General features: G+C 63.3%; 91 protein-coding genes. 60 read left to right on the forward strand and 31 right to left on the reverse strand.

Features of this window, described 5'->3' with window-relative positions:
- Positions 1 to 314: 314 nt before the first annotated feature.
- Positions 315 to 698, reverse strand: a complete 384-nt coding sequence (locus AC1VXC_RS03000; RefSeq protein ID WP_313173331.1) for a GtrA family protein — start codon at positions 696 to 698, stop codon at positions 315 to 317.
- 81 nt (positions 699 to 779) lie between these two features.
- Here AC1VXC_RS03000 and glmU point away from each other — a divergent pair, with 81 nt between their 5' ends.
- Both glmU and AC1VXC_RS03010 read left to right on the forward strand, forming a co-directional pair.
- Positions 780 to 2,147 (forward strand): bifunctional UDP-N-acetylglucosamine diphosphorylase/glucosamine-1-phosphate N-acetyltransferase GlmU, encoded by a 1,368-nt coding sequence (gene glmU, locus AC1VXC_RS03005; protein WP_313173330.1) that lies wholly within the window; start codon positions 780 to 782, stop codon positions 2,145 to 2,147.
- A gap of 7 nt (positions 2,148 to 2,154) precedes the next feature.
- Positions 2,155 to 2,649 carry a GNAT family N-acetyltransferase gene (locus AC1VXC_RS03010; protein WP_481539986.1) on the forward strand — a complete coding sequence of 165 codons (495 nt, stop codon included), beginning with the start codon at positions 2,155 to 2,157 and terminating at the stop codon, positions 2,647 to 2,649.
- Positions 2,650 to 2,919: 270 nt separating this feature from the next.
- Here the strand turns inward: AC1VXC_RS03010 and AC1VXC_RS03015 are convergent, their stop codons facing one another.
- The 11 genes from AC1VXC_RS03015 to AC1VXC_RS03065 form a co-directional block, all read right to left on the reverse strand.
- Complete coding sequence (locus AC1VXC_RS03015) at positions 2,920 to 4,272, reverse strand: sensor histidine kinase (RefSeq protein WP_313173328.1); 1,353 nt, start codon at positions 4,270 to 4,272, stop codon at positions 2,920 to 2,922.
- Between the two features lie 10 nt (positions 4,273 to 4,282).
- On the reverse strand, positions 4,283 to 5,620 hold the full coding sequence (locus AC1VXC_RS03020; protein WP_313173327.1) for a sigma-54-dependent transcriptional regulator: 1,338 nt from the start codon (positions 5,618 to 5,620) through the stop codon (positions 4,283 to 4,285).
- 185 nt (positions 5,621 to 5,805) lie between these two features.
- The gene (locus tag AC1VXC_RS03025; RefSeq protein ID WP_481539292.1) at positions 5,806 to 6,288 is read right to left on the reverse strand and encodes a nuclear transport factor 2 family protein; all 483 of its coding nucleotides are present in this window, start codon (positions 6,286 to 6,288) and stop codon (positions 5,806 to 5,808) included.
- A 30-nt stretch (positions 6,289 to 6,318) separates the two neighbouring features.
- Positions 6,319 to 7,539: an ABC transporter permease gene (locus AC1VXC_RS03030; protein WP_481539293.1), complete on the reverse strand. Its 1,221-nt coding sequence runs from the start codon at positions 7,537 to 7,539 to the stop codon at positions 6,319 to 6,321.
- A 61-nt stretch (positions 7,540 to 7,600) separates the two neighbouring features.
- Positions 7,601 to 8,911, reverse strand: a complete 1,311-nt coding sequence (locus AC1VXC_RS03035; RefSeq protein ID WP_481539294.1) for an ABC transporter permease — start codon at positions 8,909 to 8,911, stop codon at positions 7,601 to 7,603.
- A gap of 22 nt (positions 8,912 to 8,933) precedes the next feature.
- Positions 8,934 to 10,157 carry an ABC transporter permease gene (locus tag AC1VXC_RS03040; protein ID WP_313173323.1) on the reverse strand — a complete coding sequence of 408 codons (1,224 nt, stop codon included), beginning with the start codon at positions 10,155 to 10,157 and terminating at the stop codon, positions 8,934 to 8,936.
- Positions 10,158 to 10,340: 183 nt separating this feature from the next.
- Positions 10,341 to 11,645: an ABC transporter permease gene (locus AC1VXC_RS03045; protein ID WP_313173322.1), complete on the reverse strand. Its 1,305-nt coding sequence runs from the start codon at positions 11,643 to 11,645 to the stop codon at positions 10,341 to 10,343.
- 17 nt (positions 11,646 to 11,662) lie between these two features.
- Positions 11,663 to 12,886, reverse strand: coding sequence for an ABC transporter permease (locus tag AC1VXC_RS03050; RefSeq protein WP_313173321.1), 1,224 nt, complete (start codon positions 12,884 to 12,886; stop codon positions 11,663 to 11,665).
- Between the two features lie 3 nt (positions 12,887 to 12,889).
- On the reverse strand, positions 12,890 to 14,215 hold the full coding sequence (locus AC1VXC_RS03055) for an ABC transporter permease (protein ID WP_481539298.1): 1,326 nt from the start codon (positions 14,213 to 14,215) through the stop codon (positions 12,890 to 12,892).
- A gap of 14 nt (positions 14,216 to 14,229) precedes the next feature.
- Positions 14,230 to 14,955, reverse strand: coding sequence for an ABC transporter ATP-binding protein (locus AC1VXC_RS03060; protein ID WP_313173319.1), 726 nt, complete (start codon positions 14,953 to 14,955; stop codon positions 14,230 to 14,232).
- Between the two features lie 193 nt (positions 14,956 to 15,148).
- On the reverse strand, positions 15,149 to 16,417 hold the full coding sequence (locus AC1VXC_RS03065; protein WP_313173318.1) for an efflux RND transporter periplasmic adaptor subunit: 1,269 nt from the start codon (positions 16,415 to 16,417) through the stop codon (positions 15,149 to 15,151).
- Positions 16,418 to 16,632: 215 nt separating this feature from the next.
- On the opposite strand from AC1VXC_RS03065, the gene glmS reads away from it, so the two are divergent.
- The 10 genes from glmS to AC1VXC_RS03115 all read left to right on the forward strand — a co-directional run bounded on the left by glmS (position 16,633) and on the right by AC1VXC_RS03115 (position 37,764).
- Entirely contained in the window at positions 16,633 to 18,465 is a 1,833-nt protein-coding gene (glmS, locus tag AC1VXC_RS03070; protein ID WP_481539295.1) for a glutamine--fructose-6-phosphate transaminase (isomerizing), read from the forward strand.
- A 405-nt stretch (positions 18,466 to 18,870) separates the two neighbouring features.
- The gene (locus AC1VXC_RS03075; protein ID WP_481539296.1) at positions 18,871 to 19,728 is read left to right on the forward strand and encodes a sulfotransferase; all 858 of its coding nucleotides are present in this window, start codon (positions 18,871 to 18,873) and stop codon (positions 19,726 to 19,728) included.
- Positions 19,729 to 19,811: 83 nt separating this feature from the next.
- Complete coding sequence (locus tag AC1VXC_RS03080) at positions 19,812 to 26,318, forward strand: DUF4347 domain-containing protein (protein ID WP_481539297.1); 6,507 nt, start codon at positions 19,812 to 19,814, stop codon at positions 26,316 to 26,318.
- 240 nt (positions 26,319 to 26,558) lie between these two features.
- Complete coding sequence (locus AC1VXC_RS03085; protein ID WP_313173314.1) at positions 26,559 to 27,077, forward strand: RNA polymerase sigma factor; 519 nt, start codon at positions 26,559 to 26,561, stop codon at positions 27,075 to 27,077.
- A gap of 40 nt (positions 27,078 to 27,117) precedes the next feature.
- The gene (locus tag AC1VXC_RS03090) at positions 27,118 to 28,254 is read left to right on the forward strand and encodes a FecR family protein (RefSeq protein WP_313493576.1); all 1,137 of its coding nucleotides are present in this window, start codon (positions 27,118 to 27,120) and stop codon (positions 28,252 to 28,254) included.
- A 149-nt stretch (positions 28,255 to 28,403) separates the two neighbouring features.
- Positions 28,404 to 31,568: a TonB-dependent receptor gene (locus AC1VXC_RS03095; RefSeq protein ID WP_481539172.1), complete on the forward strand. Its 3,165-nt coding sequence runs from the start codon at positions 28,404 to 28,406 to the stop codon at positions 31,566 to 31,568.
- Positions 31,569 to 31,646: 78 nt separating this feature from the next.
- Positions 31,647 to 32,906, forward strand: a complete 1,260-nt coding sequence (locus tag AC1VXC_RS03100; protein WP_481539173.1) for a redoxin domain-containing protein — start codon at positions 31,647 to 31,649, stop codon at positions 32,904 to 32,906.
- Complete coding sequence (locus AC1VXC_RS03105; RefSeq protein ID WP_481539174.1) at positions 32,890 to 35,010, forward strand: protein-disulfide reductase DsbD family protein; 2,121 nt, start codon at positions 32,890 to 32,892, stop codon at positions 35,008 to 35,010. Before AC1VXC_RS03100 ends, AC1VXC_RS03105 begins: the two co-directional genes overlap by 17 nt.
- 55 nt (positions 35,011 to 35,065) lie before the next feature.
- Positions 35,066 to 36,424, forward strand: a complete 1,359-nt coding sequence (locus tag AC1VXC_RS03110; protein ID WP_481539175.1) for a M16 family metallopeptidase — start codon at positions 35,066 to 35,068, stop codon at positions 36,422 to 36,424.
- Positions 36,421 to 37,764, forward strand: a complete 1,344-nt coding sequence (locus AC1VXC_RS03115) for a M16 family metallopeptidase (RefSeq protein ID WP_481539176.1) — start codon at positions 36,421 to 36,423, stop codon at positions 37,762 to 37,764. Before AC1VXC_RS03110 ends, AC1VXC_RS03115 begins: the two co-directional genes overlap by 4 nt.
- 150 nt (positions 37,765 to 37,914) lie before the next feature.
- On the opposite strand, the gene gloA is transcribed toward AC1VXC_RS03115, so the two are convergent.
- A complete protein-coding gene (gene gloA, locus AC1VXC_RS03120; RefSeq protein WP_313493569.1) occupies positions 37,915 to 38,442 on the reverse strand; it encodes a lactoylglutathione lyase in 528 nt (175 codons plus the stop codon).
- A gap of 392 nt (positions 38,443 to 38,834) precedes the next feature.
- Between gloA and AC1VXC_RS03125 the strand changes: the two genes are divergently transcribed.
- The 4 genes from AC1VXC_RS03125 to AC1VXC_RS03140 all read left to right on the forward strand — a co-directional run bounded on the left by AC1VXC_RS03125 (position 38,835) and on the right by AC1VXC_RS03140 (position 44,629).
- Positions 38,835 to 39,257 (forward strand): CopL family metal-binding regulatory protein, encoded by a 423-nt coding sequence (locus tag AC1VXC_RS03125; protein ID WP_313493568.1) that lies wholly within the window; start codon positions 38,835 to 38,837, stop codon positions 39,255 to 39,257.
- Positions 39,258 to 39,353: 96 nt separating this feature from the next.
- A complete protein-coding gene (locus AC1VXC_RS03130; protein WP_481539177.1) occupies positions 39,354 to 42,068 on the forward strand; it encodes a TonB-dependent receptor in 2,715 nt (904 codons plus the stop codon).
- 57 nt (positions 42,069 to 42,125) lie between these two features.
- The gene (locus AC1VXC_RS03135) at positions 42,126 to 42,818 is read left to right on the forward strand and encodes a PepSY domain-containing protein (protein ID WP_313493566.1); all 693 of its coding nucleotides are present in this window, start codon (positions 42,126 to 42,128) and stop codon (positions 42,816 to 42,818) included.
- Positions 42,815 to 44,629 (forward strand): 2Fe-2S iron-sulfur cluster-binding protein, encoded by a 1,815-nt coding sequence (locus AC1VXC_RS03140; RefSeq protein WP_481539178.1) that lies wholly within the window; start codon positions 42,815 to 42,817, stop codon positions 44,627 to 44,629. The genes AC1VXC_RS03135 and AC1VXC_RS03140 overlap by 4 nt, the downstream gene beginning before the upstream one ends.
- Positions 44,630 to 44,978: 349 nt before the next feature.
- On the opposite strand, the gene AC1VXC_RS03145 is transcribed toward AC1VXC_RS03140, so the two are convergent.
- From AC1VXC_RS03145 to AC1VXC_RS03165, 5 genes are all read right to left on the reverse strand, one after another.
- Positions 44,979 to 45,518 (reverse strand): DUF411 domain-containing protein, encoded by a 540-nt coding sequence (locus AC1VXC_RS03145; protein WP_313493564.1) that lies wholly within the window; start codon positions 45,516 to 45,518, stop codon positions 44,979 to 44,981.
- 59 nt (positions 45,519 to 45,577) lie between these two features.
- Positions 45,578 to 45,877 carry an EF-hand domain-containing protein gene (locus AC1VXC_RS03150; RefSeq protein ID WP_481539179.1) on the reverse strand — a complete coding sequence of 100 codons (300 nt, stop codon included), beginning with the start codon at positions 45,875 to 45,877 and terminating at the stop codon, positions 45,578 to 45,580.
- Between the two features lie 61 nt (positions 45,878 to 45,938).
- Positions 45,939 to 47,015, reverse strand: a complete 1,077-nt coding sequence (locus AC1VXC_RS03155) for a copper resistance protein B (protein WP_481539180.1) — start codon at positions 47,013 to 47,015, stop codon at positions 45,939 to 45,941.
- Positions 47,012 to 48,817, reverse strand: a complete 1,806-nt coding sequence (locus AC1VXC_RS03160; RefSeq protein WP_481539181.1) for a copper resistance system multicopper oxidase — start codon at positions 48,815 to 48,817, stop codon at positions 47,012 to 47,014. Before AC1VXC_RS03160 ends, AC1VXC_RS03155 begins: the two co-directional genes overlap by 4 nt.
- Positions 48,818 to 48,937: 120 nt before the next feature.
- Positions 48,938 to 49,345, reverse strand: coding sequence for a CopL family metal-binding regulatory protein (locus AC1VXC_RS03165; protein WP_481539182.1), 408 nt, complete (start codon positions 49,343 to 49,345; stop codon positions 48,938 to 48,940).
- Positions 49,346 to 49,479: 134 nt separating this feature from the next.
- Here AC1VXC_RS03165 and AC1VXC_RS03170 point away from each other — a divergent pair, with 134 nt between their 5' ends.
- The 4 genes from AC1VXC_RS03170 (at position 49,480) to AC1VXC_RS03185 (ending at position 53,788) form a co-directional block, all read left to right on the forward strand.
- A complete protein-coding gene (locus tag AC1VXC_RS03170; RefSeq protein WP_313173297.1) occupies positions 49,480 to 50,601 on the forward strand; it encodes a PLP-dependent cysteine synthase family protein in 1,122 nt (373 codons plus the stop codon).
- A 34-nt stretch (positions 50,602 to 50,635) separates the two neighbouring features.
- Positions 50,636 to 52,666 carry a M3 family metallopeptidase gene (locus AC1VXC_RS03175; protein WP_481539183.1) on the forward strand — a complete coding sequence of 677 codons (2,031 nt, stop codon included), beginning with the start codon at positions 50,636 to 50,638 and terminating at the stop codon, positions 52,664 to 52,666.
- Positions 52,666 to 53,322 (forward strand): histidine phosphatase family protein, encoded by a 657-nt coding sequence (locus tag AC1VXC_RS03180; protein ID WP_481539184.1) that lies wholly within the window; start codon positions 52,666 to 52,668, stop codon positions 53,320 to 53,322. The genes AC1VXC_RS03175 and AC1VXC_RS03180 overlap by 1 nt, the downstream gene beginning before the upstream one ends.
- Positions 53,323 to 53,410: 88 nt before the next feature.
- Positions 53,411 to 53,788 (forward strand): SH3 domain-containing protein, encoded by a 378-nt coding sequence (locus AC1VXC_RS03185; RefSeq protein ID WP_313173294.1) that lies wholly within the window; start codon positions 53,411 to 53,413, stop codon positions 53,786 to 53,788.
- 437 nt (positions 53,789 to 54,225) lie between these two features.
- Here the strand turns inward: AC1VXC_RS03185 and AC1VXC_RS03190 are convergent, their stop codons facing one another.
- Entirely contained in the window at positions 54,226 to 54,822 is a 597-nt protein-coding gene (locus AC1VXC_RS03190; protein WP_313173293.1) for a lipocalin family protein, read from the reverse strand.
- 136 nt (positions 54,823 to 54,958) lie between these two features.
- Between AC1VXC_RS03190 and AC1VXC_RS03195 the strand changes: the two genes are divergently transcribed.
- The 3 genes from AC1VXC_RS03195 to AC1VXC_RS03205 all read left to right on the forward strand — a co-directional run bounded on the left by AC1VXC_RS03195 (position 54,959) and on the right by AC1VXC_RS03205 (position 57,829).
- Positions 54,959 to 55,276 (forward strand): hypothetical protein, encoded by a 318-nt coding sequence (locus AC1VXC_RS03195; RefSeq protein ID WP_313173292.1) that lies wholly within the window; start codon positions 54,959 to 54,961, stop codon positions 55,274 to 55,276.
- 68 nt (positions 55,277 to 55,344) lie between these two features.
- On the forward strand, positions 55,345 to 57,444 hold the full coding sequence (locus AC1VXC_RS03200) for a prolyl oligopeptidase family serine peptidase (RefSeq protein ID WP_313173291.1): 2,100 nt from the start codon (positions 55,345 to 55,347) through the stop codon (positions 57,442 to 57,444).
- A 241-nt stretch (positions 57,445 to 57,685) separates the two neighbouring features.
- Entirely contained in the window at positions 57,686 to 57,829 is a 144-nt protein-coding gene (locus AC1VXC_RS03205; protein WP_482995000.1) for a hypothetical protein, read from the forward strand.
- A 91-nt stretch (positions 57,830 to 57,920) separates the two neighbouring features.
- Here AC1VXC_RS03205 and AC1VXC_RS03210 read toward each other — a convergent pair whose 3' ends face one another.
- Positions 57,921 to 59,123, reverse strand: coding sequence for a pyridoxal phosphate-dependent aminotransferase (locus tag AC1VXC_RS03210; RefSeq protein WP_481538569.1), 1,203 nt, complete (start codon positions 59,121 to 59,123; stop codon positions 57,921 to 57,923).
- A gap of 103 nt (positions 59,124 to 59,226) precedes the next feature.
- On the opposite strand from AC1VXC_RS03210, the gene AC1VXC_RS03215 reads away from it, so the two are divergent.
- From AC1VXC_RS03215 to AC1VXC_RS03250, 8 genes are all read left to right on the forward strand, one after another.
- Positions 59,227 to 61,335: a S9 family peptidase gene (locus AC1VXC_RS03215; RefSeq protein WP_481538570.1), complete on the forward strand. Its 2,109-nt coding sequence runs from the start codon at positions 59,227 to 59,229 to the stop codon at positions 61,333 to 61,335.
- 18 nt (positions 61,336 to 61,353) lie between these two features.
- Positions 61,354 to 61,776, forward strand: a complete 423-nt coding sequence (locus tag AC1VXC_RS03220) for a YbaN family protein (protein WP_282269558.1) — start codon at positions 61,354 to 61,356, stop codon at positions 61,774 to 61,776.
- A 52-nt stretch (positions 61,777 to 61,828) separates the two neighbouring features.
- Positions 61,829 to 62,074 carry an LPS translocon maturation chaperone LptM gene (gene lptM, locus AC1VXC_RS03225; RefSeq protein WP_313495419.1) on the forward strand — a complete coding sequence of 82 codons (246 nt, stop codon included), beginning with the start codon at positions 61,829 to 61,831 and terminating at the stop codon, positions 62,072 to 62,074.
- Entirely contained in the window at positions 62,067 to 62,918 is an 852-nt protein-coding gene (gene dapF, locus AC1VXC_RS03230; RefSeq protein WP_313173286.1) for a diaminopimelate epimerase, read from the forward strand. Before lptM ends, dapF begins: the two co-directional genes overlap by 8 nt.
- Entirely contained in the window at positions 62,915 to 63,592 is a 678-nt protein-coding gene (locus AC1VXC_RS03235) for a DUF484 family protein (RefSeq protein WP_481538571.1), read from the forward strand. Before dapF ends, AC1VXC_RS03235 begins: the two co-directional genes overlap by 4 nt.
- 16 nt (positions 63,593 to 63,608) lie before the next feature.
- The gene (gene xerC / locus AC1VXC_RS03240; protein ID WP_481538572.1) at positions 63,609 to 64,487 is read left to right on the forward strand and encodes a tyrosine recombinase XerC; all 879 of its coding nucleotides are present in this window, start codon (positions 63,609 to 63,611) and stop codon (positions 64,485 to 64,487) included.
- A gap of 231 nt (positions 64,488 to 64,718) precedes the next feature.
- Positions 64,719 to 70,118, forward strand: a complete 5,400-nt coding sequence (locus AC1VXC_RS03245) for a DUF4011 domain-containing protein (protein WP_481538573.1) — start codon at positions 64,719 to 64,721, stop codon at positions 70,116 to 70,118.
- A 367-nt stretch (positions 70,119 to 70,485) separates the two neighbouring features.
- Entirely contained in the window at positions 70,486 to 71,271 is a 786-nt protein-coding gene (locus tag AC1VXC_RS03250) for a hypothetical protein (RefSeq protein ID WP_481538574.1), read from the forward strand.
- Positions 71,272 to 71,301: 30 nt separating this feature from the next.
- Here the strand turns inward: AC1VXC_RS03250 and AC1VXC_RS03255 are convergent, their stop codons facing one another.
- Entirely contained in the window at positions 71,302 to 72,090 is a 789-nt protein-coding gene (locus AC1VXC_RS03255; RefSeq protein WP_481538575.1) for a hypothetical protein, read from the reverse strand.
- A gap of 138 nt (positions 72,091 to 72,228) precedes the next feature.
- Here AC1VXC_RS03255 and AC1VXC_RS03260 point away from each other — a divergent pair, with 138 nt between their 5' ends.
- Positions 72,229 to 72,657, forward strand: a complete 429-nt coding sequence (locus tag AC1VXC_RS03260; RefSeq protein ID WP_481538576.1) for a hypothetical protein — start codon at positions 72,229 to 72,231, stop codon at positions 72,655 to 72,657.
- An 84-nt stretch (positions 72,658 to 72,741) separates the two neighbouring features.
- Here AC1VXC_RS03260 and AC1VXC_RS03265 read toward each other — a convergent pair whose 3' ends face one another.
- The 3 genes from AC1VXC_RS03265 to AC1VXC_RS03275 form a co-directional block, all read right to left on the reverse strand.
- On the reverse strand, positions 72,742 to 73,578 hold the full coding sequence (locus AC1VXC_RS03265) for a restriction endonuclease (RefSeq protein ID WP_481538577.1): 837 nt from the start codon (positions 73,576 to 73,578) through the stop codon (positions 72,742 to 72,744).
- A gap of 181 nt (positions 73,579 to 73,759) precedes the next feature.
- Positions 73,760 to 74,773: a cyclase family protein gene (locus tag AC1VXC_RS03270; protein ID WP_481538578.1), complete on the reverse strand. Its 1,014-nt coding sequence runs from the start codon at positions 74,771 to 74,773 to the stop codon at positions 73,760 to 73,762.
- A gap of 231 nt (positions 74,774 to 75,004) precedes the next feature.
- Positions 75,005 to 75,910: a LysR family transcriptional regulator gene (locus AC1VXC_RS03275; protein WP_481538579.1), complete on the reverse strand. Its 906-nt coding sequence runs from the start codon at positions 75,908 to 75,910 to the stop codon at positions 75,005 to 75,007.
- 340 nt (positions 75,911 to 76,250) lie between these two features.
- Here AC1VXC_RS03275 and AC1VXC_RS03280 point away from each other — a divergent pair, with 340 nt between their 5' ends.
- The 7 genes from AC1VXC_RS03280 (at position 76,251) to hslU (ending at position 81,338) form a co-directional block, all read left to right on the forward strand.
- Positions 76,251 to 76,709 (forward strand): VOC family protein, encoded by a 459-nt coding sequence (locus AC1VXC_RS03280; RefSeq protein WP_481538580.1) that lies wholly within the window; start codon positions 76,251 to 76,253, stop codon positions 76,707 to 76,709.
- Positions 76,710 to 76,897: 188 nt separating this feature from the next.
- Positions 76,898 to 77,191 (forward strand): hypothetical protein, encoded by a 294-nt coding sequence (locus tag AC1VXC_RS03285; protein ID WP_313174618.1) that lies wholly within the window; start codon positions 76,898 to 76,900, stop codon positions 77,189 to 77,191.
- A 102-nt stretch (positions 77,192 to 77,293) separates the two neighbouring features.
- Complete coding sequence (locus AC1VXC_RS03290) at positions 77,294 to 77,764, forward strand: DUF1203 domain-containing protein (RefSeq protein ID WP_313174617.1); 471 nt, start codon at positions 77,294 to 77,296, stop codon at positions 77,762 to 77,764.
- A gap of 292 nt (positions 77,765 to 78,056) precedes the next feature.
- Entirely contained in the window at positions 78,057 to 78,662 is a 606-nt protein-coding gene (locus tag AC1VXC_RS03295; RefSeq protein ID WP_313174616.1) for a vWA domain-containing protein, read from the forward strand.
- A 255-nt stretch (positions 78,663 to 78,917) separates the two neighbouring features.
- On the forward strand, positions 78,918 to 79,130 hold the full coding sequence (locus tag AC1VXC_RS03300; RefSeq protein ID WP_313174614.1) for a DUF3079 domain-containing protein: 213 nt from the start codon (positions 78,918 to 78,920) through the stop codon (positions 79,128 to 79,130).
- A 250-nt stretch (positions 79,131 to 79,380) separates the two neighbouring features.
- Positions 79,381 to 79,932, forward strand: a complete 552-nt coding sequence (hslV, locus tag AC1VXC_RS03305) for an ATP-dependent protease subunit HslV (RefSeq protein ID WP_313174612.1) — start codon at positions 79,381 to 79,383, stop codon at positions 79,930 to 79,932.
- Between the two features lie 29 nt (positions 79,933 to 79,961).
- The gene (hslU, locus tag AC1VXC_RS03310) at positions 79,962 to 81,338 is read left to right on the forward strand and encodes an ATP-dependent protease ATPase subunit HslU (protein WP_313174610.1); all 1,377 of its coding nucleotides are present in this window, start codon (positions 79,962 to 79,964) and stop codon (positions 81,336 to 81,338) included.
- Between the two features lie 496 nt (positions 81,339 to 81,834).
- Here hslU and AC1VXC_RS03315 read toward each other — a convergent pair whose 3' ends face one another.
- Positions 81,835 to 82,503: a TetR family transcriptional regulator gene (locus AC1VXC_RS03315; RefSeq protein ID WP_313173006.1), complete on the reverse strand. Its 669-nt coding sequence runs from the start codon at positions 82,501 to 82,503 to the stop codon at positions 81,835 to 81,837.
- Positions 82,504 to 82,734: 231 nt separating this feature from the next.
- Here AC1VXC_RS03315 and AC1VXC_RS03320 point away from each other — a divergent pair, with 231 nt between their 5' ends.
- Entirely contained in the window at positions 82,735 to 83,919 is a 1,185-nt protein-coding gene (locus AC1VXC_RS03320) for an efflux RND transporter periplasmic adaptor subunit (protein ID WP_313173007.1), read from the forward strand.
- Positions 83,920 to 83,931: 12 nt separating this feature from the next.
- Positions 83,932 to 87,078 (forward strand): multidrug efflux RND transporter permease subunit SmeE, encoded by a 3,147-nt coding sequence (gene smeE, locus AC1VXC_RS03325; protein ID WP_313173008.1) that lies wholly within the window; start codon positions 83,932 to 83,934, stop codon positions 87,076 to 87,078.
- A 422-nt stretch (positions 87,079 to 87,500) separates the two neighbouring features.
- Here the strand turns inward: smeE and AC1VXC_RS03330 are convergent, their stop codons facing one another.
- Both AC1VXC_RS03330 and AC1VXC_RS03335 read right to left on the reverse strand, forming a co-directional pair.
- On the reverse strand, positions 87,501 to 87,752 hold the full coding sequence (locus AC1VXC_RS03330; protein ID WP_296250912.1) for a hypothetical protein: 252 nt from the start codon (positions 87,750 to 87,752) through the stop codon (positions 87,501 to 87,503).
- A gap of 119 nt (positions 87,753 to 87,871) precedes the next feature.
- A complete protein-coding gene (locus AC1VXC_RS03335) occupies positions 87,872 to 88,324 on the reverse strand; it encodes a nucleoside deaminase (protein WP_481526729.1) in 453 nt (150 codons plus the stop codon).
- A 92-nt stretch (positions 88,325 to 88,416) separates the two neighbouring features.
- Here AC1VXC_RS03335 and ubiE point away from each other — a divergent pair, with 92 nt between their 5' ends.
- The gene (gene ubiE, locus AC1VXC_RS03340) at positions 88,417 to 89,181 is read left to right on the forward strand and encodes a bifunctional demethylmenaquinone methyltransferase/2-methoxy-6-polyprenyl-1,4-benzoquinol methylase UbiE (RefSeq protein WP_282270503.1); all 765 of its coding nucleotides are present in this window, start codon (positions 88,417 to 88,419) and stop codon (positions 89,179 to 89,181) included.
- 481 nt (positions 89,182 to 89,662) lie between these two features.
- A complete protein-coding gene (locus AC1VXC_RS03345) occupies positions 89,663 to 91,615 on the forward strand; it encodes a M1 family metallopeptidase (RefSeq protein WP_481538582.1) in 1,953 nt (650 codons plus the stop codon).
- 379 nt (positions 91,616 to 91,994) lie between these two features.
- Here the strand turns inward: AC1VXC_RS03345 and AC1VXC_RS03350 are convergent, their stop codons facing one another.
- Together AC1VXC_RS03350 and AC1VXC_RS03355 are read right to left on the reverse strand one after the other, a co-directional pair.
- The gene (locus AC1VXC_RS03350; protein WP_481539936.1) at positions 91,995 to 93,278 is read right to left on the reverse strand and encodes an acetamidase/formamidase family protein; all 1,284 of its coding nucleotides are present in this window, start codon (positions 93,276 to 93,278) and stop codon (positions 91,995 to 91,997) included.
- A gap of 177 nt (positions 93,279 to 93,455) precedes the next feature.
- A complete protein-coding gene (locus tag AC1VXC_RS03355; RefSeq protein ID WP_481526726.1) occupies positions 93,456 to 94,103 on the reverse strand; it encodes a TetR/AcrR family transcriptional regulator in 648 nt (215 codons plus the stop codon).
- Positions 94,104 to 94,235: 132 nt separating this feature from the next.
- Between AC1VXC_RS03355 and AC1VXC_RS03360 the strand changes: the two genes are divergently transcribed.
- From AC1VXC_RS03360 to AC1VXC_RS03370, 3 genes are all read left to right on the forward strand, one after another.
- Positions 94,236 to 95,273, forward strand: coding sequence for an MBL fold metallo-hydrolase (locus AC1VXC_RS03360; RefSeq protein ID WP_481539935.1), 1,038 nt, complete (start codon positions 94,236 to 94,238; stop codon positions 95,271 to 95,273).
- 299 nt (positions 95,274 to 95,572) lie between these two features.
- A complete protein-coding gene (locus AC1VXC_RS03365; RefSeq protein WP_481539934.1) occupies positions 95,573 to 96,307 on the forward strand; it encodes a hypothetical protein in 735 nt (244 codons plus the stop codon).
- Between the two features lie 65 nt (positions 96,308 to 96,372).
- Complete coding sequence (locus AC1VXC_RS03370; protein WP_481539937.1) at positions 96,373 to 96,942, forward strand: HAD family hydrolase; 570 nt, start codon at positions 96,373 to 96,375, stop codon at positions 96,940 to 96,942.
- 324 nt (positions 96,943 to 97,266) lie between these two features.
- Here the strand turns inward: AC1VXC_RS03370 and AC1VXC_RS03375 are convergent, their stop codons facing one another.
- Entirely contained in the window at positions 97,267 to 98,199 is a 933-nt protein-coding gene (locus AC1VXC_RS03375; protein ID WP_313173015.1) for a carbohydrate kinase family protein, read from the reverse strand.
- Between the two features lie 274 nt (positions 98,200 to 98,473).
- On the opposite strand from AC1VXC_RS03375, the gene AC1VXC_RS03380 reads away from it, so the two are divergent.
- The 5 genes from AC1VXC_RS03380 to rodA all read left to right on the forward strand — a co-directional run bounded on the left by AC1VXC_RS03380 (position 98,474) and on the right by rodA (position 104,498).
- Complete coding sequence (locus tag AC1VXC_RS03380; protein WP_005419402.1) at positions 98,474 to 99,520, forward strand: rod shape-determining protein; 1,047 nt, start codon at positions 98,474 to 98,476, stop codon at positions 99,518 to 99,520.
- A gap of 156 nt (positions 99,521 to 99,676) precedes the next feature.
- On the forward strand, positions 99,677 to 100,813 hold the full coding sequence (mreC, locus tag AC1VXC_RS03385; RefSeq protein ID WP_481539708.1) for a rod shape-determining protein MreC: 1,137 nt from the start codon (positions 99,677 to 99,679) through the stop codon (positions 100,811 to 100,813).
- On the forward strand, positions 100,810 to 101,295 hold the full coding sequence (gene mreD, locus AC1VXC_RS03390; RefSeq protein ID WP_313173017.1) for a rod shape-determining protein MreD: 486 nt from the start codon (positions 100,810 to 100,812) through the stop codon (positions 101,293 to 101,295). The genes mreC and mreD overlap by 4 nt, the downstream gene beginning before the upstream one ends.
- Before the next feature lie 3 nt (positions 101,296 to 101,298).
- Positions 101,299 to 103,395 carry a penicillin-binding protein 2 gene (mrdA, locus tag AC1VXC_RS03395; RefSeq protein ID WP_481539707.1) on the forward strand — a complete coding sequence of 699 codons (2,097 nt, stop codon included), beginning with the start codon at positions 101,299 to 101,301 and terminating at the stop codon, positions 103,393 to 103,395.
- Entirely contained in the window at positions 103,392 to 104,498 is a 1,107-nt protein-coding gene (rodA, locus tag AC1VXC_RS03400; RefSeq protein WP_313173019.1) for a rod shape-determining protein RodA, read from the forward strand. Before mrdA ends, rodA begins: the two co-directional genes overlap by 4 nt.
- A gap of 337 nt (positions 104,499 to 104,835) precedes the next feature.
- Here the strand turns inward: rodA and AC1VXC_RS03405 are convergent, their stop codons facing one another.
- Positions 104,836 to 105,594, reverse strand: a complete 759-nt coding sequence (locus AC1VXC_RS03405) for a hypothetical protein (protein ID WP_481539706.1) — start codon at positions 105,592 to 105,594, stop codon at positions 104,836 to 104,838.
- A 47-nt stretch (positions 105,595 to 105,641) separates the two neighbouring features.
- On the opposite strand from AC1VXC_RS03405, the gene AC1VXC_RS03410 reads away from it, so the two are divergent.
- From AC1VXC_RS03410 to AC1VXC_RS03450, 9 genes are all read left to right on the forward strand, one after another.
- On the forward strand, positions 105,642 to 105,923 hold the full coding sequence (locus AC1VXC_RS03410; RefSeq protein ID WP_481539705.1) for a hypothetical protein: 282 nt from the start codon (positions 105,642 to 105,644) through the stop codon (positions 105,921 to 105,923).
- A 4-nt stretch (positions 105,924 to 105,927) separates the two neighbouring features.
- Positions 105,928 to 107,223, forward strand: coding sequence for an N-acetylmuramoyl-L-alanine amidase (locus AC1VXC_RS03415; RefSeq protein WP_481539704.1), 1,296 nt, complete (start codon positions 105,928 to 105,930; stop codon positions 107,221 to 107,223).
- Positions 107,220 to 108,014, forward strand: coding sequence for a hypothetical protein (locus AC1VXC_RS03420; RefSeq protein ID WP_481539703.1), 795 nt, complete (start codon positions 107,220 to 107,222; stop codon positions 108,012 to 108,014). The genes AC1VXC_RS03415 and AC1VXC_RS03420 overlap by 4 nt, the downstream gene beginning before the upstream one ends.
- Positions 108,015 to 108,169: 155 nt before the next feature.
- Positions 108,170 to 108,943 (forward strand): hypothetical protein, encoded by a 774-nt coding sequence (locus AC1VXC_RS03425; protein WP_481539702.1) that lies wholly within the window; start codon positions 108,170 to 108,172, stop codon positions 108,941 to 108,943.
- Positions 108,944 to 109,112: 169 nt separating this feature from the next.
- Entirely contained in the window at positions 109,113 to 109,889 is a 777-nt protein-coding gene (locus AC1VXC_RS03430; protein ID WP_481539701.1) for a hypothetical protein, read from the forward strand.
- A gap of 164 nt (positions 109,890 to 110,053) precedes the next feature.
- Positions 110,054 to 110,830, forward strand: a complete 777-nt coding sequence (locus AC1VXC_RS03435) for a hypothetical protein (RefSeq protein WP_482995001.1) — start codon at positions 110,054 to 110,056, stop codon at positions 110,828 to 110,830.
- Between the two features lie 345 nt (positions 110,831 to 111,175).
- On the forward strand, positions 111,176 to 112,312 hold the full coding sequence (mltB, locus tag AC1VXC_RS03440; RefSeq protein ID WP_481539943.1) for a lytic murein transglycosylase B: 1,137 nt from the start codon (positions 111,176 to 111,178) through the stop codon (positions 112,310 to 112,312).
- Positions 112,309 to 113,619 carry a septal ring lytic transglycosylase RlpA family protein gene (locus AC1VXC_RS03445; protein WP_481539944.1) on the forward strand — a complete coding sequence of 437 codons (1,311 nt, stop codon included), beginning with the start codon at positions 112,309 to 112,311 and terminating at the stop codon, positions 113,617 to 113,619. Before mltB ends, AC1VXC_RS03445 begins: the two co-directional genes overlap by 4 nt.
- 93 nt (positions 113,620 to 113,712) lie before the next feature.
- Entirely contained in the window at positions 113,713 to 114,927 is a 1,215-nt protein-coding gene (locus AC1VXC_RS03450) for a D-alanyl-D-alanine carboxypeptidase family protein (protein WP_313173029.1), read from the forward strand.
- Positions 114,928 to 115,343 lie beyond the last annotated feature (416 nt).

Here is a 115,343-nt window from a genome sequence, read left to right on the forward strand (position 1 = left end):
TGGGAATGCCCCCTGCCGAGCATGGCTCGGCACTACCCCCTCCCTTTCGCGCAGCGAAGGGGAGGGCTGGGGAGGGGTGCTTCTGGCTGGGAATGCCCCTGCCGAGCATGGCTCGGCACTACGCTCCCTCCCTTTCGCGCAGCGAAGGGGAGGGTTGGGGAGGGGTGCTCTTGGCTGGGAATGCCCCCTGCCGAGCATGGCTCGGCACTACCCCCTCCCTTTCGCGCAGCGAAGGGGAGGGCTGGGGAGGGGTGCTTCTGGCTGGGGATGCCCCCTGCCGAGCATGGCTCGGCACTACCGCACTGTTGGTCGAGTCAGCGGTACACCACATGCCGCAACAGAACGAAGCTCAGGCCAGCCAGGCTGACCTCGACCACCGGCTTGGCCAACCAGGCGTATTGCAGGCCCAACGACTGTGCCACCCAATCGATCAGCCCGGTGCTGATGGCGGTCAGCAGCAACCACAAGACCAGAAAGCGCGCGAAGCGTTTCCAGCCGTGACGTTGCTCGCCCTGTGCGGCGAAGGTGTAGCGTCCGTTGAGCCAGAAGCCGAGCAGCGCGCCACTGACCCGCCCCAACAGGTTGCCCGGCGCCACCGGCACTCCCAAGGCGGTGGCGGCGACGAATACGGCCCAATCCAGCGCAAGCTGCAGCAGGCCAATGGCGATGTACTGGCTGCCTTGGCGGAGCAGGCTCATGGTTGCGCAGGCTTGATGGACGGCCTGCAATGCTAACCCCATGCGCTTAGAATCCCGAGACTCTCGAAGGAAGTTCCACGCATGACCCAGCCGCTGCACGTCATCATCCTCGCCGCCGGCGCCGGCAAGCGCATGAAATCGCTGTTGCCCAAGGTGCTGCAACCCATCGCCGGGCAACCGATGCTGGCGCACGTGATTGCCACCGCACGCGAACTGCAGCCGGCCGGCATCCACGTGGTCTACGGCCACGGCGGTGAAGCCGTGCGTGCCGCCTTCGACGACCAGCAGGACCTGCTGTGGGCCGAACAGAGCCAGCAGCTGGGTACCGGCCATGCAGTCCTGCAGGCGATGCCACAGGTGCCGGACACGGCGCAGGTGCTGGTGCTGTACGGCGATGTGCCGTTGATGCGCGCGCAGACCCTGGCTGCCTTGTTGGAGAACGGCCCCCGCCTGGCGGTGCTGGTGGCCGAGCTGGACGACCCCTCGGGGTATGGCCGTATCGTCCGCGATGCCGAGGGCAAGGTCGCGGCCATCGTCGAGCAGAAGGATGCCAACGACGAGCAGAAGCGGATCCGCACCGTGAACACCGGCATCATCACCGCCGAATCCACCGCGCTGCGCCGCTGGCTGTCCGGCCTGTCCAATAGCAACGCGCAGGGCGAGTACTACCTGACCGATGTGTTTGCCTCCGCCGCCAGCGAGTACGCGCCGGCCGAGCTGGTGCTGGTTGCCGACGCGCAGGAAGCCGAAGGCGCGAATGATCCGTGGCAGCTGTCGCAGCTGGAGCGCGCCTGGCAGCTGCGCGCGGCCAAGGCACTGTGCGAGCAGGGCGCGCGTCTGCTGGACCCTTCGCGCTTTGATCAACGCGGTACGGTGAAGGTTGGTCGCGATGTACAGATCGATGCCAACGTCATCCTGGAAGGCGAGGTCGAGTTGGGCGATGGTGTCAGCATCGGTGCCTTCGTGCGGCTCAAGGACGTCAAGCTTGGCGCGGGCACCGAAGTGCGTCCGCACTGTGATCTGGAAGGCGTTGTCAGCGAAGGTGCCGCACAGATCGGTCCGTTCGCGCGGCTGCGCCCGGGCACGGTGCTGGCCGATGGCGTGCACGTGGGCAACTTCGTGGAAACCAAGAAGGTGACGCTGGGCAAGGGCAGCAAGGCCAACCACCTCACCTACCTCGGTGATGCTGTGATCGGCAGCGGCACCAATATCGGTGCCGGCACCATCACCTGCAACTACGATGGCGTGAACAAGTTCCAGACCACGATAGGCGACAAGGTATTCATCGGCTCCAACAGCTCGCTGGTGGCGCCGCTGACCATTGCCGATGGCGCCACCATTGGTGCCGGTTCGGTGATCACCCGCAATGCGCCGGAAGGCAAGCTGACGGTGGCACGCACCCGCCAGCAGACGATCGAAGGCTGGGTGCGCCCTGTCAAGAAATCCTGAGCCGAGGTTGGCGCGGCGCGATGAACTCGCGCTGCTGCCGCTGATCGAAGCGCAGGCGGGTGAACGCCTGCGCGGGCATCGCGCAGCGGCAGTGTTTGCTGCAAGCCCGACTGAGCCGGCGTTGTTTGAACAGGCCTGGCAGCACGGAATGCTGTGGGTAGTTGTCAGTGAGGACGCGCTGGCCGGCTACCTGATGGCAGGTGTGCTGGGCGAGGATTTCCATATCCAGCAGATGGACGTGGCACCGGCGCATGGCCGCAAGGGCCTCGGCCGTGCCTTGCTGCGGCACGCGTTGCAGCAGGCGAGGGCGTCCGGACATCGCCGGGCGGTGCTCACCACCTTGAGCGACGTGGCCTGGAATGCGCCCTTCTATGCCAGCGAGGGTTTCAGTGAATGGCCAGCGCACGCATGGAGCACGGGCATGCGCGAGGTGATGGCGGCGGAGGCGGCGGCAGGTTTTCCAATGGAGCTGCGTCTGGCAATGCGGCGAACGTTGGAGTGAGTGCCAAGCGTTTTTGTGGGAGCGGCGTAAGCCGCGAAGCCGATGCAAGATCAGAAGCGGTAAAGCCAACCCCTCCCCTGCAGCCAAAGGGAGGGGGCGTAGTGCCGAGCCATGCTCGGCAGAACATTCTCCATGACCCCGCCAATTTGTAGGAGCGGCGTAAGCCGCGAAGCCAGGATATTTTCAGATCAACCGCTAGTGTGGTCGCTGATGCGGTATCAGCTTCGCGGCTTACGCCGCTCCCACAAGCGCAAACCCAACCATACTCGCTTAGTCATGTGGCAGCAGGATCGCCACGCACAGGCCGCCATCCTTGCGGTTCTGCAGGGAGATGCGGCCGCCGTGGGCTTCGATGATCTCGCGGGTCAATGCCAAACCCAATCCGGTGCCGTTGCGCTTGGTTGAATAGAACGGCATCAATGCGTTCTGCAGCACCGCCTCGTTCATGCCGGTGCCGCGATCCAATACCTCGATGCGCAGCCAGTTGGGCAGTCGCGCGATGCGCACCTCCACCGAATCGTCCGGCGCACCATTGTCGGCGCCCGCTTCGTGCGCATTCTTCAGCAGGTTCAGCAGTGCTTGTGAGAACTGTGATTGATCCAGCCGGCTGTATTGTTCGTCGACCATCGGCGCCATGCGGAAGCTGATCTGCTGCTGCAGGCCATGCAGGAACTGGCTCCAGGCAACGGTCTGCAGCTGCGGCTGCGGCAGCTTGGCGAAGCGTGCGTAGCCGCGGATGAAACCTTCCAGGTGACGCGCGCGTTCTTCCACCGTGCCGAAGATATCTTCAAGGCGATCATGGCGGCCGCGCCGTACCAGCTCGGCACCGGAATGCGCCAGCGAGGCAATCGGTGCCAGTGAGTTGTTGAGCTCGTGGCTGATCACCCGAATCACTTTTTTCCAGGTCTGCACTTCCTGGCGGCGCAGCTCGGCGGTGAGCAGGCGCAGCAGCAGCAGCTCGTGGGGCCGCCCGTTCAAATGGAAGGCGCGACGCGACAGGTGGTAGATCTGCTCGTCGTCGTCATCGTCCTCGGCTGCGTCTGGATCGCGCACGGCGAACAGGCTGTCACCGCCACGGGCGATGGCATTGCGCAGCTCGATCGGCATGTTCTCCAGCAACTCGTGCATGCGCTGGCCTTCAAGCTTCCAGCCACCGTGCAGCAGCTTGCGTGCCGCAGTGTTGGAGAAGGTCACACGCTGTACGCCATCGCCACCATCGGTGAGCAGCAGCATCGCCACCGGCGTGTTCTGCACCATGGTGTCGAGCAGCAGCTCGCGCTGAACCAGCGATTGCCGCTGCTCGCGCAGCACATCACCCAGCTCGGCATGGGCCTGCACCAGCTGTGCGAATTCGTCATGGCCGCGCCAATGCACGCCGAAGTTGAACTCGCCGTCGCGATAACTGCTGGTGGTACCGGCCAGCGCCCGCAGCAGCGAGCGGATCGGCGCGGTGGCGCGTCTCAACGCCCACCACATCGCAGCGAGCAGGAACACGGTGGAAACGCATACCACCACCCAGCCGCGGTCCATCCAGTACGCCAGGAACCACGGCAAGGCCGCTGCGAGCGCCAGCACTGGCAGCAGGCGCAGGAACAGGGTGAAGGTGAAGGAGCGGGTTATCACGGGTGTGTGCTCACTCGCGCGGAATGCCGTGGCGATCCATGCGCCGGTACAGCGCCTGTCGGCTCAGGCCGAGCTCGGCGGCGGCCTGGGCGATGACGCCGCCGGCACGTTCCAATGCGCTGACGATGTGCTCGCGGTCAGGCTCGTCAGCGGCTGCAGTGGGCCTTGCGGGCGCACGCGGCAGGTTGAGGTCGGCGACTTCGATACGCGGGCCCTGCGCGAGCAGGGCGGCGCGCTGGATCACATTGCGCAGCTCGCGCACGTTGCCCGGCCAGTTGTGGCGCTGCAGCGCCTGCAATGCCGGTGCCGACAGCGGCTTGCCGTCGGCGAGGAAGTACTGCGCCAGTGGCAGGATGTCCTCGCGGCGCTCAGCCAGCGGCGGCAGGCTCAGCTCGACCGTATTGAGCCGGTAGTAGAGATCTTCGCGGAAGCTGCCCGCACGGATCATCGCCGGCAGGTCGGCATTGGTGGCGCTGACCACGCGTACCTTCACCTGCCGCTCGCGGTTGGAGCCCAGCCGCTCGAAGCGTCCGGTCTCCAGCACGCGCAGCAGTTTCATCTGCCCGGTCAGCGACAGGTTGCCGATTTCGTCCAGGAACAAGGTGCCGCCATCGGCCGCCTCGAACTTGCCTTCGCGGGCCTTGTTGGCACCGGTATAGGCGCCGGCTTCGGTACCGAACAGTTCGGCTTCGATCAGCTCGGAGGGAATGGCGCCGCAGTTCAGTGCGACGAATGGGCCCTTCTTGTGCGCGGAATTGGCCTGGATGATTTCGGCGATCTTTTCCTTGCCGGCGCCGTTGGGGCCGGTGATCAGCACCGGCAGTTCCGAGCGCGCGACCTGGCAGGCGAGGGCGATGATGCGCTCGCTGGACGGGTCGGCGAATACCAGCCCGCGCAGATCATAGCGATCGTGCAGGGCCTGTTGCTGGCGCTGCTCGCGGGCACGGCGACGGGCCAACTCACGGCGCGCCTCGGCCAGTTCCAGCAGGTTGTTGACCGTGGTCAGCAGGCGACCGTCGTCCCAGGGTTTGGCCAGGTAGTCGGAGGCACCGGCCTTGACCAGTTCCACCGCGCTGTCCAGGTGCGTCCAGGCGGTCAGCAGGATCACCGGCAGGTCCGGATGCGCCTGGCGGATACGGCGGAACAGATCCTGGCCTTCCTCGCCGGAGGTGGTGTCGGCGGTGAAGTTCATGTCCTGCAGGACCAGATCGAATTCATGTTCAGCCAGCATCGCCAGGCCCTGGTCCGGCGAGGTGGCATGGCGGGTGTCGATATCGTGCAGGGAGAACAGCACGTCCAGCGCGGTGGCCACGGCGGTGTTGTCGTCGATGATCAGGATCTGTGGCATCGGTTGTCGCAGAAGAAGATGAAGGGACGCAGCGCGGGCGCTGAAGTCAGCACATTACACGTTGCCGAACGGGTTGGGCGGGAGTTGTGAAAGTGCCCTGTCGAGGTCCAGGAGTGCCACGCGGTGAGCCGCTCGTTGCGTCGTCCTTGTGGGGGCGTCTGTGCTGCCCTGCACCGGTCTGTAGTTCATGGAGTCGCCGCGCGGTGCGCGTAGCTCAACACCCGCGTCGCCTGCCACTGACCATCACGCAGGCGCCAGACGATGACGAAGTCGGCCACGCCATCACAGTGTTCGCCCTTCAGATCGCAGAATTGGTGCTGGCCTTGTTCGATCGCGCCGAAATCCTTGATCGGGAATACCTCCAGCGTGGCGGGCAGCAACTGCCGGGTGTAGTTGCCGCAGACATGCTTGCGGGTGTTCGCCAGCATGGCCTCGCGGGTCCAGGTGACACCACCGTTGTCGTGGTAGAACTCGACCGCCGTGTCGAAATAGCCGGCATGCTTCTCGAACTGGGCCGGATCGCTGCAGCGGTTGAAGCTGTCGAACATGCCGTGGTCGAGTTCAGCGATGGTGTCGTGCAGGCTGGCATTGTCCGCATCAGCGGCGTGCGCGGGGACCATCGGCAGCGAACAGAGCGTCAGCAGCAGGCAGGTCAGCTTGGTTTTCATCGGGCGACTCCGGGAAACAGTGGAAGAGGATCAGGCAGCGCGGGTGGCGACCGCCGGTGGCACGGCCGCTGCGCGACGCGCGGGCCCAAGCACGGCGATCTGCCCCAGCAGCAGCAACAGCACCGCTGCCACCGGCAGATACACCAGCGGCAGGCGTGGCAGTTCGTACCGGCTCATCAGGAACATGTTCAGTGCATAGGCCAGGATCAGCCCCACGAAGATGCCGGCACTGCTCAGCAGCAGGTTCTCAAGCTGGAAATTGCGCAGGATGTGCTTGCGGGTTGCACCGAGGGCGCGGCGGATGCCGATCTGGCGCGTGCGCTGCTGCACCCAGAAGCTGGCAAGGCCGACGATGCCGAAGGCAGTAACCGCCAGCAGCGCGATGCAGACCGCAAGCAACAGCCAGATCACCGAGCGATCACGGTGCTGGAAGGCGTCACGCATGTGCGACACGGTGCCCTGCTCCTCGATGATGCGGTTGGGATCGGCCTTGTTCAACGCGGCGATGGCGGCCTTCAGCACGGCCTCGCGCTGCTCGGGGCGGGTACGCAGTGCATAGGCACCGTTGGAGACGCGGACCGGGAACACCATGCTGTCGAAGCGGCTGCTGAACTCGCCAGCTTCGCCGGGTGCCATCAGATCGTCGACGATACCAACTACCTGGGTCGGCTTGCTGCCCCAGACATAGATGTTGCTACCCACCGCGTTGCCAAAGGGAAACAAGGATTTGGCCAGGGAATGGCTCAACAGCACGCTCGGTACCGCCGGGCTGGTGGAGCCGCCCGCAGTGAAGGCACTGTTCTCCAGGTACTCGTCCGGCGTGAAACTGCGGCCTTCGCGCAGTTGCAGGCCAAACGTCGGCAGCAACTGGCCGTCGTCCATGTAATTGGTGGCATGTACCGTCGGACGTGTCTGGTTCGGCTGCAGGCGTATGCCCGAGCCCCAGACATTGCTGCCATACGGGATCTGGTTGATGCTGCTGGCTGCCTTCACGCCGGGGACGGCGGCAAGTGCGGCCAGGTCCTGCTTGCGCAGCGCATCGTAGTTGACGTCCGGCAGCAGGCTGCTGGTGGCCAGGTAGACCAGCTCGTCCTCGGCCACGCCGCTTTTCAGCTGTAGCTGTGCAACGCGGTTGCTGATGATGAAGACCGCGTTGCAGATGATGGCGCAGCTGATCGCGATCTCGAACACGACCAGCAGTGCGGCAATCTTCTGGCGGGACAGCATCGACAGGGTCGGGCGGATGTTCAAGGGGGTTCTCCGTGGCGGCGCAAGCTGCCGTTGCTGACGGGGTGGATTCAATGCCACCGCGTCATTGGCTCTTGAGCTGTAGTGCGGAGGGAATCTGCATGGCCCGCCAGGCCGGCAGCAGCCCGGCGACCAGGCTCACGCCCACTGCCAGCACGAAGGTCATCCACAGGGTGGTGACATCCATCTGCGCCAGCTTTGCGTACTCGTCCGGTTGCTGGCGGATCAGCCACAGGCCCATCGCGGCAAAACCAAGCCCCAGCACGCCGCCAGCAAGCCCGATCAAACCGGCTTCGGTGAGGCATTGCTTGAAGATGTCCGCGCGTGAAGCGCCCAGCGATCGGCGTACACCGATCTCGCCGCTGCGGCGCAGGAACTTGGCCAGCAACAGGCTGACGGTGTTGATCAGGCAGACCAGCAGGAAGCCGAAGGCCAGCCACATCTGCAGACGCACGTCGTTGGGCACGATGCGGTTGAAGTCCAGCCAGCCCATCACGTTGTGCAGGCGCACGTTGGTGGGACGTTCGAAGCGCCCGCTGGCGCGCTGCGTATCGGAATAGTCGGCCAGGTACTTCAGGTAATCGCCTGCCTTCTGCGGCGTGTCCAGCTCCACCCAGTACTGCAGCCAGGCACAGGGCGCAGTCAGGCCGCGGTTGCCGTCGCCGTCATCGCTGCTGCCCCAGCAGTTCATGCTGCCCTGGGTGTCCAGCTTCAGTGCGCGCGAGCTGGAGAACGGCAGCAGCACCTGCTCGTCACCGCCATAGCGCTGACTGGTCAGGTCGTAGAAGCGCGGTGTGGGCTTCCAGCTGCCGAGCAGCCCGACCACGCGGAACACGCCCTGTGGCAGACGCAGTTCTTTGCCGATGGCGTCCTCGCTTCCATACAGCCGCTGCGCCAGTTTGCGGTCGATGACCGCCACCAGCGCACGGCTGTCATCCTCGGCCGCACTCCATGCGTTGCCGGCCGCCAGCGGCACCTCGAACATCGGGAAGAAGTCCGCCGAGGTGTAGCGTGCCATTGCCCGGAACGGCTGGGCGGCGCTGCCGGTGGGCAGCACCGTCACCGAGCCGGCCGTCATCACTGCCTGGCGGTCAGCGCGCTCCTGTCGCAGCAACTCCTCGGCGTCATAGCGGGTCATCTGCTCCAGCGGGTCCGATTCCAGCGTGGCGTCCTTGCCCAGGCTGCGCGGTTCCAGCTGCGGGTAGAACAGCTGCTGGCTCTTGCGTGGAATTGGATCCCCTGACAAGACGAAGTACAGGCCAAGGGTGGTCATGGTCGCGCCGATGCCGACAGCAATGGTCAGCACCATCAAGGTGGTCAACACCTTGTTGCGGCCGAAGCCGCGCCACGCCAATTGCAGGTAATAGCCGAACATGTCCCTTCCTTGAGCTGACGTATCAGGTGCTGCGTGTGGCCACTGCCGGTGGAATCGATGCTGCCTTGCGGGCCGGGCCGAACACTGCGATCTGGCCCAACAGCCACAGCAGTACCGCGCCCACCGGCAGGTACAGCAGCGGCAGGCGCGGCAGCTCGTAGCGACCCATCAGCCACTGGTTGAGCAGGTAGGCCAGCAACATGCCGACCACGATGCCGATGCCGGCCAGCAGGAAGTTCTCGGTCTGGAAGTAGCGCAGGATCTGCGCGCGGGTGGCACCCAGTGCACGACGGATACCGATCTGCTTGGTGCGCTGCTGCACCCAGAAGCTGGCCAGGCCGATGATGCCCAGCGCGGTCACCAGCAACAGCAGGCCACTGACGATCAGCAACAGGCCGATCATGTCGCGGTCGTTGGCGAAGTTCTTGGCACGCTTCTCCTCAACGGTCTGCTTGGTCCAGACCAGGCGGTTGGGATCGTTCTTGTCCAGCGTCGCCAATGCCTGCTTCAGCACCTCGTCACGGCGTCCCTGCTCGGTGACGCGCAGGATGTAGCGGCCGCCGTTGGAGAAGTTCATGCGGATCGGGAAGATGAGCGAGTGGGTGCGGTTGTTGTCCTGCATGTTCGGACGCAGCAGGGTCTGTGCCACGCCAATCACGGTGACCGGGATGTTGGCCATGTACAAGGTCTTGCCAACCGCATTGCCGTCCGGGAAGAACTGCTTTGCCATTGCTTCGGTGAGAATGGCTGGTGCTTTCAGCTTGCCCAGGTCTTCCACCTTCTCCAGCACATCGCTGCTCTGGTACTCGTCGGCATTGAAATCACGACCAGCGATCAGCTTCAGGCCCAGGGTCTTGACCGCGTTTTCGCCAACCATGTACTGCGCGCCATTGATCGATTGTGCGTCCGGCTCGGGGGAGATGGCCAACGAGGTGTTCCAGGAGCCGCCCTGGAACGGCAGCTGGTTGACGATGGTTACGCTTTCGACGCCTGGGATGCCGCGCAGCGAGGCAAGGTCCTCGGCTGTGCGGGCATCGGCATCAACCTGTTCACCGATACCGCTCAGGCCGATCTCGATCAGGTGGCTGTCATCTATGCCGCTGGCCAGCTGCATGGCGTCGATGCGCTGCGACACGATGAACAGCGCATTGCAGATGATGGCGCAGCTCAGCGCGATCTCCAGCACGATCAGTGCGGCAGCTGTTTTGTGCCGCGACAGCGTGGAGAGGATGGGACGGATTTCCATGAGGTATCTCCAAGGAAGCGAGAAGTGAGTGAAGAGGAGTGAGGAGTGAAAAGGGGAAGCGGCAAACATGCTTCCCTGTCTCAGCCGAACGCACTGCCTCTATGAGGGCGTCCGCAAACGTGGTGAAGGGGAGGTGCGATCTGGATTTCTCTCATTTCTCACTCCTCTTCACTCGTTCCTGCTTCACTGGCTCTTGAGTTGCAGTGCCGGGGCCACCTGCATGGCGCGCCAGGCAGGCAGGATGCCGGCGAGCATGCTGGCCAGCACCGCCAGGGCGAAGGTGACCAGCAGCATCGAGCCATCCAGATGTGCAAGTGAGGCGTAGTCGGCCGGCCGCTGGCGCACCGCCCATAGGCCGAACAGAGCGAATACCAGACCGAGCAGGCCGCCGGCCAAACCAATCGTGCCGGCCTCGATCAGGCACTGCTTGAAGATCTCGGCGCGGCTGGCACCCAATGCACGACGCACGCCGATCTCGCCGCTGCGGCGCAGGAACTTGGCCAACAACAGGCCCACGGTATTGACCAGGCAGACCAGCAGGAAGCCGAAGGCCAGCCACATCTGCAGGCGCACGTCGCCCGGTACGGCATTGCGGTGTTCCATCAGCTCCATGACGTCGCGCAGGCGGGTATTGGCCGGGCGTTCGAAGCGACCAGCGGCGCGCTGCTGCTCGGAGTAGTTGTCCAGGTAAGCCTTGAAATCCTTGGCATCACCAGGCGAATTCAGCTCGACCCAATATTGGATCCACGAGCACGGCACATTCGGCGCGGTGGCGTCGTTGACCAACTCGCGACCGAAGCAGTTCATGTTGCCATTGCGGCCCAGCTTCAGATCCAGTGCCGTGCTGAAGGGCAGGTAGACGTCTTCCTCGGAGTCGAACTTGCCCGAGTACAGGTCGTAGAACTTCGGTGCCGGCTTCCATTCCTTCAGGACGCCGACGATGCGCATGGCATTGCCTTCGACCAGCACTTCCTTGCCAACGCTGTTTTCGCCCTTGAACAACTTGTCATTCAGGGTATCGCTGATCACCGCCACGCGGCTGCGGCCCTGGTCCTCGTCACCGGTCCAACCCTGGCCGAACGCGAACGGCGTATCGAACATCGGGAAGAAGTCGGCCGAGGTGTAGCGCATGCTGATGCTGAAAGGCTTCAGCGCGTCGATACGCGGATCGACGATGCCACCACCGCCGGTCATCATCGCCTGGCGCGGTGCTTTCTTCTGCCGCAGCAGTTCTTCGGCGTCGAAGCGGGTCAACTGCGACTCAGGTTCTTCACCGGCTTTGTAGCCTTCCTTGGTGTAGGGATCCAGCTGCACATAGAACAAGCGATCGCTCTTGTGCGGGATCGGGTCGCCGGAGAGCACCTTGAACACCGTCAAGGTGGTCATCGCCGCACCGATGCCGAGCGCGATGGCCAACACCATCAGTGCGGTCAGGATCTTGTTGCGGCCGAAGCTGCGCAGCGCAAGTTTGAAGTAGTAACTGAACATGGACGATCCTTGGCAGCTCAGGCGCTGCGCGTGGCGACGATGGGCGGGATGGAAGCGGCGCGCAGGGCAGGGCCGATGACGGCGGCCTGGCCCAGCAAGCACAGCAGTACGGCACCCAGCGGCAGGTAGTACAGCGGCAGCCGGGGAATTTCGAAGTAATGCATCAACAACTGGTTGCCGGTGTAGGCCAGCAGCATGCCGAGCACGATGCCTGCGCTGGTCAACAGCAGGTTCTCGGTCTGGAAGTAGCTGATGATCTGGCGGCGGGTCGCACCCAGGGCACGGCGCACGCCGATCTGCTTGGTGCGCTGCTGCACCCAGAAGCTGGCCAGGCCGATGATGCCCAGCGCGGTGACCAGCAACATCACCAGGCAGATGCCCAGCAGCAGTCGGGTCATGCTGCGATCCTGCTGGAAGTAGACCTCGCGCAGTTCCTGCAGCGGCTTGCTGTAGTCGGCGGAGATGATCGCCTCCGGGGTGACCTTGGGCGCGGCGGCGACGGCGTCGCTGACGATGCGCTGCAGGTCGCGCGGGTTGGCGCGCATCACATAGGTGCCGGCCTGCGCATCGGTGGTCACCGGCACGATCACCGACCACTCCATGCCAGCCAGGCCGTTCTCGCTGCGGCCTGGGTCCGGCCGCGAGAAATGTGCCAGTACACCGGCCACGGTGAGCTGGTAGTCGCCCATCCACAATTGTTTGCCCAGCGGGTCCTGGCCCGGCCACAGATGCCTGGCAAAGGCCTGGGTGATCCAGACCTGCGCGTGCGCCGGCAGGAAGTTCTCCACCGGCTGGTAGTCGGCATCGCTGAACATGCGGCCCTGTACTGGCTTCAGCTGCAAGGCATCGATGGCACCTGCGTCCATCAGGTAGAAATGCGGCACGCCACCATGGTGCTTGCCTTCCGGATCCAGCGAGACACCGGCGGTGCCGGCGCGCTGGCCAAACGGTACGGCGTTGAGGACGCCCACCGCCTGCACGCCGGCCTGGCCACGAAGCTGCTGCAACCAGCGGCTGTTCACGTCCACCTCTTTGCAGGCGTCACAGTCGAGCAGGCTCAGTGTCGCGATGGACGCCTCGTCGACGCCGCTGTTCATGCCGATCAGCTCCATCCGCGACGCGGCCAGGAACAGGGCATTGCACAGCACCGCGCAGGCCAGTGCGATTTCGAGCACGATCAGGCTGGCGGCGATGCGATGCCGCGACAGCGTGCTGATGATGGGTTTGATATCCAGGGTCATCGCTTACAGCGCCTTGATCTGCAGGGCCGGATCGATGCGCGCGGCGCGCAGCGCCGGCAGCAGTCCAGCAAGGACGGTGGTGGTCACCGCGGTGGCGAAGGTGAGGCCAAGCATGCTCATGTCCAGCTGCACCATGTCGGCGTAGGCCAGTGGCTGCTGGCGGATGCTCCACAAGCCGACCAGGGTGAACAGCAGGCCCAGCACCGCGCCGCCAACGCCGATCAGTGCGGCCTCGATAAGGCACTGCTGGAATACCATCGCGCGGGTCGCGCCGAGTGCACGCAGGACACCGATCTCGCCGGTGCGGCGCAGGAACTTGGCCAGCAGCAGACCGATCGTGTTGAACAGGCAGATGACCAGGAAGGCCAGGGCCATCCATGCCTGCAGCTTGACGTCACGCGGCACCACGCCGTTGTAGTCCATCCACTCCATCAGGCTGCGCAGGCGCGTCAGCTCGGGCTGGCTGATGCGGCCCAGCTGCTGTTGCTGCTGCACATAGGCCTGCAGGTGTTGTTGGTAGGCAGCAAGCTTTGCGGCGCTGTCCAGTTGCACCCATAGCTGCAGCCACACGCAATCGGTGTTTTCCAGGTAGCCGGGTTTCTCGGGCAGCTTGTTGCAGGTGAACTGGCGGAAGTTGCCGGCGTTGATCTGCAGACCGGTGAAGAACGGAACCATTACGTCTTCGACCTGCCGGTAGTAGTCGGCGGTGTCGCCCTGCGCGAAGCGCCCGCCCGCCACGGTGTAGAACAGGGGCGAGGGGCGCCACGGCGCGAGCACGCCGATGATGCGTACTTCGCTGTCGCGGATGCGCAGCATCTTGCCGGTGCTGTCCTTGCCGTCGAACAGGCGCTGGTTCAACTCCGAGGAAATCACCGCCACGCGGGCGCGGCGCTGGTCATCCTCGGCCGACCAGCCGGCGCCGTAGGCCATCGGCACCTGGAACATCGGGAAGAAATCGGCGGTGGTGGACAGCAACGTGGTCATCATCGCCGGCTCTTGGCTACCGGGAGCGGATAACTTGACGGGGCTGTCCACCACCAAAGCCTTGCGATCGGCTGGACCATCACGCCACAGGTCGGTCGCCGAGGTGTAGTCGAGCATGTCCAATGGCTCGCGCCGCGCCCGCTCGCCGCGCGTCGATGCATCCACCTGCGGGTAATAGATCTGCCCACTGCGCCCGGGCAGTGGATCGCCCGAGAGCAGGTGCTTCACCGTCAGCGTGGTCATCGACGCGCCGATGCCCATCGCAATCGACAGCACCATCAGTGCGGTCAGCACGGGGGTGCGGCGCAGGCTGCGCAGGCCTTGGCGGAGGTGGTAGGCGAACAGCGACATGCGCGGGATCAGCCCTGGTTGTCGGCAACGGCGGCGATGCGGGCGGCGTGTGCCAGCACCGGCTCGCGGATCAGGTCGGTGGCCTGGCCATCGACGATGTGCACGTTGCGCTGGGCGCGTGCGGCCAGTTCCGGATCATGGGTGACCATGACGATGGTGGTGCCCTGGCTGTTGATCTCTTCCAGCAGCTCCATGACGCCACGTGCCATCTGCGTATCCAGGTTGCCGGTCGGTTCGTCAGCCAGCAGCAGGCGCGGGCTGCCAGCCAGGGCGCGGGCGATGGCCGCACGCTGCTGCTGGCCGCCGGACAGTTCAGCCGGATAGTGCTTCATGCGCGAGCCCAGGCCGACGTCGGTCAATGCCTTCTCGATGCGCTGCTTGCGCTCGGCCGAGGGCATGCCACGGTAGCGCAGCGGCACATCGACGTTGTCGAACAGGTTGAGGTCGGGGATCAGGTTGAAGCCCTGGAAGATGAAGCCGATCTTCTGGTTGCGCAGGCGCGAGCGGGCGTCGTCACCGAGATGGCTGACGTCCTGGCCATCCAGCAGGTACTGGCCGCTGGTGAAGGTTTCCAGCAGCCCGGCGATGTTGAGGAAGGTGGTCTTGCCCGAGCCCGAGGGGCCGGTGACCGCGACGAATTCGCCTTCGCGCACATGCAGGTCCAGCGAACGCAGCGCATGGGTTTCGACCTGCTCGGTGCGGAAGACCTTGGAGACGGATTGCATATGGAGCATGGGTATTCCTTTCAGCGACGGGGAATGTGGTGGGTGGAGCGGTGTGCTGGGACTGCGTTTGAATGGGTGTAGCCAGGTCCGGCGATGGGGGCGGGAATTCGAGGGTTACAGCGTGGACGGCAGGGTTCACGACAACCCGGACGCCTGCAGCTGTTTCCCATCACGATTCCCGAATCCCCATTCCCGGCCCCTATCAATTGATCGACACGCGTTCGATGTCACCGAACAGATCCGCACCGGAGACAACGATCTTCTCGCCCGGCTGCAGGCCGGAGACGATCTCGACTTCGCCCAGGCTGCTGACGCCGGTCTGGATCGGACGACGCACCGCGGTGCCGCCGCTGACCACATAGGCGTAGCGACCACCGGACTGCTCGACGAACGGACCACGCTCGACCTTGAGCACGTTGTTGCGGGTGTCCAGCAGGATGCGTGCGCTCATCCGCTGGCTCTGGCGCAGGCCCGGCGGCTGCTTGTCGGAGAAGCGCAGGCGGGCGACGACTTCACCGTTCACCACTTCCGGCGACACCGCGGCGATCTCGCCCGGGAACGGCTGGCCGGAGCCGCTGGTCAGTTGGGCCGGCATGCCGAGGGCGAGGTCACGGGCGAAGCTTTCCGGCACCTTGATTTCGATCTCGAAGCGCGACAGATCGACCACGCCCAGGATCGGTGCGTTGGCGGCCACCTGGGTGTGCTGGGTCGCCTGCACCTGGCCGACCTGGCCATCGAAGGGGGCGCGCAGGGTCAGCGCATCCACCTGACGCTTCACTTCAGCCACCACCGCCTCCTGGCGATCCGCCATCAAGCGCTTGTTGCGCGCGTCCAGGCTTGCGCCCTGGCTTTGCAGGCTGGCGTCCTGCTGGGCGTGCTGCAGTTCGATCTGGGCTTTCTTCAGTTCGTCCTGGGCCTTGGCCAGGTCGACCTGCGGTACCGCGCCGCCATCGAAGCCGCGCTGGTAGCGTTGCAGGTCGCGTTCGGCAGCGGTGCGCACCAGGCCGGCCTGGTCGGACAGCTTGGCGCCGGTGGCGCGGGCCAGGGTGGCATCCAGTGCGGCGCGGCTGGCTTCGGCCTCCAGGCCGGCCAGGGTGGCCTGTTCCTGGGCCAGCTTGCTGCGCAGTTCCGGGCTGTCGATCACCGCCAGCTCCTGGCCCTGCTTGACCACGTCACCGGCGACCACCTTCAGGGTCACGGTGCCGGCGGAGATGGCGTACAGCACCGGGCTGTTGGCGGCGATGACGCGGCCATCGGCAGCGATGTCGCGGACCAGGTCGCCGCGCTTGACCTCGGCAATGCGCAGGCGGTCACCGTCGAAGGAGCGGCTGGCGCCCAGCCAGTTGCTGACCACGTAGCCAATGCCGGCCACCACCACCGCGGTGATCACCGCCGGCCACATGTAACGCCGCCACACGGGTTGCGGGCGCTGGGTACTTACCTGGTCCTGGGCGGAGGTGTCGCGGATCATCGTCGGCTTCGCTGCTGGGTTTGTTATCCATTAAGCAGGTCGCGTGCCAACTCCAAATGATTGAATTTGTTTGGAAAATATTCACCGTTGTGAGTGTCCGGGTGTCCGCGGACGCTCACCCGGACAGTGTCCGGGTGCCGATGTCCCGGCATGTCCGCTGGTTGTCTGATCCGGCTGACTTAGAATGTCCGCTCGTAATTACCAATGGGTAGGCTATGTGCGGGATTGTTGGGGCGATCGCGGATCGCGATGTGGTTCCGGTACTGATTGAAGGACTCAAGCGGCTGGAATACCGCGGCTACGATTCCTCGGGCATCGCCGTGCTCGATGGCGAGCACATCCGCCGCGTGCGCCGCACCGGCCGTGTCGCTGAAATGGAAGGTGCGGCCATCGCCGAACAGTTCCATTCGGTGCTGGGCATCGGCCATACCCGCTGGGCCACCCACGGTGGCGTCACCGAATCCAATGCCCATCCGCATATCAGCCACGGCGTGGCGCTGGTGCACAACGGCATCATCGAGAATCACGAGGAGCAGCGCGAGAAGCTGCTGGCGCTGGGCTATGTATTCGAGTCGCAGACCGATACCGAAGTCATCGCCCACCTGATCCACCATCACCTCAAGGCCGATCACGATGACCTGCTCAGCGCCCTGCAGCGCACGGTCAAGGAATTGACCGGTGCCTACGCATTGGCAGTGATCAGTGAGAACGAACCCGGACGCATGGTGGTGGCACGCATGGGCTGCCCGCTGCTGGTTGGCCTGGGCGATGGCGAGAACTTCGTCGCCTCGGACGTATCGGCCATCCTGCAGGCCACCCGCCGGGTGATGTTCCTGGAAGAGGGCGACACCGCCGAACTGACCCGTCAGGGCGTGCGCGTGTTCGACGCCAACAACGCCCCGGCGCAGCGCGAGCAGCGCATGTCGGACGTGTCGCTGGCTTCGCTGGAGCTGGGCCCGTACCGCCACTTCATGCAGAAGGAGATCCACGAGCAGCCGCGCGCGCTGGCCGACACCATCGAGGCGGCGATTGATGCGGGTGGTTTCCCGGCAGCGCTGTTCGGCAAGAATGCCGAAGCGGTGTTCAAGGACATCGAAGGCGTGCAGATCCTGGCCTGCGGCACCAGCTACTACGCTGGCCTGACCGCGCGTTACTGGATCGAGGCCATCGCCGGCCTGCCGTGCAGCGTGGAAATCGCCAGCGAATACCGCTACCGCGCCGCCTATGCCAACCCCAGGCACCTGATCGTCACCATCTCCCAGTCCGGCGAAACCCTGGACACGATGGAAGCGCTGAAGTACGCGAAGTCGCTTGGCCACACGCATACGCTGTCAATCTGCAACGTGCCGGAAAGCGCGATTCCGCGTGCCAGCGAACTGGTCTGCTACACCCGCGCCGGTGCCGAGATCGGCGTGGCCTCGACCAAGGCCTTCACCACCCAGCTGGCAGCGCTGTTCCAGCTGACCGTGGTACTGGGCAAGCTGCACGGCAAGGTTGATGCCGAGCAGGAAGCGGGCTACCTGGAGCAGCTGCGGCACCTGCCGGGCAGCGTACAGCACGCCTTGAACCTGGAGCCGCAGATCATCGCCTGGGCCGAGCGTTTCGCCGGCAAGTCGAACGCGCTGTTCCTTGGCCGCGGCCTGCATTATCCGATCGCCCTGGAAGGCGCGCTCAAGCTCAAGGAAATCTCCTATATCCACGCCGAGGCTTATCCGGCCGGCGAGCTCAAGCATGGCCCGTTGGCACTGGTGGACGCGGAAATGCCGGTGGTGGTGATCGCCCCCAACGACAGCCTGCTGGAAAAGGTGAAGTCCAACATGCAGGAAGTGCGTGCGCGCGGCGGTGAGCTGTTCGTGTTCACCGACCAGGACAGCAACTTCAACGCCTCTGAGGGCGTGCACGTGATCCGCACGCCGCGCCATGCCGGCGTGCTCAGCGCCATCGTCCACACCATCCCGGTGCAGATGCTGGCCTACCACACGGCACTGGCCCGCGGCACCGATGTGGACAAGCCGCGCAACCTGGCCAAGAGCGTTACCGTGGAGTGATATCTGTCACGTAGATGTAACCCGGGCTGCGGATAATCGTCCCCAGCAGCCCGGTTCTCTCTCCCCCGATGTTGCTCGAAGCCCGGCCCAGTGCCGGGCTTTTGCTTTTTGAGGTGTCCGGATGGCCCCTACAGACGGCGCTCCGGATTCGGTTCACAGTTCGTGCCGGGTGCGTGGTTGGGCCTGTAAGGTCAAAAGTGTGATTTGAATCACAAATGGCGTGATTGTGGCGCGCTGCTTTTGCCGGTTAACCCAATAGAACGAAAAAAAAGCCGGCGTTGCCGGTGGGGATGTCATGACAGGGGGCTGTATGTGTGTTGCGAAAGGCGTGCCGCCAGGCTGGGTGGTGCGCGTTCAGTGGTGGACGCTGGCCGTTGCTCGCGCAGCGGCGGTCGGGCTACGCGTATGAGCCCGCGTTACCACTTCATTGCCGGCCTGCCACGCTCCGGCTCGACCCTGCTGGCCGGCATCCTGCGCCAGAACCCGCGCTTTCATGCCGCCATGAGCAGCCCGGTCGCCGGGCTGATCAATGGCGCGCTGGAACAGATGGGGGCGGGCGGCGAATCGGCGGCCTTCTTCGACGAGGCCAAGCGCAAGGCCATCTGCAACGCCATCCTGGACGCCTATTACGCCGACACCCCGGCGCAGTTGGTGTTTGACACCAACCGCCAGTGGACCGCGCGCATGCACCAGCTTGCCGGGCTGGTACCGGACTTCAAGGTCATCTGCTGCGTGCGCAACCCGGCCTGGGTGATGGACAGCTTCGAGGCCATCCATCGACGCAATCCGTTCGACTACAGCCGCATGTACAACCCGGCGACGCGGCAGACCGTGTATAGCCGCTGCGAGCAGCTGATAAGCGCTGGCGGCGTGGTTGGCGGCGCCTGGACCGCGCTCAAGGAAGCCTATTACGGCGAGTTTTCCGAGCGGCTGCTGTTGCTGGACTACGAGCTGCTGACCCGCCACCCGGCACGCACCATGCAGTTGGTGTACCAGTTCCTGGGTGAAGCGGAATTCGCGCACGACTTCGACAATGTCGAGTACGCCGAAGAAAGCTTCGACCAGCAGTTGGGTGTCAAAGGGCTGCACGACGTGCGCCGCAAGGTCGAGTTCAAGGCCCGGCGCAACATCCTGCCGCCGGATCTTTTCAACAAATACCAAGACATGGATTTCTGGCAGGACCAGACGGGCAGCTCGGCCGGCATCATCGCCGCCCGGCGTTCCGAAACCCAGGCTCCGCTCATCACCAAGGCCACCCCATGAAGCACGCACTGCTCGGCGCATTGTCCACACTGTTGCTCCCGTTCTCAGCGCATGCTGCTGGGTCAGCTGCAGGAGGCTACCTGATGCGCGGTGGCTATCAGCCAAGAAGTTATATGCGGATGGGGCAGGGTGATGCTGTAGCAAGCCTGCCGCTTGGCAAGGCCTCCAGCCACAAGCCGCGCGCCGGTGTCGAGCAGTCCAGCGACACGCTGGACATCCAGCAGCATGCAGGCATCACCGAGCTGGTGGTGATCGACAGCTCGGTGCAGGACCGGGCCACCCTTTATGCGGGACTCAATCCCGGTGTCGGCGTGGTTGAGATCGATGCGGGCCGTCCAGGACTGCCGCAATTGGTGCAGGCCCTGCGTGGGTATCGGGACCTTGCCGCGATCCATGTGGTGTCGCATGCCAGCCCGGGGGTGCTGCAGCTGGGCAGCAGCCGCATCACTGCCGAATCCCTGCATGCAGAGTTGGGCACGATGCAGGCGTTGCGTGCATCGGTGCGCGAAGGCGCGGACCTGTTGTTCTATGGGTGTGATCTGGCTGCTACCGACGACGGTGAGGTAATGCTGGGCATCATCCGTGACCAGAGCGGGATGGACGTGGCGGCTTCCTCCAACTTGACGGGCGCCGTGGGGCAGGGCGGGGATTGGTTGCTGGAAGTTCAGCGCGGTGATATCGGGACATCGCTGGCCTTTTCGGACAAGGCATTGCGGGATTACTCCGGTGTGCTGGCGGCGTCCAACGGGTTAAAGACGTTTTCCACCGGATGGACCGACAACAACATCAATCTGACCTCCCAGGACTTCATCGTTACCGGATGGGATGTGGGTGGCTCGGCCATCGGCAATGTCAGCATTTACGCCTACGCACCGAACGTTGCGTATCTTCAATGGCAATTCAACAACACGACGACTGGCACCTACTTCAACGTCGCCGCCGACGGAACGAATACAGGTACTTTCGAGCTCGCTGGGCTGGAGGCGGGGGAAGCGCCGGGCCTCGGTGGACAATTCACGAATGTGAGAATTGTCGGCATCAAACCGGATGACTCCACAGTTACTTCCGCCACATTGAGTGGGACCGCGATAGAAAATGAGACATTTTCTTTTGGTCCCTCGCAGCTGGCTGCGTTCAATGGTGTCAAGTTGAAAGCCTTCAAGCTTGTCTTCGACACCAGCTCTGCGTGGGAGACCAAGCCATACTTCGAATTCCGGAACTTCACGGTTACCGCTGCGCAGGCGCCGGTGCCGGTTGTGTCGGACTCGCGCATAAGCATCTCCGGTGCCAGCGGAACCGGCGGCACCTACAAGATCGGCGATACCGTTACTGCGACCTGGAACAACACCGCAGGCGGTGACAACAACGTGGGGATCACCGGCGTCACCATGGATTTCAGCCAGTTCGGTGGCAGTGCAACCGTGGCGGCGTCGAGCAGCGGCGACACCTGGACCGCGACGTATTCCATTACGTCGGGCTCCATCGATGCAACCAACCGCAACATCAGCGTCAGCGCGACCAACGTAGCCGGCACAACCACCACAGCAGATACCACCAATGCAACCGTAGATAACATCGCGCCAACGGTGACAGACGCGCGGATCAGCATCAGCGGCGCTACTGGAACCAGCGGTGCCTACAAGATCGGCGATACGGTGACCGCCACCTGGAACAATACCGCCGGCGGTGACAACAACGCCGACACCATGGCCAGCGTCACTGTGAACTTCACCGACTTCGGTGGTGGTGCAGCCGTCGCAGCCACCAACAGCTCGGGCACCTGGACGGCCACCTATACGATAGTTTCCGGCAACATCGATGCCGCCAATCGCAATGTCAGTGTCACTGCCACCGACAATGCGGGCAATGCAACGGCAACGTCTGACACCACCAATGCCCGGGTGGACAACAATCCGCCCTCTGTCAGTAGCATCGTGGTGTCCGGCTCACCATCGTCGGCGGATTCGTCGATGGCTTTCACCGTGACTTTTGATGAGACGGTGGCGAATGTCTCCACCGACGACTTCACCCTGGTGGGAGCGGGAGCCACTGGCACCATTGCCAGCGTCTCAGCATCCAACGGTTCGTCGGTCAACGTGAACATTGCCGGCATCTCCGGTAGCGGAACCATCAAGCTGAACCTCAATGGCTCTACCAATATCGTCGATGGTGCGGGTAACGCGATTCCGTCCTACAGCAGTGGCAGTGCCCATACCGTTGCCATACCAACTGCGCCAGGTATACCTGCCATCGGGATGGCGACCGCTGGTGACACGCAGGCGACGGTGACTTTCACCTCACCGAACAATGGTGGTTCGGCGATCACGACCTACACCGCAACCGCCAACCCGGGTGGTGCAACCGGTAGCTGTGCCGGTCCGGCTGCCTGTGTCATTACCGTTGGTAATCTGATCAACGGTACGGCCTATACGTTCAGCGTGACGGCGACGAATGCCATCGGCACCGGCAGCGCTTCGGGCGCATCAAACAGTGCCACCCCGATGGCCAACCAGGTCATCACCTTCGCCCAGCCGACCAACTACAACTTCGGTGCTACGCCTACGTTGACTGCCAGCTCTGCCTATGCAATAGGTGGGGCAGCAACGGGCTTGGCGATTGACTTCACCTCGTCCACGACAGGCGTTTGCACCATCACCAGCAGCGGTGTGTTGACCTTCATTTCCGCAGGCACCTGCACCATCGATGCCGACCAGGCGGGTAACTCGTCGACGAATGCTGCTTCCACCGTTACCCGTAGTTTCACGGTCAATGCGATCGTGCCTGCTGCGCCGACCATCGGCACGGCAACTCCGGGCGACCAGCAGGCAACGGTGACTTTCACTGCACCGGCAAGCACCGGTGGCTCGGCCATCATCCCGAACGGGTATATCGTCACCGCAATCCCCGGTGGGATTACCGAAGTGGGCTCATCATCGCCGATCACCGTGACCGGGCTGACCAACGGTGTCTCCTATACGTTCACAGTGACGGCGACCAATTCGGCCGGTACCGGCAGCGCCTCCGGGAGCAGCAACGCCGTCGTCCCAGCTTCGCCGCAGACCATTACCTTCGCCAACCCGGGGGCGCAGAGCTTTGGCACGATGCCGGACCTCCGCGTCGTCAACGGTGGTGCGTCGGCGACCTCGGGATTGGACGTTACCTTCACCTCCTCAACCACCGGCGTGTGCACTGTCACCAGCGAGGGGCTGGTCACTTTTGTGACGGTGGGCAGTTGTACGATCCACGCTGATCAGGCCGGTAACAGCAGTTACCTGGCGGCGGCACAGGTCAGCCGCACTTTCACGGTCAATGCGGTTGTTCCTGGGGCGCCCACCTCGGTAGTTGTCACTTCCGGCGACAACCAGGCCAGCGTGGCCTTCGTGGGGCCCATCAACACGGGGGGCACGAGTATCACCGGTTATACCGTTACCGTCAGTCCGGCCGACGTCGCGCCGGTCAACGGCGCTGGTTCGCCAATCGTGGTGAGCGGCCTCACCAACGGTCAGCCCTATACCTTCACCGTCACCGCCGACAACAGCGCGGGTACCGGGCCGGCCTCCAGTGCGTCGAATTCGGCGACACCTGCGGCAACCCAGACCATCACGTTCAACAACCCGGGGGCCCAAACCTTCGGCACCACGCCAACGCTGACCGCCACCTCCGATTCCGGCCTGACGCCGACGTTCAGTTCCAGCACGACGAACGTATGCACCATCACCAGCGGTGGTGCGCTGACCTTCCTGACCGCCGGCACCTGCACCATCAATGCCGACCAGGCCGGCAACGGCAGCTACCTGGCCGCCACGCAGGTGGTCCGCAACTTCGCGGTGAACGCCGTGCTGCCGGGTGCGCCTGTTATCGGTACCGCCGTCGCGCAGGGCGTTGACACGGCCGAGATCAATTTCACCGCGCCAGCCAGCAATGGCGGTACCGCGATTTTCTCGTATACGGTAACGGCCAGCCCCGGTGGGCTGACCAAGTCTGGCTCGGGTAGTCCGATCACGTTCAATGGCCTCAGCCCGGCAACTACCTATACGTTCACGGTGGCTGCGACCAATGCGGTCGGCACTGGTTCGGCGTCTGCCAACTCCAACCAGGTCAGCACCATTCCGTTGCTGAAGGCCAATGATGTCAACCAGAACATCGGCTACGGTGCATTGCCCACCAGCATCAACCTGTCGATCACCGGCAGTGCGGATGAAGTGTTGATCATGTCGCAGCCGACACACGGCACCGCGACGGTCAGCGGTACCTCGATCAGCTACCAGCCGCAGCCAGGCTATGCGGGCCCGGACCAGTTCACTTATGCGGCCAAGGATGCATACAGCACCTCCACGCCGGCACAGGTGGACATCACCGTGGCGTCACCAACGCTGGGCATGACCACATCCGCGCTGCAGGCGGCGCGGGCCAGTACGCCGTATACGCAGACGCTGGCCGCAAGTGGCGGCACCGGGCCGTACACCTACGCTGTCAGTAGTGGCAGCCTGCCCACCGGCATCACACTGTCTGCAGCGGGCGTGTTGAGCGGTACTCCAACCCAGGTGGGCAGTTTCAACGTCACCATCACGGCGACCGACAGCAGCAGTGGAACCGGGCCGTTCGATGTTGCGCAGTCGTACAACCTGGAAGTGGATGCCGCGCAGGTGGAGCTGGACCTGAGCGCGCTACCACCTGCAAGCGGAGACCAGGACTACATCCAGGCATTGATGGCCCGTGGTGGTACCGCACCGTATCGCTTCATGGTAATGAGCGGCCAGTTGCCGCCGGGCCTGGCATTGGCGGCGGATGGTACGTTCTCCGGCGAGCCTCAGGCCGCCGGCAGCTACACCTTCACCTTGCAGGTTACCGATGCCAACGGGTTCACCGGCACCGCCCCGGTGACCTTGAAGGTCGACCTGAGCGTGCAGGAGATCACCAACATCCACACCGATCCTGAGCTGCCGGAGTTCGTCAAGGGAGGTAGCTTCACTGCTTCGGCTACTGGTGGTGGTTCCGGCAACCCGGTGCTGTTCAGCAGTGGCTCGCCGGCCGTCTGTTCGGTGACCGGTGCGCAGGTGATGATGCTTTCAGCAGGTACCTGTGTGTTGAACGTGGACCAAGCCGGCAACGCCATGTACCAGGCCGCGCCACAGGCACGCCTTGAGGTTGCCATTACCGCCGCCACGCCGACGCTGCAGTGGATGCAGCCGCTGAGCAAGATCTATGGCGAAGCCGCGTTTGATCTGGTCGATCCGCGTAGTGACAGTCAGGGTGTCTTTACGTTCAGCAGCAGCAATACCTCGGTGGCAACGGTCAGTGGCCGCACCGTTACCCTGGTCGGGCCAGGTACCGCGACGTTGGTGGCCACACAGCAGGCGCATGGCAGCTACACCGCGGCGAAGGTTGACGTGGAGCTGACGGTGAACGCCCGCCCGGATCCGACCCTGGATGCCGAGGTGCGTGGTGGTTTGCAGGCACAGGTGGACGCCAGTGTGCGCTTTGCACGCGTGCAGCTGGGCAACATCCAGTCGCGCTTGCAGCAGGTCCGCTCGGGTGAGAATGCGTCGTCGGCGGCGTTGACCCTGGCCTATGCGGGCGATCTGCTGGGGCAGGGCATGTCGGTGCCGGTGAAGCTGCCGGTCAACCACTTCACGGGCATGCCAAGCGGGTGGGGCGGCTGGATGTCCGGTACCGCCACGTTCGGCAACAGTGGCCATCAGCGCGGTGGCAGCTTCGACTTCAACACCGACGGCATCAGCCTGGGTGTGGACCGCAGCTTCGGTGACAACGGCCTGCTCGGCATGGCCGCCAGCCTGGGCCGCAACCGCACGCGCTTCGACGCCTCGCCGTCGCGGATGGATGCCGACCAGTACTCGCTGGCGATGTATGGTCTGTGGCGTGCAGGTGAGCACCTGTTCGTTGACGGCGTGGTCGCGCAAGGCCAACTGGACTTCGATGTCGCGCGCTGGAGCAGTGTGGCTGGCACGATGGCGCTGGGCCAGCGTGATGGCAGCCAGTCCTTCGGCGCGCTGACCTTCGGTTACCAGCAGCAGCGTGGTGCCTTCAGTCTGTCCGGCTATGGCCGCTTCGATGGCAGCCGTAGTCGCCTGGATGGGTATCGTGAGCACGGGCTGGGGGTGTATGACCTGGCCTATGCCGATCAGACCGTCAGCAACAGCGGTTTGGCCGTGGGCTTCGATGGCAGCTACAGCTGGCAGGGTGGGCGGGTGTCATTGCGCCCGTTCTGGAAGCTCGAGTACCGCCAGTCGCTGTCCAATACCGGTGATGCCTGGATGAACTATGTGCAGCAGCCCAGTGCGGGCGGCTATGTGCTGGACATGCAGGCGTATGCTGACAACATGGTGACGGCGGCCGCGGGCTTTGATGTGAAGACCGATCGGGGCTGGCTGATCTCGCTGCTGTTCGGGCGCGACCAGGGCAGCAACAGCGCGTCCAGCAGCAGTGTAGGCCTGCGCATCAGCTATGGCAGCGCTGGGATGGGTGCTTCCATGATGCCTGCGCAGGTGGGAGAGTCAGCATTTGATGACTGCAAGGGACGTCGCTGCAGGCGTCCAGGCGGGAGCCAGCCCGGTGAGGCTTTCCCGTAATCCATCGCGATAGCGGAACGAAGACGCCCGGCGAAGTGCCGGGCGTCTTCGTTCCAGGCCCGCTAAGCTGCCCACTCTTGTGATCGCGAGCTGAACCTGTTGCTTTGTGAAAGTACCCAAATCGCCCCTTGCCACGCACTGCATGGTCGAGGGGGCATCGTGTCTGTCGCCCCTGCCATTGGGAGCAGGTGATGACGAGGTGGAAAGTCCGGGGCCGTAGACGTGGCCGTGGAGGTGGTGATGGTGGCAGCTGAGAGCGACCAGCCGGGGCGCGATTTCGCTGCGCGGGCGGTCCACGACTACAGTGCCGAGCTGCATCGCTACCTGCGTCGGCGGGTAGCCGAGGCGCAGGATCTGGGTGACCTGGTGCAGGAGGTCTACCTGCGCCTGCTGCGGGTGCAGAACATCGAGACAGTGCGCAACCCACTGGCCTACATCTATGGCATCGCCGCGCATGTGGCCAGCGAGTTCAACATGCGCCAGCGCCAGGGCCGTCTGCTGTATGACTCGACGGTGGTGGATGCGGTGTCCGAGAACCCGGGGCAGCCCGCTTTCAGCGAAGGCGGCGGCTTCTTCGAGCGCCAGGTAGGCGATGCGCTGGCACAGCTGCCGGCCAACCGGCTGGCGGTGCTGCTGCTGGAGCGGCGCGAAGGCCTGAGCCATGCGCAGATCGCGCAGAAGCTGGGGCTGAGCGTGCACACGGTGAAGAAATACAGTGTCGAAGCGCTGGCGCACGTACGCGCGAGCTTGGAACGATGAACAGGATGTGGACCCTGCGACAGGCAGGGCGGGTGAAAGCATGAATATCTATCGCACATCGCCGCAACAGAGCCGGGAACGCGCCGCACGCGAGGCCGCCGAGTGGTTGCTCGTCATGGGCGAAACGCCCAGCGATGCGGACCGCGCGGGTTTTGCTGCCTGGGTGGCGCGTTCGCCGCTGCATCTGGAAGAGCTGCTGATGGCGCAGCTGGTGGAGCGTGAATTGGCCTCCAGCGCGGCGCTGCAGTCGCTGGATATGGACGCTGTGCTGGCGCAGGCACAGGCCATGGACAACGTGGTGCCGCTGCACGATGCGCCGAGCGCCGTGCCGCAGGCGGCACCGCAGCCACGCAAGCCCACGGCGCGTGGGCGTCGCCGCCGGCTGGGCTGGGCATTGGTGGCCGGTGTTGCCGGTTGTGCGCTGTTGGCCGGCAGCTGGACCCTGCTGCAGCCAGAGGTACCGGTCTACCAGTACGCCAGCGCGGTTGGCGAGCAGCGCAGCATTGCCCTGGCTGATGGCTCGATGGTGACCCTGGCGCCGGCCTCGTACATCGCCGTGCGTTTCAGTGCCGGTGTGCGTGACATCGAGCTGCGTGACGGCGAAGCTACCTTTGACGTGGCCCATGACAGCAGCCGCCCGTTCCGGGTACATGCCGGTGACAACATCGTGCAGGCGGTGGGCACGCGCTTCACCGTCAACCGCTTGCCGTCGGGCACGTTGGTGGCGGTCAGCGAGGGCAAGGTGAAGGTGACGGCCAACAGCAACTGGCTGGAAGCGCTGTGGCGCGATGACGCATCCACGCTGGAAGCGGGCAAGGCCAAGGTCGAATCGCTGGGTCGCCCGGCGGCCTTGTCGGCCGGCGAACAGGCGCGCATCCCGCAGGGACAGCAGACCATGCTGCGCATGCCGCTGGAAGTACCGAACGAACCCGTCGATGGCAAGCGTCGCCTGAGCTTCCGCAATGACACCCTGGCCGACATCATCAGCGAGTTCAACCGCTACAACCCGCGGCCCATCGTGGTGACCGATCCGGTGATCCGCGAGCAGCGCTACAGCGGCGTGTTCTATGCCGATGATGCCGATTCCTTCCTGCAGTTCCTGGAATGCTGCTCGCAGCTGCAGGTCAGCCGGCAGGCTGATCGCAACCTGATCGGTGGTCGCAGCAGTCGCCAATAGCCATCGCCGCGCGTCGCCGGAAAAATATTTTTGACCCTGAGTACCCTTTTCCCACACTTGGACACACGGATGTAACAAGAGGCTGGTTCCGCGCAAGGCGGCTCCGGTTGCTCGGTAACCATTCGATGTCTTTCGGGGGCGAATTATCCATGGGGTCCAGCACTATTCTTCGTAAACAGGCGTTGGTGAAGGCGGTGGCGGTTGCGCTGCTGGTCGGCACCGGCAACGTGGCGGTGGCACAGTCGGCACCTGCAGCCGATACGGCTGCCGCTGCGGCGGCTGTCCAGTTTGATATTCCGGCGCAATCACTGGCGTCGGCGCTCGAGGCGTTTGCCGAGCAGAGCGGCCTGCAGGTGGTGTATGCCGGCGGCGCTGGCAGTGGCGTGCAGAGCGGTGTGGTAAACGGCCAGATGGGTGCAGCCACGGCGCTGCAGCAGCTGCTCGCACCTACTGCTTACGCGCACGAGTTCATCAACGCGAAAACGGTCGCCATCCGCCCGCGCAGCAGTGCCGGTGACGTGGTTGAACGCGATGGTGGCGCTGCCGAAACGCTGGAGACGATCAATGTCACCGGTACCTATCTGAAGAACATCGATCCGGCCTCGCCGTTGATCGTGATCGACTCGCAGCTGATCGAGAGCCGGGGCTACGCTTCGATCGAAGATGTGCTGCGCAACCTGCCGCAGAACTTCTCCAACCGCACCAGCGCCTCGCGCGCGCTGGGTGAAAAGGAGTTCGGCAGCTCGTATGGCGATGGCGTATCCGGCCTGGGTTCCTCCGGTGCCAACCTGCGAGGCCTGGGCAGCCGTTCAACGCTGATCCTGGTCGACGGCCGCCGCCGCAGCGGCTCGGCACAGGCGCAGGGCGCATATACCGATATTTCCTCGATTCCTGTTTCACAGATCGAGCGCATCGAAGTGCTCAGCGACGGCGCCAGCGCCATCTATGGCTCCGATGCCGTGGCCGGTGTGATCAACATCGTGCTGAAGAAGTCCTATGACGGCACCACCGCGCAGCTGCGCCATGAGAACTCCAATACCGGTGCCGATGTATCGCGGCTGGACCTGGCCCACACCTTTGGTTATGGCAGCGGCCACGTCACCGCGGCGGCAGGGCGCGAGCGCAGCTCGCCGGCCGATGTCACCCGCCTGATCCACGTCGGCCCGGACGGCCGCGGCGATTTCACCGATCGTGGTGGCGTCAACGGTCGTACCCGCAACAAGGGGCAGCCCGGCGTGGTCTATGAATCCCTGGACTTCGGCATCGACTACCACTTCATGGGCGAAGCGCTCGGCGTGATTCCGGGTGGCCAGGACGGCACCGCGCTGGATCCGGACAGCCTGCTGGCCTACGACCCGGCCACTGCGCCATCGACCTATGAGCGCAGCCGCATCGGCCCCAAGATCGAGAACACCTATGCTCGCATCAGCGGCGTGCATGATCTGGGCGAAACCACCCAGCTGAACTACGGCATCAGCCACGTACGCCAAGTCAACAAGGAAAACTGGCGGCCGACCCTGTTCGACTTCAGCATCTTCGAGGACGGTTACAACACCTACGTTCCGGAGAGCAATCCCTACAACAACTTCGGTAGCGACGTGCTGGTGGGGTATTCCTTCGAACGCGAGTTCGAAGGCATGAACCTGAGCGAAGACCAGAAGCAGACCAATACCGATGCTCACATCGGTATCAACGGCAAGCTGCCGTTCGCCAAGGGCTGGGATTACGAGGCGACGTACAGCATCGGCCGCGAGAAGGGCACTACCACTGCCTTGATGGACCTGACCGGGTCGATGGGCGCCGATGGCTACGCGCGCACGCTGGAAGTGCTCAATGGTCTGAACGTGTTTGGCGACGGCAGCAATGACGCCATCGTCGCGCGCAACCGTGAGCTGCTGCAGAGTCTGGTCGAACGCCATGTCTATCGGTTCCAGTCGCGTGCCAATACGGTGGACCTGCTGACCCGCGGCGAGCTGTTCCAGCTTCCCGCCGGCAAGATCGAGGCGGCGTTTGGCGCACAGCACCGCGAGCAGCGCTACAACTACGAGAGCAACCTGGGCGAACAGCTGCGCTCGGAGAGCAAGGGCAAGTCCGAAGCACTGTTCACCGAGATCGGCATTCCGCTGTTGAAGGACAAGCCGCTGGCCAAGCTGCTCAGCCTGACCGTGGCAGCGCGCTACGAGCGCTTCGACCAGCGCGGCGACAGTGCGCTGCGCGACTGGTCGGCGGGGTTGGGTGAGCTCGGCGGCTTCGATGTCGAACAGCTGACCGGCGTCAACAATGATGGTACCGGGGGTATCACCGGCAGCGACACGGTGGTGTCACGTGACTTCAGCCGTACCAGTCCGTTGGCACGCCTGGCGTGGAAGCCGGTCGACCAGTTGCGCCTGCGCGCTACCTGGGGCGAGTCCTTCCTGGTGCCGCAGGCCCAGCAGCAGTTCGGCCAGCTGATCATGGACGACTACACCGCACGTGTACTGTTCAACGGTGGCCAGCTGCCGGAAGGTGTCACCCAGATCGTCGCGCTCAGCGGCCCCAACGTGAACCTCAAGCCCCAGGTAGCCAGCGTGGTGACCTATGGCTTCGACTGGACGCCGACCTTCGCGACCGGCCTGCAACTGTCCGCCACCTACAACCGCACCACCTTCGACAACTACATCGGTGACCCGCTGTCGGGCCTGACCTACTCGGAGATCTTCAAGGACATCAGCAAGATGCCCGAGGGGACCTTCACCGTCGGCGAGAACGGGGTGATGTTGTGGGACAACCGTGCGATCAACTTCCTCGGCCGCCGCTCGCGCAGCATCGACACCACTGCCAGCTACTACTTTGGCAATGACTGGGCTGATTGGCGCATCGAGCTCAATGCCGTGCGCACCTTGGAGCTGACCTCGCGTTCGTTGGCGTCGATGCCGACGCTGAGCTATGCAGACAGCGAGCTCGGGCCGAGCAAGTGGGCCGGTGACCTGTTCGTCGGCTGGGAAGGAAACGCCTGGTTCGCGTCGCTGGGCAGCCATTACAGCGCCGCACACCGCGTGCTGTATCCGTTGTCGGCGACGGCCACCGACTACAACGATTTCATCCCCAACGAGAGCCCGCGTACACGGTCGGCGTCCTACACCACCTTCGATGCACAGATCGGTTACCGCAAGCATCAGCGTGATGGCTGGTTGGGTGGCGTTACCGCACGCATGGGTGTGCAGAACATGTTCGACCGCGACTATCCGTTCGTCGACAACCTGGCCGGTTTCGTCTCCAACCGCGTGAACATCCGCGGCCGCGTGCTCTATCTGGACATCAAGAAAGAGTTCTGAGGCCAGCGTGTCTTCCGGTAACAACGCGGTGCGCCGATCCCTCGTCGGCGGCGCACCGCATCCACTGCAAGGAAATCCATGAAGTCCATCGCCACCCCTCTGCGTGCTTGCCTGTTGGCCAGCGCAGTCGCTGCTGCACTCGGCCTCGCTGCCTGCAGTCCATCGCAACCCCCGCCGGCCAGCCCGGCCCAGGGCGCTACTGCCGCGCCGGCAAGCAGCGGTGCCTACAGCATCCGTGGCGCGTTGCCGGGCCTGGCCGATGGGACCGAGCTCAAGTTGCTGGTGCCGTCCGCGGCGACTGATCCAATGCATGTCGAACCCGTGGCCACGGCAACCGCACAGGGCGGCGCGTTCGTGCTCAGCGGGCAGGTGCAGCAGGCCGTACCGGCGGTACTGATGGTCGGCAACCTGGGTTCGGTGAAGCTGGTACTGGAGCCGGGCGAGCTGCGCATCGAAGCCGGCGTGCTGGGGCCGGTGGCCAAGGGTGGCAGCCTGACCGAACGTGTCTATGGGTATCTGGAAGATCCCGCTTATGTAGCGGCCTACAAGGCCAACCGCGAGGCCAACCGCAAGGCTTTCGATGGCGTGGATGAAAACGACGAAGCGGCGATGAAGGCCGCCCGTGATTCGGTGGCTGCGCCGTTTGCCGCCTTGACCAAGGTCAGGAACGACTACGACGCCGCCATCCTTGACGGTGCCGAACCGGCGCTGCTGAAGCTGCTGGTGCTGAGCGAGAACTACGACTGGAAGCGTTACGACGTGGCCCGTCGCGCGCAGTTGCTGGCCAGCTACAAGCAGGAGCTCGGCGCACATCCCTTGATCACGCAGATGGAGCAGGCGGCCGCCGATTACGCCAAGACCCAGAAGCTGGCCGAGAAGTTCGGGCCGGGCAAGCCCTATGCCGACATCGAGGCCGTCGGCGTGGACGGCAAGGTGGTCAAGCTGTCCGAGGTGCTGGCACGCAACAAGCTGGTGTTGCTGGATTTCTGGGCCTCCTGGTGCGGACCATGCCGCGGCGAGTTCCCGCATCTGCTGAAGGTCTACCGCGAGTTCCATGCGCATGGCTTCGAGATCTACGCCGTGTCGCTGGACGAGGACAAGGACGACTGGACCAAGGCCATGCAGGAAGAAGGCGGCAGCAACGATCTGCCCTGGATCAACCTGCAGGCGCCGGGCTTCGAGGACAAGGCCGCGCAGACCTATGGCGTGGTGCAGCTGCCGCAGAACTACCTGATTGCCGGTGACGGCACCATCGTCGGCGTTGGCATGCGCGAGTGGGACGTCGAGCGCGCGGTGCGTGCGCAGATCAAGAAGGTTGAAGATGCACCTGCACGTTGATGCCCTCCGCCGCGCGGCACTGACCACGCTGTTGCTGCTGGGCGTATTGCTGCCCGGCAGCGTGCTGGCACAGGTGCAGGCCGAGCTGGTTGCCGCACAGCGCTCGGTGCAGCCGGGCCAGCCGTTGCAGTTGGCGCTGCGCATGCAGCACGACCCGCATTGGCACAGCTTCTGGAAGAACGCCGGCACCGGCTTGCCGACCAAGCTGATGTGGGACTTGCCCCCGGGTTGGACGGCCGAGGCCATCCAGTGGCCAACCCCGATCCTGGTACGTGACCGCGAAGGCAATATCACCGGCCACGGCTACGAAGGCCTGTCCTACCTGCCGGTGCGGCTGATCGCGCCGGCCGACCTGAAGCCCGGCAGCGAGATCGAGCTGAAGGCGCAGGCACGCTGGTTGATGTGCGAGACCGTGTGCATCCCGGGCAAGGCCGCGGTGAGTCTGGGCGTGCCGGTCAGTGCCGATCCGCCACAGCCCGATGCGGATGTACAGGCGGCACTGGCAGCCTTGCCGATGCCAAGCTCCAGCGAAGGCTGGCAGCTGGCCGCGACCCGCGAGCAGGGTGGTTTGACCTTGCGCGTGGCCGCACCGGCCGATATTGCCGAACTGCATTTCTTCCCGGCCGATGAGTTCGTCTCCTACAAGGTGCCGCAGACCATCGGCAACCGCGGTGCACGCGCCTTGCTGAAGCTGCCCCTGGACCCGGCCGAGACCATGCCGGCCGATGCAGCGCTGCGCGGCGTATTGGCCTACACCGATGCCAAGGGTGTGTACCGTGGCGTCAGCATCGACCTGCCGTTCGTGGCCGAAGCCGAGGCCACGGCGCTGGTCAGCACGGCCGACCTGGGCGCGGCACCGGCTTCGGCCAATGGCAACGATGGCACCCGGTTGTCGCTGCTGGTATTGCTGTTCGCGGTGCTGGGCGGGCTGATCGTCAACCTGATGCCCTGCGTATTCCCGGTGTTGGGGCTGAAGGTGGTCGGCTTCATCGAACAGGCCGGCAGTGACAGGCGCAAGGTCAGCCTGCATGCGCTGTCGTTCACCGCTGGCGTGCTGCTGTCGTTCTGGGCGCTGGCTGGTCTGCTGGCGGTGCTGCGCGAAGGCGGGCAGCAACTGGGTTGGGGCTTCCAGCTGCAGTCGGCACCGTTCGTGTTCGTGCTGGCGCTGGTGATGCTGGCGTTCGCGATGAACCTCAGCGGCGTGTTCGAGGTGGGCATGCGTGCCACCGGCATCGGTTCCGGCCTGCAGACGCGCAGCGGCGTGGCGGGCAGCTTCTTCAGCGGCATGCTCGCCACCGTGGTGGCAACGCCGTGCAGTGCACCGTTCCTGGCGCCCGCGCTGGGGGCAGCGCTGGCCTTGCCAACGGCACAGTCGTTCGTGGTGTTCACAGCGATCGGTTTGGGGCTGGCGTTGCCGTATCTGCTGCTCTCGGTATTTCCGTCGCTGGTGAAGCTGTTGCCGCGTCCGGGCGCGTGGATGGAGACCTTCAAGCAGCTGATGGCCTTCCCGCTGTATGCCACGGTCGGCTATCTGCTGTGGGTGCTGGCCGGGCAGTTGCATGAAGCGGCCTTGCTCAATGCCTTGCTCGCATTGTCACTGCTGGGTTTCGGCCTGTGGTTGTATGGCCGCGGTACCCGTCCTGGTGCCCGCGGTGGCAAGGCCAGGTTCAGTGCAGTTGCCGGTGTACTGGTGCTGGCCGCGGCGGTGTTGTTCGGCTGGCCGCGGGCAGCGGCTCCGGAGGCATTGCAATGGGAGCCCTGGAGCAGCGAGCGCGTGCAGCAGCTGCAGGCCGAAGGCCGTCCGATCTACGTCGACTTCACCGCGCGCTGGTGCGCCACCTGCCAGGTCAACAAGAAGGTGGTGTTCGCCGCGGCACGGGTGAACGACTACTTCCGCGACAACGAGGTGGCCGCGCTGAAAGCCGACTGGACCAATGCCGACCCGCTGATCACCGCCGAGCTCGAGCGCTGGAACCGTAGCGCGGTGCCGTTCAACCTGGCCTATCCGGCAGGTGGCGGTGCGCCGCGTGAGCTGCCCGAGGTACTCACGCCGGAGATCGTGCTCTCCGCGCTGGAAAACGCTACCCCACAAGGACGGGATTGAACCCCTGTCGCTGACTTCCCCGCGCCCCCGGGCGCATATCAAGAGAACGCAACGCATGATTTCGCAACGCCTGTTGTGCGCCGGCCTTGCGCTGGGCCTGATGGCAGCCTCCGCTGCCTCGGCCGAGCCGGTCAAGGTCAATGGCTTCACCCACGTCAAATCCCTCGATGGCATCGACGAGTACCGGCTCGACGCCAATGGCCTGAGCGTATTGCTGCTGCCCAACCACGCCGCACCGGTGGTGACTTTCCAGATGACCTACCGGGTCGGTTCGCGCAACGAGGTGACCGGTACTACCGGCGGCACCCACCTGCTCGAGCACCTGATGTTCATGGGCAGCACCAATTTTGACGGCGAGAACAACGTCGATACCTACCTGGACCGCGTCGGCGCCGGTTTCAACGCCACCACCTCGCTGGACCGCACCAACTACTACGCCACGCTGCCGCCGGCCGCGCTGGACGGTTACATCGCCATCGAAGCCGACCGCATGCGTGGCCTGCTGCTGCGCGAAAAGGATCGCCAGAGCGAAATGACCGTGGTGCGCAACGAGTACGAGCGCAACGAGAACAATCCCAATGGCGCGCTGATGAAGCTGATGTGGGCCACCGCCTACAACGCGCATCCTTACCACCATCCGGTGATCGGCTGGCGCAGCGATATCGAGAAGGTGTCCATCGAGAAACTGCGTGCGTTCTACGACACCTTCTACTGGCCGAACAACGCCACCGTCACCGTGGTCGGCGATATCGACAGCGCCCAGGTGCTGGCCAGCATCGGCGAGAAGTTCGGCAAGGTGCCGCGCTCGCCGCATGCCATCCCCGAGGTCTACACCACCGAACCGGAGCAGCAGGGCGAGCGTCGGGTCACGCTGCGCCGCGCAGGCGAGACCGGCACGGTGATGATGGCGTACAAGGCCCCGGCCGGCCTGGACAAGGACATCCCGGCACTGAATGTGCTGGAGCTGGTGTTGCAGGGTGGCCGTAGTGCGCGCCTGCAGCGTGCGCTGGTGGATACCAGCAAGGCAGTGGCGGTATCGGGCGGCATGTACCAACAGCGCGATCCCAGCCTGTTCATGCTCAGCGTGGCGTTGGCCCCGGATAGCAAACATGCGGACATCGAGCAGATCGTCCGCGACGAGATCGCCAAGGTCGCCCGTGACGGCGTCAGCGTCGAGGAGATCAAGCGCGTGCTCGGCCCGTACCGCGCCGAGGAAGCCTACCGCCGAGATGGCACCGACCAGGCCGCCGATGCGCTCAACGAGTTCATCGCGATGGGCGACTGGACCCTGTATTCCACCGCCCTGAAGGACCTGGAGAAGGTCACCCCGGCTGACGTGCAGCGCGTTGCCGACAAGTATTTCACCGCAGAGCAGAGCACGGTTGGCTGGTTCGTGCCGGAGAGCAGCAAGTGAACAACGCAAAACGCATTCGACTGATTCCGCTGGCGCTGGCCGCCCTGTCCAGCCTTGCCGCATTTGCCGCGCAGGCTGGCGTGGCCGACACCGCCGTGCACGCCAAGGCCGCCGGCATCGACCTGATCGTCTACCCGATGGGGGTCAAGGACGTGGTCACCTTCACCGGCTCGATGCCGCTGGGTGATGCCTTCCTCGCCGCCAAGGCCGACAACCCGGCGGTGCCGACGCTGACCGCGATGCTGCTGGAAGCCGGCACCACCCGCCGCGACAAGTTCGCGATCTCCGATACGCTCGACGGCATCGGCGCGCAGCTGTCCTTCAGCCCCAGCGCCGCGCGCATCGGCATCTATGGCAAGAGCCTGAAGCAGGACCTGCCGACCGTGCTTGACCTGCTTGCCGAGCAGCTGCGTGAGCCGGCGTTCACTGCCGAGGAACTGGCCAAGGCCAAGGTGCAGCTGGAAGCGGCGCTGCGCCAGGCCAGCGACAATCCGGGCACGATGGCGCGCGAGACGATGATGCTCAGCATCTTCCCGGCCGGCAGCATCAACGCACCAGTGCCGCGCGAAGCCATGCTCAAGGCGGTGCCGCAGGTGACGCTGGAGCAGATCAAGGCCTTCCATGCCAAGTACTACGGCCCGGCGCATATGACCCTGGTGTTTGCCGGTGACGTCGATGCCAAGGCGATCGAGGCCGCGGTTGCACACGGCTTCAACGGCTGGAGTGGCGGCGTCGATTACCTGCGCGATGCGCCGGCACGGCTGCCGGCCAAGGCCGCCGAGCACAGCATCGCGATGAAGGACAAGGCCAGCGTCAGCGTGTTCCTGGGCCAGGCCACCGGCCTGCGCTACACCGATGCCGACTACCTGCCGATGACGGTGGGCGTGGATGTGCTCGGTTCGGGCTTCACCGGTCGCCTGATGGCGGCGGTGCGCGCGAAGGAAGGCCTGACCTACGGCATCGGCGGCAACCTGCTGGGCAGCGACTACATGGACGGCGGCCTGGGCATCAGCACCACGTTTGCACCGGAGCTGATGGACAAGGGCATCGCCAGCACCCGCCGCGAACTGCAGCGCTGGTGGAAGGACGGCATTACCGCCGAAGAGCTGGATGCACGCAAGCAGGCAATGGTCGGCAGCTACCAGGTTGGCCTGGGCAATACCGACGGCATGTCGGCGGCGATCATCGGCACGGTTGAGCGCGGTGTAGGCCTGGCCTGGCTGGACAACTACCCGCAGGCGATCCAGTCGGTGACGCTGCAGCAGGTCAATGGTGTGATCCGCAAGTACGTGGATCCGCAAAAGATGGTGCTGGTCAAGGCCGGCACCTTCAAGAAGTAAGTCGCAGCCTCTGCCAAGTGGTTCGACACCAACAAACGCCGGCGCAAGCCGGCGTTTGTTGTTCAACGCGATGCAACCCGGAGCCCCGTAGCCCGGGTAAGCGAAGCGCACCCGGGAAGATGACAGCCCCGTCAACGCGCCACGTTCGTATCAGGCACGCACGCTATTGGAAATGATCTCCACCCAATAACCGTCCGGGTCCTTGATGAAGGCCAGGCTCTTCATGCGGCCATCGCTCAGGCGCTTCTGGAACGGCACGCCCAGTTCCTCGAAACGCGCACAGGCCGCTTCCAGTTCCGGCACCGATACGCAGATATGGCCGAAACCGCGCGGGTCGCTGTTGCCGTCGTGGTAGACCGGGCCGTCCTGGTTCTCGGTGCCATGGTTGTGGGTGAGTTCCAGCACGCCGGGAATCCCGGCCATCCACAGGCGGCGCTCGGCATCGTCCTGCGGTACCTGCACGCCGGCCGGCACATAGGCCAGGAAGTACAGGCTGAATTGCGCTTCGGCGAAATCACGCTGGTCGATCAGCTGGAAGCCGAGCACGCGTGTATAGAAATCCAGCGAGGCGCGGATGTCCTTGACCCGCAGCATGGTGTGGTTGAACACGAAGCCGTTGGTTTCGGTCGGTACCTGGGCGGCGACGCCGGGCTGTTGAGCAAGGGTTTGAAGGCTCATGGAATCTATCCTGTTGCGATGAATGGGGGAGGGCAGGCGTGCAGCCGCGACAGCGCAATGCTCATGCAGAAAGTTGCATTTGAAATCGCCACTCCAGCTTGCATGCGTCGATACAAAAAATCATCAACGGCATACCTTCCACGGCTAGGCGGCTGCGCGCGCGCTGGCTATGCTGCGTCGCAGGATAGTCGTTGTTCCCCAGCTTTTGATGAAGCGCGCATGCATTGCCGGATGTGGGCTGGGAGTGACGCTGGCGCAAGGCTTGCGCGGATTGTTGGCAGGGGATGCCACCACGGACGGAGCCATGACGTGAGCAACGGCGGTTGACAAGGTTTCGCTGCTCGCGTTATTCATTGTATGTATATACAAATAAAGAGGCTGTCCGGAACTTCATGTCCTACCGTGTGTGGCTGCCGTTGCTGCTGATGCTGGTGCTCGCCGTCGAAGGCGTGCTCGGTGCATGGGCGAGCACGCGCATGGTGCTGCATGCGGATGGCGCGCCGGCGGTTGCCGGCTTCAACCGCGCGGCCAGGGCCAGCTGCGATCCGGCCCCAGGCGTGCCAGCGGTAGCGGATCTGGCAGTCGCCGACGGCCACGACAGTCATGCCGGCAAGCCGGCTGCCAATCATGGCGACGACTGCAGCTGCGCCGACGGCGTGGGCTGCGAGTGCCTGTGTGTATTCACCATCTATCCCCCCGCGTCGGCGCTGTTGTTGGCCGGTGCACATCCGCCGGTGGCAGCCGAAACCTCGCTGCCGGTGCTGGTACTGCCGGCAGGCAGGGTATCTGGCGTCTTCCGACCTCCCATCGTCTGAGCGGTTGTTCTCGCGTCACCACGACGTAGTAGTGAACCGTGCGCGCGTCTGCGACCACGGCTATCGCCCCGAGACAGTATCCCAGCGAGAGAGAACATGTATTTGAAGCCCCAAGCCTTGGCTGCGGCCATCGGCACGCTGCTGTGTGCCAGCGCCGTCCACACCGCCAACGCGCAGGACGCGCAACCCCCGAATGAAGCCGCCCGCACGCTGGATGCCGTGCAGGTCACCGGCAGCCACATCAAGCGCGCGCAGTTGTCGGGCGTAGGCCCGGTCAGCGTGATCGACGCGCAGGCCATCGAACGCTCCGGCGCTACGTCGGTGGACACGCTGTTGCAGCGCCTGCCAGCCTCGGCCGGTTTTGCCGGCAGCCAGAGCAATGCCTACTGGGCCGAAAATGGCTATGGCACCACCCAGGTCAACCTGCGCGGCCTCGGCATCAACCGCACCCTGGTGCTGCTCAATGGCCGGCGCATCGTCAATGGCGGTACCGGCGCCAACAGCTCGGTCGATCTGAACATGATCCCGGTGTCGTTGATCGAGCGCGTGGAAGTGCTCAAGGACGGCGCTTCGGCCATCTACGGCGCCGATGCGGTCGCGGGCGTGGTCAACATCATCACCAAACAGGGATTCGACGGCGCCGAAGCGGCTGTGCGCTACGGCCAGACCACGCGTGGCGATGGCGATGAAACCGCTGTTGACCTGGCTTGGGGCGTCAACAGTGATCGCGGCTCGTTGATGGCTGGCATCAACTATGCCGAAGGTGGCACGGTCAACATGGCCTCGCGCGCGCCCTGTGGCCTGGCAGAAGTGGATGGCAAGCTGGTGTGCTCGGGCAGTTCCACCACGGTAGGTGGCCGCGCGCTGCTGGCCGACGGCAGCCGCGTCAACTTCAACCAGGTGCTGGGCGGCAACGGCGATTTCTACGAGCCGTACTCGGCCGCCAAGCACAATTACAACGGCAACCCCACGCTCAATGCGGTCAATCCGATCAAGCGGATCAGCATGAGCGTGTTCGGCGACAGCCAGCTCAGCGAGAACACCACGGTATTCACCGAGCTGATGTACACCAACCGCCAATCCGACCAGCTGGCCGCGCCGGGCGGGCTCGGCGTATACCGACCGATCAACATCGCCGCCAATCATCCGACCAACCCGACCGGACAGGACCTGCTGCTGCAGCGCCGTCGCCTGGAAGAGGCCGGCCCGCGCCATTTTTCGCAGGAGGTGAACACCTTCCGCGGGCTGGTGGGGCTGAAGGGACATTTCGGTACCGGCTGGGATTGGTCGGCGGCCTTGAACTGGGGCCGCAACACCGGCGTTGATGGCTCGGACAATGTCGCCAACCTCGACCGCGTCGAGCAGACCTTGAACCGCAGCATCTGCAGCCCGGTACCGGGTGCGGCAATTCCCTGCGGCGATTACCTGGGTTACGGCGACCTCAGTCGCGAGGTGCTCGACTACATTCTCTATACCTCGCGCGATACTGGCGGCAACGAACAGAAGAGTTTCACCGCCAACCTGAGCGGACAGATCTTCGAATTGCCTGCAGGCTGGGTGGGTTTCGCCACCGGCGTGGAAGTGCGCAAGGAGCGCGGCTGGCGCAATCCCGACCCGCTGACCGTGCTGGGCATTGGCAACACCAACCAGCAGGACCCGATTGCCGGTGAATACACCGCCAAGGAAGTCTTCGCCGAGCTGGCCATCCCGCTGCTGCAGGACACCGCCATCGCCGATTCGCTGTACTTGAATCTGGCCGGACGTGCCTCGGATTACGATCTGTTCGGCCGCGATTACAACTACAAGGTCGGGCTGGACTGGCAGATCAACTCCTCGTTGAAAGCGCGCAGCACTTACGCCACCGCCTTCCGCATCCCGAACATCCCCGAATTGTTTGGCGGCGTGGCCGAAGGCAACCTGACCACCACCGATCCATGCAGCAACTGGTCGGCCTTGCCGGCGGGCTCGACGGTGCGTGACAACTGCCAGGCCTACGGCGTGCCGGCCGGCTATGTGCAGCCGGGCAATACCATCCTCACCACCTCCGGTGGCAATTCGGCATTGGAGCCGGAAGACGCCACCTCGTTCACCGCGGGTGTGGTGTGGACACCGGAGTTCCTGTCCGGGCTGACCTTGACGCTGGACTACTACAACATCCGCATCAAGCACGCGATCCAGCGTATCGACGGCTCCACCAAGCTGGCCATCTGCTACAACACGCCGGGGCTGGCGCATCCGTTCTGTGATGCCAGCAACTTCACCCGCAACCCGCGGACCGGCGAAGTGGACTTCCTGTCCTCGCAGCCGGTCAATGCCGCCAACGAGCATGTCACCGGCTACGACTTCGGCGCGCTGTATGAGTTCAAGGCAGCGGGCTTCGATGCCAGCGTCAGCGCCGATGTTTCCTATCTGCAGCGCTACGACGTGCGGCCGTACGACGGGGCCGAGCTGATCGAATACGCCGGCAAGATCACCGGCGGCCGCGGCAGCTATGCCAAGTGGCGCGGCCTGGTCTCGGTCAATGCTTCGCGCGACCAATGGTCGGGCACCTGGAGCACGCAGTACATCGGTCGTGCCGATGACATCAACGCAGCTCGCGGTGACATCGGTGACCACGCACCGTCGGTGTTCTATCACAACCTGCAGCTCAAGTACGCGGTGAGCAAGGCGCTGGATGTATCGCTGGGCCTGGACAACGTCTTCGACAAGAAACCGCCGTTCATCCAGAGCTATACCGATGCCAACACCGATACGATGACCTACGACCTGCTGGGTCGCCGCTGGTACGCACGCATCGGCTACCGCTGGTGATTGGATGCGCCCCGTCGCAGCTGCGGCGGGGCGCGTCATTGAACGAGGACGATGTTGATGAAACCCGCATTCTGGGCACGCCGTGCCCACAAATGGATCGGCCTGGTGATCGGCGTGCAGGCGCTGCTATGGATGCTCAGCGGCGTCTACATGACCGTGGTGCCGCTGGACGTGATCCATGGCGACCACCTTGCCCACGTACATGGCACGCCGCTGCCGGCGCAGACCGCGCGCGTTGGCGCCGATGTGCTGGCCAAGCGCTACCCGCAGATGGAGTCGTTCCGGCTCAAGCACGTGCTGGAACGCGAGGTCTATGAGATCCGCCAAGGCAAGCAGAAATACCTGGTCGATGCCGCCAGCGGCGAACGCCTGGCGCCGATGGATCGTGAGCAGGCCATCGCGCTGGCGCAGTCGCTATATCAAGGCAAAGGCGAAGTGGAACGGGTGGAGTGGATCACCCGCGCGCCGTCAGAAGTAAAGACGCGACCGGTGCCGATGTGGGCCGTGCATTTCAGCGGCCGCGGCGACAGCACGCTGTATCTATCACCGGACAGCGGTGAGCTGTTGGCACGCCGACACGACCTGTGGCGCGTGTTCGACTTCGTGTGGATGTTGCACATCATGGATTACGAGAACCGCACCGACGTCAACAACACCTTGCTGCGTGTTGCCTCGATTGTTGGCTTGGTTTTTGCACTTAGCGGCATCTGGTTGTTGTTCTACAGCTTCGGCAAGCGGAGGAGCGCATGACGCCCTGGATGCGGACCCTGCACAAGTGGGTGGGCCTGATCGTCGGCCTGCAGTTCGTGGTGTGGTTGGGCAGCGGCCTGATGATGAGCCTGCTCGACCCTGACAAGATCGAAGGCAGTGCGCAGCAAGCAGCAGCTGTCGCCAATCCCGCGTGGCCGGCCACGGCAGTGTCGCCGAGCGTGGCGTTGGCTGCAGCCAAGGGTGAGGCGGCAACGCTGGACAGTGGCTGGTTGCTGCAACAGCCGGTGTATCGACTGCAATCGCCGGAAGGTACCGAGGTCATCGATGCCCGTGACGGCAAGCGCATCGCCATCGATGCGGCGGTCGCGGCGAAAGTCGCACAAGCGGCCTATGCCGGTGATGGGGTTGCCGCCGCGCCGCAGTATCTTGAGAAGACCCTGGAAACCCGGGCCAACCCGGACCCGGTATGGCGCGTTGACTTCAGTGACGCGCAGGACACGAGCATCTATGTGTCCGCGCATAGTGGCCAGGTGATGGAGCATCGCAACGCGACGTGGCGGCTGTTCGACATCTTCTGGATGCTGCACATCATGGATTACAGCAGTCGGGTCAACTTCAACAATCCGCTGGTAGTGGGCATGGGCATAGGCGGCCTGTGGTTGGCGTTGACCGGTGTGTGGTTGCTGATTGCCAGTTTCCATCTGCAGGAATTCATCCCGCGGCGCTGGCGTTCGCGTCGGCAGCTGATGGTCTATGCACCGGGCGGCGCGCATCTGCGCACGGTCGAGGTGGCCAGCGGCGACAGCGTCTACGTGGCACTGGCCCGCGAGGGCATCCATCTTCCCTCCAATTGCGGCGGTGGCCAGAGCTGCGGCCTATGCGAAGTGCGGGTGCGTTCCGGTGCTGGCAAGGCAACGGCGGCCGATCGCGCGCACGTGCCCGACGCCAAGCGCAAGGTCGGCTGCCGGTTGGCCTGCAATCTGCAGGTGGATGAGGACGTCGAGATTGAAGTGGCTGGCGGCGCCAGCCTGTGGACCGAACACTGGGCCATCGTTGAGAAGGTGGTCGCCGTGACCCCTTTCCTGCGTGAGATCCATCTGCGTCCGGAGCAGGTCGCAGATGCGCAGTTCCAGCCGGGTTGCTATCTGCAGCTGCACGTGCCCGAGTACGAGCTGCCGCGTACTGCGGTGTGGTATCCGGGTGAGCATGAAGAGGATTGGAAGGCGCTGTCCCTGCCTGCGACCCTGCAGAACAGGGCGACGGTTCGGCGCTCGTATTCACTGGCGACACCGGTGTCCAATGCGGACGGCGGCCTGGTGCTGCTGGTGCGCTTCAGCCCTGGCTGGCAGGAGAACCGCAAGCATCCGCCGGGCAAGGGCTCGACCTATGCCTATACGCTGCGTGAGGGTGACCGTGTTCGCTACAGCGGCCCGTTTGGCGATTTCGCACTCAGCGGCAGCGAGCGCGAGAAGATCTTCATTGGCGCTGGTGCGGGTATGGCGCCGCTACGTGCACTTATCCAGCAGCGTTTGGATGAAGGCGGTGGCGAACGTATGCATTACTGGTACGGCGCCCGTGGCGAACGTGATTGCCCCTATGTCGAACAGATGCAGGAGCTGGCGCATGAGCATGCCAACTTCAGTTGGCATCCGGTGTGGTCGGGGCAGGGAGCCGATGCGCGTCGTGTGCATGAAGCGATCCATGAGGACCTATTGAAGCAGCATCCGGATCTGGCGGGTTGCGAGTTCTATCTGTGTGGACCGCCGGCGATGTTGGCGGCGACCAGGCAGCTGTTGCGCAAGCTGGGTGTTGCGGATGAGCGGGTTGCGTTTGACGACTTCAAGATCTGAGTGAACTTGAGCTTGGCTGTTGTGGCTGCAGATGTTTGAGGTCTGCAGGTGTTGCCGTTGTAGTTGTAGTTGTAGTTGTAGTTGTTGTTGTTGTTGTTGTTGTTGTTGTTGCTGTTGCTGTTGCTGTTGCTTCGGCTGCGGCTGCGGCTGCGGCTCTGGCCCTGGCCCTGGCTTTGGCTTTGGCTCTGGCTTCGGCTTTGGACACTCCCTTCTCCCGCGTGCGGGAGAAGGTGCCCGGAGGGCGGATGAGGGGGGCTTTTGACGTTGCCTGGCTAGAAGCGTCCCCTCACCCCAACCCCTCTCCCGTGAACGGGAGAGGGGCTCTACTCCGATCATTATTGCGGTGGCATCACTCGTGCTTTGAGAACTCGCTCAACGAACCATCATTGCCGAGCAATGCAACCGTAAACGCCTGACGATAACCATCCGGCGATTCCATGCCCGGCGTACCGACCGGCATGCCCGGCAACACCAGCCCGCGCGCCTGTGGGCGCTCAGCCAAAAGCTTCTTGATGTCTTCCACCGGTACATGGCCTTCCACCACATAACCGTCAATCTCGGAGGTGTGGCAGGACATCATGCCGTCACCGATTCCCAGGCGTTGTTTGACCGCCATCATGTCGCTGGTGTCATTGAGCTGCACCGGGAAGCCCGCGGCCTGCATATGCTCGGCCCAGCCACCACAGCAGCCGCAATTCGGGTCCTTGTGCACAACCACCAACGGCAACGCCTTGGTAGCCGGCGCAGCTTCAACCGCCTTCGCAGGTGCCGCAGCAACCGCAGCGGCCGCCGTGGTAGCAGTAGATGGGCTCGCATTGCAGGCACTGATCAACAGGGTCCCTGCCGCCAGCACCAGCAACGAGAACATCGGCTTTGAACGCATTTTCATGATCTAGATTCCTTGGACAGTTTGCCGCGCCGGCCGGAGGCCAGTGCGGCAGTAGGGCATCACAGCATCGACAGGCCGCGCTCGAATTCCTTGGCATCGAGCTTGCCGTCACGGTTGCCATCGCTCATGCCGAAGTGCGGCAGCAGCGGATGACCGCTGGGCAGCTCCTCGCGGCGGATGAAACCATCGTTGTTGGCATCGAAGCGCTTGAAGGTTGCCGCTGCATCGGCCTGTGGTGCCTTCGCAGCAGGCTTGGCCGCCGGTGCATGGTGCTCATGGCCGGCATGTTGGGCCTGCACGATGGAAATGGAGGCAAGGGAGATCGCGCCGACCAGTGCGGCCTGGATAAAGAACTTCATCGAATGTATTCCTTGTAGGGAGAGTGGTGATGGCGTCGGCATGCGACGCCATCACTACGAATCAGAACCAGAAGCGCACACCGGCAACCCAGCGCGATTCGCTCACGCCTTCGCCGGCATCACGGTGCAGGTCGGCGGTATCGCCGAATGCGCGTTCGTGCACAAAGCCCACATACGGTGCGAACTTGCGGGTGAACTCGTAGCGCAGGCGCAGGCCTGCTTCCACGCTGCTCAAGCCCTTGCCGACACCGCGGCGCGGATCGTCATCGGCAACGATGCTGGCTTCCACCACCGGCTGCAGGATCAGCCGATTGGTCAGCAGCACGTCGTATTCGACCTCGAAGGCCAGCTCGGCCTTGCGCGGTCCACCGATGTAAGCCATCGCCGAGACTTCGAACTTGTACGGCGACATGCCCTGCAGGCCGAAGGCTGCGCGGGTCAGATCCGGGGATTCGCGGCTGTTGTCATGCCGCGCACCGGCCACCACGTCCCACCACGGCGAGATCGAATGCCCGTACAACGCATCCACCGACCAGTCGCCGAGTGCGTTGTCGCTGCGCTCGCCTTCGCTGCGGATCCACAGGCGGTTGATGTCATTGCCGAACCAGGAGTCGATGCCCCAGGCCTGGCCGCTGCCGTGGGCGTTATCCCAGGCTTCCAGGTGATCGAACACCACCAGACTGTTGAACGACGGCGCATGCTCCATCGCGTGCGGCTTCAATACCGGGAAGGCATCGTCGAAATCCTGCTTGGTCGGCGTCGGGATCGGTTCGCGCGGCGTGTTGCTGGCACTGCCGCCCCGCATGTTGTGACCGGCATGCGGATCAGCGGGCATTGCATGTCCTGCGTGCGGGTCAGCTGCCGCGCCGTGGCCGGAGTGGTCTTCCGCCTTGGGCATGGCATGGCCGGCATGCGGATCAGCCGCGCCGTGGCTGGAATGATCTTCCGCCTTGGGCATGGCATGACCGGCATGCGGATCAGCAGCCTTGGCCTTGGGCGTGTTGTGCCCGGCATGTGGATCCACTGCCGGCTTTGCTTCAGTGGCGTGCCCGGCGTGGCCCGCATGCGGGTCCTGCGCGAAGGCGTTGCCGCTGGCAGCCAGGGCGATGAACAACAGCGAGTGAGAGAAGGTCTTCATGCGTCGATCCTCACTTCGCGCATCATGCCCGCTTCCATGTGGTAGAGCAGATGGCAGTGGAAGGCCCAGCGGCCCAGCGCATCCGCACGCACGCGGTAGCTGCGGCGTGTACCTGGCGGCATGTCGATGGTGTGCTTGCGCAACTGGAACTCGCCGTCTGCGTTCTCAAGGTCACTCCACACGCCGTGCAGATGGATGGGGTGCTGCATCATCGTGTCGTTGACGAGCACGATGCGCATGCGCTCGCCGTAGTTCAACCTGATCGGCTCGGCACCGGCAAACGGAATGCCGTCGAAGTTCCAGGCGAACTTCTCCATGTGGCCGGTGAGGTGCAGCTCGATCTCGCGACCGGGCTCGCGTCCATCCGGGTCTTCGAACAGCGAACGCATTGCGCCATAGGTCAGCACCTTGCGGCCGTTGTCACGCAGGCCGATGCCGGGGTCGTCGAGCTTGGGCTCGGTGGCCGCAGTCTGCATGTCGATCAGCGGGTTGCCGGCTTCGCTGGGCTTGTGCTTGGGCGACTTGTCGGAGCCGCCATGGGCGCCGTGGCCCATCGCCGCACCGCAGCCACCTTCCATGCCCTTGGCACCCATGTTGGCGCCGCAACCCCCTTCCATGCCGGCGCCGTGGTCGCCATGGCTGCCCATGTCGTGGCCCATGTCGCTCATGGTCAGCAGCGGGCGCGGATCGATCTGCGGGATTGGTGCCTGCAGGCCTTGGCGTGTTGCCAAGGTGCCGCAGGCATAGCCGGTGCGGCCCATGTCCTGCGCAAACAGGGTGAAGGCATCCTGGCCGGTCGGCTCGACGATGACGTCGAAGGTCTCGGCCGGGGCAATGCGGAACTCGTCGATGCTGACCGGATGGATGTACTGACCATCAGCGGCGACCACGGTCATTTTCAGGCCCGGGATGCGCACATCGAAGTAGGTCATCGAGGCGCCGTTGATGAAGCGCAGCAACACCTTTTCACCACTGCGGAATAGGCCGGTCCAGTTGCCGGCCGGGGCGGTGCCGTTCATCAGGTAGGTGTAGGTGTGGGCATTGATGTCGGACAGGTCGGAAGGCGTCATCCGCATCCGGCCCCACATGCCACGGTCGGCCAGGGTCTCGCGCAGGCCGTCTTTGCGCGCGTCGCGCATGAAATCACCGACCGTGCGCTGGTAGGTGTTGTCGTGCATCGGCATCTTCTTCATGCGCCGGAACAGCGCATCGGGGTCGATGTCGGTCCAGTCCGAGAGCATGACCACGTGTTCGCGGTCGAAGTGATACGGCGGCGGTGCCAGCGGGTCGACGATCAGCGCGCCATACAGGCCGGCCTGCTCCTGGAACAGCGAATGGCTGTGGTACCAGTAGGTGCCGGATTGCTTGAGCTGGAACCGGTACTGGTAGGCCTCGCCCGGCGCGATGCCGTTGAAGCTCAGCCCCGGCACGCCGTCCATGTTGGCCGGCAACAGGATGCCGTGCCAGTGGATGGAGGTGATTTCGTCGGTGAGCGTGTTGGCCACACGCAGGTTGACGGTATCGCCCTCGCGCAGTCGCAGGATTGGCGCAGGCAACGATCCATTGACGGTGATGGCGGGGCGGGTGCGGCCGGTGAAATTGACCGCCGAGCGGCCGATGGCAAGGTTCAGCTCGGTGCCGCGCAGCTCAACCGGCGGCACCGCCATGGCGCGGCCGGAGGCAAATGCCTGCGGGATGCGTGCCATGCCGGCACCGGCGACCACGCCGCCCAGGGCCAGGCCCTGCACGAAGCGACGCCGCGACAGCACCGAGCGCGAATCGGAAAGGAAATCAGAAGACATGTGGAACTCCCGGTCACACAGCCGCATCACGATGCGCTGCTGCATGTCCTGAACAGATCAAGGGTGCACCAGGGCGATGGCCTTGGCACAGGTATCTGCAAACGCCAGAAGGCGCGGGAATCAGGCGATGGGAGGGCGGTTGAGCTGGCCCGGGGCCACATCGTCGCGAGAGGGCAGTGCTGGCATCGACGCCAATGCATGGCGCATCGGGGCGAGCCGCGTCATCGCGACGCTGGGCAGCATGTTGCAATGCTGTTTGCAGTCGCAGCTATCACCGCTGGCGCAGGGCGAGGGTGCCTTGTCGGCGTCGCCGGCATCACACTGCAGGTTTGCTTCCTGCTCGTGGCAGCAGTCGTGCGCGCTGTCACCGGATTCCATAGCCATCGTCATGGCATGCATCGGCATGGCCATCGCCGTCGCAGACCACACCGAACCGATCGCACCAGCGATCAGGGTCAGGCACAGCAGCAGGGGCAGCAGGATGCGCGGCACGGGATTCAGGTTGGAAGCAGGGCTGAACCATAGCATTCCTGAGTGGGGGCTGGGCTGAATGGTTGAGAAAAACCGGGGTAAGAGTCGGGTTTCATCGAAACCCGACTCTGCCCCCGGTTTTGCCCAACCAAGTAGAATCCACTCCAGCATTCACCAAGAAGTGGCGATCCATGTCCCAGCGTGATTGGGTGGCGGCGGCCATCCACAAGATTGAAGCCGACTACAACCGTTCGGCCGATACCCATCTGATTCCCATCGACCTGCCGGGCTTCCCGGGTATCGATGTCTATCTGAAGGATGAATCCAGCCACCCGACAGGCAGTCTCAAGCATCGGCTTGCCCGCTCGCTGTTCCTGTACGCGCTGGCCAATGGTTGGTTGCGCGAGGGTTGCCCGGTGATCGAGGCCTCCAGCGGCTCCACCGCGGTATCCGAGGCTTACTTCGCACGCCTGCTGGGCCTGCCGTTCATCGCGGTGATCCCGGCCAGCACCTCGCCGGAGAAGATCGCCGCCATCGAATTCCACGGCGGCCGCTGCCATCTGGTACAGCGCGCCTGTGACCTGAACTGCGAATCCGAACGGCTGGCGCGGGAAACCGGCGGCCACTTCATGGACCAGTTCACCTACGCCGAACGCGCCACCGATTGGCGCGCCAACAACAACATCGCCGAGTCCATCTTCAAGCAGATGGCGGAAGAACCGCATCCGGTGCCGGAATGGATCGTCTGCAGCCCCGGCACCGGCGGCACCGCAGCTACCCTGGGCCGTTACGTCAGCTACCGCCGCCACGACACCCGCATCCTGTGCGCGGACCCTGAGGTGTCGATCTTCTACGACGGCTACTGCGCCGCGCTCGAAGGTCGCGACTGGCGTGACATGACCTGCGAAGGCGGCTCGCGCGTGGAAGGCATTGGCCGTCCGCGCGTGGAGCGCAGTTTCATACCTACCTGCGTCGATGCGATGGTGAAGGTGAGTGATGCGCTGAGCCTGGCTGCGATGCGCCATGTCAGTGCCACCCTGGGGCGGCGCGTTGGCGGCTCCACCGGCACCAATTTCATCGGCGTGCTGTACGCCGCCCAGCAGATGCGCGCGGCTGGCCGAGACGGTTCCATTGTCAGCATCCTCTGCGATGCCGGCGAACGCTACGCGCACAGCTATTACAACCCGGACTGGTACCGCCAGCAGGGCATCGACGTGGACGGCGCCGATGCGGTGGTGGCCTCGGCCGTGGCTGGACAGGGCATGCCGGTCCTGCCTTGTGCCTGGCTGGAAGCGTCGCCATATCAGGTTTGATGCCGGCATAGCCGGAACTATTTGAAGGAATGTTGTGAACACCACCAATCCCCTGCTCGATTTCTCCGGCCTGCCGCGTTTCGACGCGATCCGCGCTGAACACGTCACTCCGGCCGTCGATACGCTGCTGGCCGAAGCCGAGGCCGCGGTGAAAGCCGCAGAAGCCGTGGCGCCGGTGAGCTGGGAGAACTTCGTGGTGCCGCTGGACGATGCTACCGAGCGCTTGTATCGCGCCTGGGGCCAGGTCTCGCACCTGCAGGCGGTGGTCAATACGCCGGAGCTACGCGAGGTCTACAACGCGAATCTGCCGAAGATCAGCCGCTTCGGCAGCTCGGTCGCGCAGAACCCGGCGCTGTACGCGCAGTACAAGCTGCTGGCTGCGGCGCCAGCAGCGGCCAGTTACGACGAAGCACAGCGCAAGGCGCTGGAAAATGCATTGCGCGACTTCCGCCTCGGCGGTGCCGAGCTTGATGACGCCGGCAAGGCGCGTTTCGCCGAGTTGCAGGAAGAACTGTCCGGCCTGCAGGCCAAGTTCTCGCAGAACGTACTCGATGCCGGCGATGCGTTCGCGCTCTACGTGGATGTAGCCGACGACCTGCTGGGCCTGCCCGATGACGTGGTTGCCAGCGCCCGCGCTGCCGCGCAGAAAGATGGCCGCGAAGGTTACAAGCTGACCCTGCAGATGCCGTGCTATCTGCCGGTGCAGACCTATGCCGACAACCGCGCGCTGCGCGAGCAGTTGTATCGCGCGCATGCGATGCGCGCATCGGAGTTCGGTGATGCGGCGCTGGACAACACCGGCAATATCGATCGCATTCTCGCCGTGCGCAACGAACTGGCCGCATTGCTGGGTTTCGACAACTACGCCGAGTATTCCATTGCCACCAAGATGGCCAGTGATGCGCCGCAGGTGCTGGGCTTCCTGCGTGATCTGGCCGCACGCGCCAAGCCCTATGCGCAGCGCGACCGCGCCGAGCTGGAGGCTTTTGCCCGCGAGCAGTTGGGCATGGATGAACTGCAGGCCTGGGATCTGGCCTATGTGGCCGAGAAGCTCAAGCAGGCGCGTTACAGCTACTCCGAGCAGGAAGTGAAGCAGTACTTCACCGAGCCCAAGGTGCTGGCTGGCCTGTTCGGCGTGATCGAGCGTCTGTATGGCCTCAAGGTGGAACAGGACAGCGCGCCGGTCTGGCACGAGGATGTGCGTTTCTATCGACTGGTGGACGCCGACGGCGCGCTGGTCGGCCAGTTCTACATGGACCTGTACGCGCGCGAAGGCAAGCGCGGTGGCGCCTGGATGGACGATTGCCGCAACCGTCGCGTTACTGCCGCTGGCGTGCAGACGCCGCTGGTCTATCTGGTCTGCAATTTCGGCCGCGGCAATGATGGCAAACCGGCGACCTTCAGCCACGACGAAGTCACCACCGTCTTCCATGAAATGGGCCACGGCCTGCACCAGTTGCTGACCCGCATCGGTGAGCTGGCGGTGGCCGGCATCAATGGCGTGGAGTGGGATGCAGTGGAGCTGCCCAGCCAGTTCATGGAGAACTTCTGCTGGGAGTGGGAGCAGGTAGAAGCGATGACCGCGCATGTCGACACCGGCGCGCCGCTGCCGCGCGAGCTGTTCGACAAGATGCTGGCGGCGAAGAATTTCCAGAGCGGCATGTTCACCGTGCGCCAGCTGGAGTTCGGCCTGTTCGACATGTTGCTGCACAGCCAGTACCAGCCCGAACAGGAAAGCGTGCTGCAGCTGCTGGAGCGCGTGCGCGGCGAGGTGGCGGTGAACATCCCGCCGGCCTGGAACCGCTTCGCCAACCAGTTCAGCCACATCTTTGCTGGCGGCTACGCGGCCGGTTACTACAGCTACAAGTGGGCCGAAGTACTCAGCGCCGACGCCTATGCTGCGTTCGAGGAGGCTCCGGGTGCCTTGGCCGAAACCGGTGCACGTTTCCGCGAGGAAGTATTGTCACGCGGCGGCAGTCGCAGCGCGGCTGAGAATTTCCGCGCTTTCCGTGGCCGTGAGCCGCAGATTGATGCCCTTCTGCGGCATAGCGGCATGACGGCCTGATGCAGACGGCGTCCGACCCGGCTCGAGTGCGGACGCTCTACTTCGTTCGGCATGGGCAGAGCATGGCCAACGCGGGTGCGTTCGCCATGGCTGATCGGGAGATCCCGCTCAGCGCTTTGGGCCGCCAGCAGGTGCAGGATCTTTTGACGCGCTGGCCATTGCGGCCGGCGCGGCTGTACTGCTCGCAGATGCTGCGCGCCCGGCAGACGGCGGCGTACTTCGCCGATGCCCACGGGCTTGCAGCACAGGAGATCGCCGAGCTGGATGAGTTCAGCTATCTGGCGCTTGCCACTGTCGAAGGCAAGGTGTCCGCCGAGGTCGCGGTGTTGGCGCATGACTACTGGCAGCGCGGCGATCCTGCCCATCGTGACGGCGATGTTGCCGACAGCTTCGATGGTTTCGCGGCTCGGGTTGAGGCCTTCCTGGCTCGCCTGCATGACTTCGAAGACGGCAGCGTATTCGTTGGCCATGGTATCTGGATCGGCCTGCTGGCCTGGCGCCTGCAAGGGCGGACGGTGAACAGGCCTGGGGACATGCAGGCATTCCGTGCCTTCCAGACCGAGATGCATGTGCCCAATGCCGGGGTGTACAGGTTGGAAATTGCCAGGGGCGAAGGCGCTGCACCGCTTACAGCGCTGGATGTCAGCGTTGCCTGAACGCGATGCGTCCGCAACGGCGCGGGTTCAACGTTGGCGTGTCACCATAGGTCCTTCATCTGGCCGCACCGGTCCCGCCGCACTCGCCATGCACAGGTTGTTCAAGTCCACCGACGGCAAGCCCCGCCTGTATCTGCGTATCGCTGCGGCTGCGGCGATCATCGGCGTGGTGCTGTGGTTCCAGCCGCAGATCAACGAGCCTGCCGCCCAGGTCAGCAATGGCCTGAACCTGCGCAGCGCGCCGGACCAGCGTGCCGAGCGCCTGGCGGTATTGCCGGTGGGCACCACGGTGGAAGTGCAGCGCTGCCTGGCCGACCTGCAATGGTGCAACGTGCGTGCCGAGGGCAAAAGCGGCTGGGTGGCGGCGGATTATCTGATCGCCCGCAGTGACGGCAAGAAGGTGAGGCTGGCCGAAGCCGGCAAGCAGATGGGCGTAGTCATAGAGACTGCCAAGCCAGGCGGTTGAAGCCGCATCTATAGGGCCGAGCCATGCTCGGCTGGGTGCGTTCCCGGTAAAGCCTCTGCCGAGCATGGCTCGGCACTACGCTCTTGCCCCCTCCCTTGCGCCGAAGGCGGAGGGGAGGGTTGCGGAGGGGGGAGCTTTCGCTGGTCCTGTAGAGCCGAGCCATGCTCGGCTGGGGGCGTTCCCGGTAAAGCCTCTGCCGAGCATGGCTCGGCACTACGCTCTTGCCCCCTCCCTTGCGCCGAAGGCGGAGGGGAGGGTTGGGGAGGGGTAAGCTCTTCGCCGTTCGCGGCAATACGCGCTTCGCGGCTTACACCGCTCCTGCAACAGCATGATCAGGCCGGGCCTTGTAACTGCACCTGTAGAGCCGAGCCATGCTCGGCGGGGGGCGTTACCGGCAAAGCCCTGCCGAGCATGGCTCGGCGCTACCGTCCTGCCTGTTACTTCTTGTTCGGCACTTCAAAGCCAAGCTTATCCACCTGTTGCGGGTGCTGCGGTACGCGCTTGAGCTTGTCGGTGTTGACGTCGTACTTGTCGCGCAGGCGGAGGGCCAGCTGGCGGTAGGTAGCGTTGTCCATGTCCGGTTCGCGGGCGAAGATCCAGGCCATTTCGCGGCCCGGGTAGCCAATCAGCGCCCAGGAGTAATCCGGCGCCACTTCCAGGATGCGGGTATGGGTGGGCACTACCCGGTAGAACCAGGTGCGCCAGCGGCGGTTGCCACTGTCTTCGTCAACCTTGGCGCGGATCTCGATCTCTTCTGCAGGCTCGGCAAACCCGTCACGGAACTGGTACTGGATCGAAACCTTGTTGTCGTCGCGCAAGGTATAGGTGTTGACGCTGGCCACATGGCCGCGCTCGATGAAATTGGGCACCCGGCCAATCACATACCAGCGGCCCATGAAGCGCTGCAGGTCAATCGGCCCCTCCGCAATCCCCTCCACCGTCGCCGTCGGGGCAGTCTCCTGGGCGTATGCCGGGCTCAGCGGCAGGGCCAGACTCAACAACAAAACGGACAGGAAGACGGGAATCGGTCGCATTACGGGTAGGGCACCTATGAAGGTCAGGGCTGCATGTTCGGCGGGCAGTGATGCGCCCGTCAATGGCAGGTCGCAGTCTGTGAGATGGCGGCCGCCGAAGATGCATTCCAACACAGCCATGTTGCCGGAGAACGTCATGACCAAGCCGCTCGCATCGTCATCCCGTCGTAGCACGCCCGAAGCGCCCGATCCTCGGGTGTTGCGGTGCGTCAGACAGGCGGCCCTGGCGGGGCTGGCGCTGGTCCTGGTCTGGCCGGCGGCGCGTGGTCACAGCGCGTGGATCGGCTGGATGCCGTTGTGGCTGTTGGGTATGCCGCTGAGTGCCTGGTGGGCCTTGTACCGCTTTCGCCTACCCGCAGTTTGGCGGAATCGCCACGCCAAGCCGCGTAAGCGCGGGCCGCAAGCCACCCGTGGCCGTCGCCCGGCCCGGCGCCGTCTGCCGCAGGCGGCCTGACCTTCGACACGTGGGGCAGGGGCGGGGCCTGTGCTAGCGTTCGCGGCCTATGACCGCATGGAGCCAACATGTCCCGACTCACCTCCGCCTGCCTCGTGGCGGGTCTGCTTTCCACCAGCCTGGCCGGTGCCGCCGTGGCCGCTGAAGACACCCAGGACAAGTACGCCTGGCTGGAAGACGTCACCGGCGACAAACAGCTGGGCTGGGTGAAGGAGCAGAACGCCAAGTCCGAAGGCCGCCTGGCCGTGACCCCGCAGTTCAAGGCGATGGAGGCCGGCATCCGTGAGGTGCTGGATTCGGACGCCAAGATCCCGGGCGTGGAGAAGATCGGCGACTACTACTACAACTTCTGGAAGGACAAGCAGCATGAGCGCGGCGTGTGGCGCCGCACCACGCTGGTCGAATACCGCAAGGCCGAGCCGTTGTGGGAAACCGTGCTGGACCTGGACGCGCTGAACAAGGCCGAGGGTGAGAACTGGGTATGGCACGGCGCCAACTGCCTGCGCCCGGAATACAACCGCTGCCTGATCGCGCTGTCGCGCGGTGGCGCCGATGCTGATGTGACCCGCGAGTTCGATGTTTCGAAGAAGGACTGGATCAAGGACGGTTTCTTCCGTCCGGAGGCCAAGGGCGGCCTGGGCTGGATCGACCAGGACAACGTCTTCGTCTATACCGATTTCGGTGACGGCTCGATGACCACCTCCGGCTACCCGCGCGTGGTCAAGCGCTGGCAGCGCGGCACCCCGATCAGCGCCGCAACCACCGTGTACGAAGGCAAGCCGGAGGACATGTACATCTCGGCGATGCACGATGACACGCCGGGCTTCGAGCGCAACTTCGTCAGCCGCACGATTGCCTTCTACAACAATGAGCTGTTCCTGATCGGCGCCGACGGCAAGCTGACCAAGGTGGACGCGCCGAATTCGGCCGAGAAGGGTATCCGCCGCGAGTGGCTGACTCTGGAGCTGCGCGAGCCGTGGACCGTGGGTGGCAAGACTTACACCGCCGGCTCGCTGCTGGCGACGAAGTTTGATGATTTCATGGCAGGCAAGCGCGAGTTCGACGTGCTGTTCGCGCCGACCGACACCACCTCGCTGGCCGGCACCACCTGGACCAAGTCGCACGTGGTGTTGAACGTGCTGGACGACGTCAAGAACCGCCTGAAAGTGCTGACCCATGGCAAGGACGGCTGGGTGAGCAGTGATTTCACCGGCGCCCCGGCATTCGGCACCATTGGTGTCGGCGCGGTGGATGCGGACGAAAGCGATGCGGTGTGGATGACCGTCACCGACTACCTGACCCCGACCACGCTGTCGCTGGCCGAAATCGGCAAGCAGCCGGAAGTGCTCAAGACCATGCCGGCGTTCTTCGATGCCAGCGACAAGGTGATCGAGCAGCACTTCGCCACCAGCAAGGACGGCACCCGCGTGCCGTACTTCGTGGTGCACGACAAGGCGATGAAGCTGGACGGTTCCAACCCGACCCTGCTGTACGGCTACGGTGGCTTTGAAATCTCGCTGACGCCGAGCTATTCCGGCGGCATGGGCCGGGCCTGGCTGGACAAGGGCGGCGTGTATGTCGTGGCCAACATCCGTGGTGGTGGCGAGTATGGCCCGCGCTGGCACCAGGCAGCGCTGAAGCAGAACCGTCACAAGGCGTATGAGGACATGGCGGCGGTGGCGCAGGATCTGGTCACCCGCAAGATCACCTCGGCCAAGCACCTGGGCGTGCAGGGCGGCAGCAACGGCGGCCTGCTGACCGGCAATATGCTGACCCAGTACCCGGAGCTGTTCGGTGCGGTGGTGGTGCAGGTTCCGCTGCTGGACATGAAGCGTTACAGCCACCTGCTGGCCGGCGCCTCGTGGATGGCCGAGTACGGCAACCCGGATACGGCCGATTGGGACTTCATCAAGACCTTCTCCCCGTACCACCTGTTCGACCCGGCCAAGAGCTACCCGCCGGTGCTGTTCACCACGTCCACCCGCGATGACCGCGTGCACCCGGGCCACGCCCGCAAGATGGCGGCGAAGATGATCGATGCAGGCAAGGATGTGACCTACTACGAGAACATCGAAGGCGGTCATGGCGGTGCGGCGAACAATGCGCAGGCCGCGCACATGTCGGCACTGGCGTACAGCTTCCTGTGGGAACAGCTGAGCAAGAAGTGATGCCTGGTTTGAAGTGATGCAAAACAAACGCCACCGAAAGGTGGCGTTTGTTTTTGCTTCGGCTTAAGCCCCTCTCCCGCCTGCGGGAGAGGGGTTGGGGTGAGGGCAGAGCGGAGTATGGACGGTGAATTGAGACAGCTGCTTCCAAGGCTCAAAAGCTCAAAAGCTCAAAAGCTCAAAAGCTCAAAAGCGTCCCCCCATCCGCCCTCCGGGCACCTTCCCCCGCAAGCGGGAGAAGGGAATGGCGAAAGCCCAAGCCCAAGCCCAAGCCCAAGCCCAAGCCCAAGCCAAAGCCAAAGCCAAAGCCAAAGCCAAAGCCAAAGCCAAAGCCAAAGCCAAAGCCAAAGCCAAAGCCAAAGCCAAAGCACTCCTGCTTGCTGTTTGATGCCTTGCTTCTGCTCCCTCCCTTTCGCCGCAGGCGAAGGGGAGGGTTGGGGAGGGGTGCCTTTATTCTTCTAGCTTTTAGCCCTCAGCTCTCAGCCAACTTTCCGAGCCAACCAGCTCTCCAACCCCCGCCCAATCCGCGCCACCGCCTCCTGCAAGCGCCCGACATCCTGCGTATAGGCAATTCGCACATGCTGGTTGGCCCGGTAGTTGCCAAAATCCAGGCCAGGCGTAAACGCCACATGCTCTGTCTCCAGGAAGTGTGCACAGAACGCCTGCGCATCATCGGTAAACGCGCTCACGTCGCAGTACAGGTAGAACGCACCTTGCGGCTCCACATCAATCCGGAACCCAAGCCCCCGCAACGCCGGCAACAGATAATCCCGCCGCTGCCGGAACTGCTCGCGGCGCTGCTCGAAAACTGCAATCGTCTCCGGCTCGAAACACGCCAGCGCCGCATGCTGCGCCATCGACGGCGCGCTGATGTACAGGTTCTGCGCAAGCTTCTCCAGCTCGGGCACCGCGCGCGGCGGCGCCACCAGCCAGCCCAGGCGCCAGCCGGTCATGCCGAAATACTTGGAGAAGCTGTTCAGCACGAACGCCTCGTCATCCACTTCCAGCACGCTGGGCGCATCAAAGCCGTAGGTCAGCCCGTGGTAGATCTCATCCACCACCAGATGCCCGCCACGCTCCTTCAGTGCGGAAGACAAGCCGGCCAACTGCCCAGCATCCAGGGTGGTGCCAGTCGGGTTGGCTGGCGAAGCTACCAGCGCTCCAACACTGCCAGCATTCCAATTGGCCGCAATCGATTCAGGGGTCAGTTGATAGCCACTTTCAGGCCCCACCGGCACCAGCTGCGCCGCACCTTCCACCAGCCGCAGGAAATGCCGGTTGCAGGGATAGCCGGGATCGGCCAGCAACCAGTGTTTGTCCGGGTCCACCAGCAGGCTGGAGGCCAGCAGCAGCGCGCCCGAGCCGCCCGGGGTGACCAGGATCCGCTCCGGGTCGATGTCCAGGCCGTAGCGCTGGCCGTAGAAGCCCGAGATGGCCTGGCGCAAGGCGGGCAGGCCGCGCGCCGCGGTGTAGCGCGTATGGCCGGCCGCAAGTGCGGCCTGGCCGGCGCGGACGATGGGCTCGGCGGTAGTGAAATCGGGCTCGCCGATCTCCAGGTGGATCACGTCGTGGCCTTGCTGCTCCAGCGCGTTGGCGCGGGCCAGCAGCGACATGACGTGGAAGGGCGCGATCTCCTGACTGCGGCGGCTGTATGGGGCGTGCGGGGTGTGGGGCGTGTTCATCGCTGCATGATAGGCGCCGTTGATGGCAGCGGGGCAAGCGCCGGGCATGGCACACTGTGGCCTGCTGCACTGGATGCACCACCGCTGTTCCGGAGCGAACCCGATGAAACCTCTTCTTTGCCTGTTGGTTGCAAGCCTGATGATCAATACCGCCGCCGCGTCCCAGCCCACCCCGCCCGATGTCGAGAAGCGCCCGCATACGGTGACTGCCCCGTTTGGTGCGCAACGCGAGGATGTGTACTACTGGCTGCGCGACGATGAGCGCAAGGAGCCGGCGATGCTGGCTTACCTCAACGCCGAGAACGCCTATACCGACGCCCTGATGGCGCCGCTCAAGCCGCTGGAGGACAAGCTGTACGCAGAGATCGTCGGCCGCATCAAGCAGGACGATGCCAGCGTGCCGTACCGCGAGCGCGGCTACTGGTACTACACCCGCTACGAGACCGGCAAGGATTACCCCATCCACGCCCGCCGCAAGGGTGACATGCAGGCCCCGGAAGAGGTGCTGCTGGATCTCAATACGCTGGCCGAAGGCAAGGGCTATTACGCCGTCAGCGACATGGACATCAGCCGCGACAACACCTTGCTGGCCTATGCCGAAGATGGCGTCGGCCGCCGCCAGTACACCATCCGCTTCAAGGACCTGAGCACCGGCAAGCTGCTGGGTGACGTGATCGAAGGCGTTTCGGCCAATGTGATCTGGGCCGATGACAACCGCACCCTGTTCTACGTCGAGAATGATCCCGAAACCCTGCTCACCGTGCGCGTCAAGAAGCACGTGCTCGGCACCCCGACCAGTGCCGACGTGCTGGTCTACGAGGAGAAGGACGACAGCTTCTACATGGGCATCGGCCGCACCCGAGACGACCGCTTCATCACCATCGGCGTGGACAGCACCGTGTCCTCCGAGCTGCGTTACACCTCGGCCGCCAACCCGGGTGAGTTCACCGTGCTGGCCAAGCGCGAGCGCGACGTGGAATACGACGCTGACCATTACAACGGCCAGTGGGTGATCCGCACCAATGCCGATGGCGCCACCAATTTCAAGCTGGTCACCGCGCCGGAAGGTGCCACTGACCGCAAGCAGTGGAAGGATTGGGTCAAACACGATCCGCAGGTGCTGATCGAAGGCTTCGAGCTGTTCGACGGCTACACCGCCATCGCCGAGCGCGCCGAAGCGCTGGAGCGCGTGCGCCTGCTGTTCGCCGATGGCCGCAGCGAGTTCGTCAAGGCTGATGAACCGGCCTACTCGATGGGCCTGTCGGTCAACGCCGAGCCGGAAACCGAGTGGCTGCGCTACACCTATACCTCGCTGACCACCCCGGCCACCACCTACGAACTCAACGTCAAGACCGGCGAGCGCCGTCTGCTCAAGCAGCAGCCGGTGATCGGCTATGACCCGAGCAAGTATGAAACCGAACGCGTCTGGGTGACCGCCCGCGATGGCGCGCGCATTCCGGTGTCACTGGTCTACAAGAAGGGCTTCAAGAAGGACGGCACCGCCGCCCTGTACCAGTACGCCTATGGCAGCTACGGCATGTCGATGGACCCAGGCTTCAACCAGAGCGTGGTCAGCCTGCTCGATCGCGGCGTGGTCTATGCCATCGCGCATATCCGCGGCGGCGAGGAAATGGGCCGCAGCTGGTACGAGAACGGCAAGCTGCTGCACAAGCAGAACACCTTCAACGACTTTGTCGACGTGACCCGCGCGCTGGTCGCACAGGGCTATGCCGCCAAGGACCGCGTCGCGGCCTCGGGCGGCAGCGCCGGTGGCCTGCTGATGGGCGCGGTGGCCAACCAGGCCCCGGGCGACTACCGGGTGATGGTTGCGCAGGTGCCGTTCGTCGACGTGGTCACCACCATGCTCGACGCCAGCATCCCGCTGACCACCAACGAGTACGACGAGTGGGGCAACCCGGAGCAGAAGAAGTACTACGACTACATGCTCAAGTACTCGCCGTACGACAACGTCACCGCCCAGGCCTATCCGTCGCTGTTCGTCGGCACCGGCCTGTGGGATTCGCAGGTGCAGTACTGGGAGCCGGCCAAGTGGGTGGCCAAGCTGCGTGACGTCAACACCGGCAGCCAGCCCATCGTGTTCCGCACCAACATGGAGGCCGGCCACGGAGGCAAGTCCGGTCGCTTCCAGCGTTACAAGGAACAGGCCGAGTCCTTCGCCTTCGTGCTGTGGCAGCTGGGCCTGGCCGATTGATGCAGCCGGGTCGTAGCGATGCCTGATACACCACCGCCACGCGATCCTCCCGATCCACGCACGCGCCCACCGCGCCTGCGCTGGGCGTGGTGGCTGCTGGCCTATGTAAGCCTGGGCGTGGGCATCGTCGGCATCTTCGTGCCGGGGCTGCCCACCACCGTCTTCGTGCTGATTTCGGCGTGGGCGGCCTCGCATGGCTCCGAGCGGCTGCACCGCTGGCTGCTGGATCACCCGCGCTTCGGCCCGGCCATCCGCGACTGGCAGGCGCACGGCGCGGTCAGCCGCAAGGGCAAGTGGATGGCCAGCCTGACCATGCTGGCCTGTGCGCTGATCACCCTGTGGTGCGTGCCGCTGGCCTGGGTGAAATGGACCTCCATCAGCATCATGGCCTGTGTCTGCCTGTGGCTGTGGCTGCGCCCCTTGCCCCCCGGCGAACGCTGAACGGAACGCGCCTGCCATTCGGACTTCATGGTCCAGTGGCTATACTCCGGGGATGAACACGACGTCCCGTTTCCTGATTCTCATCCCGGCGGCCCTCCTGCTGCTGGGTCTCAGTGCCTGCGGCAACAAAGGCCCCTTGGTGATGCCGCAGAAGCCGGTGCCGATCGAGGAACAGGAAGTCATCCCGGCCGAGCAGCCCGCTGCCGATCCGGCCACCGACAAGGTTGACCCGGCTGCCGACAAGAAGGCAGATCAGGCGCTGGACGATGCAACCGGTGGTGATGGCGTCAATGAGTAAGTCGGCAACAGGGCGCCTGCAGTTCAGCAAGATGCATGGTGCCGGCAATGATTTCGTGGTGTTGGACCTGCGTGATGGCAGTGCGCCGCCGGATGCAGCGCAGGCAGCGCTGCTGGCCGACCGCCATCGTGGCGTCGGCTGCGACCAGATCCTGACCATCGAGGCCCCGCGCAGCGAAGGCGCGGTAGCGTCCTACCGCATCTGGAACTCCGACGGCTCCACCTCGCAGCAATGCGGCAACGGCGCGCGCTGCGTGGCCGCCTGGCTGGTACGCGACGGCGCGGCGCAGGGCGACGATTTCATCATCGACAGTCCCACCCGCACCCATGCCGTGCAGCGCTTGGCCAATGGCGAATACGCCGTGGCCATGGGCAAGCCCGAATTCGAGCCGGCACAGATTCCGCTGCTCGGCTTCCCGCGTGCGCGCGAGGAGTACATGACCTCGCTGCAGGGCGAGAACGTGCGCTTTGGCGCCGTATCGATGGGCAACCCGCACGCCGTGCTGGAAGTCGGCTCGGTCGACGCCGCACCGGTCGAACGGGTAGGGCCCTTGCTGCAGCAGAACCCCTCGTTCCCGGAGTCGGTGAATGTCGGCTTCGCCCAGGTAATGGACGCCGGCCACGCCCGCCTGCGCGTCTACGAGCGCGGCGTCGGCGAGACCCTGGCCTGCGGCAGCGGTGCCTGCGCGGCGGCGGTAGTGCTGATGCAGCGCGGCCGCCTGCAGCGCGATGCGCTGATCTCCTTGCCCGGTGGCGACCTGCGTATCCAATGGCCGGCAGACGATGCCGAGATCGTGATGTCCGGCCCGGCAGCATTCGTATTCGACGGAGAGTGGATGGGATGAACGACACAGTCGAGAAAATCGGTGCCCATGAAGTCGCAGCCTGGCTGCGGCGTCATCCGACCTTCCTCAAGCAGTTCCCCGATCTTGCACTGACCATGGTGGTGCCGCGCGATGACGGCCCCACTGCATCGCTCGCCAGCTACCAGCTGGAAGTGCTGCGCGACAAGAACCGCGAGCTGTCGCGGCGCTTGGCCGACCTCGGCGCCAACGCGCAGATCAACGAGCGCCTGGCCGTGCGTACCCACCAGCTGACCCTGGCGCTGATGCGCCAGACCAGCGCCGCCGACACCCTGCGCGCGATGGCCGCCTCGCTGGAAGAAGATTTCGCCGGCGACCTGGTGCGCATCGTCTCCTTCGACGACGTGCCGGAACTGGCCGAAGCACCGTGGCTGCAGGTCATCGCGAAGGACGACGCCAGGCTGGCGCCGTTCCACGACTGCCTGCAGGACGGCGAACCCATCTGCGGCCGCCTGCAGCAGGAAAAGAACGTCGTGCTGTATGGCGAGCGCGTAAACGAAGTGTCTTCCACCGCATTGTTGCCGCTGCCGGGCGTCGGCCTGATTGCGATAGGCAGCTACGACCCCAACCGCTTCTATCCCGGCATGGGCACGCTGTTCCTGCGCATGATGGGCGAATCGCTGGTGACGGGCCTGCAGCGCTTCCGCAGCGCCTGAGTGGAGTGATGCGGCGATGAGCGCCGTCCAGGCATTCCTGTCCTATCTGCAGGTCGAGCGCCGAATGTCGGCGCACACGCTGGACGCCTACCAGCGCGACCTCGCCGCGCTCACGCAATGGTGCGAAGCGCACGACGTCGCTGATCCGCAAACCCTGCAAGGTGACCAACTGCGCGAGTTCGTCGCCAGCGAGCACCGCCGCGGCCTGTCGGCAAAAAGCCTGCAGCGCCGCCTATCGGCCTGCCGCAGCTTCTACGCCTGGCTGCTGAAGAACAATGTCATCGACAACAGCCCAGCCGCCGGCCTGCGCGCGCCCAAGGCACCGCGCAAACTGCCGCAGGTGCTGGACGCCGACGAAGCCGTGCAACTGGTCGAACTGCCCACCGACGCACCACTAGGCCTGCGCGATCGCGCGCTGTTGGAACTGTTCTATTCCTCAGGCCTGCGCCTGAGCGAACTCTGCGCCATGCGCTGGCGCGACCTCGATACCGCCCCCGGCATCGTGCTGGTGCACGGCAAAGGCAACCGCGAACGCACCGTGCCAGTCGGCTCGCATGCAATGAATGCTTTGCAGGAGTGGCGCAAGGAAAGCGGCGGCACCGGCGAGAAACCGGTATTTCCGGGTCGCAGCGGCGGACCCATCAGCCAACGCGCGGTGCAGATCCGCATCAAGCAACTGGCGCAACGCCAGGGGCTGTTCAAGAACGTGCACCCGCATATGCTGCGGCACAGTTTCGCCAGCCATATTCTGGAATCCTCAGGCGATTTGCGTGGCGTGCAGGAGCTGTTGGGGCATGCGGATATTGCGACAACGCAGATATATACGCATCTGGATTTCCAGCATCTGGCCAAGGTTTATGATGCTGCGCATCCTAGGGCGAAGCGTAAGAGTTGAGTTTGGTGGTTTGGGTGGCGATTTGCGACCTAAAGCGGTCCGTAGGCGTCTACGAATCTCAACCGGGACAGTAGTCGACTGGACCGTGTCCACGCTATCCTGCTACCCGGGGCTTCTAGCGGGGATGTTCATTAGGGTGGAAGAAGAACCCACCTTCATAGTTTGTGTTCCCCTGGATGCTGGATCAGTGCTGCTGTCAAACCGCGGCGATAAACTGGGGGCGTGAGTTTCATGGATGCAGAACTGAACGATGTATTTGATGGTAGCCTTCCTATTCCGGAGGTTCTACGTCGTCTGCAACATCGCCTACTCGATCTGACAGCCCGCAATCGCCTGCTCAACTTCAAGATCACGGCCGGCAAGACCTTGCCGCTGGTTCCTGGTCAATTGGATGCAACCTTTCGCCAACTAGTGGGGCAACCCTCCGCATCCATTCAAATAGTGCCGGTACCCGACCCGAGCCGGGACGAATGGGTGGTCAAACACGAGCGGATGGTCAAGCCCGAGGCAAAAGAACACGCCGTTCGCTTGGGATTGAACATCCAACTGGAAGAACTTCCGGAAGATTGGGATGCGGCGGGTATTGCGCGTGTCCAATATTACAACGAAGACCTCGCCAAACATTTCCGCAAGATCGATCGTGAAGCTAGGCTGGCGTTGGAGGAAACTGGCGCAAACATGTTGTTTCTGGTGCTAGGTTGTTTGGATTTCACGGAAAATCCTAGTTCTGACAAGGTGCTGTCCGCACCACTAGTCTGCGTGCCCGTCGAACTCGGTTCCGTTCAAACTGCGAACACCATCGTCTTCAAATTCAATTACACGGGCGAAGAAATTCAGGAGAACCTATCTCTTCGGGAAAAACTCAAAAGGGATCATACGTTCACGTTGCCTGATTTTCCGGACGAGGAAGATGGCGTAGAGACGTACTATCGAGAAATCGAACAGCTCATAAGGAACCGCCCGGGCTGGAAGGTGCGGCGGAGCATGACATTGGCGCTGTTGTCGTTTGGAAACATGCTCTTGATCCGTGACCTTGATCCCGACAATTGGTCGAATGAGAACGGTGATTCCATGTTGTTGAATCACCCGGTCATCAAGCGCATCTTCCGGGGTGGGGACGATAGTTCCGACGTGGGGTATGCGGCCGAGTACGATTTGGATCGCCATCCGAGCGCGGATCTTCCGCTGATCTATGACGCGGACAGTTCGCAGCACAGTGCGATTGTTGATGTGATGGAAGGAAAGTCCCTTGTGATTGAAGGGCCTCCCGGAACGGGTAAGTCCCAAACGATTACCAACATCATCGCGGCCTGCCTCCATGCGGGGAAATCGGTGCTGTTCATCGCGGAAAAATTGACCGCATTACAGGTGGTTCAACGCCGCCTTCAAGCCGCAGGGCTTGATCCATTCTTGCTGGAACTTCACTCTAATAAGACGAACAAGCGCCAAGTATTAGAGTCGCTTGATTCCAGAATAGACATGCGCACGTCCATCCCGCCGGGATTGGATGCGCTCATTGCCGGGCTGACCGAGCGCAAGCAGAAACTGGATGAACACGCCAAGTTGCTGAACACAAAAACTGGCAACCAGTTGGGGTTAACCGTTCACCAAATTTTTTGGCGCGCCGAACGACACCGAGTCAAGTTGGGCGAACACACCGAAACACTGGCGGGCATGGTTGTTCCTTCCGCGCCCCAAGTCGGGGTGGCGGCGCTCGAAGCAAGTTTGAATCGCGTCACCTCCTTGTCGCAAACGTATAAGGACATTGGACGATACGACAAAAGTAGCCCATTCTGGGGCTTCTACCCGGACAGTCTTGCGCCGGGGGACGACTTGGCGGTTGAGCGGATTTTGAGGAGTGCCTTGGATTCTGCCATCCAGGCCAGGAAAATCAGTCTGGAGTTGGTGGATGCTCATGGCCTGCGCGTTCACAGTGAAGCCGGCGAAGCTAGCACGGACAAGATCGCCGCAGTCCTGGAAGAACTGGATGGTCTTCTCCTGATCGATGCGGCTATCGATATTCTTCCGGCTATCTTCGGAAAGAACCGCGCAAGCCAGGAGAACGCACTTCAAGTCCTCAACCGACACAACGGGATTCTTCAGTCGATCTTTGAGTTGGAAGCGGTCACCACCGGCAAGGTGGATTACGACAAGGCCCAGCAGACCAATCATTCCGACGTTTCATTGCGGTTCGTTCAGCAGAACGGAGTAGCCGGCTTTCGTGTTGGCGAACTGGATAGCGCCATCCTGCAATTGGACGAATTGCTGAAAGCGGCGGTGCCAGCGCGTAGAACCCTTAACGCTATTTTGGAAGGGGCGGGTCTTGCGCAGGATTCGACGGAGGGCGATGACAAACTCAAAGCTATCATGGGGGTGTGTGCCGCCGCCCCGCTGGATCATTTGGACATGCGTTCTGCGGAACTGTCCAAGCCCCACGCGATGGAGGTACTGAATAAAGGCAATGTGGATCGCGTCCGCCTTCAATCCACGGAAGTCAACTTGGCAAGCCGGCTCTACCTGGATCAGGCTCCCAGTGACGCGGACTTGCGATCGTGGATTTTGGTTCTGCGAGAGGGGGATGCGTGGTATCGCGTTTTCCAGAAGCCATGGCGCACCGCAGTCAAGGCCCATCGGTCTTTGCTGCGAGCCAAGACCAAGATGCCAGCGTCGCAGCGATTGGCGGAACTGGAGGAGCTGTCCGAACTTCGCAAAGGGTGGGCGGCCTGGACGAACTCGCCGTTGCTGACACGCGTCGCCGGGGTTTCCCCGATGTCAGTGGATTTCCCCCTGTTGGACGCGGCCAAGGTCGCTACGTGGTTGAAGGAGGCCTACGCCCGTTTGGAGCTGGCAAATGTGGCCGGAACGACATTTGATCCGCTGTCCATTGAGCGAACAGAGGTGCTGGGGCATTTGTCCAGAATGCCGGATGCCACCATGGCTTTGAATGCCCTTCATGAGTTGGATGTGTGGATCACGCAGTCGTGCCCCCAACTGACGGAGTGGGGTGGTTCACACAATTGGAACCTACGGCTGACCACCGCGGCGAACTTGCTGACCCATCTGCGCCAAGTCGCCAACGATTTCGCGGGCGCGGTTTATGCCGATGCGACCTTGGAGCAGGGCTACTCCTTGGTTCGGCAGACGAAGGAGTTGTTTGCCAAGTCCCACGCGATTTCGGGTTCGGCGGAGTTGCGGGAAGTGTTGGGTGACCGGGCAGGCCGGTTCCGAGAAGGCTTGCCGGCCATCATGGCCGCCGTCCGGTTTGGCCAGGCCGTGTGGGACTCCTCATTGCCTATCCAGGCCAAGCGGCCGCTATGGACGATCTCGGCGCAATCTGCGCTCGATGACATGCGACAGAACATTGCCTCATTCGATGACCGTTATGGTCAGTTGAAGGAGGCGCTGCTTCAACTGGAGCAGCATGGCGAACTGCACATCGAGTACTGGATGCGAGGTTCGGACGAGTCCACCAGTACAGAAAATGCGTGTAGGCGCTTGCAAGCAGCGCTCGATCAAATCGACGAACTCATTCCGTGGTCGTTGTATGTCCACCATCGCGCCGATTGTGTCGCCGCAGGTTTGGACGCTTTCGTGTTGGCAATGGAAGGCAATGAGCTGCCGCCGAGTCTGCTGGCCGATGCCTTTTCGTACCGCTTTTATGCGTCTATCGCCGAATCCTTGTTTCGTCGGATCCCGGCCTTACAGAATTTCAGTGGCCCCATTCACACCAACACGCGCCAGGAGTTTTCAGATATAGATCGCGATCTGGTTTCGCTGCGCGGAAAGCAAATTAGCCATCAGAGTAGGCGCATGGCGCGGACAGAGCCGGGGCGCAACGGAACCCGGGTGGCCGACAAGACCGAAATGAATTTAATCCAGCATCTGTTGCCGCAGTCTCGGCCACGCATCGCGCTGCGGGACATGCTGAACAGGTCGGGAAAGTCCATTCGGCAGTTGAAGCCTTGTTTCATGATGGGGCCGCAAGCCGTGGCGCAGTACTTGATGGCATCCCCTGAAATGTTCGATGTGGTCATCATGGACGAGGCGTCCCAGATGCGGCCGGAACAAGCCATTGGTGCCATCGTGCGAGGGAAACAATTGGTGGTGGTTGGCGACCCCAAACAGTTGCCCCCGACTTCCTTCTTCTCCCGGATGTCGACCGATGGCGACTCCCAGGAGACCTCGGTGGCGGAAGAGGCCGAGTCCATCCTAGACTTGGCAAGCAGCCACTTTCGGCCCATCCGTTCGCTGCGGTGGCATTATCGCTCCCGTCACGAGAGCCTGATTGCGTTCTCGAACAAGCACTTCTATGACGGAAAGTTGATTGTCTTCCCCTCGCCATTTCCGCGTTCACGCGGGCTCGGTGTTCGGGCGCACTACGTCAAGGCTGCTGTGTACGAAAGCCAAACCAACCTAAGAGAAGCCGCCGCGGTCGTGGACGCGGTGGTAGATCACATTCTCCATACCCCAGATTTGTCGATTGGTATCGTCGCCCTGAACATTCGCCAGCGTGACTTGATCGCGGAGTTGATGGAAGAGCGATTGAGGTCAACGCCAGGGGCGGAGGACTACCGCAACAAGTGGAATGGCGAGGGGCAGGACATCTTCGTCAAAAACCTTGAGAACGTGCAAGGCGATGAGCGCGACACTATCATCATTTCTACAACTTATGGGCCGCCACCAGATTCAACCCGAGTCCACCAGAATTTTGGCCCGATTAGCCAGAATGGTGGTTGGCGACGACTGAATGTGCTGTTCACTCGCGCAAGAGCCTCGGTTCTCCTTGTGACGTCCATGAAACACACCGACATCGTGGTGGGCCCAGGTACCCCGCGGGGCACAAGCGCATTGCGCGACTACCTTCTGTACGCAGAAACAGGCAGGATCAATCACGATCCGGGAGAGGCCACGGGTGGACAGCCTGAGTCCGAGTTTGAGGTGGCCGTTATTAAAGCCTTGCGTGACCTGGGTTATGACTGTGTGCCGCAAGTGGGGGTTGCTAATTTCCGCATCGACATCGGCGTGCGTCATCCTCAATACCCACACCTGTTCTTGGCCGCCATCGAATGCGATGGCGCTACCTACCATTCGGGCATAACCGTGCGCGACCGCGACCGAATCCGACAGGAAATTCTGGAAAGTATGGGATGGCGAGGGAAGATTTGGCGCATTTGGTCAACCGAATGGTTCCGCAATCCTCGTCGGGAACTTTCACGCCTCACCAATTTTCTCGAAGAACTAAAGAAGCAGGAAATTGCTCCCTCACAGGCGCTACCCATCGAGGCGCAGGTGTTGAATGCGGAAGAGGATTTGCCAGAGCCAACCCAAGCAGAACTTAGACAGGCCAGCGCAACGTTGGCGCAACTCGTCACGGAGTCTTCTCATGTCGAAGTGCGTGTGGGCGATCGCGTGGTTTACCGCAATCTTTCCGACCTCTTGCATGACAGGGAAATCAATGTGTTGATATCTAAAGATCGCTTTGATCCCAACAACGGAATTGTGTCCGAGGCCAGCCCTTTGGGGCAGGCGTTGATTGGCGCGGCTGAAGGGGAGGAGGTGCCCTTCTCCACACCGGCGAAACCCGATCAGGTACTTGTTGTGGTTCGCATTGAGCAAATGAGCGGCCAATAGCAATGTTTCGGTAATCTCCTGCCAGTTGAGTTACTCAGCAAGTGGATTTGCTCATTTTCGGACCTTTGCAGTGCAAGTCTCTGCACCTGCGCCGACCACGCTTTCGTAGTAGCGGAGGTCGGCTCATGGCCTCAGGGTGCCATACGACCTAAAGCGGACATCTGCACTTCTAGCGGAGCAATCTAGCGGTGATCGCTGCGCCCTCCGTTAGGTCTGGTGATACGCTGGCTTGTTGGCCGGATCCAGTCGCCCTAAGATCAAGCTGCATCAGGGGGATAACCTGCTATACGATGCGCTGCGGATAAGTCTTATAGCCGGATCCGTGGTTCCGGCTACTAGCTAGTTAAGTGGTAAATAGGAGTCCACGTTGGTCAACCAAGAAGCTACGTCAAAGTGCTGGGCACGTTCGCTGGGCGGCTGCGATGGAATGTCCGGCGAACATGTATTTAGCAATGCGATCTTCAAGGCTGGCTGCACCTGCCCTGTCATAATTGAGGGTGTTCATCGCATTAGAGAGGGAGCGCCTACTCGCGGCGCAGAGAAGGCCAACATTCTGTGCAGGCATCACAACTCTCTACTAAGCCCCTTGGATGAAACAATTGGCCAGATTGCTCGGTTCCAAGCTCAAGCCAATGACAAGAGCTTTCAGGGCTCAGTAATCATCGAGGGCGAGTTACTTGAAAGGTGGCTGCTAAAAACCGTGATAAACACGGCTGTCGCGGGCTGGGCCGCGCCCGTCAAATGGCAACCCTCACCAAGCATTGTCCGGGTCATCTTTGGGCTTGAGGAAGCACCAAATAGGGTTGGCCTCTATAGTGTTGACGGCATTGACCCTGCTCGCCACCCGTCCGGCGGGACATCTTTTACACCTATATTCATGGGTACACCTCAAGGCAAAATTCTCGTCGGAGCTTACGTATCGGTTCACGGGATGCCTCTTCTTGCCGCGTTCCATACAGAACTGCCTCAGATGCTTGAGGCTGGCCAAATCCCCAGCATGGTCAAGCACTTTTCGCGCGATGGCCTCAAACATCTTTATCACCCCGGCGCCATCGTTATGTCACGCAAGGAGGGCACGCCAGTGTTCATTGGCTTCAGCTGGGGGGGGCTTCTGCGCTATGCAGATGGCACCACAGCTCCCTTCTGCAAGTGAATCGACCGCGCACGAGCCAATACGGCGCCTTCAGTCGATAGCTGGAGGTGACGCCGTGCTGGTCGTTGGCGCATAGAGGCCGTCATAGCCGGGTATCGATCCAGCTGCCGGCAGGTAGCCCCGCCTGTCGCCAACGTGCCGATTGTCCGGGATTGAGGTGACACCGCATTCCGGCACACAGACCCAGGCGGTGCCGGCCGGCCCGCGCACATAGAGGCTGTGTGGGTCCAGGTCGGACAGCAGGTATCCGGCTGGCTCATGGTCGGGGGCCGACTGTCTGCCTTTCTCGCGACTGGCATGGACGTTCCCCAGCAGCGCAATCACTGCTGGTACGGCGTTGTGTGCTGCCCTGATGCGCGTGGCCATGCCGGCGTCCCTCGATCCCGGCATGCCATTGTCGACGGCCAGCACGCTGATTCGTGCGCCTTCCACACGTAGTGATCGCAGCCGGTGCAGCAGCTTCAGCATGGCCGCGCTGGATCGCCCATCTTGGGGCTGGCGTGTCCAGAATCGGCTGGCTAGAAGTGCTGCCTGATCTGCATCTGAGCCTTTGCTTGCCAGGAAGTTGTCGAGGCTTGTCTGCTCATCGATTGGAATCTCCAGCGCGACTGCCACTGGATTTCCAGACGTTGTGCTGGCGCAGGCCAGGTCACCAATCAGTGCTGGTGCCTCGTCGGTGCCATGGACTTCGCCTACCAGCAGCAGGCTCGCAGAGGGCATGTTCAGAGGCCAGCTGCAGTTGGTGTTCTCATCGACTGACGCTGCTTCACTCGCGAATACGCTTGACGCCAGCAGCAGAAGTGGAAGGAGTGACTTCATGTCGAGATCCTTTGTCGAAATGCATCCGTGGCACGCCGTCACTGTACACGGTTGCGGCCGACTGCCGCCGCTGTGGAACAGGCGTGGGACGTATGATGCAGGACTTGGCTTTCCTTCGTTTGATCGCTCGGTATCCCCATGACCAGACGCCTCATGAAAAGAATCGATGTGCCCGGCTGGGCACGTCCGTTTGCAATGGATGTCGATGCGGAGTTTGGCGCGCGGTTCCATCAGGCCGCCGAGTCTCAGATGGCCGAGATCCATGCCGCTGCCCATGTGCTGGTCCAGCGCTACGTTGATGAGGTGGCGGATGACTTGCTGTTCCCCGACAAGGGAAGAATGACCGGTGATTACTTCGTTTCCGAGCTGCGTTATGACGTTCTGAGAACTGATTCTTTCCAGAAGGAGGAAGCGCACCGGCTAAGCCTGTTTGTGCGCTGCCTGGAACATCCCTCCGCGCAGCAGCAAATAGATCTCGATTACCTCGGGCTTGAGGTGCACTTCCTCTGGAATGAAGAAAGCGCAAGCTTCGAAGCTACCGGCGATATCGATTCAAGCTCGATCTGAGCAGGCCGGTGCCAAGTGACCATCGGATTTGAACTGCTACTTTGAAAACAACGTCACCAGCGAGAATCGCGCTTCAAGGTGGGATCAGGTGATTGCAGCTCCCGTGCCCCGGCATTTCGGGAAATTGCTGCAGCCAAGGAAGCGCTGCCCCGTGCTTCTATTGACCCGCTGCACCAATGCACCTCCGCAACGAGGGCATGGCGCGGCATCGGGCGCTGGGTGCACTGATGTCTGCAGCGTTGGTTCCGTGTGCTGATTGATTGGCACGGGTGCATCTTCCATTGTCTTCAACGATTTGATCATTGCCAGCAGTTGTTCGCCGCCGATCAGTTCGATGGGCTTCTCGCGCGCGAAGGCCTCCGCATCCGGAGTGAACGTGCCGATACAGACAATCTTGACGGCCTGCGCCTGATGGTGGGCAAGAAGTCCCGCCATCTCGCGCGCCACGCTTACGCCCACCTGTTGGCGCTTCCACTGTTTGCATTGAACCAGCGTGCGCCGGCCGTCCTTGCGCAGGATGAGGTCGATGCCGCCATCGGGGCCGCCCAGCCCGGTTTCTTCCACCGCATAGCCCTGGCGGCGGAATGCTTCGCCTACGAGTTGCTCGAACTGGCGCCAGCCGCCGGCCGCTAGGCTTTCGAGCGTGGTGCGCGTGTCCAGGAAGCGGCGGCGTTTGCGGGCATTGAGGTAGGAGGCCAGAGCGGCGATCCAGCAGATGGCGAGCAGCATCCATGCCAACGGCGCGAAGACAGGACTGGATTGTTGGGCAATGGCGTGCGCCAGCATGCCGCCTTGAAGGGACAGGAGCCACTGGATGCCGTAACGCACCAGGATGAAACCGATGATCCCTGCGAGGATGCCTACTGGCCACGGCATGGTTGCCAATGCACCGATAGGAGATTGTCTTGTTCTGTGTCCCATGCGAACCCCCTGTTCCAGACGGCAACTTAGCGCCTGGGTGGGGTGTTGTCAGCAGGTTGATCGATTTGTAGGAGTGCGGCGTAAGGCGCGAAGCGGGTTGTGTCGGGTGTTTGGCAGCTGGTTGCGCTGGTGTCTTTCCTGCTTCGCGGCTCACGCCGCTCCCACAAATGCGGCGGGGCTGTTATCGGACTGGCAGCGCTATTGGGCGCAGCGGGGCTGCGTCACCGCCGCGGATCTTCAGTGGGCCGCCGATGAAGGCGAACTCGTAGACCTTGTCGCGGGCCAGTTCGTCCAGCGCGATCAGCTCGATGATCGGTGCGCCTTGCTGGGCCAGCAGGTAGGTGTGCAGCGGGACGTAGTCGTCGGCCACTTCCGAGGGAAAGGTCTCGAAGCTGAGGTTGTCGGCGCCCACGATCATCGCGCCGCCGTCCTCGATCAGGAAGCGTGCGGCATCCAGGCCCATGCCCGGCGGGTTGGCCATGTAGGCCTTGGGCTGGTTGAACAGCTGCATGCGTCCGGTGCGGATCAGCACGATGTCGCCTTGCTGCAGGCTGACCTTCTGCCGGCGCAGTGCATCCTGCAGGTCCTGGCGGGTGACGCGGTAGCTGTCTGGCAGCATGTCCACGCCCTTGGCGCCGGCGACGTCGATCAGGATGCCGCGGGCGACCAGCGGTGGGAACTTCTCGATGCCGGTGACCTTCCAGCCGCGATCACCGAGGTGTTTGCTGGCCTCGAAGCCGTTCCAGATCTTGCCGTGGATGCCGAAGTGGTTGAGCGCGTCGATATGCGTGCCGGTGTGGCTGTACATCGAGAACGCGGTGCCGGTGTAGCTGCGGGTGATGTTCATCGTTTCGCCCACGCCCATCGGATCATCGATCACCGTGCCCTGCGGCGTGTGGGTCATCCAGAACTGGTAATGCGGATCGCCTGCGTCCTGCCAGCTCGGCATGCCGACGTAGTAGTCGGTGGCCAGGTCGTAGACCTTGCCGCCATTTACCCGCGACAGGATCGCCGTCCGTGATGCATCGGTGATCAGGTTGAGCCGGCCGATCTCGTCGTTCGGGCCCCAGGGGCTGACGCCGACCTGCTGGCCGGAGAGGAGTGGTACGGCTGTGGTCGACGGATGGGCCGCCGAGGGCGGTACGGTGGCGGCCAGCAGCAGGCCGAGTGCAGCGGTGAGGTAGCGAGTGTTCATCGGAAAAGCTCTGTGCAGGGAACGACGCGATGGCGTCGCAACAGGCACGCGGTGGCGTGCACGGGTCTCCGTTTTGCAGCAGGACCGCCGCGCGCAATGCGTCGGCTGTCGGTCGCGTTGCTGGTAAGGGCAGCGCGCCGACATCAGGCCCGGCTCAGCGGGAGAACGCAGCTTAGGTAGCCGTCGCAGCGCGAAACAGCGGCTGCCGGGCAGCTCAGTATTCGCTGGGCGTCAGCAATCCAGGCCGGCGCAGCGCGGCAGGGCGTCGTGCAGGAAGTCGATGAAGGCGCGCACCTTGGGCTGCAGGTGGCGTTGGGTCGGGTAGACCGCGTAGACGATGCGCTGCGGGTAGTGATGATCCGGCAGCACCTGCTGCAGCTGGCCGCTGGCCAGGGCGGGCGCGGCCAGGAAGGAAGGCAGTGCGCCGATGCCGGTGCCGGCCACCAGCAGCTCGCGCAGCAGCAGGCTGTTGTTGGCGCTGACGCGGGTCGGCTGGGTTACCGTCACCTGCCCATCGGGGCCGTGCAGCGGCCAGCTGCCGGGCGAATCGGACAGGCTATAGGCCAGCAATGCGTGCTCGCCCAGCTGCGCCACCGTGGTCGGCGCTGGATGCTGTTGAAGATAGGCGGGCGCAGCGCAAAGCACCTGCTGCAAGGAGGCCAGGCGGCGTGCAACCAGGCTGGAGTCGTGCAACTCGGCGCGTATCCGCAGCGAGACATCGAAGCCTTCGCCCACGGCGTCGACCACCCGGTCTTCCATCACCAGGTCCAATGCCAGCTGCGGGTACTCGGCCAGGAACCGTGGCAGCAACGGTGACAGCGTGCTCAACGCGAACGAAAGCGGTGCATTGACCCGCAGCCGTCCGCTGACCTCGCCGCTCTGCTGGGCGATGCCGCGTTCCAGCGCATCCAACTCATCAAGCAGGCGGCAGCACTCCAGGTAATAGGCCTGGCCGGTATCGGTCAGGCTCATGCGGCGGGTGGTCCGCTGCAGCAGCACCACGCCCAGATGCGCTTCCAGCGCACGCAGCTGCTTGCTCAAGCCTGCCGCCGACATGCCAAGGTCCTCGGCCGCACGCGCCAGACTGGCACGCTCGACAATCCGCCGGAAAGCACGCATCAGGTTGAAGGAATCCACGGCAAGCCTCACGACAGAACGTGCACAGGGTAAAGAAAACCGGGGTCAGAGTCAGGTTTGAAGACTGCAGGGGTTTCTTTCAACAGTCCTGCGCGATGCCGATACGACCGGCCGGCCGTGCTCGCGATCGACGTTCCGTCAGCGTAGTCCTACTCCTGTCGCGTCGCTTCATAGGTGCTGCCGCCTCGTTGCAAGGAGAAGCCGCTGGCCTTGCCGGGCTCCCACGCGGCGATGCAGAAATTGTCAGGCGTCCTTGCCCAGGGTGTAGGCTCGCGTTGCGTCGCAGCCGGGTTGCTACGCGTCGTAGATCAACGCTGGTTTCTGCTGCCGAGGAGTTCGCATGACGGTCAAGCGCATGGACAACGTGGGCATCGTGGTCGAGAACCTGGATGCCGCCATCGAGTTCTTCACAGAGCTCGGCCTGATCCTGGAAGGGCGCATGCCGATCGAGGGTGAGTGGGCTGGGCGTGTCACCGGTGTGCGCGACCAGCGTGTCGAGATCGCCATGATGCGTACGCCTGACGGGCATGGCAGGCTTGAACTCTCATGTTTCCACGCTCCGGCCATCGCTGCCGATCACCGTGCTGCACCAGTGAACTCGTTGGGCTATCTGCGCATCATGTTCGCGGTTGAGGACATCGACCAGACCCTTGCCCGGCTCAGCAAGATTGGGGCTTCGGTGGTTGATCAAGTAGTCAACTACGAGGATACCTACCGGCTGTGCTACATCCGTGGTGTGGAGGGAATCCTGATCGGCCTGGCCCAGGAGCTGATGCCCTGCAGGCCCGGTGATACCTGACATTGGGGAGCTTTGCCGGAGCGCTGGCCGCGGTCTGCCAGCGCGTCTTGATTGGGCGGTGGTGAGTTTGGCTTCACGCGAATGCACGGGGAAGCTGTTGTTGGTTGGCGCCAGGCAAGCGCGTCGCTTGACGGCATCAGGGTCCGCTGTGACTATCCGCGTATTCATCAGGGCTACCAAGGTTCCCCATGTCTGGCTTGCTTGGCGGGTTGATAGAGGGCGTTGTGGATTTCGTGACGGATATATGGGTGCTGCGCAGGCAGCGTTCGGGCAGGAATCTACCGACGAAGTCCCTTGGCAGGGATGCTGCAGACGTGGTGCTGTTCGATATCTGGGCCTTGCTGCTGTCGATCCTCGGCTTTGCCTGCTTCGCGGCGATGTTCTTCGCGGCCGAATTGCCGTTGTGGATCAGCCTGCTGCCCGCGGCGGCGGTGGTGATTTACCTGCTCTATCGCTGGTTCGCGCTGGTGCGCGCGGAATAGTCATCGCTGCGCGGACGCATTGGCGGATGACAGGTCCGATGATGGCGAGCCCTGGATTGCAGGCGATGCGATGCTGCGGGCCTTCAATCACCGAGATGCACCATGGCGTCCTTTCAGCTGCGCGGGTTGGATCCTGAACTTTTCGCTGGGCTTTTTGAGCTTGATGATGCGGCGCTTGGCGCACGCCAGATTGTGCGCGTCATCGCGACCGGGACATCGGGCTTCCCCTGCCGGGTGAGCCTGGCCGATGCGCAGGTGGGCGAGGAGCTGTTGTTGCTTCCGTTTCAGCACCAACCGGCGGACTCGCCGTATCGTGCCAGCGGCCCCGTTTTCGTACGGCGTGGGGCCGGGCCCGCGAAACTGCGCGTCAACGAGGTGCCAACCCAGGTGCAGCGGCGTCTTGTTTCCTGGCGTGCCTACGACGCCGATGATCGGATCCGGTTTGCCGAGGTCTGCGAAGGTATCGATGTCGGCGCCGGTTTGCAGCAGGCCTTCGATGATCCGGGCGTGGCTTATGTGCACCTGCATTTTGCCCGTTATGGTTGCTATTCCTGCCGCGCGGACCGGGTGTGAGCGCGGTGGCGGGCAAGCGTTTGGTCCCCTGCTCCTGCGCGCTGCACTGCACGCGGCGAAACGGCGAAGGTACCTTGCTGACGGATAGGGTGATGGCGTTGCAGTTGGCGACAGGCTTGCAAGGGGATGGATGGTTGCTGGAACCCTCCTGTGCAGGATGGACCGGCACTGCGTGTTGTCCGGCTGGGGTTTGCGACTAGACTGGGCCGACGAATAAGGAGATTCCGATATGGGCTATGGATCCGGGCAAGCTGTTGGCGGTTCTGTGGGTGCGCAGGAAAGTCGTTGTGCCGTGTTGTTGCTGTTGGATACCTCAGAGGCAATGGGGCGTGAGCGCATTGATCGGCTCAACGCCGCGCTCATGCAGTTCAAGCAGGCCTTGTATGCCGATCCGGAGACGGCAAAGCGCGTTGACATTGGAATCGTCAGCTACGGCCCGGTACGCACGGCGACCGATTTCGTGGCGGCGCAGAGCTTCTATCCCCCGTTCCTGCTCACCGCCGCGGATGCGCCCATGGGGGCGGCGATCGAGCAGGGATTGGCGCTGATCCGTGAGCGCAAGGAGACCTACAACGACCGGGGGCTCAGCTACTACCGGCCGTGGCTGTTCCTGATCAGTGCGGGAGCGCCCAGCGATGATTGCCAGCGGGCTGCTGAAGGTATCAGGGACGGTGAGGCCAACAAGGATTTCCAGTTCTTCGCGGTAGGCGTGGAGGGAGCGGACATGCAGGCACTACGACAGGTATCGGTGCGCGCGCCGTTGACCTTGAAAGGCCAGCAGTTCGATCAGCTGTTCAGTTGGTTGTCCGCTTCCATCGCTGCCGTGGTTCGTTCTGCACCGGGCGATACGGTGCCGTTGAGCAACCCGACTGCGGGCGGCGGCTGGGCGGCAGCATAGCGGCGGCCACAGGCGCCGGCGCGTTCGCAGCAACGGCGCAAGCCGCAAGCCGACGTCAGTGGCGTCGCCCGAGTACCTGCTATCCCGGCAACCGCAGGCTTCGCGGTCAGCGCCGCTCCTGGCAGGTGTTGCATGCGAGGGGAGGCCCTGCGGGGCAGGGCTTGGCACTACATGGTGGAGGGTGGCTTGATCCATGTCAGTGCACCTGTTGCGTGCGCGGCGCATGGTTGTCCTCCAAGCGTGGAGGGCGTCGCGATGGCCAAACCTTTTCCGTTGAACCCCAAACACCCCGAGCGGATCTGCTGGGGCTGTGACCGCTATTGCGCCACTGATGCGCTGGCCTGCGGCAATGGCTCGGGGCGCACGCAGCACCCGGCGGAGCTGCAGGGTGAGGATTGGTATCTGGCGTGGGGAATCGAGCCGGAGCCGGGGCGGCCGGGAAGGGCGGCGCTGGAGAAGAAGTTGTAGGAGCGGCGTGAGCCGCGAAGCTCGCGATTTGTCAGGTCACGGGCTCTCTTGCGGCTCCAGTGGTGTCGGCTTCGCGGCTTGCGCCGTTCCTGCGAGGTGATCGGTTGGATTGCTTGGAAGGCCTCTGCCGAGCATGGCTCGGCACTACATGAGGCGTCGGTTTTCTGAATGGTGGCTGTCGCTGGCGGGCGGAGGCTTGATCGCGACGCTGACCGGCCCCATTACCGGTGAACAGTATTCCGGAGGCCGTATGGACCCCAGTCAGAACCCGAACGTGTTTCATGCCACCACCATCTGCTGCGTGCGTCGCGGCGAGCATGTGGCGATTGCTGGCGATGGTCAGGTCACCCTGGGCCATACGGTGATGAAGGGCAATGCGCGCAAGGTGCGCCGGCTTGGTCGCGATGGCCAGGTGCTGGCGGGCTTTGCCGGTGCAGCCGCGGATGCCTTCACCCTGTTCGAGCTGTTTGAAGCCAAGCTTGAAAAGCACGGCCAGCTGACCCGCGCTGCGGTGGAGCTGGCCAAGGATTGGCGCACCGATCGCCGCTACGGCAAGCTCGAAGCCCTGTTGGCCGTTGCCGACAGCGAGACCTCGCTGATCATCAGCGGCACCGGCGATGTGATCGAGCCGGAGGACGGCATCATCGCCATTGGCTCCGGCGGTTCCTACGCGCTCAGCGCGGCGCGAGCTTTGCTCAAGCACACCGATCTGGATGCACGTGGCGTGGCCACCGAGGCGATCAACATCGCCGGCGGCATCTGCATCTACACCAACACCAACGTCGTGGTGGAAGAGCTCTGAGCTCTTCGGCCATCAACCGCGAGTACCCCATGAGCCACAAGATCGAAGTTTCCTCCGCCACCATGACGCCGCGCGAAATCGTGCAGGAGCTGGACCGCCACATCGTTGGCCAGCACGACGCCAAGCGCGCGGTCGCCATCGCGCTGCGCAACCGCTGGCGTCGTATGCAGCTGCCCGTCGAGCTGCGCAATGAAGTGATGCCGAAGAACATCCTGATGATCGGCCCGACCGGCGTCGGCAAGACCGAAATCGCGCGTCGCCTGGCCACGCTGGCCAATGCGCCGTTCGTCAAGGTCGAAGCTACCCGTTTCACCGAGGTCGGCTACGTCGGCAAGGACGTGGAGCAGATCATCCGTGACCTGGCCGATACCGCGGTCAAGCTGTACCGCGAGCAGGCCAAGGTGCGCGTGCGCACCCAGGCCGAAGAGAAGGCCGAAGACCGCATTCTTGATGCCTTGCTGCCGCGTCGCAGCGTCGGCATTGGCTTCGACCCGGAAGCGGCGCGCAATGAGCCGTCGGCTGCCGATAACGAAACCCGCATCAAGTTCCGTCGCATGCTGCGCGCCGGTGAGCTGGACGAGCGCGAGATCGAACTGGATGTTGCCGCCAACGTCAGCATGGACATCATGACCCCGCCAGGCATGGAGGAAATGGGCCAGCAGCTGAAGTCGATGTTCGCCAATCTTGGCAGTGCCAAGTCGAACAAGCGTACGTTGAGCATCAAGGCCGCGCGTCCGCTGCTGATCGAGGAGGAGGCCGGCAAGCTGGTCAACGAAGACGATATCCGCACGGCCGCAATTGAAGCCTGCGAGCAGCATGGCATTGTCTTCATCGACGAGATCGACAAGGTGGCCAAGCGCAGCGACGCAGGTTCGTCCGGCGGCGATGTGTCTCGCGAAGGCGTGCAGCGTGATCTGCTGCCGCTGGTGGAAGGTTCCAATGTGTCGACCAAGTACGGCACGGTGAAGACCGACCACATCCTGTTCATTGCTTCTGGCGCGTTCCATCTGGCCAAGCCGAGCGATCTGATTCCCGAGTTGCAGGGCCGTTTCCCGATCCGCGTGGAGCTGGGTGCGCTGAGCAAGAATGATTTCGTGCGCATCCTGACCGAGCCGAAGGCGGCGTTGACCAAGCAGTACGAAGCCCTGTTGGCGACGGAAGGCGTCAAGGTCAATTTCACTGCCGAGGCGGTGGATCGTCTGGCGGAGATCGCGTTCCAGGTCAACGAGCGGCAGGAGAATATCGGTGCGCGTCGTCTGCACACCGTGTTGGAGCGTTTGCTGGATACCTTGAGCTATGAGGCGCCGGACCGTGATGGCGACAGCATTGCGATCGACCCGGCCTATGTGGACAAGCACCTGGGCGAGCTGGTGAAGGACCCGGATCTGAGTCGCTATATCTTGTGATGGTTGGTTTGGGTTGATGAGAAGCGGCGGCACGTTGGTGCCGCCGTTTTTTTTTTCGTGTGTTTTGGTCGTTGGTATTGCGAGCAGGGCGCTTGCCGAGCATGGCTCGGCACTACCAATGCCGAACGGTACCGCGGCTTTAGCCCTCCCTTTGCCGCAGGCAAGGGGAGGGTTGGGAGGGGTGCTTTTGCCTTTGCCTTTGCCTTCGCCATCGCTTGCTTCGTGGCTCATGCCGCTCCTACAAGGCTGCTGAGGCTCTGTAACCTTGCTTGGTACGGCCTCTGCCGAGCATGGCTCGGCACTACTTGTGCACGGCGGCGCCTGGGCTTTAGCCCTCCCTTTGCCGCAGGCAAGGGGAGGGTTGGGAGGGGTGCTTTTGCCTTTCCTTCGCCATCGCTTGCTTCGCGGCTCACGCCGCTCCTACAAGGCTGCTGCGGCGCTGTAACTTTGCTCGGTACGGCCTCTGCCGAGCATGGCTCGGCACTACAGGTCTTGCTTAGTCTTCGTCTGGTGGTGGCAGCGGCGAAGGATCAGCGCCGGGTATGAACACGCCGGGCTGCACGTAGTGCGCCATCAATGCGTCCAGCATCTCGCGGCTGTCGCGCTCCAGGTCGAACTGGGTGGGCTCGAGCATGGCGCTGTACAGCACGCCGGTCAGGCCTGCATGGAGGATGCGCGCGCTGGTTGCGGTGTTCACACCATCGCGCAATTGGCCCAGTTCGCGCGCGCGTTCAAAGGCTCGGCGGAAAATCGCCATCTCTTCTTCGACGCTGTCGTGCTGCAGTTGCTGCATCGCCAGGCTTTCGGTGGACAGGTCGTTGCGCAGCATGATTTCCATCATCTCGCGCAATCGCGGATCGGTGGCCAACTCGCTCAAGGACACCAGCATCGCCGAGCGCAGGTCCAGGATTGGGGTGTTGCGCAGCGGCGAGTAGGTCTGGCGCAGGCGCTTGATGAACGGCACGCGCTCGCGGTTGATCATCGCTTCCAGCACTTCGGTCTTGTTCTTGAAGTGCCAGTACACCGCGCCACGGGAGACGCCCGCGCGCTCGCCTATCGCCGCCAGCGAGCTGCCGGCGACGCCGTGTTCATGGAAACAGGCCAGCGCGGCATCCAGGATGCTTTCGCGCGTGGCCGCTGCCTCTTCTTTGGTCTTTCTGGCCATTGCTCTGTGCAAATGCTGGATGAAACCGACCTGAATTGTACCCGTTTACAAACATCCGTGTATCTATGTATATTTCCGCGGCTTGCTCTGCAGGATGGCCGTGATGTGCGTAGTGGTGGCGGTTGCCACGGCTGTGCCCGTAACGTATGTGGTACGGAAGGATATGCCCGGGCGTATCTCATGTTCCGCCCGATCCTCGAGCGCCACTTTTCCTCATTGAGCTCCTCTCCCATGCCTGCTATCAGTCGCTACCGTCTCGTCGCGCTTTCCCTTGCACTATCCGTCGCGCTCGTTGCCTGCAAGGGCGGCGGAGAGCCGCCGCAGCAGGGTGGGCCGGGTCAGGTCACCGTGGTCACGCTGAAGCCGGAAACGGTCACTTTGACCCGTGAATTGGCCGGCCGTGCAAACGGCTACCAGGTTGCCGAAGTGCGCCCGCAGGTCAGTGGCATCGTCGCCAAGCGCCTGTTCACCGAAGGCAGCGTGGTCAAGGCCGGCGATCCGCTGTACCAGTTGGATGACGCCGCTTACCGCGCGCAGGCCAACAGCGCCCGCGCGCAGCTGGCCCGTGCCGAAGCCAGCGCCAATGCTGCCCGACTGGCCGCGCGCCGCAGCAGCGAGCTGGTCAAGTCGCGGGTGATCAGCGTGCAGGATGACGAGAACGCACAGGCCGCCTGGAAGCAGGCCGAGGCAGACGTGCTTGCCGCCCGCGCATCCCTGGATGCGGCCAACGTGACGCTGGGTTATGCCCGCATCACCGCGCCGATCAGCGGCCAGATCGGCAAGTCCTCGGTCACCCAGGGCGCGCTGGTCAGCGCCGGCCAGGCCGAGCCGCTGGCCACCATCAACCAGCTGGACCCGATCTATATCGACGTCACCCAGTCCTCGGCCGAGCTGCTGCAGCTGCGCCGCGAACTGGCTGCCGGCCGTCTGGAAGGCGCCTCGGAACTGCCGGTCGACATCGTGCTGGAAGACGGCAGCACCTTCGCCCACAAGGGCAAGCTGGAGTTCTCCGAAGTCAGCGTTGATCCGGCCACCGGCAGTTACCTGATGCGCGTGCGCGTGGAGAACCCGGACCAGGTATTGATGCCGGGCATGTTCGTGCGTGCCGTGCTGGGCAGTGGCGTGCGCCCGAACGCACTGCTGGTGCCGATGCAGGGCATCGCGCGCGATCCCAAGGGCGATACCTCGGCGATGGTGGTGGATGCCGAGGGCAAGGTTGCCGTTCGCCCGGTCAAGGTCAGCCGCACCGTCGGTGACAAGTGGCTGGTCGAGGACGGTCTGAAGGCAGGCGACAAGGTCATTGTCGAAGGCCTGCAGAAGATCGGCCCGGGGATGCCGGTGCAGGCCACCGAAAAGGGTGCCGAAGCCGCCAAGCCAGCCGCCGCGCCCGCCGCGGCGCCGGCTGAAAAGAAGTAAGCGGAGAACTACATGGCACGCTTCTTTATCGACAGGCCCATCTTTGCATGGGTCATCGCCATCATCATCATGCTTGCCGGCGCGCTGGCAATGCTCAAGCTGCCGATCTCGATGTATCCCGAGGTCGCGCCGCCTGCGGTGTCCATTTCCGCCAACTACCCGGGTGCGTCGGCCAAGGTGGTCGAGGACTCGGTGACGCAGATCATCGAGCAGAACATGAAGGGCCTGGATGGCCTGATGTACTTCTCCTCCAACAGCTCCTCCAACGGCCAGGCCAGCATCACCCTGACCTTCGAGAGCGGTACCAACTCCGACATCGCCCAGGTGCAGGTGCAGAACAAGCTGCAGCTGGCGATGCCGCTGTTGCCGCAGGAAGTGCAGCGCCAGGGCATCAACGTTGCCAAGTCCAGCTCGGGCTTCCTCAACGTGCTGGGCTTTGTTTCCGAAGACGGCAGCATGGATGAGAACGACATCTCCGATTACGTCGGTTCCAATGTCGTCGATCCGCTGAGCCGCGTGCCGGGCGTGGGTTCGATCCAGGTGTTCGGTGGCAAGTACGCCATGCGCATCTGGCTGGACCCGACCAAGCTGCAGACCTACAAGGTCTCGGTTGACGAGGTCACCGCTTCGGTCAGGGCGCAGAACGCGCAGGTTGCCGTGGGCCAGTTGGGTGGTGCGCCGGCGGTCAAGGGCCAGCAGCTCAACGCCACCATCAATGCGCAGGACCGCCTGCAGACGCCGGAGCAGTTCCGCAACATCGTGATCCGCACCGAGAGCGACGGCTCCACCTTGAAGCTGGGCGATGTCGCCCGCGTCGAGCTGGGCGCGGAAACCTATGATTTCGTCACCCGCTACAACGGCAAGCCGGCCTCCGGCCTGGCCATCACCCTGGCCACCGGTGCGAACGCGCTGGAAACCGCCGAGGGCGTCAGCAAGACCCTGGACGAGCTGAAGGCAAACTTCCCGGCCGGCATGACTGCGGTGATTCCCTACGACACCACGCCGTTCGTGAAGGTGTCGATCAAGGGCGTGGTCAAGACCCTGCTGGAAGCCATCGTGCTGGTGTTCGTGGTGATGTATCTGTTCCTGCAGAACTTCCGCGCCACCCTGATCCCGACCATCGCCGTGCCGGTGGTGTTGCTGGGTACCTTCGGCATCCTCGCGGTGCTGGGCTTCTCCATCAACATGCTGACCATGTTCGCGATGGTGCTGGCGATCGGTCTATTGGTCGATGACGCCATCGTGGTCGTGGAAAACGTCGAGCGCATCATGTCCGAAGAAGGACTGTCGCCGCTGGAAGCCACCCGCAAGTCGATGAGCCAGATCACCGGCGCACTGGTCGGCATCGGCCTGGTGTTGTCGGCGGTGTTCGTGCCGATGGCCTTCATGAGTGGCTCCACCGGCGTCATCTACCGGCAGTTCTCGGCGACCATTGTTTCGGCGATGGCCTTGTCGGTGCTGGTTGCCATCGTGCTGACCCCGGCACTGTGCGCCACCATGCTCAAGCCGCTGAAGAAGGGCGAGCATCACGTTGCCCACACCGGTATCTCGGGCCGTTTCTTCAACTGGTTCAACAACGGCTTTGACCGCACCAGTGGCACCTACCAACGCGGCGTGCGCGGCATCCTGCATCGTCCGGGCCGTTTCATGGCGGTGTTCCTGGCACTGGCGGTGGTGATGGGCCTGCTGTTCGCGCGCCTGCCCAGCTCGTTCCTGCCCAACGAAGACCAGGGCATCCTGATGGCGCTGGTCAATGCACCGGTCGGCGCCACCCAGGAACGCACTCTGGAGTCGATCTACAAGCTGGAAGACCACTTCCTGAAGAACGAGAAGGACGCGGTTGAATCGGTGTTCTCGGTGCAGGGCTTCAGCTTCTCCGGCATGGGCCAGAACTCGGGCATGGCCTTCGTCAAGCTCAAGGACTGGAGCGAGCGCAGTGCCGACCAGGGCGTTGGGCCGATCACCGGCCGCGCGATGGCTGCCCTGGGCCAGATCAAGGACGCCTTCATCTTCGCCTTCCCGCCGCCGGCCATGCCGGAGCTGGGTATCGCCTCGGGTTACACCTTCTTCCTGAAGGACAACAGCGGCGCTGGCCACGATGCACTGGTCAATGCACGCAACCAGCTGTTGGGCATGGCGGGCGAAAGCAAGCTGCTGGCCAACGTGCGCCCGAACGGTCTGGATGACACCCCGCAGCTGCGTCTGGACATCGACGTGGCCAAGGCCGGTGCGCACGGTCTGTCGCTGGACACCATCAACAGCACGCTGGCTACCGCCTGGGGTTCTAGCTACGTCGATGACTTCATCGACCGTGGCCGCGTCAAGCGCGTCTACGTGCAGGCCGATGACGGCTTCCGCATGAACCCGGAAGATTTCAACCTGTGGACGGTGAAGAATTCCTCGGGCGAGATGGTGCCGTTCTCGGCGTTCGCCAGCCAGCGCTGGGATTACGGTTCGCCGCGCCTTGAGCGTTACAACGGTGTCTCCGCACTGGAAATCCAGGGCGAAGCCGCACCGGGCGTGGCCTCGGGTGACGCCATGCTGGAAGTGGAAAAGCTGGCCAAGCAGTTGCCGCCGGGCTTCAGCATCGAGTGGACGGCCGTGTCCTACCAGGAACGCGAAGCCGGTTCGCAGACGCCGCTGCTGTACACGCTGTCCCTGCTGATCGTGTTCCTGTGCCTGGCTGCGCTGTATGAAAGCTGGAGCGTGCCGACCGCGGTGCTGATGGTTGCGCCGCTGGGTATTCTCGGCGCGGTACTGGCCAACACCATGCGCGGCATGGAGCGCGACGTCTACTTCCAGGTGGCGATGTTGACCACCGTGGGCTTGACCTCGAAGAACGCGATCCTGATCGTCGAGTTCGCCAAGGAGCACCTTGAGAAGGGGGCAGGAGTGATCGAAGCGACGATGCATGCGGTCCGCGACCGTCTGCGTCCGATCATCATGACCTCGCTGGCCTTCGGTCTGGGCGTGTTGCCGCTGGCGATCGCCTCCGGTGCGGGTTCGGGTGCACAGCGCGCCATCGGTACCGGCGTGTTGGGCGGCATGGTGGTGGGCACCTTGCTCGGCCTGTTCTTCATCCCGCTGTTCTTCGTGGTGGTGCAGCGCTTGTTCAACCGCAAGCAGCTGGCCAAAAACGGCGACCTGCCGCAGCAGTAACGGGGCAGGGGTGTTGCAAGCAAAAGGCGCCGAACGGCGCCTTTTGTTTTTTTAGCCCCTCTCCCGCAGGCGGGAGAGGGGTTGGGGTGAGGGCAGCTCTGGGCCTGGAAAGCCCAAAAGCCAACCCCTCCCCAACCCTCCCCTTTGCTGCGCAAAAGGGAGGGGGCAGAAAGCGCTCGGCGTAAGTGAGGTGGTGTAGTGCCGAGCCATGCTCGGCAGGGGCTTTCCCGACAAACACAAACGGCGTAAGCAGCGCAGCCAGTGATTCATCAGGTGGCATGTATGCCGGTGATTTCAGCGATGCCAGCTTCGCGGCTCATGCCACTCCTACAAACCTGATGGGCTACCGGTGAAGCCCCTGCCGAGCATGGCTCGGCACTACAGAAGCAAGGCAAAAAAAACCGGGCCAAGCCCGGTTTTTCTTATGCTTCGTTGACCGCCAGCTCCAGTAACTGAGCCTTCTCAACCGCGCCCAGGCGTTGGGCAAATACCGCCAGACGGTTGCAGAGCTCGGCCTGGTGTTCCGGATATGCCGCTACCAGTTCACGCTGAACCTGTTGGTAGGCATCCCAGAACGGGGCCGAGCAGCGATGTCGTGCGTACTGCTGTCGCAATTGCTCCCCAGCACGCTGGAGGGATTGGCGACTGCTGTGTTGGATGGGCGTTGTATACATCGCTTCACCTCGATGGCAGTGCCCCTGTACCCCGAGCATAGCGCTGTTTTTCTTACGATCTTGCTACAGCGTCTAATTTCCTTGTGAGATTAATAGGGGTTTATTCAGATTCTGCCCCGTTATTCGCCGATATCTTCATTCCAGACGTCCGGATTCTCGGCGATGTAGCGGCCCATCATCTCGATGCAGCTGGCGTCATTCAGGTCGATGACGTTCACGCCGTTCTCGCGCAGCCAGTCGATGCCACCCGGGAAGCTGACCGATTCGCCCACCACCACGGTGCCGATATTGAACTGGCGGACCAATCCGCTGCAGTACCAGCACGGGGCCAGGGTGGTGACCATGATGGTGTTACGGTAACCGCGCTGGCGGCCAGCCTTGCGGAAGGCGTCGGTTTCGCCATGGATGGAGGGATCATCTTCCTGGATGCGGCGGTTGTGGCCGCAGCCGAGCAGGCGGCCATCGTTGTGGTACAGCGCCGCGCCAATCGGGATGCCGCCTTCGGCCAGGCCCTGGCGGGCCTCGGCGATGGCGGTTTCGAGCAGGGCGCGGTAGTCCGGGGTGGTGATCATGCAAGGTCCTTGTGGTGCCGTGGCGATCATCATAGCGGCCGGATTCAGCCTGCTGGCGGCGCAATCGGGCTGTCGGTGCGATAATCAGCGGCATGAGCGAATCCCCCTACAAGACCGGCACCACCCACTTCGGCTTCCGCGATGTACCGGCCAAGGACAAGCAGAAGCTTGTCGGCCAGGTGTTCACTTCCGTGGCCGACAACTACGACCTGATGAACGACCTGATGAGCCTGGGTATTCATCGGCTGTGGAAGCGCTACTTCGTCGCTACCGCGCAGGTGAAGCCGGGCGACCGCGTGCTGGATCTGGCCGGCGGTACCGGTGACATCGCGGTGCTGCTGAAGGAGCGCATCGGTGCCGAAGGCAGCGTGGTACTGGGCGACATCAACGCCGGCATGTTGTCGGTGGGACGCGACCGTCTGACCAACCGCGGCCAGGTCTCAGGCTTCGAGTGGGTGCAGCTCAATGCGGAGGCGCTGCCTTTCCCGGACCAGAGTTTTGATCTGGTGACCATTTCCTTCGGCCTGCGCAATGTGACCGACAAGGAAGCGGCGCTGCGCGAGATGTACCGGGTGCTGAAGGTAGGCGGGCAGGCGCGCGTGCTGGAGTTCTCGGAAGTGACCGTGGACTGGTTCAAGCCGGTCTACGATTTCCATTCGTTCAAGGTGCTGCCGAAGCTGGGCAAGCTGTTTGCGCGCGGTGATGCCGACAGCTACCAGTACCTGGCTGAGAGCATCCGCAAGCACCCGCCGCAGGAAGAGCTGAAGGCGATGATGAGCGAGGCCGGTTTTGGCCGCTGCCATTACAAGAACCTGAGTGCGGGGATTGTGTCGATTCACTCCGGTTACAAGCTTTGAGGCTTGGTTGCTGGGTGGGTTGAGGAAAGGGCGGCCATGGGCCGCCTTTTTCGTATGGGGAAGCGGTGCTGCTGGTTTCGTTTTTTTGCGGGTAAGGCCCCTGCCGAGCACGGCTCGGCACTACGTCTCTGCTCCCTCCCTTTGGCCGCAGGCCAAGGGGAGGGCGGGGGAGGGGTTGGCTTTTCAGCTTCTGGCTCTGCTGGTAAAGCCCCTGCCGAGCATGGCTCGGCATTACGTCTCTGCTCCCTCCCTTTGGCCGCAGGCCAAGGGGAGGGCTGGGGAGGGGTTGGCTTTTCAGCTTCTGGCTCTGCTGGTAAGGCCCCTGCCGAGCATGGCTCGGCACTACCGTGGTTCGGGAGCTGATTCACGCATGCCGGCAGCTTGTGCAAAGCCTGCAGGACGTTGCTTGCCGCACTGCCGCATCGACCAAAGCCTTTCGGGTTTAAAATCAACGGTTGTTCCCTGAACCGGTTCCAGATCAATGCGTTCTTCGTTCCTGATGCTGCCCTTGGCCGTGGCGCTCGTCGCTGGCTGCGCCAAAGAGCCCGCAGCCCCCACCGTCGACCCCGTCGCCCAGAAGCCCGCCGCCGCCGTGAATACCGTCAGCCGCAGCCACGATGAAAGCTCCTATGCAGAGCCCGAAAAGGTCGTCATCAAGGACGTGGCGCTGGACCTGAAGGTCGATTTCGACGCCAAGCAGATCGGTGGCACCGCCACTTATACGCTGGAGTGGAAGGACAAGGCGGCCAAGCAGCTGCTGCTCGACACCCGCGAGCTGAGCGTGGAGAAGGTCGAGGCCCTCGCCGCCGACGGCGCTGCCACCCCGCTGCAGTTCGCGCTGGCACCGGCCGACAAGGTGTTCGGTAGCAAGCTGAGCATCGAAACTCCGGACCAGCCGACCTCGATACGCATCACCTACCACACCGCGCCGACCGCCTCCGGTCTGCAGTGGCTGGAGCCGTCCATGACCGAGGGCAAGAAACTGCCCTTCATGTTCAGCCAGTCGCAGGCCATCCACGCCCGTTCCTGGGTGCCGTTGCAGGACACCCCGAGCGTCCGCTTCACCTATAGCGCGCATGTCACCAGCCGCCCGGACGTGATGGTGCTGATGAGCGCCGACAACGATCCGAAGGCTGCACGCGATGGCGATTATGCTTTCAAGATGCCGCAGCCGATCCCGTCCTACCTGCTGGCCATTGCCGCTGGCGACCTGGTGTTCGAGCCGATCTCCGAGCGCTCCGGCGTATGGGCCGAGCCGACCATGGTCAGCAAGGCGACCAAGGAATTCGAAGACACCGAGAAGATGATCGGTGCCGCCGAGAACCTGTACGGCGAATACCGTTGGGGCCGTTACGACATGCTGGTGCTGCCGCCGTCGTTCCCGTTCGGTGGCATGGAAAACCCGCGCCTGACCTTCGCCACCCCGACCGTCATCGTTGGCGACAAGTCGCTGGTATCGCTGGTTGCGCATGAGCTGGCGCATAGCTGGTCCGGCAACCTGGTGACCAACGCCAGCTGGAAGGACATCTGGCTCAACGAAGGTTTCACCACCTACGTGCAGGGCCGCATCACCGAGGCGCTGTATGGCACGGAGATGGCCGAGATGGAGCGCGAAATCGACCAGACCGATCTGCTCAACGAAGTGAAGGACATGAGCCCGGCCGACCAGGCACTGGCGCTGCCGCCGCTCAACGAGCGTGATCCGGACGAAGCGCTGAGCAATGTCGCCTACGTCAAGGGTGCCTGGTTCCTGCAGTTCCTGGAGCAGCGCTTTGGCCGTGCGGTGTTTGACCCGTTCCTGCGTGGCTGGTTCAACGACCATGCCTTCCAGAGCGCCAACACAGACCAGTTCGTCGCGTACATGACCAAGAATCTGCTGCCGAAGAATCCGACGGCGGTCACCGAGGCCGAGCTGAAGGCATGGCTGGAAGAGCCGGGTATTCCGGCGTTCGCCACCAAGGCACGTTCGCGCAACTTTGCGGTGGTCGACACGGCACGCATCGCCTTCCTCGGCAGCAGCGCGCTGCCGAGCAACCAGGTGACCCGCGAGTGGAACACCCAGGAGTGGGTGCGCTTCATTGACGGCCTGGGTGCAACCCAGCCGATCGAGAAGCTGGCCGCGCTGGACAAGGGTTACCACTTCACCGGCACCCCGAACGGCGAGATCGCGATGCGTTGGTATCCGCTGGCCATCCGCAGTGGCTATACCGATGCGCAGGCGGCTGCTGGCGAGTTCATCCAGAAGGTGGGCCGCCGCAAGCTGGTGCTGCCGATCTACGCTGAACTGCTGAAGACGCCGGAAGGTCTGGCCTTCGCCAAGGAAGTATTTGCCAAGGCCAAGCCGGGCTACCACCCGATCACCACCGCGTCGGTGGAAGACATGATCGCCAAGGCGGAAGCAGCACCGAAGCAGGAAGCTGCGCCGAAGCAGTAAGTGGGTAGGGTTTGAGACAAGACAGCGGCGGGCGAAAGCCCGCCGTTGTTGTTTGTGTTGTTGTGCTGCTTTGCAGTGCTTTGCTTTGCTTTGTGTTGCTGTTGCCCCTATGCCGTCATCCTCGCGAAGGCGGGGATCGCTCTGCGCTTTGGTTTTGGCTCTTGCCTTGGTTCGAAGAGAAGGCAGAAGCAGGAGCAGAAGCAAGAGCAGAAGCAAGAGCAGAAGCAAGAGCAGAAGCAAGAGCGATTCCCGCCTTCGCGGGAATGACGGCATTAAGAGCAAACCCCCAAACCCCAAACCCCAAATCCAAAAGCCAAAAGCCAAAAGCCAAAAGCCAAAAGCCAAAAGCCAAAAGCCAAAAGCCAAAAGCCAAAAGCCTTCAGTCGCCTGCCTTCCGCTCAGCCACCGGCAATCCCTTCAACACCGCCTTATCAATCTTTGCCACCACCCCAACACTCCGACCGGCAAGATTGACCACGCTGTACTGCACCGCCACGCCCAGCACCTGGGTAGCCTGCGACATATCCAGCCCGAAGGACTGGCGCAGCCATTGCAGCATCCCCGACGTCGCCAGCCGCAGCGCATCGTCGCTGGAACCCGCCTGCCCCAGGGTCATGATCTGCGTGGGGGATTCAACGCGCGGTGTGGCGATGGACTGTTTCTTGATCAGCTCCACTTTCAGCACCACGTCCAGCGATGTCTCCAATGCCCATTGGCTGGTTTCACCGTCGCCCTGCAGGGCATGGCCGTCGCCGACGTACAGCAATGCGCCGGGTTGCTGCACCTCAAGGTAGACCGTGTTGCCTTCGACCACGGCGTTGAAATCCATGTTGCCGCCAAAGTCGCCGGTGTCGCCGGTGGAGAGCGGCGGATAGCCGAAGCCGGGTGCCACCGCGAGACCGCCGAGCATCGGCTTGACCGGAATCTCGAAGTTCTTCAATGCGCCGCTGGCGCCCTGCGGCCGCGCCATGCCGCGCATGCGATCCAGTTCCCAACGCACCGGCTTGCCCAGCGACGCGGTCTCGATGGCGATGCGCGGTGTCTTCAGGCGGCCGACGATACCGTCGAGGCTGTCGGCGTAGTCGCGATTGAGCTTGAGCGAACGGAGGGTGATCGCCAGCGTGTCGCCGGGCTCGGCACCGGCGACGAAGAACGGCCCGACCTGCGGATTGCCGAACAAGGCACGGGTGATGCCGTGTTCGTCGACGCCACCGGAATCCAGGGTCTTGGTCTGCACCGAATCGCCTGGCCAGATCACCAGCGCCGGGGCACGGTCGGCGCTGAAGGTATTGGAGTAGTCGCTTGGGGTGAAGTCATGCAGGCGCGGTACCTTGTCCGGCCGTGACGGCACTCGCCAGGCGCTGAAATCATGCGTTGCACGCGCGCTGCGGTTGTTGGTGTCCGGCTCGTCGCTGCGACCCTGCATGCGGCTGCCATCGATGCGGCCATCGTAGTGATAGACCTGGCCGTCGCTGCCGGTTGCGGTGAACTTCAGCTGCGCGCCGTTCAAGCTGCCGCTGATCGGGTCGCCCCCCAATGTTCCGCTGACCTGCGTGCCTTGCACATCCAGATTCAAGGTCTGCCTGGCGCTGTTGCCCCATAGATCGGTGGCCAGGATCCATTGATCGGCGGCGAGGGCATGGAGCGGGAGTACGGACAGCAATAGCGATGACCATCTCAGGGAGGTGCGCACGTTGCGTGTGTCTGCGAAGGGCCCGGCGGGCGTGTTCGCGGAGTGTACGAACGGGCAGGTCGCCGTCGCAGTGTCAAAGGTAACTACATTTGTAGTCAGTCCGGCTATTCGTGCAGCCGGGTGATGATTCCTGCGGCAGGCTGCACGCTACCGGAGTGGGCGTGCGCTGCGCTCAGGGCGCGCGCGCACCGCCAGGAACATGTCCACGCAGTCGTGCATCAGCCGCTGCTGCGCGCTGGCGTCCAAGGGCGCGGCACCCATGGCGATCTGGGGCCAGAACGCGAACGCCTTGACCATGCCCTGCAGCTGATGGGCGGCGTCGGCCGGGGTGATGTCGTCGCGCAGGCGGCCATCGGCCTGTGCTGCGCGGATCCAGGTGGTCAGGCCTTCTTCCTTCTCGGCCAGCTTGTCCATCATCACCCGTGCCCGTTCCGGTGCATGCACCAGCTCGGCCATGGCCACCCGCGACAGATCGATGAAGCTGATGTCGCTGAGCAGGCGCAGCTTCTGCGCGACGAAGCCCAGCAACTGTTCGCGCAGTGGTCTGGCTGGATCGTAGGCGAGCGCGTCCAGCGACTGGCTGGCTTCCCACAGTTGCCAGAGGATGGCGGTGAACAGCTCGTCCTTGCTGGCGAAGTGGTTGTAGACGGTGCGCTTGGATACCTCGGCGGTGGCGGCGATGCGGTCCATGCTGGTGCCGGCAAAGCCCAGTTCACGGAACTCGGCCACTGCCGCGCGCAGGATGGCCTCGCGTTTGCGGTCGGTCAGGCGGAGCGGGCGCTTGGAATCGGTCATCCGCTTATTTTACACCGTTCAGTTTACTTTCCTCGAAATAGAAGTAAACTCATTGGTGTACTTTTATCGGCAAGCCCAGCCATGAAGCGTCGCCTGCCTCGTTTCCTCCTCCTCATTACGGTGCTGATTGCCATGTCCATTGGCCTGCTGACCTGCGGTGCACGTCCCGCCGCTTCCTATGACCAGTCGCCGCAATACGGCGAGGGGCGTTTCCACAACGTGGCCAAGCAGGCCCCGCTTGGTTTCGTGCGGGGTGCCAAGGTGTGGTGGCGGTTCCTGTTCGACAAGCCGGCCGATGCGACGCCGCAGGTGGCGATTCCGGTACATGCCTTGACCCGGCAGGCCTTGCTGGACGCACCGGACGACAGCCTGTGGCGGCTGGGTCACTCGACCATGCTGATGAAGCTGGATGGTCACTTCTGGCTGACCGACCCGGTATTCTCCGAGCGCGTTTCGCCGTTCTCGTTCATGGGGCCCAAGCGCTTCCATGCGCCGCCGCTGTCGATTGATGAGTTGCCGGAAATCACCGGCGTCATCATTTCGCATGACCACTACGATCACCTCGACCACGACGCGGTGCTGGCGCTGGCGCCGAACGTGCGGCACTTCGTCACTGCGCTGGGTGTGGGCGATCGCCTGCAGGCCTGGGGCGTGCCTGAGGAAAAGATCACCCAGCTGGACTGGTGGCAGGAAGCCCGGGTGGAGGGCCTGAAAATCGCGGCCACACCTGCGCAGCATTTCTCCGGTCGCGGTTTGTCCGATGGCAATCGCACCCTGTGGGCATCGTGGGTGATCGATACCGGCAGCACGCGGATCTTCTTCAGTGGCGACAGTGGTTACTTCGATGGCTTTGCGAAGATCGGCGAACGCTACGGCCCGTTTGATCTGGCGATGGTCGAGACCGGTGCCTACGACGCCCAGTGGCCCGGCGTGCACATGCAGCCGGAGCAGAGCCTGCAGGCGCATCTGGATGTACGCGGCAAGGTGATGATGCCGATCCATAACGGTACGTTTGACCTGGCTTTGCATCCCTGGACCGAGCCGTTCGAGCGGATCACCGCATTGGCGGCAGAGCAGGGCGTGCTGCTGACCGCGCCGCAGATGGGTGAGCGTCTGGATATCCGTGCGCCTGCGCCTTCGACGCATTGGTGGCGGATGGGCGGGGAGTGAGGGCTGCGGTTGTAGTTGTTGCTGTTGTTGTTGCCGCTGTTGCTGTTGCTTCTAGTGCCGTCATTCCCGCGCAGGCGGGAATCGCTCTTGTTGTTGCCCTTGCCTTTGCATTTGGTGTTACGCGAAGCCAAAGAGCCAGAGCGATTCCCGCCTGCGCGGGAATGACGGCATAAAGGCAGGGCAAAGCAAAAGCGCAGGCAAACGCGAATGCGGAAAAGGATCGTGCCTCCCAATCCCCAACATGCTCTAAAGTGAAGCCCATCGCGCTCACCACGCGCCCTGTTCACCGGAGCTGTTTGATGAAACCCCTGATCCTCGGCGCCCTCTGCGTCTTTGCCCTGGCCGCCTGCAGCAACCCGGAGGCCGAGCGCCAGCAACAGGAGGCCGCTGCCGCGCAGGAGCGCGCCAAGCGCGAAGCCGACGCCGAGGGCATCGGCAAGCTCTACGACACGGCGGTTACGGGCGCCGATTGGGAGCGGGCGCGGATCCATGGTGCTGCATTGCTTGACCAGTACCCGGACTCGGAAACCGCCAAGCGCATCGAGCCGGGCTTTGCCGAAGTGCGGGAGAAGGCCGCAGCCGCCAGCGAACTGCGCCGCATGCAGGCTTTGTGGAGCTACAACCAGGTGCCGGTCAAGGGCGGTACCCAGCGCTCGGCCGCGATCCTCAGCAAGGACCGGGTGGAAGTGGATAGCACCGGTCCCAAGCAGGTGAACCTGGTGTTCCGCGATCACCCGGAGTGGAAGCGCCACGCCTACCTGGTGCTGCAGTCCAGTGACTTCGCCAAGGCCTGCTACCGTGCCTGCCAGGTCAAGGTCAGCGTCGACGGCGCGCCGGCCCGCAACATGGCTGCGCATCGCCCGGATACCGACGAGGCCATCGCCATGTTCATCGATGACAACCGCGGCCTGTGGCGGCAGGCACGCAAGGCCAAGGTCATCGAGATCGAATTCCCGGTGCAGGCTGGCGGCACCCGCAAGGCGGTGTTCGAGGTCGGTGGCTTGGACGGCAGCCAGATGCCGAACTGGGATTGAGGCCGGTGCTTGCAGACAGGGCGGGGCGTTGCGACGTCGCCGCCAGCCGTCATTGGGTGTTCGACATGGACGGCACCCTGACCGAGCCGGTGCATGATTTCGAATTGATCCGGCGCGAGCTGCAGATTCCTTCCGGTGCGGACATTCTTGAACACCTGGCCGGCCTGCCGCCGCAGCAGGCCGCTGACAGCCACGCCTGGCTGATGCAGCACGAGCGGGAGCTGGCCGAGGCCTCGGTCGCAGCGCCGGGGGCGGTGGACCTGGTTCGCGCGCTGCATGCCGCTGGTTGCCGGCTGGGCATCCTTACCCGCAATGCCCGTGAGCTGGCGGAAGTGACCCTGGCGGCGATTGGTGTGGCGGATTGCTTTGCCAGCGAGGAAATCATCGGCCGCTGGGAAGTGGCGCCCAAGCCGTCACCGGCTGGCTTGCAGTTCTTTGCGGCGCGCTGGCACGTGTTGCCGGCGCAGATGCGGATGGTTGGGGATCATTACTACGATCTGGCCACCGCGAAGGCTGCCGGCGTGCCGGGCATCCTGATCAATGTGCCGGATGACCCGTGGCCAGGCATGGCGCAGTGGCAGTTGCGCGATTGTGCGCAGTTGCTGCAGCAATGGCAGGCTGCAGCAACTGGGTAGAGCCGAGCCATGCTCGGCTGGGGCATTACCAGCAAACCCTCTTGTGGGAGCGGCGTAAGCCGCGAAGCCGGGAATGCTGGGTCGCGGGTGTGTGCTGCAATCTGGTGGTGTGCGAGCTTCGCGGCGTTCGCCGCTCCCCCCAATGCCATGTGGCCGGAAGATTGCCGGTAAGGCCTCTGCCGAGCGTGGCTCGGCACTACGCTTTGAGCCCCTCTCCCGCTTGCGGGAGAGGGGTTGGGGTGAGGGGGAGCTTTTCGCTTGTAAAGCCCCTGCCGAGCATGGTTCAGCACTACAGAAAAAAACGGCGCCGAAGCACCGTTTTTCTCAGAGGCTGTAGCCGAACTGCTGCTTGAACTGCTCGTTGAACTCGGCGAAGTCGAAGCGCTGGTTCTGCGTGCCGGGGTGTTCCACCTTCAGCGCGCCCATCAGGTTGCTCATGCGGCCGACGGTCAGCCAGTCCATGCCTTTCTCAATGCCGAAGATCAGGCCGGCGCGGAAGGCGTCGCCACAACCGGTTGGGTCGACCACGCGGCGCTCGTGCGCCGGCGGGATGTCGAAGCTCTTCTCCGGGGTGTGGATGATGGCGCCGCGCGGGCCCTGGGTGGTGATGTAGGCCTTGGTCCGGGCGACGATGTCGGTCTCGCTCCAGCCGGTGCGCTGCTGCAGCAGGTTGGACTCGTAGTCGTTGACCACCACGTAGTCGGCCTGCTCGATGAATTCGCGCAGTTCCGGGCCGTTGAACAATGGCAGCGCCTGGCCCGGATCGAAGATGAAGGGGATGCCGCATTCCACGAATTCGGCGGCGTTCTGGATCATGCCCTCACGGCCGTCCGGCGCGACGATGCCGAAGGTGACGCCCGGCACATCGCGCACGTGGTTGTCGTGCGAGCGCATCATCGCGCCCGGGTGGAAGGCGGTGATCTGGTTGTTGTCGTGGTCGGTGGTGATGAAGCACTGCGGGGTGAACATGTCTTCCAGCACCCGCACCTGGCTCAGGTCGATGCCCATGCGCTCGAAGTGCTCGCGGTACGGGCCGAAGTCCTGGCCAACGGTGCCCATCGGGATCGGGCTGCCGCCCAGCAGCTTCAGGTTGTAGGCGATGTTGCCGGCGCAGCCGCCCAGTTCGCGGCGCATGCGCGGTACCAGGAACGACACGTTCAGGATGTGCACCTTGTCCGGCAGGATGTGGTTCTTGAACTGGTCCGGGAACACCATGATGGTGTCAAAGGCTAGGGAACCACAGATCAAAGCGGACATTGCGAACAGGCCTATACGTAAAAGGGAAAGGCCGTCGCGCACGCGCAGACGACCCGGCGCGATGGCGCGCCAAAGTGCGTAAGGTTACCGGCTGCGGCGGCCCACGGCCACAAGCAAGGATGTACCGCAGCTGCCCGGCGTGGTCGAAAGCCTCGATTTTCCGTGGATTTTCCTTGCTCGGGCGGGGGTGGGTTGATAGGCTAACTGCCCTCATTTTCTGCCCATTTTTTCGCCAACCGGCGTGGGCGCGACACCCCTCAGGATCACTTCCCAGATGTTCAAGAAGCTGCGTGGCATGTTCTCCAATGACCTGTCCATTGACCTGGGCACGGCCAACACCCTCATCTATGTGCGCGGCCAGGGCATTGTGCTGAACGAGCCATCCGTCGTCGCCGTGCGCCAGGACCGTGCCATCGGTGGCACCCGTTCGGTGGCTGCCGTCGGCGCCGAGGCCAAGCAGATGCTCGGCCGTACCCCGGGCCATATCACCACCATCCGCCCGATGAAGGACGGCGTCATCGCCGACTTCACCTATACCGAGGCGATGCTCAAGCACTTCATCAAGAAGGTGCACAAGTCGCGCGTGCTGCGCCCCAGCCCGCGCGTGCTGGTCTGCGTGCCGGCCGGCTCCACCCAGGTCGAGCGCCGCGCCATCAAGGAATCGGCCGAGGAGGCCGGTGCGCGTGATGTGTTCCTGATCGAGGAGCCGATGGCAGCTGCGATCGGTGCCGGCATGCCGGTCACCGAGGCGCGCGGCTCGATGGTCATCGATATCGGCGGCGGCACCACCGAAGTGGCAGTCATCTCGCTGAACGGCATTGTCTATTCGGCCTCGGTGCGCATTGGCGGCGACCGTTTCGACGAGTCCATCACCAATTACGTGCGTCGTAACCACGGCATGCTGATCGGTGAAGCCACCGCCGAACGCATCAAGGTGGAGCTGGGCTGCGCCTACCCGCAGGCGGAAGTGATCGAGATGGAAATCTCCGGCCGCAACCTCGCCGAGGGCGTGCCGAAGATGATCAAGATCAGCTCCAACGAAGTGTTGGAAGCCCTGCACGAGCCGCTGTCGGGCATCGTTTCGGCGGTCAAGCTGGCGCTGGAGCAGACCCCGCCGGAACTGTGCGCCGACGTCGCCGAGCGCGGCATCGTGCTGACCGGTGGTGGCGCCCTGCTGCGTGACCTGGATCGCCTGATCTCCGAGGAAACCGGCCTGCACGTGCAGGTGGCCGATGACCCGCTGACCTGCGTGGCCCGCGGTGGCGGTCGCGCGCTGGAGCTGGTCGACATGCACGGCAACGAGTTCTTTGCGCCGGAGTGATCCGCAGGGAATGGGGGCTGGGGAAGCGGGAATGGGGGGCAGGGCTTCCTGCATCTGGTTCCACTCTCCGGCATCCGCTTCCCCGAACCATCGGCGTGACGCCAGTCGCGCCGTTTCCATACCTGATTCTTCATTTCCTACTCCCAGCCTTCTGTCGTGCCCCCTTACGCCGGTCCTCCCGTAGCCTCCCGTCAGGGGGATGCCAGCAGCACGCTGCGTCTGCTGGCGTACCTGGCCTTGGCCATCACCTTGATCGTGCTGGATGACCAGGGCGGCTGGATGTCGCGTCTGCGTGCCCAGGCCAATGTGCTGGTGCAGCCGGTGTGGGCGCTGGCCGGTGTGCCGGGCCGGGTGGGGGCCTCGGTCAAGGACAATGCGGCCAGCCATAACCAACTGGTCAGCGAGAACCGCGAGTTGCGCAACCAGCTGTTGATCGCCAATGCACGCCTGACCCGGCTGCAGACCGCCGCGCTGGACAATGCCCAGCTGCGCGAGCTGCTCAACGTGGCCGAGCGCAATGGCCTGGACGTGCAGCTGGCCCCCATCCTCGATATCGACCTGGACCCGGTGAAGCAGCGTCTGGTGCTGGATTCGGGTAGCCGCGCCGGCGTGCACGTCGGCCAGGCGGTGATCGATGCCGGTGGCCTGATGGGCCAGGTGATCGCGGTGACGCCGGCGCATTCGACCGTGCTGCTGCTGACCGATCCGGACCACGCGGTACCGGTGGCGGTGGCGCGCAACGGCGTGCGGCTGATCGTCTACGGTCGTGGCGACCGCCTGGAACTGCGCGACATCCCGCTCAGCGCGGGCGTGGAAGTAGGCGATGAGATCGTCACCTCCGGTCTGGGCGGGCGTTTCCCGGCCGGCTTCCCGGTCGGCAAGATCCTGAAGCTGCGTCCGGACGATACCCATGCGTTCCTGGTCGGCGAGCTGGAGCCGGCGGCCAAGCTGGACCGTGGTCGTAACGTGCTGCTGCTGCGTTCGGTGCCGGCGCTGCCGCAATTGCCGGACAGCAATGCAGGCGAATCGGCGCCGGAAGCCACGGCCGCGGGCGGCCCATCCATGGCTCCGGTCAACCGCATGGGCGCGGCTGCTGCCGTTGTTCCTGCCGCCGGCAACGCCACCAATCCTCCGGCTGCGGCGGCCACGCAGGCCCCGTCACGCACGCCAGCGAGCGAGCCGGCTGCTGCAGGTCCAGCGCCCGCCCCGGCGACAACGCCCGCCACCGAGCCCACACGCCCGGCAGCACCGGCGAGCGCTGACAACCCAAGCCCGCCGCAGGTGCGCCCATGAGTCGTCTGCGCAACAAGGGCTGGGTGATGCCGGTCAGTTTCGTGCTGGCCTTGCTGCTGGCGTTGATCCCGCTGCCCGAGCTGCTGCTGCCGGTGCGCCCGTACTGGTTGGCGCTGGTGCTGGCCTATTGGGTGATCGAAACCCCGGACAAGGTCGGGTTGGGCTTCGCGTTCTGCATCGGTCTGCTGGCCGATGTGATGTTTGGCGGCATTCTCGGCGAGCAGGCGCTGCGGCTGGTGGTGATGGCCTTCATCCTGCAGCGCTTCCGCGCCCGCATCCGGTTCTTTCCGCTGTCGCAGCAGGCCCTGGCCATGGGCGGGCTGTTGTTCAACGATCGCGTGATCGATGCTGCCATCCACCTGTTGGTGGGTGAGCCGCTGCTGCCGTGGAGCTACTGGGTGGCACCGCTGCTGGGCATGGCCTTGTGGCTGCCGCTGTATGTACTGCTGGATGCGGTGCGGCTGGGCAAGCGCGGGCGCTGACGTATGGCGTCGCGCCGCCAGAGCAAGAACCCGCACGCCGAGGCCGAGCAGTTCCGGCGGCGTGCGGCCATCGGTTTTCTCGGGGTGGTACTGGCCCTGGGTTTCCTGGCGGCCTGGTATTTCAAGCTGCAGGTGCTGGACCACGACATCTACGCCACCCGCTCCGAAGCCAACCGCATCAAGGCGCGGCCGGTGGTGCCTGGGCGTGGCTTGATCTACGACCGCAACGGCCGTCTGCTGGCCGAGAACGTGCCGGCCTTCCGCCTGGACGTGACCGCCGACAAGGTCGCGGACATGGACGCCACCCTGGCCGGTTTGCAAAAGATCTTCTCGCTCAGCGAAGAAGACATCGAGCGCTTCAAGCAATCGCGCAAGGCGCGCCGCGGCTTCATGCCGGTGACGCTGAAGCTGCGGGTCAGCGACGACGAGATGGCGCGTTTCGCCGTGGACCGCTGGCGCTATCCGGGCGTGGAACTGGAACCCTATCTGACCCGCCGCTATCCCTACGGCGATCTGTTCGGCCACATCATCGGCTACGTCGGCCGTGTCGACGACAAGGATCTGGAAGAGCTGGGCGAGGGCAATGCGGCACTGACGCACATCGGCAAGTCCGGGTTGGAGCGTTTCTACGAAACCCAGCTGCGCGGCAAGATCGGCTACGAGCAGGTCGAGACCAATGTGCAGGGCCGTGCGATCCGTACGGTGGGGCGGGTGCCGGCGCAGTCGGGCACCGATCTGCGGCTGTCGATCGATGCCGACCTGCAACGCGCCATGGTGGCGGCGTTCGGCGAGCAGGAAGGCTCGGCGGTGGCGATCGATCCGCGCACCGGCGAGATCCTGGCCATGGTCAGCCTGCCGTCGTTCGACCCCAATCTGTTCGTCAACGGCATTTCCCACGCTGACTTCAAGCGTCTGAACGAGAACCCGTCGCGGCCGCAGTTCAACCGCCTGGTGCTGGGTGGCGTGGCGCCGGGTTCGACGGTGAAGCCCTTCCTCGGCCTGGCCGGCCTGGACAGCGGCCTGCGCCGCCCGGAAGACAAGATCCTGTCGCGCGGCATGTTCTACCTGCCGGGTGTCAGTCGTGGCTGGGGTGACGCCAACCGTGGCGGCCATGGCTGGACCGATCTGCGCAAATCGATCACCCAGTCGGTCAATACCTATTACTACCAGCTCGGTATCGACATGGGCATCGAGCGCTATGACGACTACATGGGCAACCGCTATGGCTTTGGCCAGCCCACCGGCATCGATCTGGCCGGCGAGATCGGCGGGATCCTGCCGTCGCCGGCGGCCAAGCTCAAGTCCAACAAGGAACGCTGGTATCCGGGTGACACCGTCAATGCCAGCATCGGCCAGGGCCTGTGGAAGGTCACGCCGTTGCAACTGGTGCGCGGTGTTGGCGGCCTGGCCACCGGCCAGCTGCGCAGACCGCATCTGGTCATGGAGCAGCGTGCCGGCTTCGACCACGACTGGGCGCCGACGCCGCAACCGGCGAGCCGGCCGATCAGCCCCAATCCGGCCAACGTGCAGGCGGTGCGCGAGGGCATGATGGGCACCATGCAGCCCGGCGGCAGTGGTTGGCGGTCCGCAGCCGGTGCGCAGTACCGCATGGCAGGCAAGACCGGTACCGCCCAGGTCATCAGCCGCAAGGGTACGGCTGCCTTGAATCCGCGCAGCCTGCCGATGCATCTGCGCCATCGCGCGCTGTTCGTGGGTTTTGCGCCGGCCGAGGAGCCCGTGATCGCCATTGCCATTGCGGTGGAAGGCGGCGGCTATGGTGGTTCGGCCGCCGCGCCTATCGCGCGCAAGGTGTTTGATGCCTGGTTGCTCGGGGTGATGCCCGAAGGCCTGCAGCCGCTGGATGCCGAGCGCGGCACGGTGGCGGTGGGCGTGGCCACTTTTGATACCGAAGACGCGGGTTGGCGCGCGCGCGGTGAGTTGGTGGCGCCGCAGTTTGCCGATCTGCCGATCATGGTCGGCGCGCCTGCGCCGTTGCCGGGTGGGCCGCCGCAGCCGGTGCCTGAGGCGTTGCCCGGCGTTGCGCCGGCGACGGCACGTCCACCGACGCCGGCAGCAACGCCTGTGGAGGCACGTCGATGAGGGATTTCCTGCGCTGGGCGTTGGAGATGGGCCAGCGGCTCAGCCGCGGCCTGGACTGGCCGCTGCTGTTTGCCCTGCTTGCCTTGATGGCCATTGGCCTGTCGGTGCTGGACAGCGCCGGTGGCAGCGGCCTGGTGATGGCGCAGGGCGCCCGCTTCGCGGTGGGGCTGGTGGCCATGTGGGCGATCGCGCGGGTATCGATCCTGCGCATCCGCGCGTGGACGCCGATGATCTATGCATTCTCGATGCTGCCGCTGCTGGCGGTATTCGTACTTGGCACCGGCAAGTACGGGCGACAGTGGTTGAACCTGGGGCTGTTCTACCTGCAGCCGGCCGAGTTGTTGAAGGTCAGCCTGCCGATGATGGTGGCCTGGTACCTCAACCGCATGCCCTTGCCGCCGCGCATTCCGGTGGTGCTGGTGGCGGCGGTGATCATCGGCGTGCCGACCGGGCTGGTGATGTTGCAGCCGGACTTCGGTACCGGTGTGCTGATCGCCGCCAGCGGTGCCTTCGTGTTGTTGCTGGCCGGCCTGCCGTGGTGGTGGGTGGGCGTGGGCGTGGGCGGTGTTGCCGCAGCCGCGCCGGTGGCCTGGTTCTGGCTGCTGCGGCCGTACCAGAAGGACCGCATCATGATGTTCCTCGACCCCGAGAGCGATGCGCTGGGCGCGGGTTGGAACATCATCCAGTCCAAGATCGCCATCGGTTCCGGTGGGCTGACCGGCAAGGGCTGGGGGCTGGGCTCGCAGTCACACCTGAACTTCATCCCCGAGCAGACCACCGACTTCGCCTTCTCGGTGCTCAGTGAGGAGTACGGCTGGGTGGGCGTGGCCGTGGTGCTGGCGCTGTACCTGTTCGTGATCGGGCGCTGCCTGTGGATCGCGGTGGATTCGCGCGATACCTATTCGCGCCTGCTGGCCGGCGCCACCGGCCTGGCGTTCTTCGTCTACATCCTGGTCAACGGCGGCATGATCTCCGGGCTGTTGCCGGTGGTGGGTGTGCCGATGCCTTTGATCAGCTACGGCGGCACCTCGGCGGTGTCGCTGCTGGCCGGCTTTGGCCTGGTGATGGCGGTGCGTGCGCATCGCCCGGTGCACGGCGGCTGACGCAATGCTGTTGCGCGGATCGCGTATTGATCCGCGCCAATGTTGTGAGCTTTGATCCAGATCAAACACCTGGTTTCACTAAACCTTCACACTATGTCCCGTCACTGGCGCGCGCATCGCGCTGTGACTGCCGGCTCGCCGTATGGGGCAGCTGGCAGGTTGGCATCTGGCGGGATGACGGGGGGAGCCGTCGTCCCGGGTCCCCCGGGCGCTGACGCGAGTGTCGGTCATCTCTGCGGGATGGGGAGATGGCCGACGCTCCTTTTTTACCTTTGAGCGCCGCTTGTGAAGCTGTCGCCGGCGCTGTCACGCGCCCTTTCTGCATGGCTGGTAGCCGTCACTGACAGGACAAGCCTGCCAGCAAACTGTTGTCTATGCCGCCAACGTAGTAGGGGTATCCGGGTGCGGCGTCGCTCTCATCTTCGGAAAGATGGACATAGGCCAGTTGTTTTGGCGGTTTCGACATATACCAGAACGTCCCGATACCGGTTTTCTTGTCCAGCATGCACACATCAAACGATGCCGTTACCCGCGCATCGCCTGCACTGTAACCGGCAAAAAATGCCGTCAGCAGATCAAGGTGGTGGCGATGGAACGCATGGATATCATCAAAGAAGAGCGCCGGGCGCAGCTGCTTGTTGAATGCATTGTATTCGGCTTGTTCAAGCAGCTTGTCTGCGGACGAAAACTGCGTGACGAAAGGTTTGATGATCTCGCAAAGGATGCGGTCGGTTTTGACTGATACGCAATGCAGCTGAAACCCTACGCGTCCAGGTGCGGTGAAGAAGATATTTCCGGTGGAGATATCAGGTGGGATACCGCTGTTTGTACGGATCTGTTTGGCAGTTTTGGCAAGCTGAGCAAGATTTATGGGGCCGCCATCGCTCACGTTTTTTAAGAATAATCTCAAAAAATTGATCTTCAGAAAAACATCGCCGGAAGCGGCGATAGCACCGTATTTCCAAGGGTAAACCTTGCGGTAATTGGTGAGCACACACTCCGGTGCACCTGGGTTTGACTGCTGCGTCAATACTGCGCAATGATCTCCGGCGAGGATTAGATGATCCTGCGTATCGGCGGCGATGATCAGCGTCACTGCTATAAATCTCCATGGAAGTGCATCGTATATAAAGGAACTATGACATGCCCGGTAACTTCATCGTCAAGGCCAGTGACCACCCATTTCTGCAGGGCGAGTTCAGGGTAATTGGACTGCCAAAGTTACCGGACACCCGGCTCAAGTTGTTCGACGAAGGTTTTGTGCTGAAGGACAAGACAAGCGGCGAGCCTCTGCCCAACGTTTCCTATCGCATTCTGCTCGAGGACGGCAGCTATCTGGAGGGCGTCACCGATTCCCTCGGGCGCACGCAGGTGGTGAAAACAGCAAGCTCCGAAATGCTGTCTTTGGAAGTGAAGGAGGTTTGAGCCGATGATCATTGTCCCTGTCGCGCAGCACATCTTTCGCCGCATTGCCGAATCCGCCACCTCGCCCATATCCAAGACGGCACGCAGGGAAGTTCTGGTCGAAAGGCCGGAGAACGTGCTGCATATCGACGCCATTACGCTTGCACCGGAAATCTTCGAGGAAGATAGCGAGGCAGACGTAGACCGTATAGCAATCGAAGGCTCAACCGAGCCGCAGGCAATCCCGCATAAACACCCGATGGTCAAGGTCGAGCCCGCGGACAACCGCATCGCGCACCGCGAGCTGAAGGTTCGCATCTGGAGCGAAGGCCGCCCCGACAATCACCATGCAGGCAAGACGGTGACATGGACGATGGTGCCGCTGTTCGTGCGCCCTGTGGCAGAAGGCGAGGAAGCAGCCGCCGCTGTTTTCCGGGGTGATTGGGCGCAGGCGGCAGTCGCGCATCGTGACCGCTTCGAGACGCCAGCCGAGTTCACCGCCACTGGGTTCGCTCGCGTCAGTCAGGAGCAGGCAACCACCACCGTGGACGATACCGGCCACACCGCCATCCGCATCAACCTGCCGCCCGTCGCGTTCAATGCTGCGCGCATCAGCGTGCAGTTGGAGGGCGAGGCTGCAGCAGTCGAGCTGATCGACCTGGAGGTGCCGGGCATCATCGTGATCGACCCCGGGCACGGGGGCGTAGACAACTATGCTGGCTCCTCGGCCAACAATGCGACTTCACACACCAGCCGTCTTCTGGAAAAAGAACTGACGCTTGATTTTGGCCTACGGACCAGAACGGCATTGCGCGCGCTGCGTGTCGGTGAGAATCAAAACCTACGGGTGCACATGACGCGAGCCGATGACGTAAATAAGAAAGGAAGTGAGCGCGCGCTGACCGGCCGGATCAACGGCGCTGATGTCCTATTAAGCATCCATTTCAATGGCGCAAATGCGGTGGCAAGAGGCACCGAGACACTGATCCGCCCTCGCGCCACTAACGTGAATTTTGATGAGGACACTGCGCTGGCGCAAAGAGTGAATGACGCGGCTTACAACGCAATTCTCACGCATGATGCCGGGGCAAGAAATCGTGGAATTAAATCTGAAAGGGAACTTTCCGTTCAACGTGAAGCGTCGCTGGGGAATTCCGCCGACTATCACCCCTTGCGCTCGGCACTCCTGGAGGTTGAGTTCATCGATAACGAGGCCGTGGATAGGCTGCTCAGCATCAATGAGGGTTACGAGCAGGTCAGGCAGGATATCTGCGATGCCGTCGCCGGAGCATTACTTGAAGATTTGAGGATGAATCCATGAAGCAGCTACGCCTATTGCGGAACAATGCATTCTTTCACGGCAGCCGGGTACTGCCTTACCTGATCCTGCTTGGATCGGTTCTTGTATCGGGTTGCAATTCGGAAGCCGTCGCGGTGGCAGCGTCATTTGCTGAACCCCCGCACTCAATATCGCCATCGCCATCGCCATCGCCATCGGCGACGGAACAGCGGGCGGTTCACTATCTGCTGACAACGGTGACAGTGGACGAGGTATCTCCGCGACGGCTAGGAAAGTTGCCAGACATGCTGGTTGAATCTGGGTCTGAACGTGCGCGGATCATCACGCACAATCTTGGCGTGATAAGGTCTGCTCCCTTTGGGGGCAAGATTTATGGTTCTGTAGTCAGCCCGGATCAGAAATGGGCTTTGCTCGATATCGGCGAAGCGGGGTATGCGATTGCTTCCGCTGAATCATTGGCCAAATCATTTGAAGATATCCCCAGGCCGCCGAGGATCCCTGATGGTTTCGATGACGCAACCGCTATTGGTTGGATGGTTTTCGACGACGATCACTTGATCGGGCAGGCCGACCTTCCTTCATTGGATCCGGGGGTAGGGATGACCCTTTCGGAAAAGGATTCGCTTCCGCCTCGGGATACGCTGATCTATATCTACACCGTTTCCAGCGGAACAACGACGCGCGCCGAGATTGACGGAACATTGCCGCGTCCTTTCGATATTATCGAAGGTCCTGGGGGGCGTATCGTTATTGCAAATAATTTTAATCTCGAATTGCTTGGCGCGAAGATCATTCAGATTCCGGAGCCTTGATCCCCTGGCTCCGAAGAGCGCGTTTGTATGCTTTCGTGTGTGCCCGAGCGTCATGCGTCGCGGGTATTTTTGAAAGTGTCCGGGTTGCAGCAGGTCGGTCGGAACATCCGCGATGCCGTCGCCGACGTATTGCCTGAAGATTTAAGGATGAATCGATGAAGCAGCTACGCCTATCGCGGAACAGTGCGACCTTCTTTCACAGCAGCCGGGTGCTGCTTTGCCTGATCCTGTTTGGCGCGGTTCTCGTGTCGGGTTGCACATCCGAAGCGGTGGCGGTGGCGGTTTCGTCACCGGAAGAAAAGCCTGCAACGTTGTCATCGATAGCGTCGCCGGACCAGCGGGCAGTTCGCTATCTGCTGACAACGGTGCCAGCGGAGGAGGCACCATCGAGATCGGGCGGGCAATTTCCTTTTATTCTGTCTGGGTCTGGGTCTGAGCACGCACAGATACTTGATCAGAATCGCGAGATAATGAGGTCCGCTCCGGAGGGAGGGACGATTTTCAGTTTCAGAATAAGTAAAAATAAAAAATGGGCTCTTATCTATTTCGGCGATGCGGGGTATGCGATTGCTTCCGCTGAAACATTCGAAGACATCGCCAGGCCGCCGATACGACCTGATGGTTTCGAGGATGCGACATGGTTCAGGTGGTTAATTCTCGACGATGATCACTTGATCGGGCAGGCCACCCTTCCTTCACTGGATCCGGGGGTGGGGATGACCCTTTCCGAAAAGGATTCGCTTCCGCCCCGCGATACGCTGATCTATATCTATACCATTTCCAGCGGAACAACGACGCGCGCCGAGATTGACGGAACATTGCCACGCCCTTTCCGTATTTCTGAAGATACTCAAGGCCGTCTGCTTATTTTGAGTCTTGATGATCTCGAAAAGTTTGGCGCGAAGATCGTCCAGATTCCGGAGCCTTGATCCCCCGGACCCACGAATGCCGCGTTTGCATGCTTTCATGCGTGCCCGAGCGTCATGCGTCTCGGACATTTTCTAGAAAGAGCGGGTACCTGTCCGGGTTGCAGCAGGTCGGTCGGAACATCCGCGATGCCGCCGCCGACGCATTGTGTGAAGATTTAAGGATGAATCAATGAGGCAGCTACGCCTATTGCGGACCAATGCACTCTTTCACAGCAGCCGGGTGCTGCTTTGCCTGATCCTGTTTGGCGCGGGTCTCGTGACGGGTTGTACATCCGAAGCGGTGGCGGTGGCGGCCTCACCTGCTGAGTCCGCCCTCGCAACATCGCCATCGCTGACAGATCAGCGGGCAGTTCGCTATCGGCTGACAGGTGTGCCAGTGGACGAGGTAGCACCGCGACGGGTAGGAGAGTTACCCGACATGCTGGTCGGGTCTGGGCCTGAGCGCGCGCGGATCATTAGACACAATCTGGACGTGATAAGGTCTGCTTCCCCATCGGGCAGGATTTCTGATGCTAAAGTCAGCCCGGACCGGAAATGGGCGTTGCTCTCTATCGGTGAAGCGGGATATGCGATTGCTTCCGCTGAATCATTCGCCAATTCATTCGAAGACATCGTCAGGCCGCCGAGATTTCCCGATGGTTTCGATGACGCACCCGCTATTGATTGGATCATTCTCGACAATGATCACTTGATCGGACAAGTCGGCCTTCCTTCACTGGATCCGGGGGTGGGAATGACCCTTTCGGAAAAAGAGTCGCTTCCGCCCAGGGATACGCTGATTTATATATACACCATCTCCAGTGGAGCAGTGACGCGTGCCGAGATTGACGAAAAATTGCCGCGTCCTTTCAGTATTGTTGAAGGTACTGAGGGTCGTCTATTGATTGAAAATTTTTATGATCGCGAAGAGTTTGGTGTGAAAATAATTCAGATTCCCGAGCCCTGATTTCGGTCCTAAGGCCGCGTTTGCATGCTTTCGTGTGTGCCCGAGCGTCATGCGTCGCGGGCATTTTTTTGAAAGAGCGGGTGCGTGTCCGGGTTGCAGCAGGTCGGTCGGAACATCCGCGATGCCGTCGCCGACTTATTGCCTGAAGATTTAAGGATGAATCGATGAAGCAGCTACGCCTATCGCGGAACAGTGCGACCTTCTTTCACAGCAGCCGGGTGCTGCTTTGCCTGATCCTGTTTGGCGCGGTTCTCGTGTCGGGTTGCACATCCGAAGCGGTGGCGGTGGCGGTTCCATCTGCTGAGTCCGCCCTCGCAACATCGCCATCGCCGACGGATCAGCGGGCAGTTCGCTATCGGCTGACAGGTGTGCCAGTGGACGAGGTAGCACCGCGACGGCTACGAGACTTGCCAGTCTGGCTGGACGAGTCTGGGCCTGAGCGCGCGCAGATCATTAGACACAATCTGGGCGTGATAAGGACTGCTTCCCAATCGGGAAGGATTTCTGATGCTAAAGTCAGCCCGGACCGGAAATGGGCGTTGCTCTCTATCGGTGAAGCGGGGTATGCGATTGCTTCCGCTGAATATTTAGCCAAATCATTCGAAGACATCGACACGCCGCCGAGAGACCCCGATGGTTTCGATGACGCAACCGCGATTTATTGGGTCATTCTCGACGACGATCACTTGATAGGGCAGGCCGACCTTCCTTCGCTGGATCCGGGGGGGATGACCCTTTCGGAAAAGGATTCGCTTCCGCCTCGGGATACGCTGGTTTATATCTACACCCTCTCCACTGGAAAGACGGCGCGCGCCGAGATTGACGGAACATTGCCGCGCCCTTTCCGCATTTCTGAAGATCCTGAAGGTCGTCTGCGTATTTTGAGTTTTGATGATCTTGAAGAGTTCGGCGCGAAGATCATTCAGATTACGGAGCCGTGACCCGCAGCGATTGCGGGATTCCCAGCCCGAGGCGTCGGCAGTGGGTGCAGCTGCTATGTGAAGGACTGCAACGCCATCAGGCCGATTCGCCCGTGGTTGCCACCCATCAGAAGTGGAAGGCACCGGTACGGCACTCGCAAGATCGAACCACCCCGCTGGGCAGTCCGGGCGGGGCGGAGGGCTTGCGTTCCATTTGGGGGCCAATGCCGTGTTTGGGAGAGTTGGCCGCCTGTCTGGCGCATTCACGTTCAAAGGCCGCCGCGAGCAGTGGCCGAGCGCTTCAATCCTGTTGTGATTCATGGTCTTATTGATGGAAATTCATCTTCGACCTGCTAATCTCGCCCGATGATTAGACGCGCCCTGGTTTGTTGCCTCACCCTCGGCATGGTTGCCTGCGCAACCCAGCCGAAGTCTCCTGCCCCCCTGCCGGCCCCGGCGGAAACGCCGGTCAAGCCCAATGCCGGCCCGGCCGAGGCCGTCCCCGAGGCCCAGGCAAGCCTGCCGCCGGTGGATCTGACCCCGGTGCCGTTTGAAACCGCCCGCGCCAATTTCGTGCGCGATACGGCGGCCAAGTACCGCATCGACCCGGCCTATATCGAAGCTACCCTGGCCCAGGCGCAGATCCGCGAGCCGATCATCGCGGCGATGTCGCGTCCGGCCGAACGGGTCAAGCCGTGGAACGAATACCGGCCGATGTTCATCACCCAGGCCCGCATCGATGGCGGTCGCAACTTCCTGGCGCAGCACCGCGATGAGTTGATGCGGGTGCAGGAGCGCACCGGCGTGCCGGCCGAAGTGATCGTCTCCATCATTGGCGTGGAAACCAGCTACGGCCGCAATGCCGGCAACCACCGCGTGCTCGATGCGCTGTACACCCTGGCCTTCAAGTACCCGCGCAGCGGCGACCCGGCCAAGCTCGAGCGCGAGGTGCGCCGCGAACTGTTCTTCCGCGATGAGCTGGCCAAGCTGTTCGAGTTGAGTGCGCTGGAAAAGCTCGACATCACTTCGCTCAAGGGCAGTTACGCCGGTGCGATGGGAATGGGTCAGTTCATGCCGTCCAGCTACCTGGACTTCGCGGTGGACGGCAATGGCGACGGCCGCCGTGACCTGTTCAACAGCTATGACGATGTGTTCTCGTCCATCGCCAATTACTTCGTCAAGAAGGGCGGCTGGATCCGCGGTGGCACCGTTGCGGTACCGGCGACGCTGCAGGCCGGCTTCGAGGAGTTCAATCCCACCGACTGGACCCCGACCTATACCGTTACCGAGCTGGCGGCGCGTGGTTACCAGCCGGTCACGCCGGTGCGCGCGGTCAACGCCAAGGCTACCCCGGTGACCCTGGAAGGCAGCGACGGCAAGCAGTACTGGCTGGGCTTCCAGAACTACTACGCAATCACCCGCTACAACATCTCCAAAATGTACGCGATGGCCGTATTCCAGCTGTCCCAGGCCATCGCCAGCAAGGAGCTTCCCCCGGCATGAACATCAAGTGGCTGGTCCCTGCGTTGATCGTGCTCGGGCTGGCCGCCTGCAGCAGCGCCCCCAAGAAGTCGGCACCCGGTACAGCGGGTGCCAGCTCGACATCGCGGCCGGCGACGGTGGTACACGGGCGCGGCAGCGCACGCGGTGAATGCCCTGAGGGCTCACCTTATGCCAAGGCGCAGGAAGACCTGTCCACCCGTGGCAACTACACCGCTGGCGGCCTGTACAAGCCCGGTGTAAGCGACTCCACGCCGAGCTACATACCCAATGTGGATTGCATTCCCGAGCCGGTAGTGACCAACGAGGCGCGCTCGGCGGTCGGCAATCGGTCGCCGTATACGGTGCTGGGCAAGCAGTACCAGATCATGGATCGCGTCGATAACTACGTGGAGCAGGGCACTGCCTCGTACTACGGGCAGAAATTCCACGGGCGCCTCACCTCCAACCGTGAGGTGTACGACATGTACGCCTTCACCGCCGCGCACAAGACCTTGCCGCTGCCGAGTTTTGCGCGGGTGACCAACCTGGACAACGGCGAGTCTGTGATCGTGCGCGTCAATGATCGTGGCCCGTTCCATGAAGGCCGGGTCATTGACCTGAGCTATGCCGCTGCCGTGCGGTTGGGCATCACCCAGCGCGGCACCGGCCGGGTGGAGGTGCATGGCCTGACCCCCGGCAGCGAGAACCTGCAGGCCTCCGGTGACAGCCGTCGTGTCCGTCGTGAGCGTGCTGCTGCGACGGTTGCCGCCGCAGTGCCGGCGACGCGGCCCGCAGCAGCGGCACCCAGCCGCATGGACCAGTTGGTCGAGAAGCTGCCGGCCGCCCCGGCCCGACCGGTTGCCGGCAGCGCCGACCATTTCGAAACCTGGATGAAGGACAACGGGGTGCGTGTCGCCACCGGTCGTCCAGCCACCACCAGCGCGGCCAGCACGGCGGCAGCCCCGGTACGCGTCCAGGCCTTGCCGGCATCGTCGGAGCTGCTGCAGTTCACGCCGCCGGCCGGCGGCGCGGTGGCCGCAGCGTCGGTGCCGAAGGCCGCGCCAGCGGCACAGCCTGACCCTGCTTCCCGCGCGCTGGGCGCGATCCTGCTGCAGGTGGCCAGTTTCTCCTCCCGTGACAATGCTGCAAGGGCCTTGGGCCAGCTGACCTCGGCCGGTATCGTCGGGGCCAGCCTCAGTGACATCGTCAGCGGCGGCCGTACCTTGTGGCGCCTGCGCGTGCCGGCCAGCGACAACAACAGCGCCACGGAACTTGCCGGGCGCATTGCCGGTCTTGGATTTGGCCTGCCACAAGTGGTCCGCGATTAACCCCAGCCATACCGGGGTGCCGCCGTCTGGCTGGCGTCGCCCTACAATGACCGCCCGAATTTTTCTTCCTCGTCCATCAGGAACCGTTTTCCGATGAAATTCCGTTTTGCCGCCGTTGCACTGGCCACCACGCTCGCCGTGGGTCTGGCCTCCGCCCAGACACCCACCCCGACGCCGACGCCTGCACCGGCCGCCGCTGCCGCTCCGGCACAGGTGGCAACGCCGCCGGCACCGGTTCCGACCACGGCCACGGCATGGGTGCTGATGGACTACGCCACCGGCCAGGTGCTGGCGGGCGAGAATATCCATACCCCGCTGCCGCCGGCCAGCATCACCAAGGTGATGACGTCCTACGTGCTGGCTGCGGAAATGAAGACCGGCAAGATCAAGCCGGACGACCAGGTGATGATGAGCGAGCGCGCCTGGCGTGAGGGCGGCGCAGGCACCGATGGCAGCTACAGCGGTTTCCCGGTCAACCAGACGGCGCGTCTGGAAGACATGGAAAAGGGCATGGCGATCCAGTCCGGCAACGACGCGGCGATCGCGTTGGCCGAACATGCGGCCGGCAGCCAGGAAGCGTTTGCGGCGTTGATGAACAGCTACGCCGCCAAGATCGGCATGAAGGACTCGCACTTCGTCAACGCACACGGCCTGAACGCCGAGGGCCACCAGTCCAGCGCCTACGATCTGGCGCTGCTGGGTCGCGCCTTCGTGCGCGACTACCCGGAGACCTATGCCTACAACAAGATCAAGGAATTCACGGTAGGCAAGATCACCCAGCCGAACCGCAACCTGCTGTTGTGGCGTGACCAGAGCGTGGACGGCATCAAGACCGGCCACACTTCGGCTGCCGGCTACTGCCTGCTGAGCTCGGCCCAGCGCGGTGACCAGCGTCTGGTCGCGGTACTGATGGGCGGCGCGTCGGAGAAGCAGCGTGCCGATGACAGCCTGGCGTTGTTGAACTGGGGTTTCCGTTTCTTCGAAACCCATCGCATGTATGAGCCGGGCAAGGCGGTGACCACGCAGCATGTGTGGAAGGGCGCGGCCGATGAGGTGCAGTTGGGTGTGGCGCAGCCGATGCTGGTGAGCGTGCCGCGTGGCCGTTACAACGATCTGAAGCCGTCGATGGACGTGCCGAAGGAGTTGGTGGCGCCGATCACTGCAGGTCAGCAGATTGGTACGGTCAAGGTGTCGCTGGATGGCAAGGTGGTTGCCGAGGCACCGTTGGTGGCTGTGCAGGCGGTGGAAGAGGGCGGTTTCTTCAAGCGTCTGTGGGATGCCTTCATGATGTGGTGGAAGTCCGAATAAGGGCTCTTACCGGCTGAAAAGCCGAGCGGCGTTGCGGTGTTCTGTCGACTGGAGTTCAGGTCGATGGGGCGCAGCAACGCCGCTTTTGTTTTGCCGGCGGAGCGCCGCTCAGTCGCCCCTTGGCCAAGTGCAGCTCAGCTCCAGATGCCGTTTTGGCCCCAAGTGCAGCTTTGCTCCCTCCCTTTGCCGCAGGCAAGGGGAGGGTTGGGGAGGGGTAGCTTTCGCAGTTGCAGTTGCAGCTGCAGTCGCGGTTGCTTTGGACTTTGACTTACCGGGCCCCTTCCGCAGCGACGGAGCCAGTGGGAAGAACCCGAAGGGCGACGTGCATGGATGCACGTCGTTTTTCGCCACGACAGGGATGTCGTGTCGAAAAATCCCGCTGGCGGAGTGGACCCGCGCCGCGCAGCGGCGTGGGC

The organism is Stenotrophomonas sp. STEN033 (assembly GCF_056856655.1).

Coding starts and splice junctions, on each gene's coding strand:
- AC1VXC_RS03000 (WP_313173331.1), bottom strand. CDS start 698: ATGAGCCTGCTCCGCCAAGGCAGCCAGTACATCGCCATTGGCCTGCTG.
- glmU (WP_313173330.1), top strand. CDS start 780: ATGACCCAGCCGCTGCACGTCATCATCCTCGCCGCCGGCGCCGGCAAG.
- AC1VXC_RS03020 (WP_313173327.1), bottom strand. CDS start 5,620: ATGCCACAGATCCTGATCATCGACGACAACACCGCCGTGGCCACCGCG.
- AC1VXC_RS03025 (WP_481539292.1), bottom strand. CDS start 6,288: ATGAAAACCAAGCTGACCTGCCTGCTGCTGACGCTCTGTTCGCTGCCG.
- AC1VXC_RS03035 (WP_481539294.1), bottom strand. CDS start 8,911: ATGTTCGGCTATTACCTGCAATTGGCGTGGCGCGGCTTCGGCCGCAAC.
- AC1VXC_RS03040 (WP_313173323.1), bottom strand. CDS start 10,157: ATGGAAATCCGTCCCATCCTCTCCACGCTGTCGCGGCACAAAACAGCT.
- AC1VXC_RS03045 (WP_313173322.1), bottom strand. CDS start 11,645: ATGTTCAGTTACTACTTCAAACTTGCGCTGCGCAGCTTCGGCCGCAAC.
- AC1VXC_RS03050 (WP_313173321.1), bottom strand. CDS start 12,886: ATGACCCTGGATATCAAACCCATCATCAGCACGCTGTCGCGGCATCGC.
- AC1VXC_RS03060 (WP_313173319.1), bottom strand. CDS start 14,955: ATGCTCCATATGCAATCCGTCTCCAAGGTCTTCCGCACCGAGCAGGTC.
- AC1VXC_RS03065 (WP_313173318.1), bottom strand. CDS start 16,417: ATGATCCGCGACACCTCCGCCCAGGACCAGGTAAGTACCCAGCGCCCG.
- glmS (WP_481539295.1), top strand. CDS start 16,633: ATGTGCGGGATTGTTGGGGCGATCGCGGATCGCGATGTGGTTCCGGTA.
- AC1VXC_RS03075 (WP_481539296.1), top strand. CDS start 18,871: ATGAGCCCGCGTTACCACTTCATTGCCGGCCTGCCACGCTCCGGCTCG.
- AC1VXC_RS03080 (WP_481539297.1), top strand. CDS start 19,812: ATGCGCGGTGGCTATCAGCCAAGAAGTTATATGCGGATGGGGCAGGGT.
- AC1VXC_RS03085 (WP_313173314.1), top strand. CDS start 26,559: ATGGTGGCAGCTGAGAGCGACCAGCCGGGGCGCGATTTCGCTGCGCGG.
- AC1VXC_RS03090 (WP_313493576.1), top strand. CDS start 27,118: ATGAATATCTATCGCACATCGCCGCAACAGAGCCGGGAACGCGCCGCA.
- AC1VXC_RS03095 (WP_481539172.1), top strand. CDS start 28,404: ATGGGGTCCAGCACTATTCTTCGTAAACAGGCGTTGGTGAAGGCGGTG.
- AC1VXC_RS03100 (WP_481539173.1), top strand. CDS start 31,647: ATGAAGTCCATCGCCACCCCTCTGCGTGCTTGCCTGTTGGCCAGCGCA.
- AC1VXC_RS03105 (WP_481539174.1), top strand. CDS start 32,890: ATGCACCTGCACGTTGATGCCCTCCGCCGCGCGGCACTGACCACGCTG.
- AC1VXC_RS03110 (WP_481539175.1), top strand. CDS start 35,066: ATGATTTCGCAACGCCTGTTGTGCGCCGGCCTTGCGCTGGGCCTGATG.
- gloA (WP_313493569.1), bottom strand. CDS start 38,442: ATGAGCCTTCAAACCCTTGCTCAACAGCCCGGCGTCGCCGCCCAGGTA.
- AC1VXC_RS03125 (WP_313493568.1), top strand. CDS start 38,835: ATGTCCTACCGTGTGTGGCTGCCGTTGCTGCTGATGCTGGTGCTCGCC.
- AC1VXC_RS03130 (WP_481539177.1), top strand. CDS start 39,354: ATGTATTTGAAGCCCCAAGCCTTGGCTGCGGCCATCGGCACGCTGCTG.
- AC1VXC_RS03135 (WP_313493566.1), top strand. CDS start 42,126: ATGAAACCCGCATTCTGGGCACGCCGTGCCCACAAATGGATCGGCCTG.
- AC1VXC_RS03140 (WP_481539178.1), top strand. CDS start 42,815: ATGACGCCCTGGATGCGGACCCTGCACAAGTGGGTGGGCCTGATCGTC.
- AC1VXC_RS03145 (WP_313493564.1), bottom strand. CDS start 45,518: ATGAAAATGCGTTCAAAGCCGATGTTCTCGTTGCTGGTGCTGGCGGCA.
- AC1VXC_RS03150 (WP_481539179.1), bottom strand. CDS start 45,877: ATGAAGTTCTTTATCCAGGCCGCACTGGTCGGCGCGATCTCCCTTGCC.
- AC1VXC_RS03155 (WP_481539180.1), bottom strand. CDS start 47,015: ATGAAGACCTTCTCTCACTCGCTGTTGTTCATCGCCCTGGCTGCCAGC.
- AC1VXC_RS03160 (WP_481539181.1), bottom strand. CDS start 48,817: ATGTCTTCTGATTTCCTTTCCGATTCGCGCTCGGTGCTGTCGCGGCGT.
- AC1VXC_RS03165 (WP_481539182.1), bottom strand. CDS start 49,345: ATGCTATGGTTCAGCCCTGCTTCCAACCTGAATCCCGTGCCGCGCATC.
- AC1VXC_RS03170 (WP_313173297.1), top strand. CDS start 49,480: ATGTCCCAGCGTGATTGGGTGGCGGCGGCCATCCACAAGATTGAAGCC.
- AC1VXC_RS03180 (WP_481539184.1), top strand. CDS start 52,666: ATGCAGACGGCGTCCGACCCGGCTCGAGTGCGGACGCTCTACTTCGTT.
- AC1VXC_RS03185 (WP_313173294.1), top strand. CDS start 53,411: ATGCACAGGTTGTTCAAGTCCACCGACGGCAAGCCCCGCCTGTATCTG.
- AC1VXC_RS03190 (WP_313173293.1), bottom strand. CDS start 54,822: ATGCGACCGATTCCCGTCTTCCTGTCCGTTTTGTTGTTGAGTCTGGCC.
- AC1VXC_RS03195 (WP_313173292.1), top strand. CDS start 54,959: ATGACCAAGCCGCTCGCATCGTCATCCCGTCGTAGCACGCCCGAAGCG.
- AC1VXC_RS03200 (WP_313173291.1), top strand. CDS start 55,345: ATGTCCCGACTCACCTCCGCCTGCCTCGTGGCGGGTCTGCTTTCCACC.
- AC1VXC_RS03205 (WP_482995000.1), top strand. CDS start 57,686: ATGGCGAAAGCCCAAGCCCAAGCCCAAGCCCAAGCCCAAGCCCAAGCC.
- AC1VXC_RS03210 (WP_481538569.1), bottom strand. CDS start 59,123: ATGAACACGCCCCACACCCCGCACGCCCCATACAGCCGCCGCAGTCAG.
- AC1VXC_RS03215 (WP_481538570.1), top strand. CDS start 59,227: ATGAAACCTCTTCTTTGCCTGTTGGTTGCAAGCCTGATGATCAATACC.
- AC1VXC_RS03220 (WP_282269558.1), top strand. CDS start 61,354: ATGCCTGATACACCACCGCCACGCGATCCTCCCGATCCACGCACGCGC.
- lptM (WP_313495419.1), top strand. CDS start 61,829: ATGAACACGACGTCCCGTTTCCTGATTCTCATCCCGGCGGCCCTCCTG.
- dapF (WP_313173286.1), top strand. CDS start 62,067: ATGAGTAAGTCGGCAACAGGGCGCCTGCAGTTCAGCAAGATGCATGGT.
- AC1VXC_RS03235 (WP_481538571.1), top strand. CDS start 62,915: ATGAACGACACAGTCGAGAAAATCGGTGCCCATGAAGTCGCAGCCTGG.
- xerC (WP_481538572.1), top strand. CDS start 63,609: ATGAGCGCCGTCCAGGCATTCCTGTCCTATCTGCAGGTCGAGCGCCGA.
- AC1VXC_RS03245 (WP_481538573.1), top strand. CDS start 64,719: ATGGATGCAGAACTGAACGATGTATTTGATGGTAGCCTTCCTATTCCG.
- AC1VXC_RS03255 (WP_481538575.1), bottom strand. CDS start 72,090: ATGAAGTCACTCCTTCCACTTCTGCTGCTGGCGTCAAGCGTATTCGCG.
- AC1VXC_RS03260 (WP_481538576.1), top strand. CDS start 72,229: ATGACCAGACGCCTCATGAAAAGAATCGATGTGCCCGGCTGGGCACGT.
- AC1VXC_RS03265 (WP_481538577.1), bottom strand. CDS start 73,578: ATGGGACACAGAACAAGACAATCTCCTATCGGTGCATTGGCAACCATG.
- AC1VXC_RS03270 (WP_481538578.1), bottom strand. CDS start 74,773: ATGAACACTCGCTACCTCACCGCTGCACTCGGCCTGCTGCTGGCCGCC.
- AC1VXC_RS03280 (WP_481538580.1), top strand. CDS start 76,251: ATGACGGTCAAGCGCATGGACAACGTGGGCATCGTGGTCGAGAACCTG.
- AC1VXC_RS03285 (WP_313174618.1), top strand. CDS start 76,898: ATGTCTGGCTTGCTTGGCGGGTTGATAGAGGGCGTTGTGGATTTCGTG.
- AC1VXC_RS03290 (WP_313174617.1), top strand. CDS start 77,294: ATGGCGTCCTTTCAGCTGCGCGGGTTGGATCCTGAACTTTTCGCTGGG.
- AC1VXC_RS03300 (WP_313174614.1), top strand. CDS start 78,918: ATGGCCAAACCTTTTCCGTTGAACCCCAAACACCCCGAGCGGATCTGC.
- hslV (WP_313174612.1), top strand. CDS start 79,381: ATGGACCCCAGTCAGAACCCGAACGTGTTTCATGCCACCACCATCTGC.
- hslU (WP_313174610.1), top strand. CDS start 79,962: ATGAGCCACAAGATCGAAGTTTCCTCCGCCACCATGACGCCGCGCGAA.
- AC1VXC_RS03315 (WP_313173006.1), bottom strand. CDS start 82,503: ATGGCCAGAAAGACCAAAGAAGAGGCAGCGGCCACGCGCGAAAGCATC.
- AC1VXC_RS03320 (WP_313173007.1), top strand. CDS start 82,735: ATGCCTGCTATCAGTCGCTACCGTCTCGTCGCGCTTTCCCTTGCACTA.
- smeE (WP_313173008.1), top strand. CDS start 83,932: ATGGCACGCTTCTTTATCGACAGGCCCATCTTTGCATGGGTCATCGCC.
- AC1VXC_RS03330 (WP_296250912.1), bottom strand. CDS start 87,752: ATGTATACAACGCCCATCCAACACAGCAGTCGCCAATCCCTCCAGCGT.
- AC1VXC_RS03335 (WP_481526729.1), bottom strand. CDS start 88,324: ATGATCACCACCCCGGACTACCGCGCCCTGCTCGAAACCGCCATCGCC.
- ubiE (WP_282270503.1), top strand. CDS start 88,417: ATGAGCGAATCCCCCTACAAGACCGGCACCACCCACTTCGGCTTCCGC.
- AC1VXC_RS03345 (WP_481538582.1), top strand. CDS start 89,663: ATGCGTTCTTCGTTCCTGATGCTGCCCTTGGCCGTGGCGCTCGTCGCT.
- AC1VXC_RS03355 (WP_481526726.1), bottom strand. CDS start 94,103: ATGACCGATTCCAAGCGCCCGCTCCGCCTGACCGACCGCAAACGCGAG.
- AC1VXC_RS03360 (WP_481539935.1), top strand. CDS start 94,236: ATGTCCATTGGCCTGCTGACCTGCGGTGCACGTCCCGCCGCTTCCTAT.
- AC1VXC_RS03365 (WP_481539934.1), top strand. CDS start 95,573: ATGAAACCCCTGATCCTCGGCGCCCTCTGCGTCTTTGCCCTGGCCGCC.
- AC1VXC_RS03370 (WP_481539937.1), top strand. CDS start 96,373: ATGGACGGCACCCTGACCGAGCCGGTGCATGATTTCGAATTGATCCGG.
- AC1VXC_RS03375 (WP_313173015.1), bottom strand. CDS start 98,199: ATGTCCGCTTTGATCTGTGGTTCCCTAGCCTTTGACACCATCATGGTG.
- AC1VXC_RS03380 (WP_005419402.1), top strand. CDS start 98,474: ATGTTCAAGAAGCTGCGTGGCATGTTCTCCAATGACCTGTCCATTGAC.
- mreD (WP_313173017.1), top strand. CDS start 100,810: ATGAGTCGTCTGCGCAACAAGGGCTGGGTGATGCCGGTCAGTTTCGTG.
- mrdA (WP_481539707.1), top strand. CDS start 101,299: ATGGCGTCGCGCCGCCAGAGCAAGAACCCGCACGCCGAGGCCGAGCAG.
- rodA (WP_313173019.1), top strand. CDS start 103,392: ATGAGGGATTTCCTGCGCTGGGCGTTGGAGATGGGCCAGCGGCTCAGC.
- AC1VXC_RS03410 (WP_481539705.1), top strand. CDS start 105,642: ATGCCCGGTAACTTCATCGTCAAGGCCAGTGACCACCCATTTCTGCAG.
- AC1VXC_RS03415 (WP_481539704.1), top strand. CDS start 105,928: ATGATCATTGTCCCTGTCGCGCAGCACATCTTTCGCCGCATTGCCGAA.
- AC1VXC_RS03420 (WP_481539703.1), top strand. CDS start 107,220: ATGAAGCAGCTACGCCTATTGCGGAACAATGCATTCTTTCACGGCAGC.
- AC1VXC_RS03425 (WP_481539702.1), top strand. CDS start 108,170: ATGAAGCAGCTACGCCTATCGCGGAACAGTGCGACCTTCTTTCACAGC.
- AC1VXC_RS03430 (WP_481539701.1), top strand. CDS start 109,113: ATGAGGCAGCTACGCCTATTGCGGACCAATGCACTCTTTCACAGCAGC.
- AC1VXC_RS03435 (WP_482995001.1), top strand. CDS start 110,054: ATGAAGCAGCTACGCCTATCGCGGAACAGTGCGACCTTCTTTCACAGC.
- mltB (WP_481539943.1), top strand. CDS start 111,176: ATGATTAGACGCGCCCTGGTTTGTTGCCTCACCCTCGGCATGGTTGCC.
- AC1VXC_RS03445 (WP_481539944.1), top strand. CDS start 112,309: ATGAACATCAAGTGGCTGGTCCCTGCGTTGATCGTGCTCGGGCTGGCC.
- AC1VXC_RS03450 (WP_313173029.1), top strand. CDS start 113,713: ATGAAATTCCGTTTTGCCGCCGTTGCACTGGCCACCACGCTCGCCGTG.